At 57.4% G+C, this 85,564-nt stretch carries 97 protein-coding genes; 41 read left to right on the top strand and 56 right to left on the bottom strand.

What is annotated here, in order from left to right; translation table 11 throughout:
• The 3 genes from ACP15S_RS20635 to ACP15S_RS20625 form a co-directional block, all read right to left on the bottom strand.
• On the bottom strand, positions 1-1,347 hold a 1,347-nt coding region (locus ACP15S_RS20635; protein ID WP_425041542.1), incomplete at its 3' end, for a type IV secretory system conjugative DNA transfer family protein.
• The gene (locus ACP15S_RS20630) at positions 1,340-3,604 is read right to left on the bottom strand and encodes a relaxase/mobilization nuclease domain-containing protein (protein WP_425041541.1); all 2,265 of its coding nucleotides are present in this window, start codon (positions 3,602-3,604) and stop codon (positions 1,340-1,342) included. The genes ACP15S_RS20635 and ACP15S_RS20630, both read right to left, overlap by 8 nt.
• Positions 3,591-4,148, bottom strand: a complete 558-nt coding sequence (locus ACP15S_RS20625; RefSeq protein ID WP_425041540.1) for a helix-turn-helix domain-containing protein — start codon at positions 4,146-4,148, stop codon at positions 3,591-3,593. The genes ACP15S_RS20630 and ACP15S_RS20625 overlap by 14 nt, the downstream gene beginning before the upstream one ends.
• Before the next feature lie 786 nt (positions 4,149-4,934).
• Between ACP15S_RS20625 and ACP15S_RS20620 the strand changes: the two genes are divergently transcribed.
• From ACP15S_RS20620 to ACP15S_RS20610, 3 genes are all read left to right on the top strand, one after another.
• A complete protein-coding gene (locus ACP15S_RS20620; RefSeq protein WP_425041539.1) occupies positions 4,935-5,669 on the top strand; it encodes a ParA family protein in 735 nt (244 codons plus the stop codon).
• On the top strand, positions 5,669-6,295 hold the full coding sequence (locus ACP15S_RS20615; RefSeq protein ID WP_425041538.1) for a hypothetical protein: 627 nt from the start codon (positions 5,669-5,671) through the stop codon (positions 6,293-6,295). The genes ACP15S_RS20620 and ACP15S_RS20615 overlap by 1 nt, the downstream gene beginning before the upstream one ends.
• 251 nt (positions 6,296-6,546) lie before the next feature.
• Positions 6,547-6,729 (top strand): hypothetical protein, encoded by a 183-nt coding sequence (locus ACP15S_RS20610; protein ID WP_425041537.1) that lies wholly within the window; start codon positions 6,547-6,549, stop codon positions 6,727-6,729.
• 114 nt (positions 6,730-6,843) lie between these two features.
• Here ACP15S_RS20610 and ACP15S_RS20605 read toward each other — a convergent pair whose 3' ends face one another.
• The 4 genes from ACP15S_RS20605 to ACP15S_RS20590 all read right to left on the bottom strand — a co-directional run bounded on the left by ACP15S_RS20605 (position 6,844) and on the right by ACP15S_RS20590 (position 9,393).
• Positions 6,844-7,719: an ArdC family protein gene (locus ACP15S_RS20605; RefSeq protein WP_425041536.1), complete on the bottom strand. Its 876-nt coding sequence runs from the start codon at positions 7,717-7,719 to the stop codon at positions 6,844-6,846.
• 465 nt (positions 7,720-8,184) lie between these two features.
• Entirely contained in the window at positions 8,185-8,367 is a 183-nt protein-coding gene (locus ACP15S_RS20600; RefSeq protein ID WP_425041535.1) for a hypothetical protein, read from the bottom strand.
• A 76-nt stretch (positions 8,368-8,443) separates the two neighbouring features.
• Complete coding sequence (locus ACP15S_RS20595; RefSeq protein WP_425041534.1) at positions 8,444-8,791, bottom strand: single-stranded DNA-binding protein; 348 nt, start codon at positions 8,789-8,791, stop codon at positions 8,444-8,446.
• Between the two features lie 185 nt (positions 8,792-8,976).
• On the bottom strand, positions 8,977-9,393 hold the full coding sequence (locus tag ACP15S_RS20590; RefSeq protein ID WP_425041533.1) for a MerR family transcriptional regulator: 417 nt from the start codon (positions 9,391-9,393) through the stop codon (positions 8,977-8,979).
• A 70-nt stretch (positions 9,394-9,463) separates the two neighbouring features.
• Here ACP15S_RS20590 and ACP15S_RS20585 point away from each other — a divergent pair, with 70 nt between their 5' ends.
• The 3 genes from ACP15S_RS20585 (at position 9,464) to ACP15S_RS20575 (ending at position 11,417) form a co-directional block, all read left to right on the top strand.
• On the top strand, positions 9,464-10,234 hold the full coding sequence (locus ACP15S_RS20585; RefSeq protein ID WP_425041532.1) for a transglutaminase-like domain-containing protein: 771 nt from the start codon (positions 9,464-9,466) through the stop codon (positions 10,232-10,234).
• On the top strand, positions 10,234-10,869 hold the full coding sequence (locus tag ACP15S_RS20580; protein ID WP_425041531.1) for a cation transporter: 636 nt from the start codon (positions 10,234-10,236) through the stop codon (positions 10,867-10,869). The genes ACP15S_RS20585 and ACP15S_RS20580 overlap by 1 nt, the downstream gene beginning before the upstream one ends.
• Before the next feature lie 128 nt (positions 10,870-10,997).
• Positions 10,998-11,417: a methyltransferase family protein gene (locus tag ACP15S_RS20575; protein WP_425041530.1), complete on the top strand. Its 420-nt coding sequence runs from the start codon at positions 10,998-11,000 to the stop codon at positions 11,415-11,417.
• A 43-nt stretch (positions 11,418-11,460) separates the two neighbouring features.
• Here the strand turns inward: ACP15S_RS20575 and ACP15S_RS20570 are convergent, their stop codons facing one another.
• The 11 genes from ACP15S_RS20570 to ACP15S_RS20520 form a co-directional block, all read right to left on the bottom strand.
• Positions 11,461-11,862, bottom strand: a complete 402-nt coding sequence (locus ACP15S_RS20570; RefSeq protein WP_425041529.1) for a type II toxin-antitoxin system VapC family toxin — start codon at positions 11,860-11,862, stop codon at positions 11,461-11,463.
• A complete protein-coding gene (locus tag ACP15S_RS20565) occupies positions 11,859-12,092 on the bottom strand; it encodes an AbrB/MazE/SpoVT family DNA-binding domain-containing protein (RefSeq protein ID WP_425041528.1) in 234 nt (77 codons plus the stop codon). The genes ACP15S_RS20570 and ACP15S_RS20565 overlap by 4 nt, the downstream gene beginning before the upstream one ends.
• A 188-nt stretch (positions 12,093-12,280) precedes the next feature.
• Positions 12,281-12,496: a hypothetical protein gene (locus ACP15S_RS20560; RefSeq protein ID WP_425041527.1), complete on the bottom strand. Its 216-nt coding sequence runs from the start codon at positions 12,494-12,496 to the stop codon at positions 12,281-12,283.
• A gap of 572 nt (positions 12,497-13,068) precedes the next feature.
• Positions 13,069-13,584, bottom strand: a complete 516-nt coding sequence (locus tag ACP15S_RS20555) for a hypothetical protein (RefSeq protein ID WP_425041526.1) — start codon at positions 13,582-13,584, stop codon at positions 13,069-13,071.
• Positions 13,585-13,702: 118 nt separating this feature from the next.
• A complete protein-coding gene (locus ACP15S_RS20550) occupies positions 13,703-15,553 on the bottom strand; it encodes a ParB/RepB/Spo0J family partition protein (protein ID WP_425041525.1) in 1,851 nt (616 codons plus the stop codon).
• A gap of 139 nt (positions 15,554-15,692) precedes the next feature.
• The gene (locus tag ACP15S_RS20545) at positions 15,693-16,070 is read right to left on the bottom strand and encodes a DUF3768 domain-containing protein (protein ID WP_425041524.1); all 378 of its coding nucleotides are present in this window, start codon (positions 16,068-16,070) and stop codon (positions 15,693-15,695) included.
• A gap of 688 nt (positions 16,071-16,758) precedes the next feature.
• Entirely contained in the window at positions 16,759-17,832 is a 1,074-nt protein-coding gene (locus ACP15S_RS20540) for a replication initiator protein A (protein ID WP_425041523.1), read from the bottom strand.
• Between the two features lie 115 nt (positions 17,833-17,947).
• A complete protein-coding gene (locus tag ACP15S_RS20535; protein WP_425041522.1) occupies positions 17,948-18,709 on the bottom strand; it encodes a hypothetical protein in 762 nt (253 codons plus the stop codon).
• Positions 18,710-18,819: 110 nt separating this feature from the next.
• Positions 18,820-19,755: an alpha/beta hydrolase gene (locus ACP15S_RS20530; RefSeq protein WP_425041521.1), complete on the bottom strand. Its 936-nt coding sequence runs from the start codon at positions 19,753-19,755 to the stop codon at positions 18,820-18,822.
• 3 nt (positions 19,756-19,758) lie between these two features.
• The gene (locus ACP15S_RS20525) at positions 19,759-21,528 is read right to left on the bottom strand and encodes an RcgA family putative transporter (protein WP_425041520.1); all 1,770 of its coding nucleotides are present in this window, start codon (positions 21,526-21,528) and stop codon (positions 19,759-19,761) included.
• Positions 21,529-22,363: 835 nt separating this feature from the next.
• Complete coding sequence (locus ACP15S_RS20520) at positions 22,364-23,506, bottom strand: alpha-D-ribose 1-methylphosphonate 5-triphosphate diphosphatase (protein WP_425041519.1); 1,143 nt, start codon at positions 23,504-23,506, stop codon at positions 22,364-22,366.
• A 49-nt stretch (positions 23,507-23,555) separates the two neighbouring features.
• Here ACP15S_RS20520 and ACP15S_RS20515 point away from each other — a divergent pair, with 49 nt between their 5' ends.
• Complete coding sequence (locus tag ACP15S_RS20515) at positions 23,556-24,227, top strand: DUF1045 domain-containing protein (protein ID WP_425041518.1); 672 nt, start codon at positions 23,556-23,558, stop codon at positions 24,225-24,227.
• Here ACP15S_RS20515 and phnN read toward each other — a convergent pair.
• Genes phnN through phnG form a run of 9 tightly spaced genes read right to left on the bottom strand, consistent with a single transcriptional unit; the run spans position 24,209 to position 30,228 of the window.
• On the bottom strand, positions 24,209-24,754 hold the full coding sequence (gene phnN, locus ACP15S_RS20510) for a phosphonate metabolism protein/1,5-bisphosphokinase (PRPP-forming) PhnN (protein WP_425041517.1): 546 nt from the start codon (positions 24,752-24,754) through the stop codon (positions 24,209-24,211). The genes ACP15S_RS20515 and phnN overlap by 19 nt on opposite strands.
• A complete protein-coding gene (gene phnL, locus ACP15S_RS20505; RefSeq protein ID WP_425041516.1) occupies positions 24,751-25,434 on the bottom strand; it encodes a phosphonate C-P lyase system protein PhnL in 684 nt (227 codons plus the stop codon). The genes phnN and phnL overlap by 4 nt, the downstream gene beginning before the upstream one ends.
• Complete coding sequence (locus ACP15S_RS20500) at positions 25,431-25,892, bottom strand: GNAT family N-acetyltransferase (RefSeq protein WP_425041515.1); 462 nt, start codon at positions 25,890-25,892, stop codon at positions 25,431-25,433. The genes phnL and ACP15S_RS20500 overlap by 4 nt, the downstream gene beginning before the upstream one ends.
• A gap of 3 nt (positions 25,893-25,895) precedes the next feature.
• The gene (phnK, locus tag ACP15S_RS20495) at positions 25,896-26,666 is read right to left on the bottom strand and encodes a phosphonate C-P lyase system protein PhnK (RefSeq protein WP_425041514.1); all 771 of its coding nucleotides are present in this window, start codon (positions 26,664-26,666) and stop codon (positions 25,896-25,898) included.
• Positions 26,663-27,520 carry an alpha-D-ribose 1-methylphosphonate 5-phosphate C-P-lyase PhnJ gene (locus ACP15S_RS20490; protein WP_425041513.1) on the bottom strand — a complete coding sequence of 286 codons (858 nt, stop codon included), beginning with the start codon at positions 27,518-27,520 and terminating at the stop codon, positions 26,663-26,665. Before ACP15S_RS20490 ends, phnK begins: the two co-directional genes overlap by 4 nt.
• A complete protein-coding gene (locus tag ACP15S_RS20485) occupies positions 27,517-28,110 on the bottom strand; it encodes an HAD family hydrolase (RefSeq protein ID WP_425041512.1) in 594 nt (197 codons plus the stop codon). The genes ACP15S_RS20490 and ACP15S_RS20485 overlap by 4 nt, the downstream gene beginning before the upstream one ends.
• A complete protein-coding gene (locus ACP15S_RS20480) occupies positions 28,107-29,195 on the bottom strand; it encodes a carbon-phosphorus lyase complex subunit PhnI (protein WP_425041511.1) in 1,089 nt (362 codons plus the stop codon). Before ACP15S_RS20480 ends, ACP15S_RS20485 begins: the two co-directional genes overlap by 4 nt.
• Positions 29,195-29,773 (bottom strand): phosphonate C-P lyase system protein PhnH, encoded by a 579-nt coding sequence (gene phnH / locus ACP15S_RS20475; protein ID WP_425041510.1) that lies wholly within the window; start codon positions 29,771-29,773, stop codon positions 29,195-29,197. The genes ACP15S_RS20480 and phnH overlap by 1 nt, the downstream gene beginning before the upstream one ends.
• Positions 29,773-30,228, bottom strand: a complete 456-nt coding sequence (gene phnG, locus ACP15S_RS20470; protein ID WP_425041509.1) for a phosphonate C-P lyase system protein PhnG — start codon at positions 30,226-30,228, stop codon at positions 29,773-29,775. The genes phnH and phnG overlap by 1 nt, the downstream gene beginning before the upstream one ends.
• Positions 30,229-30,309: 81 nt before the next feature.
• Between phnG and phnF the strand changes: the two genes are divergently transcribed.
• Positions 30,310-31,047 (top strand): phosphonate metabolism transcriptional regulator PhnF, encoded by a 738-nt coding sequence (gene phnF, locus ACP15S_RS20465; RefSeq protein ID WP_425041508.1) that lies wholly within the window; start codon positions 30,310-30,312, stop codon positions 31,045-31,047.
• A 37-nt stretch (positions 31,048-31,084) separates the two neighbouring features.
• Here the strand turns inward: phnF and ACP15S_RS20460 are convergent, their stop codons facing one another.
• The 8 genes from ACP15S_RS20460 to phnC form a co-directional block, all read right to left on the bottom strand.
• Positions 31,085-32,299 (bottom strand): glycerophosphodiester phosphodiesterase family protein, encoded by a 1,215-nt coding sequence (locus ACP15S_RS20460; protein WP_425041507.1) that lies wholly within the window; start codon positions 32,297-32,299, stop codon positions 31,085-31,087.
• A 53-nt stretch (positions 32,300-32,352) separates the two neighbouring features.
• Complete coding sequence (locus ACP15S_RS20455; protein ID WP_425041506.1) at positions 32,353-32,817, bottom strand: GNAT family N-acetyltransferase; 465 nt, start codon at positions 32,815-32,817, stop codon at positions 32,353-32,355.
• Positions 32,807-33,424: a chloramphenicol acetyltransferase gene (locus ACP15S_RS20450; protein ID WP_425041505.1), complete on the bottom strand. Its 618-nt coding sequence runs from the start codon at positions 33,422-33,424 to the stop codon at positions 32,807-32,809. Before ACP15S_RS20450 ends, ACP15S_RS20455 begins: the two co-directional genes overlap by 11 nt.
• 2 nt (positions 33,425-33,426) lie before the next feature.
• Positions 33,427-34,068 (bottom strand): SDR family NAD(P)-dependent oxidoreductase, encoded by a 642-nt coding sequence (locus ACP15S_RS20445; RefSeq protein WP_425041504.1) that lies wholly within the window; start codon positions 34,066-34,068, stop codon positions 33,427-33,429.
• Complete coding sequence (phnE, locus tag ACP15S_RS20440; protein WP_425041503.1) at positions 34,068-35,381, bottom strand: phosphonate ABC transporter, permease protein PhnE; 1,314 nt, start codon at positions 35,379-35,381, stop codon at positions 34,068-34,070. Before phnE (ACP15S_RS20440) ends, ACP15S_RS20445 begins: the two co-directional genes overlap by 1 nt.
• Complete coding sequence (gene phnE, locus ACP15S_RS20435) at positions 35,378-36,253, bottom strand: phosphonate ABC transporter, permease protein PhnE (RefSeq protein WP_425041502.1); 876 nt, start codon at positions 36,251-36,253, stop codon at positions 35,378-35,380. Before phnE (ACP15S_RS20435) ends, phnE (ACP15S_RS20440) begins: the two co-directional genes overlap by 4 nt.
• A 64-nt stretch (positions 36,254-36,317) precedes the next feature.
• Entirely contained in the window at positions 36,318-37,229 is a 912-nt protein-coding gene (gene phnD, locus ACP15S_RS20430; RefSeq protein WP_425041501.1) for a phosphonate ABC transporter substrate-binding protein, read from the bottom strand.
• Positions 37,230-37,321: 92 nt separating this feature from the next.
• Entirely contained in the window at positions 37,322-38,137 is an 816-nt protein-coding gene (gene phnC / locus ACP15S_RS20425) for a phosphonate ABC transporter ATP-binding protein (protein ID WP_425041500.1), read from the bottom strand.
• 215 nt (positions 38,138-38,352) lie between these two features.
• Here phnC and ACP15S_RS20420 point away from each other — a divergent pair, with 215 nt between their 5' ends.
• Positions 38,353-38,646 (top strand): hypothetical protein, encoded by a 294-nt coding sequence (locus ACP15S_RS20420; RefSeq protein WP_425041499.1) that lies wholly within the window; start codon positions 38,353-38,355, stop codon positions 38,644-38,646.
• Here the strand turns inward: ACP15S_RS20420 and ACP15S_RS20415 are convergent.
• From ACP15S_RS20415 to ACP15S_RS20385, 7 genes are all read right to left on the bottom strand, one after another.
• Positions 38,643-39,581, bottom strand: a complete 939-nt coding sequence (locus tag ACP15S_RS20415; protein WP_425041498.1) for an aldo/keto reductase — start codon at positions 39,579-39,581, stop codon at positions 38,643-38,645. The genes ACP15S_RS20420 and ACP15S_RS20415 overlap by 4 nt on opposite strands.
• A 167-nt stretch (positions 39,582-39,748) precedes the next feature.
• The gene (locus ACP15S_RS20410; protein WP_425041497.1) at positions 39,749-39,925 is read right to left on the bottom strand and encodes a hypothetical protein; all 177 of its coding nucleotides are present in this window, start codon (positions 39,923-39,925) and stop codon (positions 39,749-39,751) included.
• Complete coding sequence (locus ACP15S_RS20405) at positions 39,922-40,749, bottom strand: phosphodiesterase (protein WP_425041496.1); 828 nt, start codon at positions 40,747-40,749, stop codon at positions 39,922-39,924. The genes ACP15S_RS20410 and ACP15S_RS20405 overlap by 4 nt, the downstream gene beginning before the upstream one ends.
• 61 nt (positions 40,750-40,810) lie before the next feature.
• A complete protein-coding gene (locus tag ACP15S_RS20400; protein WP_425041495.1) occupies positions 40,811-42,058 on the bottom strand; it encodes an ABC transporter substrate-binding protein in 1,248 nt (415 codons plus the stop codon).
• 97 nt (positions 42,059-42,155) lie between these two features.
• Positions 42,156-43,118: a carbohydrate ABC transporter permease gene (locus ACP15S_RS20395; RefSeq protein ID WP_425041494.1), complete on the bottom strand. Its 963-nt coding sequence runs from the start codon at positions 43,116-43,118 to the stop codon at positions 42,156-42,158.
• A complete protein-coding gene (locus ACP15S_RS20390) occupies positions 43,118-44,083 on the bottom strand; it encodes a carbohydrate ABC transporter permease (RefSeq protein ID WP_425041493.1) in 966 nt (321 codons plus the stop codon). Before ACP15S_RS20390 ends, ACP15S_RS20395 begins: the two co-directional genes overlap by 1 nt.
• Position 44,084: 1 nt before the next feature.
• Positions 44,085-45,239, bottom strand: a complete 1,155-nt coding sequence (locus ACP15S_RS20385; protein ID WP_425041492.1) for an ABC transporter ATP-binding protein — start codon at positions 45,237-45,239, stop codon at positions 44,085-44,087.
• Positions 45,240-45,346: 107 nt separating this feature from the next.
• Between ACP15S_RS20385 and ACP15S_RS20380 the strand changes: the two genes are divergently transcribed.
• Together ACP15S_RS20380 and ACP15S_RS20375 are read left to right on the top strand one after the other, a co-directional pair.
• Positions 45,347-46,207, top strand: coding sequence for a LysR family transcriptional regulator (locus ACP15S_RS20380; RefSeq protein ID WP_425041491.1), 861 nt, complete (start codon positions 45,347-45,349; stop codon positions 46,205-46,207).
• Positions 46,208-46,505: 298 nt separating this feature from the next.
• Complete coding sequence (locus ACP15S_RS20375) at positions 46,506-48,167, top strand: Eco57I restriction-modification methylase domain-containing protein (RefSeq protein ID WP_425041490.1); 1,662 nt, start codon at positions 46,506-46,508, stop codon at positions 48,165-48,167.
• Positions 48,168-48,190: 23 nt separating this feature from the next.
• Here the strand turns inward: ACP15S_RS20375 and ACP15S_RS20370 are convergent, their stop codons facing one another.
• From ACP15S_RS20370 to ACP15S_RS20350, 5 genes are all read right to left on the bottom strand, one after another.
• The gene (locus ACP15S_RS20370; RefSeq protein WP_425041489.1) at positions 48,191-48,880 is read right to left on the bottom strand and encodes a hypothetical protein; all 690 of its coding nucleotides are present in this window, start codon (positions 48,878-48,880) and stop codon (positions 48,191-48,193) included.
• A gap of 4 nt (positions 48,881-48,884) precedes the next feature.
• Complete coding sequence (locus ACP15S_RS20365) at positions 48,885-49,988, bottom strand: hypothetical protein (RefSeq protein WP_425041488.1); 1,104 nt, start codon at positions 49,986-49,988, stop codon at positions 48,885-48,887.
• A 2-nt stretch (positions 49,989-49,990) separates the two neighbouring features.
• Entirely contained in the window at positions 49,991-52,303 is a 2,313-nt protein-coding gene (locus ACP15S_RS20360) for an ATP-binding protein (RefSeq protein WP_425041487.1), read from the bottom strand.
• Positions 52,304-52,537: 234 nt separating this feature from the next.
• A complete protein-coding gene (locus ACP15S_RS20355; RefSeq protein WP_425041486.1) occupies positions 52,538-53,242 on the bottom strand; it encodes an RES family NAD+ phosphorylase in 705 nt (234 codons plus the stop codon).
• Positions 53,239-53,655, bottom strand: coding sequence for an antitoxin Xre-like helix-turn-helix domain-containing protein (locus ACP15S_RS20350; RefSeq protein ID WP_425041485.1), 417 nt, complete (start codon positions 53,653-53,655; stop codon positions 53,239-53,241). The genes ACP15S_RS20355 and ACP15S_RS20350 overlap by 4 nt, the downstream gene beginning before the upstream one ends.
• Before the next feature lie 393 nt (positions 53,656-54,048).
• Here ACP15S_RS20350 and ACP15S_RS20345 point away from each other — a divergent pair, with 393 nt between their 5' ends.
• Positions 54,049-54,402 (top strand): hypothetical protein, encoded by a 354-nt coding sequence (locus tag ACP15S_RS20345; RefSeq protein WP_425041484.1) that lies wholly within the window; start codon positions 54,049-54,051, stop codon positions 54,400-54,402.
• Between the two features lie 6 nt (positions 54,403-54,408).
• Here the strand turns inward: ACP15S_RS20345 and ACP15S_RS20340 are convergent, their stop codons facing one another.
• On the bottom strand, positions 54,409-54,627 hold the full coding sequence (locus ACP15S_RS20340; RefSeq protein WP_425041483.1) for a hypothetical protein: 219 nt from the start codon (positions 54,625-54,627) through the stop codon (positions 54,409-54,411).
• A gap of 237 nt (positions 54,628-54,864) precedes the next feature.
• On the opposite strand from ACP15S_RS20340, the gene ACP15S_RS20335 reads away from it, so the two are divergent.
• From ACP15S_RS20335 to ACP15S_RS20260, 16 genes are all read left to right on the top strand, one after another.
• Entirely contained in the window at positions 54,865-55,236 is a 372-nt protein-coding gene (locus tag ACP15S_RS20335; protein WP_425041482.1) for a hypothetical protein, read from the top strand.
• 46 nt (positions 55,237-55,282) lie between these two features.
• Positions 55,283-55,900 (top strand): lytic transglycosylase domain-containing protein, encoded by a 618-nt coding sequence (locus tag ACP15S_RS20330; RefSeq protein WP_425041481.1) that lies wholly within the window; start codon positions 55,283-55,285, stop codon positions 55,898-55,900.
• Entirely contained in the window at positions 55,897-56,187 is a 291-nt protein-coding gene (locus ACP15S_RS20325) for a TrbC/VirB2 family protein (protein ID WP_425041480.1), read from the top strand. The genes ACP15S_RS20330 and ACP15S_RS20325 overlap by 4 nt, the downstream gene beginning before the upstream one ends.
• Before the next feature lie 11 nt (positions 56,188-56,198).
• Complete coding sequence (locus ACP15S_RS20320) at positions 56,199-56,480, top strand: type IV secretion system protein VirB3 (protein ID WP_299882694.1); 282 nt, start codon at positions 56,199-56,201, stop codon at positions 56,478-56,480.
• Complete coding sequence (locus ACP15S_RS20315) at positions 56,470-58,833, top strand: type IV secretion system protein B4 (RefSeq protein WP_425041479.1); 2,364 nt, start codon at positions 56,470-56,472, stop codon at positions 58,831-58,833. The genes ACP15S_RS20320 and ACP15S_RS20315 overlap by 11 nt, the downstream gene beginning before the upstream one ends.
• Complete coding sequence (locus ACP15S_RS20310; RefSeq protein WP_425041478.1) at positions 58,830-59,000, top strand: hypothetical protein; 171 nt, start codon at positions 58,830-58,832, stop codon at positions 58,998-59,000. Before ACP15S_RS20315 ends, ACP15S_RS20310 begins: the two co-directional genes overlap by 4 nt.
• Before the next feature lie 65 nt (positions 59,001-59,065).
• The gene (locus ACP15S_RS20305; protein ID WP_425041543.1) at positions 59,066-60,145 is read left to right on the top strand and encodes a lytic transglycosylase domain-containing protein; all 1,080 of its coding nucleotides are present in this window, start codon (positions 59,066-59,068) and stop codon (positions 60,143-60,145) included.
• A complete protein-coding gene (locus ACP15S_RS20300; RefSeq protein WP_425041477.1) occupies positions 60,142-60,975 on the top strand; it encodes a type IV secretion system protein in 834 nt (277 codons plus the stop codon). Before ACP15S_RS20305 ends, ACP15S_RS20300 begins: the two co-directional genes overlap by 4 nt.
• A gap of 13 nt (positions 60,976-60,988) precedes the next feature.
• Positions 60,989-61,645, top strand: coding sequence for a virB8 family protein (locus ACP15S_RS20295; RefSeq protein WP_425041476.1), 657 nt, complete (start codon positions 60,989-60,991; stop codon positions 61,643-61,645).
• Between the two features lie 2 nt (positions 61,646-61,647).
• The gene (locus ACP15S_RS20290) at positions 61,648-62,346 is read left to right on the top strand and encodes a TrbG/VirB9 family P-type conjugative transfer protein (RefSeq protein ID WP_425041475.1); all 699 of its coding nucleotides are present in this window, start codon (positions 61,648-61,650) and stop codon (positions 62,344-62,346) included.
• Positions 62,343-63,704 (top strand): TrbI/VirB10 family protein, encoded by a 1,362-nt coding sequence (locus ACP15S_RS20285; protein ID WP_425041474.1) that lies wholly within the window; start codon positions 62,343-62,345, stop codon positions 63,702-63,704. Before ACP15S_RS20290 ends, ACP15S_RS20285 begins: the two co-directional genes overlap by 4 nt.
• Positions 63,704-64,687 (top strand): ATPase, T2SS/T4P/T4SS family, encoded by a 984-nt coding sequence (locus tag ACP15S_RS20280; RefSeq protein WP_425041473.1) that lies wholly within the window; start codon positions 63,704-63,706, stop codon positions 64,685-64,687. Before ACP15S_RS20285 ends, ACP15S_RS20280 begins: the two co-directional genes overlap by 1 nt.
• On the top strand, positions 64,684-64,890 hold the full coding sequence (locus tag ACP15S_RS20275) for a hypothetical protein (protein ID WP_425041472.1): 207 nt from the start codon (positions 64,684-64,686) through the stop codon (positions 64,888-64,890). The genes ACP15S_RS20280 and ACP15S_RS20275 overlap by 4 nt, the downstream gene beginning before the upstream one ends.
• A complete protein-coding gene (locus ACP15S_RS20270; protein ID WP_425041471.1) occupies positions 64,887-65,291 on the top strand; it encodes a hypothetical protein in 405 nt (134 codons plus the stop codon). Before ACP15S_RS20275 ends, ACP15S_RS20270 begins: the two co-directional genes overlap by 4 nt.
• A gap of 9 nt (positions 65,292-65,300) precedes the next feature.
• The gene (locus tag ACP15S_RS20265; RefSeq protein ID WP_425041470.1) at positions 65,301-66,398 is read left to right on the top strand and encodes a type IV secretion system protein; all 1,098 of its coding nucleotides are present in this window, start codon (positions 65,301-65,303) and stop codon (positions 66,396-66,398) included.
• Between the two features lie 40 nt (positions 66,399-66,438).
• Positions 66,439-66,843 (top strand): hypothetical protein, encoded by a 405-nt coding sequence (locus tag ACP15S_RS20260; protein WP_425041469.1) that lies wholly within the window; start codon positions 66,439-66,441, stop codon positions 66,841-66,843.
• On the opposite strand, the gene ACP15S_RS20255 is transcribed toward ACP15S_RS20260, so the two are convergent.
• Complete coding sequence (locus ACP15S_RS20255; RefSeq protein WP_425041468.1) at positions 66,820-67,764, bottom strand: alpha/beta fold hydrolase; 945 nt, start codon at positions 67,762-67,764, stop codon at positions 66,820-66,822. The genes ACP15S_RS20260 and ACP15S_RS20255 overlap by 24 nt on opposite strands.
• 87 nt (positions 67,765-67,851) lie before the next feature.
• On the opposite strand from ACP15S_RS20255, the gene ACP15S_RS20250 reads away from it, so the two are divergent.
• The 4 genes from ACP15S_RS20250 to ACP15S_RS20235 all read left to right on the top strand — a co-directional run bounded on the left by ACP15S_RS20250 (position 67,852) and on the right by ACP15S_RS20235 (position 70,725).
• Complete coding sequence (locus ACP15S_RS20250) at positions 67,852-68,565, top strand: helix-turn-helix transcriptional regulator (RefSeq protein WP_425041467.1); 714 nt, start codon at positions 67,852-67,854, stop codon at positions 68,563-68,565.
• A 476-nt stretch (positions 68,566-69,041) separates the two neighbouring features.
• A complete protein-coding gene (locus ACP15S_RS20245; RefSeq protein WP_425041466.1) occupies positions 69,042-69,341 on the top strand; it encodes a hypothetical protein in 300 nt (99 codons plus the stop codon).
• Positions 69,338-69,883 (top strand): hypothetical protein, encoded by a 546-nt coding sequence (locus ACP15S_RS20240; RefSeq protein ID WP_425041465.1) that lies wholly within the window; start codon positions 69,338-69,340, stop codon positions 69,881-69,883. The genes ACP15S_RS20245 and ACP15S_RS20240 overlap by 4 nt, the downstream gene beginning before the upstream one ends.
• Before the next feature lie 209 nt (positions 69,884-70,092).
• Positions 70,093-70,725, top strand: coding sequence for a tyrosine-type recombinase/integrase (locus tag ACP15S_RS20235; RefSeq protein ID WP_425041464.1), 633 nt, complete (start codon positions 70,093-70,095; stop codon positions 70,723-70,725).
• A 250-nt stretch (positions 70,726-70,975) separates the two neighbouring features.
• On the opposite strand, the gene ACP15S_RS20230 is transcribed toward ACP15S_RS20235, so the two are convergent.
• The gene (locus ACP15S_RS20230) at positions 70,976-71,857 is read right to left on the bottom strand and encodes a LysR family transcriptional regulator (protein WP_425041463.1); all 882 of its coding nucleotides are present in this window, start codon (positions 71,855-71,857) and stop codon (positions 70,976-70,978) included.
• Between the two features lie 100 nt (positions 71,858-71,957).
• On the opposite strand from ACP15S_RS20230, the gene ACP15S_RS20225 reads away from it, so the two are divergent.
• The 9 genes from ACP15S_RS20225 to ACP15S_RS20185 all read left to right on the top strand — a co-directional run bounded on the left by ACP15S_RS20225 (position 71,958) and on the right by ACP15S_RS20185 (position 80,101).
• The gene (locus ACP15S_RS20225) at positions 71,958-72,938 is read left to right on the top strand and encodes an NAD(P)-dependent alcohol dehydrogenase (RefSeq protein ID WP_425041462.1); all 981 of its coding nucleotides are present in this window, start codon (positions 71,958-71,960) and stop codon (positions 72,936-72,938) included.
• A gap of 11 nt (positions 72,939-72,949) precedes the next feature.
• Entirely contained in the window at positions 72,950-73,612 is a 663-nt protein-coding gene (locus ACP15S_RS20220) for a DUF4386 domain-containing protein (RefSeq protein ID WP_425041461.1), read from the top strand.
• Positions 73,613-73,651: 39 nt separating this feature from the next.
• The gene (locus ACP15S_RS20215; RefSeq protein WP_425041460.1) at positions 73,652-74,041 is read left to right on the top strand and encodes a YybH family protein; all 390 of its coding nucleotides are present in this window, start codon (positions 73,652-73,654) and stop codon (positions 74,039-74,041) included.
• Between the two features lie 189 nt (positions 74,042-74,230).
• A complete protein-coding gene (locus ACP15S_RS20210; RefSeq protein ID WP_425041459.1) occupies positions 74,231-75,256 on the top strand; it encodes an AraC family transcriptional regulator ligand-binding domain-containing protein in 1,026 nt (341 codons plus the stop codon).
• A gap of 107 nt (positions 75,257-75,363) precedes the next feature.
• Positions 75,364-76,296, top strand: coding sequence for an SDR family oxidoreductase (locus ACP15S_RS20205; protein ID WP_425041458.1), 933 nt, complete (start codon positions 75,364-75,366; stop codon positions 76,294-76,296).
• On the top strand, positions 76,293-76,973 hold the full coding sequence (locus ACP15S_RS20200) for a hypothetical protein (RefSeq protein WP_425041457.1): 681 nt from the start codon (positions 76,293-76,295) through the stop codon (positions 76,971-76,973). Before ACP15S_RS20205 ends, ACP15S_RS20200 begins: the two co-directional genes overlap by 4 nt.
• A gap of 28 nt (positions 76,974-77,001) precedes the next feature.
• Complete coding sequence (locus ACP15S_RS20195; RefSeq protein ID WP_425041456.1) at positions 77,002-78,036, top strand: serine hydrolase domain-containing protein; 1,035 nt, start codon at positions 77,002-77,004, stop codon at positions 78,034-78,036.
• Positions 78,033-79,034 carry an alpha/beta fold hydrolase gene (locus ACP15S_RS20190; protein ID WP_425041455.1) on the top strand — a complete coding sequence of 334 codons (1,002 nt, stop codon included), beginning with the start codon at positions 78,033-78,035 and terminating at the stop codon, positions 79,032-79,034. The genes ACP15S_RS20195 and ACP15S_RS20190 overlap by 4 nt, the downstream gene beginning before the upstream one ends.
• A complete protein-coding gene (locus tag ACP15S_RS20185) occupies positions 79,034-80,101 on the top strand; it encodes a serine hydrolase domain-containing protein (RefSeq protein ID WP_425041454.1) in 1,068 nt (355 codons plus the stop codon). The genes ACP15S_RS20190 and ACP15S_RS20185 overlap by 1 nt, the downstream gene beginning before the upstream one ends.
• Before the next feature lie 182 nt (positions 80,102-80,283).
• Here ACP15S_RS20185 and ACP15S_RS20180 read toward each other — a convergent pair whose 3' ends face one another.
• The 6 genes from ACP15S_RS20180 to ACP15S_RS20155 all read right to left on the bottom strand — a co-directional run.
• Entirely contained in the window at positions 80,284-80,637 is a 354-nt protein-coding gene (locus ACP15S_RS20180; RefSeq protein ID WP_425041453.1) for a hypothetical protein, read from the bottom strand.
• A gap of 1 nt (position 80,638) precedes the next feature.
• Entirely contained in the window at positions 80,639-81,358 is a 720-nt protein-coding gene (locus ACP15S_RS20175; protein WP_425041452.1) for a hypothetical protein, read from the bottom strand.
• A gap of 87 nt (positions 81,359-81,445) precedes the next feature.
• The gene (locus ACP15S_RS20170) at positions 81,446-81,955 is read right to left on the bottom strand and encodes a DUF1772 domain-containing protein (protein WP_425041451.1); all 510 of its coding nucleotides are present in this window, start codon (positions 81,953-81,955) and stop codon (positions 81,446-81,448) included.
• Positions 81,956-82,051: 96 nt separating this feature from the next.
• Positions 82,052-83,107, bottom strand: coding sequence for an MBL fold metallo-hydrolase (locus ACP15S_RS20165; protein WP_425041450.1), 1,056 nt, complete (start codon positions 83,105-83,107; stop codon positions 82,052-82,054).
• Positions 83,108-83,223: 116 nt separating this feature from the next.
• Positions 83,224-84,222 (bottom strand): AraC family transcriptional regulator, encoded by a 999-nt coding sequence (locus ACP15S_RS20160; protein ID WP_425041449.1) that lies wholly within the window; start codon positions 84,220-84,222, stop codon positions 83,224-83,226.
• Between the two features lie 324 nt (positions 84,223-84,546).
• On the bottom strand, positions 84,547-85,564 hold a 1,018-nt coding region (locus ACP15S_RS20155), incomplete at its 5' end, for a type IV secretory system conjugative DNA transfer family protein (protein ID WP_425041448.1).

The raw sequence follows: 85,564 nt of genomic DNA, 5'->3' as shown, positions 1-85,564 counted from the left end.
GAGATAGAGTTTGATCCCGGCATTTCCCTGCAACGCGCGACGGGTGTTCTCGCCGTAGATTTCATCGAGCGCCGGGATCGTCTGGGTCACAATCGCCAGGTGGCCGCGATAAGACCGCAATGTCTCGATGCTTTCGACAACGATGGGCATCTTCCCGAGCCGATTGAACTCATCGAGCATGATCATCACTGGCCAAGGTTCGTCTGGACCTGGCTCACGATCTTGCAAGGAGGCAATCAAATCGGAGAAGAATAACCGGATCAGTGCTGCCATGGGGCGCACCATGTTCGGGGCTACGACCAGGTAGACCGAGAACGGCTTTTTGCGAATCGTCCGGAAGTCGAAATCCGACGTGGAGGTCGCGGCATCGATGGCCGGATTGCTCCATTGATCGAGGCCGGAGGTCATCAGGAGCGAAATATAGGACGTCAGCGTGTCGTTATTCGTTGAGGCCATCCGTTCGAAGATCAGCTTGGCCGCCGTGTTCTGCACCTCGTCGCGGCGCTTCATAAACTCCTTGCGCTTGTCCCCGCCGGACGCTGTGATGCGGTAGATTTCGCCAAGCGTGGGCCGCTTGCGCTCAAAGGAAAGCAGACCCGCCGCGACGAAGAGATCGATGCCGCCTTTGAGAAGGCCGGACGTGCGATCGTTATCCGTTTGCAGAAAGAGTGTTGCGAGCAGTTGCAGCTCCATCTGCTGCTGGTTGGGATCGCGGAGACCGGCGATCCTGAGGAGCGGGTTGTAGCGATGCGACCGGCGATCATTCCAGTCCGTGGGGGCAAAGCGATAGACATCATCCCCGTCCGCCGCCCGGTGACGGGCCGTTGCCTCGAAATTCTCGCCCTTCACGTCGAGAACCACGGCGCTGCCGCGGAATGTCAGCAGGTTCGGAATCACGAACCCGGTAGTCTTCCCGCGCCCGGTCGGGGCCACGCAAAGCACATGAGGGTAGACGCTCGAGGACAGATACCGTCCCCGCCGCCTGGGCGAGGTCGTCTTGCCGAGAATGAACCCGCTACCCGGCGCGGTGAAAAAGCCGTTGCGCTTCAACTCCCCGGACCGTTGCCAATGGGTCTTGCCGAACTTCGTCAATGCGGTGCCGGACAGGACCGCACTCAGGAGCATGCCGGCAAAGGCCGTACCGCCGATGATGAGATTGACCAGTTGAAAATCATCGGGACGCACCTGACGGAGGCTCAGGTAATTCCTGGCGAGCCAGAGAAAATCGATCTCCGCGCGCAATCCTAGGTCGCGAAACGTCAGGAACGCACTCGCAAAGACATATCCAAACCCTGCGCTAAGCAAGGTCAGGAGAATAATGCCGAGCGCGATGCGACCCCTATCCATGGGTCTGGCCTTTCTCGGTATGGATTTGCTGGCTTTTCAGGCGCTGCGCGTCATATTCCTCTTCGGCAATCTCCGAGACCACCTCGCGCACGGCATCGCTGTTTGCGGTCGCCTCGTCCGACTGCAGGTAGGCTTTCGCCGCGTAGAGCCGGTCCAGCCGGTTGTCGATTACCTCGTCAAGCGCATTGGCATCGCCCTCCCGCAAGGCGGCGATCCTGTCATCGTCGAGAAGGCGCTCCACTTCCGCGCGATAGGCCGCCCTGCCCTCTTCATCGGCAAAGGGCGGAGTGATCTTGTCTGCGCGTTCATGGGCAACGACTTCCGCAAGGACGGAATTGTCCGGAAATCTGTGGGTGGGTTCCGCAACCGCGTCTCGATCATCCGCCAGGAATTCGCCGCGCCTGGCGGCAAATGTGGCCGCATAGGTTGCTCCGAGACCGCGCGCCAAATGTTCCGGCATGTCTGGATACCGTTCCCGCATATCGGCCGCGACAGCTTCGTCGATCTGCAAGGGCCCATCGGACCGCGACAGGACGCGATCAATCTCGACGTCGATCCGGTCCGCTTGCGCCTCGTCAGTGATGCGGACGTTGAAAGGATCGCGCGCATCAATCACATCGCTTGGCCGCGCCGGCAGATCGGGGTGTCGCCGCAGATAGGTACGCTGTTCCATCTCGAGGCGGGCCTCGGCTCGGATGGTGATTTCATCCGCGCGCTCGGCAATGTCTTTTTCGGAAAGCCCCTGCCCGCGCATGTCTTGCCGGATCGCGCGCGCAGCATCATCCACGCTTTCTGCATCGTAATGCATGTCTGGAGCACGGTCGTCTTCGATGACACCATCACGGCGCAGCACTTCCGCTCGCTCCAGACCTGTCCCGAGGGCGACATGCACCTTGTCGAGCTTGTCGACTGCAACTTTCAGATCCTCGCGGCGCTCCAGATTGAGGTCCTGCGCACCGGCGATTTTCTGAAGATCGTCAGCATACCATTCCCGTTCCAGGGCCGCCGTATCGGCCCCCTGCTCGATCCGCGCCACCAATGCCTCCGAGGAAATCCCGGTCCCGCGCAAGGCAGTGTCAATCTGCGCCCGCGTCCGGCCTTCCCGCAGCTTCTCCACCAGGCCCGCGTTGATGTTGGCCTCAGAATAGATGCCCGTCTCTGTCGGTCGCTCTGTCAGTGTGCCTGAGCGCAATCCGAGTGGCTGCATATGCGCGACCGGCCTAAGCGCAGCCACCATCTGCTTTTGCAGCGCCGGGCGGTCGGCCTCAGGCGCCTCCCGGATCAGGGCGGCAACACGGTTCATTTCATCGGCGAAGCGGCTGTTCAGATCGTCGAAACTCTGGTCCTGGCTCATGTATATGTCTCCGGTTTGCGGGAGTTTCCCTTGCCGCGCGAGAAGCGTGCTCGCCTTCAGCAAGGCATCTTCGATGTCTGCGCGGTTTTCACGCGAAGCCTCGGCCGCGAGGGATCGATACACCTGGGCGTTTCCAGCGATCTCTCCGAGGGCGCGGTCAAGATCCTCTCCGACCCGTTCCCGCTGGCGGACCGCCCGCCCCTCCTCTTTCGCGGCATAGACCTCGCGTGTGCGGGGCGGATAGTGGGCTTCACCGCGATCGACGCGGCGGGTTGCCTCGAGACGAACCCCGTATTTCTCCGCCTCCTCGACCATAGCAAGACGGAAGGCGTCGTAGTTGAAGTGATGATCGCGTCCGAGATAGAAGAATTCGCCTTCCTGAGAGCGGCGATTGATCACTACATGGGCATGTGGATGGTCACGGTCTTTGTGGACGGCGATCAGGTAGTCGAAGTTGCGGTGCTCGTCCTGGAAGAAGCGCTCGCAGACATCGCTGGCAATGTCGCGGACATCGGTGGCCTTGGTGCCGCGCGGAAAGGACATCAGAAGATGACTGGTATGTCCGAGCTTGGGATTGAACCCCTCATCCCACCGGGAGGTGAACCGCTCGACCACGGAGGTGATCTCCTCACCCGAGAGCCGCGTCTTGCCATCATGGACGCCGCGGCTGTCGACAATGTGGGAAGACTTCGTTGTCAGATAGGCCAGTTGGTTCTGAAGCTGGGCCTTGGTGTGCGTGCCGCCCGTGCGAATCGGTTTGAAGACCGCGGCCCGGTGCCCATAGGCCGCACGCATCATCTGCGCCCGCCGTGTCCCGAGACCTTGCATCGACCCTCTGATGCGGCTCCAACCCTCGCGAAAGATCTCGCCGGTGACGAGTGTGACGGCATCACTCCGGGACATCTGCGAAGTCCTTCAGCGCCCTGTGGGCTTCAAGCGTGACATGGCGCACCCGCCGCCGGGCGAGCGCATCGACCTGGTCCGCGAAATCGAGAACAAACCCCGATAGGAGCCGCAGCTGCGTTAGGCTGCGGTCACCGAAGACCGGCGCGATCCCTTTGGCACGCGCCTCGTTCAACCGCTTGGCAATCTGGGTGACGTTGTTGCCCACGCGATTGAGCGCCGCCCGGAAGGACTTGAGCTCCTCGGCGAGGTGTTGGTCGGGTTGAAAAACGCCGTTTGCCGACTGGATGAGAAGGCGAACACCGGCCGACCGGCTGGACACGCCATGGCGCGCGAGCACCTCGTCGAAACCCTGCAACTCGTCCGGCGTGAGCGTGACACTGACCTGTTTGGTGCGAACGCGCGTGTCCCGCCGCCGGTCTTTTTCAGTCCTAAGCGTGTAGTAGACCGTGCGCTCACTGACCCCGAACTGCACAGCCAAATCCGCATGCGTTACGCCCTTCAGGCGTTCGCGCACGATCTCCTGGCGTTCTTCGGGGGTCAATCTGCGCCGTGACGCCATACTGCAAATACACTCCCTATTTCCTGCCAGTCTCATACAGGACATCTGGAGTGTCTAATATTATAGTATTGCAGTCAATACGCCCTCTTCATGGAACGACGACAAGATGGCCTGTATTCCGTTTCAAGCCGAACGCGTCAGCGTGAGGGCTCCTTCCTTTCGTCGCAATGGTCTCACGTGGCCAGAATAAGAGTTTCATAGAATCGTCCGCTGAGCGCCCTTAATGCGATTTGGCACCCATTCCCCACCAGAGAGCCTTCATCGGCCTGCATCCCCCCTCTGGCGCCCGCTACGCGCAAGTTGAGGTGAACTGACAAGATTGACCGGGCCATTTGAGCCAGGATTCCGGCAGAAACGATGGCACATGTAACCTGTGCTATCGCATATGCATTATCAATTATGGCAAATCATATATCGTGTATGTCAGCGGGGATCTCTCGCCGAAAATTGCGACATGGACGCGTAACAGTCCGCCAGGACATGTACGATGCTCCGGACAGCACCAAAACCCGCACATTTCCGGCTCATGGCAAATCACACATGCAATATCAGTCCTGCAACATCGGATATGCACACTCAGAAACGCCAACACGGCCATTCAAAATCAGAAATCCTGTATCACAAATCATGTCTCAGACATCTGTCATGACACATCGGCTATCATTTATGGCAAATGGCACATGCTGCATCAGTTATCCTTGATGCAACATCCTCTCTGGCATATACCGTATCCAAAATCATAAAGAAGACCCTTGAGGATGCAGGATCATGCCCAACGAGCAGTTGAAGGTCATCGCGATCATGACGCGAAAAGGCGGTGCGGGAAAGACAGCGCTCGCACGCGCCTTAATGAGCGCCATCATCGCTGACGGAAAACGGTGCATCGCCATCGATGCCGACCCGCAGCAAGCACTCTTCCGCTGGTGGGAGAGCGTCACCACTGAAAACCCGGATGTCGCATCGACGGCCCCAGAACTTCGGGTCCTCGGCATCGACAGTCCCTCCGACCTCGAAGCGATCATCGACGACGCCTATGAAAACGACGCGGCAGACTTCGTGATCATCGACACGATGGGGGCAGGGGGCCAATGGGCCGACGAACTGGCCGTCCACAGCGATCACATCGTTTTGCCGATGATGCTGTCGGACACCGACATGCGGATCGCCACCGACACCTACAATTGGTACCAGGGCCTTTTTGAGCGCGCCGAAGACCCAAGCGTCCTCCCGAAACTTACGGTCGTGCTCTCCCGCGTCGACAAGAACCCCTCGAACGCCATGCGCGCCATGGCACGTGAAGCCAATGCAAAGTTCCCGGTCATCGAGGAGCTCTTCATGGATCGCAAACAACATGCCGATGTCGATCGCGAAGGACTTTTCCATCAAATATCGAAATGGCGAACCGAAGACCCGAACCCGCTCATGCGCACCCATGCCCGCCTTTACGACGAGGCGCTCGATGAGGCGCGCGAAATCCTCTCACTGGTGCTGGAGGCTGAATAATGGCGCGCAAGAAAATCACCTCACTCCTCGGCGACGACCCGGTCTACAGCAAGCAGTTCGGAGACAAACCGAAACCCACCGAACCCGCTTCCAAACCAGAACCAGTGCAGGACGCGAAGCCTGTAGCTGCACCCGCGACAGACCCAACGCCTATTGCAGAACAACAGGCCCCGACGTCGGAGCCGTCAGCCAAACAGGCAAGCGCTTCACGAAAGACAAAGCCGGAAAAGAAGCCTGCATCGACAACAAAGGCACCAAAGAAGCCTGAGACCCGTGCCGTGCATGTCCGCGCCGCCCCAAAAAAAGACCATGGCCCAGGATTGGACGCGCTGGAAGCCGCCGGTCTGCCGGCCTCCGATGTTGTGCGCCTTGCCGGCAGGCGCGCCATCGACAAGTTCGAACTCAAATCGAAATACGTGGCTCCGGATGACGCCGAGCGTCTTCCGAGCAATATGAGCTTTCGGACCATGAAGACACTCGATGCCCAAGTCCTCGACAAGCTGCGGGATCAGGCCGATCCGCTCCGCTTGCGCTCAGACGCAGCCGTGATCCAGGGCCAGTTGGAACCTGTGTTCTGGTCGGAACTCACAAGCCTCATCAAGGAACTGCGCAAGCAGTATTCCTGAAGGCGCGGCATCGCCGCGCCGCGATTTTTATCTTGAGGGGGAAGGAGTTTCGGCTTCCTTCCCCCTGAAACAAAATAGACAAGACCGTGTTGTCGGCTGCGCCTCCGCCCGCACCACTCTTGTCGATTTGGTTTCACCCCCATCCTCTCAAGCTCCGCGCATACTCGCGGGTAAGCAGCAGCTTACCCTGTCAGGATTTGTGATGCGGGGAGGGGAACCACTGCGGGTGCAACCAACCTTGAGAGACAGCGATGCCGGACAGCAGAAGATCTGAAGCGCAGCCCATCAAGAAGATCATCGATCAAGAGACCGGCGCACATGTCGGCTGGCTCTATGAATGGAACACCGGCGACTTCGAGCCCATGTGGTGCAACGGCCCGAAACTCAATGTGCGATACGAGGACATACCGCCAGAACAGATGCCACAAGAATAGGATGGTCGCTCAAAGGGAGCGGCGGGTAGCGCCAGGCGGGGCAGGGGGGCGGCGGCGCTGCCCGCTGCCGCGTCACCTCCAATGGCAGGCGCCAGAAAGAGCGAGGGGGGCCGCCTAAGCGGCCTGCCCGTACCTTTCAACCTCAGCGTTGACGAAATCCACCGCTTTCTGCGCCTCGGCAGCGGCCTTGAAGATCAGCCCTTTGTCCGATTTGAGCGCTTGCAGCCAGCCTTCGATGTAGGCGGCGCTTTGGTCGAAGGCGGGCGCGACCCCCAGCTGAACAGCCAGAAAGCACGCGCCGATCTCTGCGACCAGTTCCTCGAACGCGTATCCGGCGCGGTCCTCGAAACGCTTGATCCGGTCGAGCCGTGATACACTCCCGGTCCAGTGAACGGTCTCATGTCCCAAAGTCCCGTAATACCCGCTCGCGTCGAAGAAGGTGCCAATTGGGGGCATGTGAATATGGTCCGGACCCGGCGCATAGTACGCCTTCGGTGTCTCGCTCGTGATGACTGTCGCACCCGTGGCGGCAAAGAAGGCGTCCAGTTCAGGCACCGGTTCGGTGCCAAGATCACGGGGCGGGGCAGGGCGGACGTAATATTCTTCGGGCAAGCCCTCGATCTGATCGGCGTTAAAGACGTTGTTGCACTTGGCGTAGCGGCTGGTTTGCGGCTCATTCTCGCCGTCGATCTCTTTCTCGAAGGTTCCATAGAAAACCGACCGCGTGGCCTTCTCGCCTTTGCGCACACACGCCCCGAGCGCAAGCGCCTGTCGATAGGTCATCCACCGGGCCGACGCATAGCCTTTGATGTGAGACGTGGTCCAGAGCATCAGGACATTCACCCCCCGATAGGCGGTGCCATCATGACGCAAGGGCAGGGCGGCCCCGGTGGCGTCGCCCGTCCACGGTTTCCGCCACGGCGGCGTTCCCTTTTCCATCTCGGAAATGATCGTATCCGTCACATGCTGTTTGATGTCGATCTTGGCCATGTCTCTCGCTCCTCATCCTGAATGCGGGTTTCAGGCACCGCGCCTGTCGCGGCTGTCCTGCAAACCTGCTCACGGCGAGTGCGGAGGGGGCGAGACCAGATCGAAAATGGGGAGGGGGATCGCCCGGCATCGCAGCGCGGCAAAGCCGGGACCGATGTTGGGGAGACCCCATTTTGGCGTCTGGTCCGAGGGGGAGGCCGCGCCTCCCCCTGAAACCATTTGGATCGGTCAATTGGTAAGAAAGGGCCCAACCTTCAGCAGCCCTGGGAGACCTGCAGGTCAAACCTGGCAGACTGACTCTCTTAAAATCCAAAGGCGAGCCGAAGCCCGCCAATGAACAGACGGTTAGACCATCCGCTTACTGTCGAAAACTTAGCTCCAAGCCCAAGAAATCTCAATCAGGCACTGGTGGTCGTCATCTCATCCGGAACACGAAGCGGGAGGCGACTGACTGCGAGAGGACCATCACAACCCGGACAGTCGACGCGCGTCCTTCTTGATATCTGTTATGGATTTGGTCGAGAGTATTCCATCGCGCGCCTGCTGGATGCGCGGAGCGAGGAACCGGGACAGGCTAGCGAAGGCCGCGGCCTGGTCTTCGCTTTCCGCATTCCTTTCCATGCGGTCTTTGTCTGTGTCACACGGCATGACTCGAACCTAGCTTTGGAACTTCGCAAAATCCAGATCGCAGGGTGCGAAGCTGTTGGAGGCACGATCTTGACGACTATGCAGCGGCGCGTTCCATCGACTTCTTCACAGCGAGGGTGAGATTGTCGAAGTCCTCTGCGGCCATGGTCACACCGTATTCGGTCCCGCCATCCTGGTTTTCCCATTGCGACTGGCGAAGTGTCCCACGGGCATTTACCAGATCGCCGGGAGCAACATTCTCGAGCGCCCATTTCATCACGTTCGGATTGAAGATCGTCACCTCATTCCAGTAGGGATTGGCCTGAAAATCACCCCGATCATCCTTGCGGCCGTAATCGGCAGCGATGGTGATCCGCACGGTCTTGCCAACTTCCTTGACCTTGCCGACGCGACCGAGAATCTGAAATTCTGCAAATGTGCGCATGACTGTCTCCTGTGTTTTATGTCGTGACCAGTCCAAGGTCATCGGGATAACAATATTATAATATTGTCAATTCCGCAATCCTTTGGCTTCCGCCAAAGCGGAACTTCGCCAGTGGCAGAACGGTATCAATTATGCAGGACAAACCTGACAACTTACGCCATGTAACGCCGGTCCGCCTTGGGGTCTCAGTGCTCACGTTCGCAAAGATCGTGGTCGGCCAAAGAAGCGAGCACATAGCAGTTTTCGGTCACACCGTCGCCATCACAGCCCTTCGAAATTCGCACCAGCTCTTTCTCAAGAGCACGGAGGCGTTTGATTTTGGCTCGAACATCGGCAAGCTGCGCTGAGGCGATATCGGTGGCCTCTGCACATGACCGATCCGGGTGTCCCTGTAGTTCGATCAAGGCAGCAATCGCCTCAATCGAGAAGCCGAGATCTCGGGCATGCTTGATGAAGCTCAGGCGTTCCAACCCTGCCGCATCATACCGGCGCTGATTGCCTTCCGTTCTTTCTGGGGCGTCCAAAAGCCCCGACTCTTCATAGTAGCGGATCGTCGGAACCTTGACGTTGGTGCGCCGAGACAGCTCGCCAATGGAAAACATGAAAATACCTCTTGAACCTCTAGTCACTAGAGATCGTATATGAGTTGGGACGCAGAAGCTAGAGAACACCATGTCCCAGAAATACCTCGCCGAAACCCCAATCCTCGATTTTCAATCCGGCGCTATCCAAGCATTGATCGCCGAGCGCGGATGGGTCTATCTTGACCCCGTCGACCGCATCGGTGCCGCCTATGATTTTGTCCGAAACGACATCCTGTTCGGCTACAACAGCGACGATGCTCTGCCTGCCTCGCGGGTGCTGGCGGACGGATATGGGCAGTGCAACACCAAGGGGACGCTCCTAATGGCACTGCTCCGGGCGTTGGAAATCCCGTGCCGGTTCCATGGCTTTACCATCGACAAGGGTTTGCAGCGTGGCGTTGTGCCCGAGCTAGTCTACCCAATTGCCCCGAGAAACATCATCCATTCCTGGGTTGAAGTCCTGATCGATGGCCAGTGGATCAATCTCGAAGGTTTTATCCTTGACCAAGGCGTCCTAGGGGCGCTTCAGGAGACCTTCCCGGATCGCACATCGCTTTGTGCCTATGGCGCAGGGACGGACTGTCTTCAGGCCCCGCCCGTCGATTGGTCTGGTCAAAGCACCTATATCCAGAAAACGGGCATCAACCATGACTTCGGTGTCTTCGATAGCCCGGATGATTTCTACAAGGAGCACCGGCAGCTTTCCGGATTGCGCGGGCTACTCTATCGCCTTGTCGTACGGCACTGGATGAACCGGCGCGTTGCGAGGATCAGGCAAGGTCATGTGCCAACCATCCCCGGCGGCGAGGGCAACCTCCTTCCAAAACAGGCATCGATCACTCTGAAAGAGGTCGTGTGATGTCAGGATGTTGCGGACACGACGCCAAGTTTGACGGCCTATCCGACGACTACAAGCGGCGACTCTGGATTGTCATCGCGCTGAATGCGACCATGTTTGCCGTCGAAATGATGGCTGGGCACTACGCGAAGTCGCAAGCGCTTCAGGCTGATGCTCTGGACTTTCTAGGGGACGCCCTGACCTACGGCATCTCGCTTGCGGTGATTGGGGCTTCGGTCCGAGCGCGCACCAATGCAGCCCTTGCAAAGGGGGTGAGCCTGCTCCTGATGGGCCTCTGGGTGTTTGGATCGACCGTCTACCGTGTTTTCTATGTCGGCGTGCCTGAAGCCGAGATCATGGGCATCGTGGGTTTATTTGCGCTGCTCACGAACCTAGCGAGCGTGCTTCTGCTGGTGCGTTACAAGGACGGCGATGCCAATGTACGCTCGGTTTGGCTCTGTTCCCGCAACGACGCTATCGGCAATGTTGCCGTGATGTTTGCAGCATTGGGTGTCTGGACGACGGCAACCTGTTGGCCTGACCTAATCGTCGCATCCATCATGGCGGCTCTGTTCCTATCGTCTGCTTTCCAGATCGTTCGCCAAGCCCTGGAGGAACGCCGCGCAGTCACGACGCATAAGCACGCCGAAGCATGACGCAGGCGGGCCTTACAATCATGGGGCTTGGCATCGCGTTGTCCACGCTAGCTGCAGTCCTGTGGTCCATAGCACGACCCTCGCAACGGCTATGGCCGCCCATCAAGTATACGCCTCTGACGCCGATCTTGATCTGGGTACCTACCTTTGTGCTCTTCGGTGTTCTGATCGCACTTGGTCTTTTGGGTTGGGGTGAGCTAGCGTTCCCAATATGGTTCCGCTTCGGAATTGGCATTCCGCTGATCGTGATCGGAAACATCGCGGTTTGGAGAGCGGTCGCGGGCTTTGGCATTCAACAAACGGGCGGTGCCGTGGGCACGTTGCAAACTGGCGGCCTCTATCGTTATTCGCGCAACCCTCAGTATGTAGCAGACATCGCCATGGTACTGGGATGGATGGCACTCACATCAGCGCCTTTGGCGATGCTGGTAGGCTCTGCTGCAATCATCGTCTTGGCTGCTGCGCCGTTTTCCGAAGAGCCGTGGCTTCGCTCGCAGTATGGTTCCGACTTCGATCAGTATGTTGCGCAGGTGAGACGGTTTCTCTGAGAAACCAGACCGTCGAAACTTCATCGCAGACCTGGCAGCGGCCTTATTCTGGGCAGTTCAGGTCTAGGGACGGAAAATAAGTCCGGTACCGCCGAGCATCCCGCGTAAGCAGGGGCACGGACAGTACTGTTGCATGCGCACCGATGAAGAAATCAGGCAGGACGTTCTGCTTCGTCCCTTTGGACCGCCTATAGGCGGAGAAGGCTTTCCCAGCCAAGAACAGCGCGTCTCTTGGCATCATTTCATGGCGGAGCCCGGCGGCCTCGATGAAGGCATCGAGCCGTTCCTTCTCACGATAGCCCACAGAGAGCTCGGCATACACACTGTCGTTGATGAGAAGATCGCCCTGAAGCGCCGCGGCTTCCAATTGCGCAATGGACCACTCGGCGAAGGTCTCGTCATCCGTCACAACATCAAGAAGGACATTCGTGTCGACGAAGATCACCCGTCGCCCCGCGTCAGCGCCATGATCTCATCGGTGCTGAGCTCTGTTCGCGCATGGCCGCGAAGGGCACCGAAGCGCGAGACCGGCGCGGCCTTGTCCTCCGGAGCAATCTCGATTCGACCATCCTTCGTACGATTGAAGGTCACCTTGCTGCCTGCCTTCAGTCCCAAAAAGTCGCGAACGGCTTTCGGGATCGTAACCTGACCTTTGGTTGTGAGCGTGGTTGGCACGTGCGCCTCCAGTAATACCTCTGTTCAATCAGGTATTACTTTGCAGGACATTTTGCAAGCTCTGATACCGGTGCTGGCCGACAGCCGGCCTCTTGTGGCTATACGCAGCGAGCAGCCGGAACCCTTGATCTGGTGTCACGAACGTGCGTGAGGGCGGCATCTCTGCCGCCCCGCTGCTCGATATGGTCTTATTCCGTGACCTGGCCATCGTCGCCATCCGCCTTGGACGGGAAAGCGACCAGCTCGGTGACCGCAACCGGGAAGTCGAGCTTGATGGAGAGCACCGTCTCGCCATTCTCGCGGGTGTTCTCGAAGACCGCGCCGACGCGGCGGAAGCTGGTTTGGTCCTTGCCGTCTTTCTTGAACGTGACGGGAACGGTGAGGGTGAACATCTTGTTGGACATTGTCGATCTCCTTGTTTCGATGCGGGTGACCCGGCGGATCGACCAGGGCAGGTCGCGCAAGTGGAAATTCGGAGGCTCCGCCCATAGGTGGAAACCGTCTTTCTGCTTGCCGGAGTGAAGCGACGGGCACGCGAGCGGCCGAGATCCGCAACCCGTAGATCGGAAAGAAACAAGGCAGATCGACACGCCCCAACGGTGTCAGACCCTCTTCATCCCAGAGACATGAGAGACGGGGGGCCATCCCCGCAGCCGACATTAAACGCGATCTTCAACAAAATCCCGCGCGATACGCGAAACGCACCACCGTTCGCCCCACACCCGAGTCATTGCCCGTGATGGGCGTATCGATCCTCCAAGGCGACTGGAGATGCGTGTTCAGTCGACCTATGGCCAAATGAGGGGGGCAGAGGATCGCCAAAACACGCTGGGAGACATTCAGGCGAGGCGATGGAAACGGCCTGCCCTAGGGATCGTCACCCGCATGGGCGAAGACAGCCTGTCTGGCTTCGTGCGCAGCATAGAGCCCGCTCGGCTCTGCCGAAGGGCCAACCAACAACGAAACTGGCAGAGACCTATCGATCCTTTGATAGCAGGCCACGCGGGGTAATGGCTATCAGATTGTCCGGTGTCCGCCGCGTCATTTCCATGCCATCGGACGACACCGCGGCCTCGACAAACTCGGTCTTCTTCAGGACACCGCCATCCGCCTCGACCCAAGTGGTGCTGTCGCCGTCCTCGCGCGCGATCGAGCCGTCATGATTGATGCGGATCGACACGCCGCCGACCTTGACGGCGACGGAATGCGCATCCGCGATGATGCCCTCCCAGGCACCGTCGAAATCGCGGCGCAGCACCACCATGTCGGGCCGCAACTTGATCTGCACATCCTGATCGGCATCGCCATCGGCACTCTTGAGCATCAGGAATGTTTCTTGGATGTCCGGATCGGCGTGGATGCTGGCCCGCGCATCCTTCGGGGGCCAGACCTTTGGCGCACTGCGCTGCCGGCCCTCCGGATCGCGGTGAAACCCGATGTAAAGCTGTGCCGATTTCCAGACGCGTGCGGCGTGCGTTGCAATCTTTGACATGGTCGGTCTCCTGAGCGGTTAGACTGCGCGGCTCTTGGTTCTAATCAGCCGGGAGCCGCGCAAACCGAGGGACTTGGGGAAGCGAGGGCAGGGAGGCTGCCCTCGCCGGTGTCCACCTTCAATCGTAATAGTCCGGCACCCAAGCCTCAATCCGGGCCTTCTGTGCCGCCGTGACCCCGAGCAGTTTCTGCTTGGTCTCGTCCGAGAAAAGGTCTTCCAGCGTCTTTGCTTTCTCAGTCTTCTTCAACTTGGCGAAGGCCTTGGCCTCCGCGCTCGTTGGCGCAAGGTCGAGGAGGTCGCAGTAGATGGTCTCCAGCATCGGTCCTGACACGCGCTTGAAGAGGTTCTCCGCCGTGGGCGTCCAGACCTTGCGGATGTCGGCCCCTGCTTTCTCAGAGAGAACTCCATGGAAGACGGCATCCCCGCCTGTCAGGAGTTTCGCCAGATGCCGGGTCATTTCCGCAACGCGATGCTTCGACCCTTTCTTCTTGAAGCTGGCAAAGGCTTTCTTGAGATCGACGCCCCAGGCATCTGCCGGACTGACACCCGGTTTGCTCAGACGCCTATCAATCTCGAACCCGGCCTCAACAGACGGTGTGTTGCTTGGTGTCCCGAGGCTGACATCGAACACGTCGCGAAACCCGGTTGCCCCGCTCAACTGGAAGGCCAGCAGATCAAGCAGGAGATCGGGTTGATCCAGCATGGCGTTTTGCAACGCGGCCAGTTTGATCGCGTCCAGATCATCCCGCAGCTTTTGCGAATAGGGGTTTTTCGGTGCCTTTGCGTCACCGCTCCCATGCGCTGATGTCTGCAACACGCCCGCCGCAATGGCAGGTTTCTTGTCTTCGGGCCGGATCAGCCCGGCCTCGATTTTCAGATCGCCGCTCTGATCGACATAGACCACGCATCCGGCATGGGCTTTCTCGGCTTCGGTGAAGGCACCCTCCAAAATGACATGGAGGCCTGCCAGTTCTTCTTCACCTTCCGCGTTGAGAACGTCATTATCGGCCATCTCACAGAGGTCCTCATAGCGCTCCATCTGATCATCGGAGAGAACGCCTTCGACCGGATAAACGCGGGCGAACTTGTTGTCTTCGATGAAGTTCCAGCCGAGATAGGCTTCGCTGTGCGTCTCGACCCAAGCCCAGCCATCGGACATGCGCACCTGTTCCGCCGCTTCGGCCAGTTGCGCGGCAAAGGCTTCATCCAATATGTCCTGATCCTCGAAGAAGACATCCTCGGAGAAGAGATCGCGGGTGATTTTGCCGCCACCGGCCTCGTAGGCCTCCACACCGACAAACACAGCGCGGCGGTCTGTGGCTTTGGCCGCTTTCGGATGCAGGAAGTGGTCCAGCTGGCTCACATTCGAGAGACGGCCCTCGGCAATGGCTTGCAGAGCCTCGTGGACCAGCTTCTCGTCCTGAGCGGTCGTCATCTTCTGCGCCGCCGAGAGATTGATGGTCTTGGCCTTCAATGCATCAAGGGCCGCATCGGGCAGATTGGCGAGTTTCAGGCGGCCTTTGACATGGGCGACGGTCACACCGAAGGCGCTCGCAATCGCCTCGACGTCGGCATTGGTTGCAGCCATCCGTCCATAGGCGCGGATTTCGTCTGCCGGGTCGAGCGCTTCACGGGCCGTGTTTTCCGCATTGGCCCAGATTTCCGCCTGCTCCAGATCACGTGCCAGAAGGACGGGGATCGAAGTTGCGCCCGCGAAATCGGGAAGGGTCTCCGCGAGAAAAACCAAGGCCCTGAGACGGCGACCGCCGGACACAATGCCAATCTTGCCGTCATCGTCCTGAATGCCGCCAAGGTTCTGCAGAAGTCCGCAGGTCTTGATGCTGTCTGCCAGTGTCTCCACGTCCTGTTGCGCCACATTTTGGCGGGGATTGAGGTCGTGCAGGTAGAGCTGGTCGAGCGATGCATAGATGATCGCTGCATCGTTCGTGATGTTTGATTGATTGGTCATATCTTTATCCTTTGGTTTCGATTGATGTTGGGTGTGGCGGGGCAGGAGGCATGTGCCCGCCGCCCGCCGTTTCAAACGGGGTGGATCACCTCCTTTCCTTGGGAGTCTTGAGGCCTGCTCCGAGGACTGGTCAGGCGGCTCAGTATTCGGAGGCGTGAAGGATGGTCAGGACGCGGCGGGTCACAGCGAGGTTCGCCGGATCGTCGCTGCCCATGGCATAGTCGGTGTCGTAAAGATCGATCTTCCAGAAGATGCGATGGCTGTCGCCCGCCATCTCGATATCGAAGGTCCCGAAACTGTGGTCTCCGTAAGGATCGTTGTCCTCGGTGAAGGTGTCGAAGCCTTGGACCCGCTGCATGATGATCGCTTTGGTCGCGGGCGAGAGGTCGGCCACACCGCGCGTCATCACGATCTGTCCGGGCACGGTAAAATCCGCACCCCATGTTGTTCGGAAGCGGTCGTTCTGTTCCGCGATCTTGATGGCTTCGGGTGGCGGGGTTTCAGGTGTGGCACTCATCGGCTTGCTCCTTGGTGTCTGGTTTTGAGAGCAGCCCCTGAGGGGCGTCGTCTCTAAAACCTGACCCACTGGCGAAGTGCCGGAGTGAGCAAAGGCACACCCCAATCGATGGGACGTGGCGCGGCCCGCAGCGCCAGGGGCGCGAGGACACGGGTCCTGTCTATTTGGGTTGCCTGCGCGAGAACCCAGCGGGTTCTAAAGCAACGTCCCCGCAGCGGCGTATCGCGCTTGCGCGAACCCCAAGGGGACCTGGAAAAGGTTACGCGAGCTGCGCCTCATCCTTGGAAACAAGGCGATTCGGTATATCGGGAACATGTTGTGTGGTCTGGAAGACGACGGGCTTGGGTCCCGCCCGCGGTAAAAAAATTGGAATGACAGGTCAAAACAGCATCAAGGTGGGTTTTTGGGCGCCAACGGTCGCCTCAAGCGCCAGCTTCTTAGGATGTCAAAGGGGTTTCATAGCGAGCTGTCTTAAGAGGCTTCTCCCGCTTTGGTTATTTCTGTTAGAAATTTGGTTAAGTTTGTTATGTGGTTAGGGTACTGAAAAGACTCAGGGAAATCAGTCTTCTGGCGTCGTTTCGCGTTCCTGATGTACCGAGCAATCGTTCCCGATATACCGAGGATGTGTTCCTGTTGTACCGAGTCGAGTGTTCCTGATGTACCGAAGGTATGTTCCCGTTGTACCGAGTCACCAGATCGGGTTGGCCTCGATGTACTTCTTGGCGAAAGCGCGGAAGGCGGCGTTGGCGCTTTTCACGGGATCGTCCTTGCGAGCAGCCCATTCCCGCCAGGCATCGAGGATATACTGGATGTCGTATTCCGGATTGGCGTGCTTGATCTCGGTCAGAACGGAGTGCGAGACGGTCAGGTCAGACAGATTCGGTACATCGGGAACAGTGAGGTCGTCAAATTTCGGCTGAAACCGCACAAGTGCCTGTTTTCCCTTCGTTTTGAATGGGGTTGACACTTCAGCGGGATCCACGATCTCGACATGGTAATCAGGAATGGTGCCTGCTTCGCAGATCTCGTTAATCCGGAACTTGAACTTGCGTTTAGTATCAATCGACCCGCACTTCTCGGCCAGGCGTTTGATCCCGATATACCATTCGGGCTGACGACCGACATGCTTGCGGGCCAGTTCATAGAGGCGGCGCTCAAGGCCTTTCGAGAGGCGGAAATAGTCCCGATTGATTGTCAGGACCCGGCGATCTTTGACGATGGCATTGAACATCCAGCGGTTCATCGTGACCTCGACAGCCCCCATGACGCGCTGACCGTTGCGATTGGTTCGCTCGATCACACGCCAGTCCTCGATCCAGCCGAAACCCCGCCGTTCGCGTTCGTCGCCGGCGGTGATATTCGTCAGGATGTTGGTGGAGCGCAGCCGATCCAGCGCATCGAGGAAAAGCTCGTAGGCGCGCTTGCCGGAACTGCGCCCCGTCACTTTGAGGAAGTCGTAGGCGGAGAACTTGATCGTGCGGTCCTGGACGCTGACCGGGGCGTCCGCGTCGAATTGGCCATGTTCGATCCGCTCGTTCACAAGCGATGTGAGGTAGATCAGGATATCCTTGTCCCAGATCGTCGCGATGCCCTTGTGCCCTGGCTGAATCTCGATCTTCACCGTGCCGTCGTCAAAGACGAAGGGGGTCATCCGCGGGCGCTTCTGAAGGGAGAAAAACGGGAACTCCATCAGGGCACGCTCGTCTTTGACCGGGGCGTCAGCGAGCTGGTCCAAGAAGAGGTCTACCTGTTTTTCTGACACGATTGTTCCTGAAGTACCGAATCTCTCTTGTTCCTGTTATACCGAGTTTTGCGTTCCTGATGTACCGAATTTTTCAAGATATTGCGGTACGCTATGTGGTTGGCCACAAGAAGCGTCAGTAGTTCACTTGCTCGAAGCCATAGTTTCCTTGGTAATCGCGCCAGTCCACGAAGACCGACCGGTGGAATATTCCCGGGCAATGCTCGCCGTAGCGCTCAAGCCCCACATGCGCCCCCGGCAATTGGCTGGGACTGGAGCCGCGAGACCAGTGGAAGTCACCTTGGGTGCCGTATGTGCCAATCCGCATCGAGAAGAAGCGATTGCAATCTCCATCACGTCCGCTCTCGCGTTGGCTCGCGTAAGTGACGTTGTACACCCGTATGGAACGCACGAAATTGAACTCAGGACCGCTGATGTCGATGTCGGCGCCTGGAGCAGACTGAGTGAGCGTGATGATAAAGCCATCCGGCAGACGCTCTAATGAAGAGCCGCCTTTAAGATAAATGGCTGGCTGCGCGTCCTGAGGCGTCAAGGCAACCGTACTCTGCGGAACAGATTGTTGTCGGCTGAGAGTTTCGCGAGCCTGTATGTCCCAAAGTCTGGGTAGATGCGCGTTTTTCTCCGGAGCTGAAAAATTCGCGCCCATCGGGCAGCGCCAAATCTGAAGTGGCGGCTCGACGGGCCAAGGGGTGATACGCCGGATGAACTCTGCGCGCGCACGCGCGCAAGGGGTTGAGGCTGGCCAGCCACCCGAAAGGCACAGCAGGATCGCACAATCGATTTGGTAGCTTTGGGCGGTTGTTTGAGATGCTCCAAGGCCAAGACTGATGCCGACAGCGGTCAATCCTGTGGCGACCTTGGACAAAAGCGCTTGCATGGCTCATCCCACTCTCGTTTGCAATATTATAATATTGAGAGATATTGATCAGAATGCAACACGTTCGATCAACGAGTGAGCGCGAACGGCAGATTTCCGCTGCGTCATAATCAGGCTTGCAAGAAACGTTGAATGGTTTTGGAAATAACTGCCCTGCGTACCTTTGGTTGTTCGAGAAGAAGTGCGTGCTTTGCGTTTTCGAGTTCTACATACTCGCCGCTGGACCACGACTTCATCCGTTCTTGGATTGCATGCTCATCGACAACTTCATCGTGGTCACCATAGAAGGTGATACAGGGAATGTGTGGTGATGGTAGCTTGGTTATACGGCGGCATTCCTTCAGGCTTTCGTGAAGCCATTTCATACTCGACCCGGCAGTCTGAAGCTCAGGTTTCGTGCGCGCTTGCCGGAACCAGAAATCGTAGTTCTTGCGATCAAACGTAATTCGGTTTCCTTCGAAAGGAGTGTGGCTGACGTAGTTCTGCCCGTCATGGCCGGGAACATATGTTTCTCCCCTTCCGAGTGCGCAAGCCGCCCCGGAAACCTGCTTGGCAATCAGTCGCTGTAGCAGAGACATCTTGATGCCCCACATTGGCGCAGTGAATGAACAAGCGGCAACAGGCAGTCCCTGCATGATCGCGCGCAACCCTATGATCCCACCCATCGAGTTGGCCAACAAAAACCAAGGCTTAGGTACGCAGAGTGTGTTGGCAGTCTGCAGAAAGGCATCGACGTCGTTTTGGTAGTGCGCGAACTCATCGATGTGGAGAGTTGCAGGGTTCTCGAGTAAGCGCTGAGAAAGTCCATGACCACGCCAGTCGATGGTCAGAACAGAAAAACCTTCGGCTACCAAGTCCGTCGCAAGCCGTCCCTGGAGCTCAATGTATTCTGTCCTGCCTGGAAATAGGAAGATCGTGCCGCAGACATCTTGATCCGCTGGCCAGTAGCCTATTCGAAGTCTTTTGCGGTCTCCTGTGGTCGTCCAAAACGCGGATCCATTCGCAGGTCCGTCGGAGATCTCCTGAAAGAAAGGTGCTGGCTCCATACCTTATTTTCCTTGGCCTCCCAGCAGTTCCTCGTTGCGCTGTGTATCCGTTGTGAATTGGGATCCTCGCGATGCAAAGACGCAGAAAATCGCCAGACAGCAACTCACAAGAAGTAGAACCGAAAAGCCGGTAAACCGCCCGATCAACCAGAAATTGGCGACAAGAAGAATGATGACGCTTGCCCAACTCAACCATGCAGATTTCGCTTTGTTGGCGGCTATAGCCATCGATGCAATGGTTTCGTCGTTTTCCGCAAGTTTAGCACTAAACTGCTCGTTGACCGAGCTTTGGATCTGTAATGCGCAGAAGAAAAATCCGAAGACTGGAATAAACATCACAAAGAAACTCGTGATTGACGCAGACGGGCTTTTGTCGAACCAAGTCCAAGTGCCATTTTGGCCATTGAACAAGGCACTCGCGTCCAGGACCAGCCAGTGCAGAATGTTCGTAGCATCCGTCATCAAGTAGACGGCGACAAGCTTGATCCCGATGGAAGTGAGCAACGCGAACACCGCACAACAGAAAACACTGCTCACGATCAAGTTTGCTATTCTCAAGAATTCAAGGCCTTTGTCGGCCTCGACAATAGGCTGTAGCCGGCCAGAGATGTCCTTGAAATCTGTCGACACAATGTAGTGCAGCATTAGACCGGCGAAGCAGTACCAATATGCGATGCCGGATAGAAGGTTTGCGTACATCGACGCCGTCATGCTCTCGGTTTTGGTCACGACATCTGGTCTTTCGATCGAGACCAACAACCAGTCGATGACCCGAGATCCCTCATCGTTTTGAATGAGCGGCTGTAGATACGACCCGTACCATTGCAGCAGGAAAACAACGAAAAAGCATACCAGCGTGATCCCAACAAAGGAAGATGCATAGGCTGAAAGCCGTTCGTCCCAATTACATGTTTGAGCGGGCTCGGAACACCACGCCACCATCATAGGTCGCCACTGTTCTCTCCACGAAGTAATCAAATTCGAAACCGTGAAAACGATGAGTGGTAGCCAGATGAGCTTGTCCATTAGCCAATTGGGCGACCAAAACAAGCCAACCTGTTTTTCCACGTTTTCGATCGGGCTGTAGGACACATTATGTGCACCGATGAGATAACCCAGATAGAGAAGGACCGCGACACTAGCCCACATCGTCACCACCATCCCAAAGGGAGCACCATTGAGAAACAAGCTTTCCGCTTGTGAGGCCAAGCTCACTTTTTGATGTTCCAGCTTTGGCTGGTCAAATCTTGCTACAGTCTTATGCGGACGTTCATTCGCCCGAGTCACCCGCTCTTGTTTTCGGCCAGCCGCATGCTCATCAACCTTTGCAGGGTCGCACCGACGTGCCCGTCTCTCAGCGGCGAGCCTTTCTCTCGCGGCTTTCAACTCTGATTGCCAACGACTTGTAGCTATCGGGTCGTTGCAGCCGAAGATTCGGGCTAGCCAATGTATGTTCTTGTCACTTATTCCGTTGTCGTTTGCTTGAAACCAAACCTGCACGGTTCGAACGTCAATCCCGTCCTTGTTGGCATCAATCGCGGTTATGGCATCGGCCAACGTGTCGGGTGTCCAAGGACCATCGGCGACTTCATGCTGGTCCACGGGCCGACCGGCACCCTGCGCTGCCAATTGACTGAACAGCACCTTGAAGTTGTCTGTGCTTTGTCGAGGTTCAACAAAGAATTTCCCGTTTTTTATCAAAGCCTCACGTGTCCTATTTGCGTGCTTTTTCGTTGTTTTGCGGAGTTTTTCGTGCGTCCGGAAACGAGGCACGTTCTACTATACCGCGAAGCGACAGCTTTCGCGTAGCGACGCGCGCTAGCACCAGCTTACTGGGCGGATACCCGCGCTCTCAGCGTGCCTTCAAGGGAGGTTTCATGCTCGATAATGACGAAGATGAAGCCAGAGCCACGAAGCGCATCATCGATGCGGGAACCGGCGAGGTAGTGGGGCTTCTATATGTTTGGGAGGATGGATGTGAACAACCGTTGTGGTTCAACGGAGTTTGCGAGAATGCTGAGCTCCGACAGATGGAGGACGTATCTATATAAGACCGCTTAAGCGCTGAATTTGCGCAACCGGTTGCGTAGCTCATTGGCTAGAGGTGTTCCACCTACTGTCAGAAAGCAAATCCGATCCGCATCTGGTGCTGGAACTGCGCCGCAAATCAGACATCCCGCAGGGCTGTGCCTATCTAAGAAGCCTCGGCCTAGCCGAGTGAACGCGAACTTCAAACAACAGGTTGATTCGCGACGCATCCGCTCGGATTTCAATTGAACCAATTGGGTCTAGGTCCGAAAAACTAGGCAAAAATTGGCACCAACGATCTAGCGTTGGCATGCAGTCTGAACGCGGTTAATCTTCATTATACTGTTACAAAGCTGCTTGCCATGAACATCACGCGCTACATCGCCGAGACCGACGGCAGAAACGCCATTGCTGCCATCTGGTTCAAGCCGAAAGGGCGAAGGTCGCCCCGAGTGTTTGACGTCGCCAAGGATAGGTTAGACCCGAACGAGGCGGCTGAGTTTTCGGGGGCCTCTGAAGCAGAGATTACCCGATGGCTGCTTGCGCGATCAAAACCGTTCTCAAGGTAACGACACCCTGCTCAGCCAATTTTTGTTCCTTGGCTCCACACCCCGCGCAGAAGGGGCGCCGCTTCGGTTTGGCGAACCCTCAGAACGTCGCCCCGCATCCCGACATTTAGAACACCGCGATCGTAAAGGCGCGCGGCTTGCGCCGGGTTGCGTGTTACGGTTGCAATCGCGCGCGGCAGATCATCCCAGATTTGAGCGAGATGGAAGGCGGAGAGCAGCAGCGCCGAGGGAACATAGTCAGATGAGACGATGTCCAGCAGGTCCTGCTTAGCCAGATCTTCAGCGGCGACATTGCCGGAATGTGACCCACCGCGGATCAGGTTCGGCGCACCCATCATCACGGCAATACCCTGGTCCCGGCAGGCCTGTGCGGCCTCGACCGTCGTTGGGAATTCCGCGAAACCAACGCCGTTGGTGGCTGATGTCGCGACATGCTCTGCCGTCGTATCGTCATGGCTGGCCAGCACTGCGCCCAAACGGGCCGCCTCTGTAACCGCGCCCTTTTCATGCTTTGCACCGAACCGCTCCTGAAGACCGAGCAGGTTTTGCACATGCTCGGCAAATTCGGCATCATTCATACCACGCTTCTTGGCGACATAGGTCTTGAGCGCCGTCAGATCACGGAATTGCCGCTGTCCGGGCGTGTGGTCCATCAGGCTGACAATGCCGACGCGATCTTCGGGGCCAAAGGCAGCCAATTCTTCGAGCAACGTCTCAGAGCAGATCTCGGCGCGCAGGTGAAGAAAGTGGCTGATCTTGAACATGCCTTCCGCGCGCGCAGCCAAAAGCTCGTCGGCCAGTTTGCGGGCATAGTCGATGTAGCGGCCTTTGCCCGAATGGATGGACCCGACGCGCATGGCATCGAACACCGTAGTGATCCCGGTGGAGGCCAATTCTGCATCATGGGCAAGAAGAGCAGGCAGATGGGGCCAATCGACCTCGGGGCGCGGCTCGATGTGGCGTTCGACATTGTCGGTATGCAACTCCACAAGACCCGGAAGCACCAGATCCCTGCCGCAATCCAAAGCCCCTCTTGGGATGCTATCCCCTTCAGTGATTTCGGAAATGACACCCGCTTCAATCGTGATCGACCCAAGCGCTACCCGATCTGGCAAAACAAGCTGAGCATTGGCAAGACAAAGGTCTGCTGACATCGAAGTGTCACATGCTTTTGCCAAAGACGATGCAGGAAAAGGGGAATTCATGTCATACGCTCGTTTCGCAATTTACTACGTACCGCCCGAAGGCCCATTGGCCGACTTCGGTGCGAAATGGCTGGGCTGGGATGTTGTGACGGGCCGCAAGGTGCCTCAATTCGATGTGCCCGGTTTGCATGACATTACAATGACACCGCGCAAATATGGCTTTCACGGAACCCTGAAACCGCCATTCCGCTTGAAAGAGGGGCAAACGCCTGAGGCTCTTGAAGCAGCTGTGTCCGACTTGGCGGGTGTGCTTTCTCCTGCAGCTTGTGACGGACTGAAGTTGACGCAGTTGGGCCGATTTCTGGCGCTCACGCCCTTTGGGACACTGGACGGCTTGCAACGCATCGCTGAGGCATGCGTGCGCGATCTTGACGGGTTTCGCGCGCCTGCGGGTGAGGCAGAACTTGCGCGACGCCGCAAAGCCGGACTGAGCAACCGGCAAGAGATGCTGCTGGCGCAGTGGGGCTACCCTTACGTCTTCGAGGAGTTCCGGTTTCATCTGACACTCTCGGGTGGGTTGCCCGAAGGGGACGCGCCGGGTTGGATGGATACCTTGCAAGTTCACCTGCCGGATTTGTCCGCGCCTTTTGTCGCGGATCAGATCGCGCTTTGCGGCGAAGGGCAGGATGGGCGCTTTGAACTGATCCATCGCTATACGCTCACGGCGTGAAGCAGCTGAGCTGCGCGCGCGATTGTCTGGTTAAGCGGTCCATCATTGGAAAGCGTGATGACGTCCAGAGCTGTCGGTAGCGGCTTTGCCGCCTCGGCGAGGCGTCTGGCGATGTCGGCCTCCGACTCGCGGCCGCGTACTGCCAACCGGGCAGCCAAAGTCTCGGGCTCCGCCGTGATGTTCAGGACGACGAAGTTGGGGAACGCATCTGCACCAGCCTGCAGCGCTTTCCGCGAGAAGTTGGCCAAACAGTCTGTGCCCTTGTTCAGCTGGTATCTCACTGTTTGCGGAATGCCATAGAACAGTCCATGCGCGCCCCAATGGACGGCGAAAGCCCCATCGCTTACGAGATCCTGAAACTGCGCCTCAGAGACAGCGTCGTAGTCTTCGCCGCCCAGGCCCGGAGCGCGCGTGATAACGCGCCGAACAAGATGTAGTTTCGGCATGACCTCTGCCACACCCTGCATCACGCTGTCCTTACCCACACCAGAGGGGCCAACAACTGCGATGAGGCGACCCTCGGTCATGCCGCGAGGCCGGGTGTGAACGCGCTGACGTCGATCTCGCGGTCGCAGACACGCGCGCGCGCCGCCTCGTCGTGGAAGATGCCAATGATCGCCGCACCGCGGGTTTTAGCCTCCTCAATCAGGGACAACACGACTTCCCGATTGGTCGCATCAAGGCTTGCTGTGGGCTCGTCCAGAAGCATCGCGGGATATGCGTGGGCAAAACCGCGCGCGATGTTGACCCGCTGCTGTTCGCCGCCCGAGAAGGTTGTCGGGGACAGAGACCAGAGCCGCTGAGGGATGTTGAGTTTCGACAGCAGGTCTTGCGCCCTTGCTTGGGCGTCCTCAGTAGGCACACCCAGGGCCCGTAAGGGGTCTGCGACCACTTCTAGCGTCGGCACGCGCGGAACAACCCGCAGGAACTGGCTGACATAGCCCAGCACCTCGCGGCGCAGCGCGATGATCTCACGGGGTTCTGCCTTTACGATGTCCACATCTCCGATGCAGATCGATCCCGATTGGGTCAGGTAATTGCCGTAGATCATCCGCATCAGGGTCGATTTACCCGCACCTGAAGCCCCGGTCAGCGCCACGCACTCTCCAGGGACTACGTGAAAGGACACATCTCTGATGACTTCAATCACGGCGCTGCCTTGATTGTGCAGCGTGAAGGTTTTCGAGACGTCTTCTAGAGAGATCATGCGCATGCCTCCTTTGGCCAGTCGAATTGGCGCAGCAACTCGCCCTGTTGGCCGCCTGTTCGTGCAAACGGGGTTGCGGCTGGCTCGTCCGGAAAATCTGTTGTTGCCCAGACTTCGATCGGTGCTTTTCCGAGTTGCCGTGCTGTCTTTGTAAATGCCTTTACCAACTCAGTGCCGATGCCAATCCCGCGACAGCCAGGATCGACCAAAAGCTCATCCAGCATGACTGTATCGCCTTGGGCGACTGCGTTGGGAAAGCACCATCCAAGCGCCAGCCCCACGACGGTGTCTTCTTGACGCGCGATCATAAGGATGGACGCGTTATGTGAGAGGACGCGTTGAATCTGCGCGCGGTCTGGCAATTCTGGCTGCCGCCAACTTTCAGGTAAGGCGGTGGCCAAGAACGAAACGACATCTTGGCAATCCATATCCGTAGCCTGAGTGATTTGAACTGTCATGACTCACACCTGCAAAACGGAAGACACAAGAAGTTGGGAATAGGCGTGTTGCGGATCATCCAGCACCTGATCGGTCAGGCCCGCCTCGACCACCCGGCCTGATTTCATCACCATTAGACGATCCGCCAGCAGGCGCACGACGGCGAGGTCGTGGGTGACGATGATCGCCGACAGGCCCATGTCGCGCACCAGCCCGCGCAACAGATCCAGCAGTCGTGCCTGCACCGACACATCGAGGCCCCCGGTGGGCTCATCCATGAAGACCAGACGCGGCCCCGTCACAAGATTGCGCGCGATCTGCAGGCGCTGCTGCATGCCGCCGGAAAAGGTTGTGGGTCGGTCATCGACGCGGGCGGCGTCGATCTCGACCCGCTCCAGCCAATCCGTGGCCTTGCCGCGAATGTCGCCGTAACGCCGTTCGCCGACAGCCATCAACCGCTCGCCAACATTGCCGCCGGCTGAGACGCCCATACGCAGCCCGTCACGGGCGTGTTGGTGAACGAACGCCCAATCCGTCCGCCCCAACATCCGCCGTTCGGGCTCGGACATGGTGATCGTATCCTTGGGGCCGTCGGTGCGCGTATCGAACACGACCTGACCCGCATCAGGTGGCAGATGCCCCGCCATGCAATTCAGCAGCGTCGATTTGCCCGATCCGCTTTCGCCGACAATGCCCATCACCTCACCGGGATAGAGATCAAAGGACACGTCCGCGCAGCCGATATGTGCGCCGTAGCGTTTGGTGATACCTTGAACCGACAGCAAAGGTGTCATGCCGCGTCCTTTCCTTTGTGACCAGCGGCGCGCCGAGCTTCGCAGTAATCCGTGTCGGAGCAGACGAACATGCGCCCGCCCTGATCATCCATGATGACTTCGTCCAGATAGCTGTCCGTCGCGTCGCACAGCCCGCAAGGGTGATCCGCCTTGCTGGCTTCGAACGGATGGTCTTCGAAATCGAGGCTCACAACCTGCGTGTAGGGCGGCAGCGCGTATATCCGCTGCTCGCGGCCTGCGCCAAACAGCTGGATGGCGGCCATGTCGCCCAGTTTCGGATTGTCAAATTTCGGGATGGGCGACGGGTCCATCACATAGCGCTCCTCGACCTTCACCGGATAGGCGTAGGAGGTCGCAATATGGCCGTGCCGGCTGATGTCCTCATAGAGCTTCACATGCATCAGCCCATATTCCTCAAGGCTGTGCATCTTGCGCGTCTCGCTTTCGCGTGGTTCCAGAAACCGTAGCGGTTCCGGGATCGGCACCTGATAGACGAGGATCTGATCCTCGGTCAGCGGCTCTTCGGGGATGCGGTGGCGGGTCTGGATCACGGTCGCCTCTGAGGTCGTGGTGGTGGTCTCAACTCCTGCCGTGCGTTCAAAAAACGACCGAATGGAAACGGCGTTCGTGGTGTCGTCCGCACCTTGGTCGATCACCTTGAACGTATCATCCGGCGTCAAAACGGCGGCAGAAACCTGAACGCCCCCCGTACCCCAACCATAGGGCATGGGCATTTCGCGAGAAGCGAAGGGCACCTGATACCCGGGGATGGCCAACCCTTTTAGGATCGCGCGGCGGATCATCCGCTTGGTCTGTTCGTCGAGATAGGCGAAGTTGTAAGCCTGATCGGTCATAGTACCCCCTTTGCCTCTAGTGAGGCTCTGAGCGCGTCAGGATTTGTGAAATGGATCGCGTCCATTCCCGCGGCCCGGGCGCCGACACAGTTGTGCGGACCATCATCGATGAAGATGCAGTTTTCCGCGGCAACACCGGCACGGTCACAAAGAAGTTGGAATATCGTGACGCTGGGCTTGATCATACCGACCTGTCCAGACACGATCGTGGTCTCGAAAACTTTACCCAACTCTGGATGGACCTTTACGCCGACCGGCCATGTCTCTGCGGACCAGTTGGTGATGGCGTGCAATTTGATGCCGCGCTCTTTCAGGTCGTAAAGGCAATCCCACGTGCCCGTAATCTTGTTTGGCACCGTCAAGTGATAGAGGCTGACATATCGCTCTAGCCGAGCAGCGTCGTCCGGGTCTGCGATCTCCTTGCTTGCCTTCGCAAAGCTGGCCCCTGCGTCGCAGGCAAGATTGATCTTGTCAAAGCTTATACGGCGCATGAAATCGCGCGCGCCGTCCAGCCCAAGTTCGTCGGCCCATGCCAATTCGGGCTTCCACTCTAAGAGAACGGCGCCAATGTCGAAGACGACGTATTTCATTCTGCCGCCTCTTGAACCCGATCCGCCCCTGCCTCGCGGCGCAATTTGCGCACCAATTCCAATTCAGACTGGAAGTCGACGTAGTGGGGCAGCTTGATGTGCTCCAGGAAGCCCGTCGCCTGGATGTTGTCCGCGTGGTAAAGAACAAACTCGGTGTCTTGTGCAGGCGCGCCGACATAGTCTTCGCCCAGTTCCTTCCACCGCAGCGCGCGGTCAACCAGCGCCATGGAGATCGCCTTGCGTTCGGATTGGCCAAAGACCAGCCCGTATCCGCGGGTGAATTGCGGAGGCTCGGTTTTGGAGCCTTTGAATTGGTTGACGGTTTCGCATTCGGTTAGGGTGATCTCCCCAATCTCGATAGCAAAACCCAGCTCTGGGATGTCCATCTCGACCGCGACGGCACCGATCCGCAGCTCGCCGACAAAGGCATGGTTGCGCGCATAGCCGCGTTGCGTGGAATAGGCGAGACCAAGCGTGAAACCTTCATCGGCGCGGGTCAGCGCTTGCAGCCGCAGCGCGCGGTCTGCTGGCATTTCAAGCGGCTCGCGCGTCAGGTCAGGCGGCGGTGTATCATCGCGGGGGGCTTCTTCAATCAGGCCTTCGCGGTTGAGAAACTCTGTCACATGCGGCACGTCGCCTGGAACGCTTTCCCGCGTTGGGGCCTCGGGGACGTCGCCATCTGCAGCCAGTTTGAAATCTAGCAAACGGTGCGTGTAATCGAAGGTCGGCCCCAGAACTTGCCCTCCAGGCAGATCTTTGAACGTCGCCGAGATGCGCCGGTCGCAGGCCATCGCACCCGTGTCCACCGGATCCGATGCGCCGAACCTCGGTAGTGTGGTGCGGTAAGCCCGAATCAGGAAGATTGCTTCAATCAGATCACCGCGCGATTGCTTGATCGCCAATGCGGCAAGGTCAGGATCATAGAGCGAACCTTCGGCCATGACGCGGTCGACGGCCAGCTTCAACTGTTCACGGATCTGCGCAATGCTCAGTTCGGCGACATCCGTATCGCCACGGCGTTCCTCCGCAAGCCAGGCATGGGCGTTTTCAATGGCCCGCTCGCCGCCCTTCACAGCAACATACATCAGAGCGTCTCCGGATCAGCGATTTTCGTGGAACGGGGCAGGGCCGCCAGTTGGTCGCCACTGGTAAAAATGAAATCCAGCCCCTGCGGGAACAACGCGTGATTGTCCTGAAAACCCACAATCTCGGGTAGGGACAACGCCGTCTTTGTCTTGATCCCCGGCCCGGTCAGAACCGCGCCGGAGTGCTCAAGCGTCGCGCATTCCACAATCAGGGTGGTCGAGCGATCGGGGTAGTCCGGCGTTCCAACGGGATAGCTGCCAAGCGGCATCAATGCGTCCCAGTCGCCGACGGCAAACATCGCATGTGACGGTCCTGCCAGCGGGGCACCCGTATGAAAGGCCAACCACGCGCGAACATCATCCGTGTCAGCCTTGCCAGCAAGATAGACAGGCGTGTCGGTGTCGCACAGGGTCAACAGCACGGTGCCGGCCGCGACGGACAAGTCCGCAGGTGGAACGGCACCCTGAATATCATGAATCCTGCCCGGACGCGCCATGGCTTCCATTACGCTCCGGAATGCGTGGGCGGACCCTATGGCGGGATTGTCGAACCCACCTGACAGAGCGGTTGCCTGCATTAGTCCTCTCCTCTTGCCATCGTGAAGAACTCGACCTTTGTCGCAGCGGCTTTTTCGGCGCGGGCGATCTTTGCGGCGGACTGCTCCGCCCCGAGCGGGTCAAGAACTGCCTTGCGGACGGCTGAGGCATTGCGCCCTTGCATCAGCGCGTCGACAAGCGCCGCCGCTTCGGCATCAGACTTGCGGCGGCCCTGAATATAGGCGTGGCCGACTTCACCGCTGGCGAGCGTCAGCGCGCAGCGCGTGACGGTCATCTCTCCGATGTTAAAGGGCGCGCCAGTCCCACCGGCGCGACCACGCACCATTGTGCTGCCGATCTCAGGCGCGCGCAGCCATGTGAATTCTGGACGCGATATGGCGGCATCCAGCAAGGCAGCAACGCGGCCTTCCGGCGCCCTGGCCAGCAGACCCATCCAGGCTTTTCGCTCGGCGTTTTCGTCGAAAGTGTCTTTCATCTCGACAACTTTTCCATATACTATACAACTATACACATCATAACAGATTCCCCCTCTCACGACAGAAGAGATTTGTGAAACTTGCGTGACACTTCAGGCAAAACACCCATCTGGCAGGCCATAGCCGATGCGCTCCGAAGTGACCTAGCAGAGGGCAAATACGCGCCCGGAGACAAACTGCCGACCGAGGCAGGTTTGGCCAAGCGCTTTGGGGTCAATCGGCACACAGTCCGACATGGCATCTCGGCTTTGGTTGAAGAAGGTCTGATCCGCACCCGTCGTGGTTCTGGTGCTTTCGTCGCAGCCACGCCGACGGACTACCCGATTGGGCAACGTGTGCGGTTCCACGAGAACCTGATCGCCGCGGGCAGGCGACCCGACAAGCGCATTCTCCAGGTCGAGGAGCGTTCCGCGACGACGGGCGAAGCCAAAGCGCTGCAGATTGCCCCGGGCGATCCGGTTTGCGTCTATCACGGTCTTTCGCTCGCCGACGGCCAGCCGATCGCCGTGTTTGAAAGCCTGTTTCCTCTCGGGCGTCTTACCGGCATCGAAGAAGCCCTGCACCAAACCAGCAGCGTAACCGAAGCGCTGCGGCTGGTTGGCATCTCCGACTACACCCGCGCCTCCACCCGTCTGACGGCGGTACGGGCCACGGCGACACATGCGCTCCATCTTCAGGTCTCGGAGGGCGATCCACTCTTGAAGTCCTCAGGTGTCAACGTTGATCAAGCTGGTACGGCGGTTGAGTTTGGCCGCACATGGTTCGCCGGTGACAGGGTGACGCTGACACTGGAAAACGAAAGGCCCCCACCCGTTTGAGAGTAGGGGCTGCACCGCTTACAAAACCATGATTGGGTTATTCGAGACCCATGCAATTCGCATAGTAGGTCACTGTCGCGGGCCAGTCGGAGAAAATCCCCTCAACCCCGACATCCATTGCCAGCGCGTCGATCAACTCGTACATGACGCCATCGCTGTCGGTCACATCGGCGATGGACTGGTAATACCAGCCGCCACCGCGCACCAGCGGGCCGGATCGTTCGATGGTCCAGGTGATGATCTTGAGCCCGGCGGCCTTGGCCTGTTTAGCCAACTCAGAGGGCACAATCTCTTCCCCTTCCAAAGTCACCAGCGTCCATGTGGGCGGCGCGATGTAGTTCACGCCCATCGCCTTCAGCTCTTCCATTGTGTTGGGCCATGTGGCCGGGTCCATCGGGGAATACCCTTCGATGTCGTATTCATCCATCAGATAGACTGCATGAGCGCCAAAATCGGGTTCGGCTTTGATCCAATACAGCACATCTTCAAGATTGAATGACTGGAGCCAAACGTCTGAGGCCGGGACGCCCGCAGCCTTGTATTCATCCACCAGCTTCTGCGCGTAGTCTTCTTGGCTAAACCCGTTGAAGGGCATGTCTACCGATGGCGACTTGAGTTCAGGCGTGAACTTCGCGCCCAGGGATTTGAACAGCTCGATCGACTCGGCGTGGGTCATAATCGTGGCTGGCTCGACGCTGTAAAGATCCGTGCGCCAGTCTGCCGTGCCGCCCAGATAGGCTTCAGCCGAAGTTGCGGTTTTGTCGTAGGCGTCCATCTTGGGCGTCAGGGTCCGATACTCAGCCAGCGTGATCTCGGATGTGCGGCACTCTGCGGCGGCCGCAGTGTCACCGTTTGCCGGGCTGAAGGGCACGTTGCACGTGTCTGCTAGGCCGGTTGTCACAATGTTGGTCGTCGTGTGCAAATCGTTTTGGGCGTGACGGCAGACCAGTTCCAAGTCTTTTGTGAACGTCACGTCGCATTCCAGAATTCCGGCTCCCATGCGCGCAGCCGCCAGGTTGGATTCAACCGTGTGCTCGGGGAACTTCATCGGAGCTCCACGGTGGCCGATGGAAAAGAGAGACGGCTTGGCCTCTTGCGCGGCGCAGGATTGCAGTTTGAATTTGAGCGGCCCGTCTTCCATCCGGTCGATCAGATAAAAGGGACGCGGGCCGTAATCCACGCGGTCAATGGATTGCGCGAGTGCGGGCGATGCGGCGAGTGCGGCCATTGCAATGGCAAGTGTGCGAAACATGGGTAGTCCTGCGATGTGAAAGGCACCACAACCGTCACCTAAGAATGCAATTTTCATGTGAAGATCGCATTAAGGTTTGGTGACACTGCGGAGGGCTTCAATTGCAAACACCAGCGCTCCGGAGTTTCTTCTCGTACACTGAATCCGAGCCGTTCATAGAACCGCCTCGCATCTGGATTGGTGGTAAGCACATTTAACCAAATGGAACGGTCTTCCGCGCCGACCTTCTGCCAAATTGCGGCAGCGCCAAAACCCATACCGCGCGCGTCAGAGGCAATGTAGAGCTTTGCGACTTGCAGGCTTTGGCCATGGTCCTTTGTTTGGATGACCCCAACTATTTTTCCGCCGACGGTAATCATCTCGTGGCCTGCCAAGTCTAAAGACGCAGTTGTGGCCGAAGGGTGCCAGTTGCCCCAAAGCGCCTGCGCATAAGCGCGCATACCTTCTTCTTCTAGCCGTAAGACCAATTCACGGTCCGCATCTGTGGCGGCTCGCAAGGTGACAAGATCAGGTTTCATACTTTTCCAGAAAGGTGGCTGCCTGCATCGCGCGAAAGTCTGGAAGCGCGTCTCTCAACGCTTCATGGGACCAATCCCACCATGCTAAGGCAATCAGCCGATCTGCAATCTCGCGCGGCTGGCGCAGGCGCAAGGGTTTGGCCGGGGTGCCTGCAACGATGGTGTAGGGGTCGACGTCTTTTGTCACAACTGCGCCTGCCGCAACGACTGCGCCATCGCTCAGTTTCACCTCGGGTTTGATCATTGCGCCTGCACCGATCCATGTGTCATGGCCGATATGGGCCGTGCGGGACCGGCGGTGCGCGAAGAAGTCCTCATCCCGTGCTACATCGTCCCAATAATCATCCGACCGATAAAGGAAGTGATGACAGGCCGCCGTATGAAGCGGGTGGTCGGTGGCCCCGATCCGCGCAAAGGCAGCGATGTTCGCAAACTTGCCGATCTGGGCGTTTGCGATGTCGGCATAACGGTCGCAATAGGAGTAGTCCCCAAAATACGAGTTGCTGACTCGGCTGCCTTTGCCAATCTCGACATAAGCACCAAACCGACTATCGGTGATTTCGCAGTCCGGGTGAATGAATGGCTCTGTTGCAGTTAGTCGCGCCACGTCTAGAACTCTCTTTCCTCACCTGTGAAGCGGAAAAACTTCCCAGTGTCCTCTAGGGTCAAGTCGCGGGCAATGTTCAAAACACCGCAGGCCACGTCCTGTGGGTCTTCGTCTGCCTCGGCGCCGCCCATGTCCGTGCGCACCCAGCCGGGGTCGACCAACGCAACGGGAATCCCTTCGGGTTCAAGAACGGTGGCAAGCCCCTGCATCACTTTGTTCACAGCAGCTTTTGACGCCCGATAGGCAATGCGATCAGCTTTGCGATATCCCATCCACGCCATCTGCGAAGACATCGTCAGGATCCTTGGTGCAGCGCTTTCGCGCAATTGGGGCAAGACGGCTTGCGCGACAGCCAGCGGAGCGATGCTGTTGATCGTTAGCGTGTGGGCAAAACCTGTAAAGTCCATATCGAGCGGTGACTGTCGGTCAGGCGAGATCACGCCCGCGTTGTTGATCAGGATATCCAAAGGACCAACGCCCGAAAGTTGTTCCGCGATGGTTTCCGGCGTGTCCAGCACCAGAGGAACTGTGCCACCCCGCCCGTCGCGGGTGGTGCCAATAACCTGATGTCCAAGGGCCACCGCCTGAGCATGAAGCGCCGCTCCAATCCCCCGGTTCACACCAGTGATCAAAAAGCGCGTCATCAGTCCTTGCGTCCAATCAACTTGCCACGCAACCAGCCCGAGAACCAATCCATGAACATCACCATGACCACGATCAACACGATGTAATACGCGACCTCCTCCCAGTCCTTCTGGGTCTGGATTGCTTGGGTCAGCATCAGGCCGATACCACCGCCCGTGATTGCGCCAATGATCGTGGCCGAACGCGTGTTGGATTCCAGAAAATACAGGATTTGCGCCAATAACACCGGCACTACCTGCGGGATCACGCCGAAGCGGTAACGTTGCAGCGGCTTAGGCCCTGTGGATTCGACACCTTCGATTTGCTTCTGGTCGACGTTTTCCAGCGCTTCGGAGAAAATCTTGCCGAAGGTGCCAGTGTCGGTGATCAGGATCGCCAGCGCGCCGGTCAAAGGGCCGGGTCCAAAGGCACGCGCCAGCACCACGGTCCAGATCAAGGCATCCACGCCGCGTACAAAGTCAAAGACCCGGCGCGTGGCAGCGCGCAGCATCATGACGGGCGAAAAGCGTTTCGCCGCCATAAAGGCCAGCGGTAGTGCAATGATCGCAGCCCCCATGGTGCCAAGGAAGGCCATCAGGATCGTTTCGCCAATCGCCCAGGCGACGTCCTTGTGCCGCCACATGGCATTGTTCCACCAGTCGGAGATGGCACCCGCGATATTGGAGCGCGTCGGGTCGATCTGCTCGCCGAACAGGATCGTGCCAAGGCTTTGCCCGTGATATGGACTGTCGAGGGTGAACCAAAAGAGTTCCCATCCCGGAAAATAGTTGAATACCTCGGTCCGCGCTCCGGTCAGAGTGATGCGGCCTTCGGGTGTGGTGATGCCGATGCGCCGGTTCGAGGCGGAGATCCAATCCGGCAGGTCCTCGGGCAGGTTGCTGGTCAGGCTGCGCCCCTCGGCCTGAACCTCGATCAGCGGGAACCCCGGCACCTCAATCTCAGTGCGATTGTCTGGGAGGTAACGCACGATGTGATCGCCGCCCAGATCAATCGTAATTACCTCATCGCCGCTTACCCAATCGGGCCGCTGACCTTCGGGATAAGTGCCCTTGCGCTCGCCTTCGACCGCATAGGTGATCTCGCCGGACCGGTTGTCGCGTGTGACGTGAACCTTGTGCGACCAACTGTCAGAGGCCAGCGTGACCGCGTTGTCAAGATTGGCTCGCCCGGCGAGGCCGGAGATATCGAACGCGAAAAAGATGTAGACGAGGTAGGCGAAAATCACCGCAGGGATGCCAAAACCGATCAGGCGTTTGCGCTGAAACAGTTTGTCGGCTTCCTGTTTGGTCACGCTCAGATCAGTCGCGGTCATTGGCCTTGCCCCTCTGTCAGACGGTTGCGGTAGCGGCTGGACACCTGATCGAAGAAGACAATCGTGCCGAAGAGCAGGATGAAGATGGCGGCGGCCTCGTCGAACCGCCCCGGCCCCCAGGCCATGGCGTTGCGCAGTTCGTAGCCAAGCCCGCCCGCACCGACGAAACCCAGAATGGCCGAGGCGCGGATGTTGATTTCAAAGCGCAGCAGGGAATAGCTGAGATAATTCGGTGCGACCTGTGGCAGCACACCCAAGAGCATGCGCTGCGACCAGGTTGCGCCGGTGGAGGCGAGGCCTTCAACCGGTTTCAGATCAGCATTCTCTGCCACTTCGGAGAACATCTTACCCAGTGCACCGGCCGTGTGGATCGCAATGGCGATCATGGCAGGCACCGGTCCGCCGCCAAGCACGAAGATCAAAACAAGTGCGATCACGATTTCTGGCACAGCGCGCATAATGTCGGAGATGCGGCGGAACAGAGGGATCAGGCGCGGCCATTTCGCCAGGCCACGGGTGCCGAGCAAGGACAGGAACAACCCGCCAATGGCGCCGATCAGGGTCGAGACAGCGGCAATGTTGATCGTTTCAACGAGTGCCGGGAAGTATTTGGCAATCAGGCCCGGCAGATCGGCTCGTTTCTCCCAAGCTTCGGACAGGACGTCGGCAGGATAATCACCGATCTGGTGCAGGCCTTCCCAGAAGCCGCCTGCATTTCGGTCATCCGCGACGTTGAAACCGGACACCATCAGCACGACGAAAATCAGCAGCGTCAGCCCACCGTAAAGCCGGCGCCTTTGAACCTGCGCCATATAGCTCGACTGGATGCTGCCGACGCTTTGCGCCGCGCCGCCTAAGGAAATGTCCGCCATGCTGCCTCCGGATACAAAAATACCGACAGGCCCGAAGGCCTGCCGGATACGTCATGAAAATGACTTAGCCGCCGATTTTCGCTTTGCGCGCTTCGACGATCGAGATGTAGGTATCATGGGTGACCGGCTGGAAGCCCAGCGTGTCACCAGCGGCCACACCATAGGCGCAATCAGGGTCACGCTCGTGCAGGCCATCGACCAGCGCGGTCATGGTTTCGCGGACGTCAGCAGGCAGAGCCTTGCGAAGCACAACGGGGCCCTCGGGAATCACGTTCGATTTCCAGATCTGGACCATGTCGTTCATGTCGACGAGGCCAGCATCAACCGCCTTGCGCAGCGCGCCGGAGTTGTAGCCGTCTTCCCAGTTGCCCTGACCGTCAGCCCAGGTCACGCCACCGTCGATGTCGCCATTGTTGACGGCAACGATGGTTTGCTCGTGGCCGCCGGTGAACTTCACTTCGCCAAAATACTCGCCGGATTCCATCGTGATGCCGTCTTTGTACTGCGGGATCTCGATGGACGGGATCAGGTAGCCGGACGTGGAGTTCGGGTCGCCAAAGCCGAAAACCTTGCCTTCCATGTCGTCAAGCGAGGTGATGCCGCTGTCCTTGCGGGCAAACCCGATGGAGTGATAGCCGATGGAGCCGTCCACGTTGACCTTGATCAGCACAGGCTCAACCGCTTCGGGGTCTTGCAGGTAGGTCGCGGCATAGGACGATGCGCCCAGCCAAGCCATGTCGATGGTGCCGCCCAGCAGTCCCTGGATCACACCGTTGTAATCAGCCGGTGCGAAAAGCTTGGTTTCGACGCCAAGCGCTTCGGTCGTGTAATCGGCAAGACACTGATAGGAATTCATACGGTCCTGAGCATTTTCGCCACCCAGAATGCCGATGCGGAATTCGGTGATCTCTTGGGCAAAAGCGCCGGTGCTCAGCGCGGTCGTGGCGGCAAGCGCCAGTGCGAGGGTCTTTTTCATCTTTTTCTCCAAGTTTGATGCCCTATCGCCGGTCGGCTACTTGAGGGCGGGGTTGATGAAGGTGGCCCGCGAAAGGCGCGGGAAAAACTGGCTCAGACGTAAGCTTCCGCAGCGCGAACCCCCGGTCTGTCCAGTGTTTCGATTTCGGTGGATGTGGCAGCCTCGGAGAAATCCGCGCCAGCCCCGTAAATGTCGCGCGCAACGCCGGTGGTTAGTTGCTCTGGCGTGCCATCAAACACGATCCGTCCGTCACGCATCCCGATGACACGGTCGCAATAGCGCCTCGCGGTGTCGAGCGTATGCAGATTGGCGATGACCATGCGTCCGTCCTCTTCGTGAATCCGGCGGAGGGCTTGCATCACGACCTGGGCGTTCATCGGATCGAGCGAGGCAATGGGTTCATCGGCGAGAATGATCTTGGGATCTTGCATCAACGCCCGAGCGATGGCGACACGTTGCTGCTGACCGCCCGAAAGCGCTTCGGCGCGCTTCGGGGCCTGTTCGGCAATGCCCAGCCGGTCGAGAATGTCGATGGCTTTGTGAATGTCCGATTGCGGATAAAGGTTGAACATCGTCGCAAAAGTCGAGCGCTTGTTCAAAGTCCCGTGCAGCACGTTCGACACCACATCCATTCGCGGCACCAGATTGAACTGCTGAAAGATCATCGCGCAGCGCGACTGCCAGTCCCGTTTGGCGGCACCGCGCAGGGCGCTGATCTCTTCACCTTCGAAAGTGATTGTTCCGCTGGTGGCGTCGCTGAGGCGGTTGACCATCCGAAGCAGAGTGGACTTACCAGCCCCGGAACGACCGATGATCCCGATCATGGTTGGTTTGTCTACGGAGATGTTGGCTGCATCCACAGCCGTCTTATCTCCGAACCGCTTGGTCAGTGCGTCGATTTTCAGCATATCGCCCCCATGTTTAGGGTGCGGATAAGGTTGCTACGCTACATCTGCGTGACAGTTTTGATTCAGTTTCTTGGCATTTGCGAAACGGTTTTGTGACAGCAAACCTTCTGATGGACGGCGTAGGACAGTGAGAAACCGTACGCAGTAAGGATATTTTATCCACAATCTGTCATAAAACTGTTACGTTCTTCACTCTGGCCATCTATGCTGTGATCATGATCAATCGACTTTTTCTCTTGCTGACGATTTGTGTCACTGCGCCAACCCTTGCAAGCGCCAAGATGTCGGATGTCAGCTGTGATGACAGCGCGCGTATGCTTTCGATGTTGACCGAAGTTCTCGGGGCGGAACGTCAGGGCATGGGACTACGTGACCCGGAAACCATGCTGGAAGTGTGGGTCAGCCCACGGGATGGCGAATGGATGATCGTGCAGAATTACGCGAACGGCACGTCTTGCATCGTGGCCATGGGCGAACACTGGGAGGCTGGTCTGGCTGGGCCAGCCTAGGCGCCTGTTTCTTCCAAACGGTCGGTCGCGGGCGCCGGGCGCGGAGACAGCGCTTCGATCTGCGCGTATTGTTCCGCAGTCAGGCAAACACTCAAAGCCTTCAAAGACGCTTCCAACTGCTTGGCATTGCGTCCACTGATGATCGGCGCAGAAACAGCAGGATGTTTGGCAGCCCAGGCCACAGCCAAAGTGGCAGGGTCAGTTCCCCATTCACGGGCCAAAGCGGACAGGGACTTCGCCGTCTCCGCCATCCACGCTTGCCCGTAGCGGGCCGCGTAGCGTCTGTCCGTTGAAAGGCGTCCCTCGCCGCCGCTCTGGTATTTGCCCGTGAGCAAACCGCTGCCCAATGGAGAATAGGGTGCGACGGCAATATCCTCGGAGAGCGCCATCGGGAAAAGCTCCACCTCAGCCTGGCGCTTGATAAGGGAGTACATGGGCTGGATGATATCGATGCGTGTTCCGAGTTGTTCGGCAACGGCTTGCGCTTTCATGACCTGCCAGGCCGCGAAATTCGAAACGCCAATATGCCGAATTTTGCCTTGGGCCTGCAATTCGGAAAGCGCTTCGAATGTTTCAAGCAGCGGGGTCGTGCGGTCCCATCGATGCAGGTACAAGATATCGACAACATCCAGCTTCAGTCGAGATCGGCTTTCGTCAAACTGAGCGTTAATGTTCTGGCGGCCGCTGCCCCCAGCATAGCTGGTTTTTGTCGCGATTATCAGTGTATCGCGGTTCTTTTGAATAAAACTGCCCAGCAATTCCTCGGACTGACCGCCTGTATACGTGTGGGCTGTATCGAAGAAGTTGATACCGGCATCTCGGCAAGCGTCGAACATGGCGCGGCTTGCAGCGGCATCTGCAGTCCCGCCGAATTGCATGCATCCAAAACACAAGTGAGAGGCGCACTTGCCTTCGAGTGTCTTCAGCCGAACCATGCGTTTCGTTCCAAGAGTACTTTGTTGATTGAGGCGGCGTAGACTGACCACATGAAGATTTTGTGACAAACTTTGCTGCTGCTGCGTTCAAGTTGGGATGACTTCCGACTACGTTTGAAAAATCGTCGCGCCAATGCGAAACTATTATTCTTCAGCGCTCCGACACGTTAGAGTTTTTGCGCGTCGCCCCAATCGGTCAAGTAACCCGCGAAGATCACGAAATCCGCGTCGCTATGTTCGGCGTTGATTGAAGCGACAGCCTGTGAAAGTCGCTCTGAAGGGTCCAGATCGTGGAACAGACCTGAGCCGACAACATGCCTGTCCGTGAGATGGATGAACCTCATTCAGCCGCCACCGGCTTTGCCCAGTCGTCCCAGCCGGTGCCTGAGGAGAATACTGGGCCGTCCCATGTGAAAGGAATGTCGTGGATTACGGTCGTGTCCTCGTGGACCTCGATCACTGCAAAGGAGGGCGCCATGGGCGCGCCATGCAGGAGTTCGGTCTCGGTGAAGTCGGGCAGGGACTGGTTCCCTGTGGACCGCACCGAAGCAAAGGGGATGCCGCAATAGGTCCCAGTGCAGATCGCGTGGATGTGGCCGAAATGCAGGTAGTCGATTTTGTCTGTGTGTTTGCGCAGCAGATCCGCAAAACCTAGGCGGTCGGCATCGACCAGCGCGATCTTGTCCTCGGCGGGTTGCCCCAATGTCATGACATTGTGGTGCATAAAGAGCCGCGCGCGGCTGCACTCCTGCAATTGCGCCTTAAGCCATTCGATCCTGTCCGCTCCGAAATGGCCTGCATGGGTACGCGGCGCGGTGGTATCAAGAAAGATCAGCCGCGTGCCCTCCAGATCTTCGGCATAGTTCACATAGCCGTTTGAATCGCGCGGCTGATCGGGGAAAACCCTCAAGAAATTCGTGCGGTCATCATGGTTGCCCATCAACAATCGAACCGGGCAGGGGAGATCGACCAGCGCGTCTTTGAGCGCGACATATGCCTGCGGCTCTCCCCAATGGGTGAGGTCGCCAGTGATAATGATCCTGTGGGCATCGGCATGTTTTACGCGCAATTCGTCCAGGGCCTGCGCAAAACGGCGATGGGGATCGAGCCCGCCCATCCGTTCGCCCGGAATGGTCAGGTGAATGTCGGAGATATGGACGAGTTTCATGCCTGTGCCTTTCGAAAAGTACGTTGGCCGCCCAGTGGTTCCAGGCAGCCAACAAAAGTGATTAGCCGTTCGGCAGCAGGTCGGCGATTTCCTCGACCAGCTCTTCCTGCAGCTCTTTCATGTCGGTGGAGTCGCCGGTCACGATGCGCTCGATCCCGTCATAGATCACTTGCGTGACCGCCAGACCATTGTCGCCCGGATAGGCCAGCCAGTCGCGCAGAAGTGGCAGCTGATCCACGGCAGTTTGCTTGTTTGGGTTCTGCTCGTAGAAATCTGCGAGGATGATCTCGTTGGCAGCCTTGTTCGGCGGCATGTAACCGGTGGTCTTGGCCACTTCGGCTGCGCCGTCGCCCGAAGTGATGTACTTGAGCCATGTCCAGGCGGCTTCGCGAACGGCGGGGTCTTCGGAAGTCGAGGTCAGCATCGCAGCGTTGCCGCCCGCGGGCAGACCCATCGGCGCACCGTCCAGACCCGGGAAGGGGCCAGTGACTAGTTCGAAATCGCCTTGGCTGCGCTCAACCGCACCTAGAGCCGAGGTGGACCAGAACATCATGCCGATCTCGCCGGCGGAGAAGGACGCCAGCGCGGCTTTCCATTCGAGGTTCTGCATCTCACACTCGGTGAAGATCTCCTGCATCTGCTCCAGCGCAACCAGCGCCTCGGGGCTGTCCATGGTGACGTTGCCATTCTCGACGATTGCCTTGTCCTGGCTCCACAGCAGAGCTTGCATGAACCAGTTGCCGGTGATGTTCCAACCCCAGAAGATCGGGTTATCGATGCCGTTCGCCTTCATGGTCTTGCAGGCCGCGATCACGTCGTCCCATGTCTGCGGCAGCTCTTCGATTCCGCCTTCGCGCAGGATGTCCATGTTGTAGTAGCCAACGGGCAGCGAGACCGAGAAGGGCAGCCCGTAGACTTCGCCGTTGAACGTGGACAGCGACAGCATGGCTTGGTGATAACCGTCCTTTTCGAAATCAGCTTCGGCGGCGATGAAGGGCTCCAGCGATTGCGCGATGCCCTTGTCGACCAGCGGCGCTTGGCGGTTCAGACCTTGCATGGTCACGTCGGGCAAGTTGCCAGAGACCGCTTCGCGCAGAACGGTGTTGGTTCCGTCTTCATAGGATTCGTATGTGGCGCGGAACTTCACCTCGATGTTCGGATGCGCCTCTTTGAAGGCAGGCATCATCGCTTCATAGGTGACGTCAAACAGGTGGCTGTAGGGATAGGCGAACTCGATTGTCACCTTGTCTTCGGCATAAGCAGCGGTGGCAGAGAGCGCCACAGCCATTGCAGTCAGCGTGTATTTCATTACATCTACTCCAGTTGTTGGGGCTGACGGTTTGGCGATTGGCAGACCCCGGTAATAAGCCCGAAAGGGCGACGAGTAGGGTGGGAGCGAACCCACCCTATTTCATTCCAGACAGCGTAATCCCCTCGATAAAGCGGCGTTGTGCGACCAGAAATGCGACGATAAGCGGTGTGACGATAATGGTGGCGGTGGCCATCATCGGCCCGAAAAAGGATCCATCAGCATCGCCCTTGAATTCCCGCAGGCCCAGCGGAGGCGTGAACAGGTCCCGGCTGCCGGTGACAACGATGCGGGGCCAGAAATAGTCGTTCCAATGGGCGACGATGCTGAAGATGGCAAAGGCGAGCAGGGCAGGGATTGCGGTAGGCAGCATCACGCGCCAGACGATGGCGAACTCGGTCATCCCGTCCATGCGCGCGGCATCGATCAGGTCATCCGGCACGGTCATGAAGAACTGCCGCATCAGGAATATCCCAAAAACCGAGATCGTCCATGGCACGACAAGCGCGGCATAGGTATTGGTCAGCCCGACCTTGGCCAGCATGATGTAAAGCGGCAATGCGATGGCATGGACCGGGATCAGAAGGCAGAAGAGCACTAGCCCGAACACCGCTTCACGTCCCCAGAATTTCAGCTTGGCCAGCGCATAGGCGGCAGGCAGGGCGACCAGCACTTGAATAAAGAAGATCGACGCGGTGACGATCACACCGTTCAACAAGTACCGCAGCAGCGGCGCTTCGATGAAGGCTTTGGAATAGTTGAACACCACGGGGCGCATGGAACAGTCGATCTCGGCCTGCGCCATGATGGCATTGCGGATCTCGCTATCTGACTTGCCGGGATATTGCGGCGCAGCAGCGGCGATTTCATCACGGTTGGGGTCGCGCAACTTTACACAGCGCGGGTCGACCATCATCTCTTGCGCCCCAAAGAAGCCGCCTATACCCCGGTCAATCTCGCCCGGGCTTTTAAACGAATAGCTGAGCATCATGTAGAACGGTGCCAGGACGATGATCGCTCCGATCACAAGGAGCAGGTGTTTCCAGATGTCGCGCGTCATCAGTAATGCACCTTCCGCTCAACCAGCCAGCGCTGGATCAGTGTGAGGAACATCACGAAGACCAAAAAAAGCATGGTGATGGCCGAGCCGATGCCGATCAGGTTCTGCTGCACGCCTTTCTCAAAGATCGCGAACATCATCACATAGGTGGATTTGTTAGGCCCGCCCCCTTGCGGCCAGAACGCCTCGACCGTGTCAAAGACCTGAAAGGCGCGGATGCAAGAGATCGTCACCACAAACACAGTTGTCGGCCCAAGCGCGGGCCACGTGACCAGCCGAAACCGCTCCCAAGCGCTCTTGGCACCGTCCATTTCGGCGGCATGGTAAAGCTCGCGATGCACCGCCGTCAGCCCGGCGAGATACAGCACCATGTTAAACCCAAAGCCCTGCCAGATGCCGATGAAACAGAGCACCCAGATGGCGTAGTCCCGATCCCCAAGCCACAAGGGGAAGCCGTCGGCGCAGCCATTGCCAAGGAAGGGGATCACCTCAAGGAAAGAGCCGCAGGACAGTGCAAGCGTTTGATTGATCACGCCAATGGTAGGGTGCAGCATGAATTCCCAAACAATCGCCATCGCGAGCAATGTCGCCATAACCGGCAAAAAATAGATCGTCTTGTAGACATCCCCAATCCGCCCGAGCGAATTGACCAACAGCGCCGCTCCCAGTCCCAGGGCAACAGAGATCGGCACCACCACCGCAACGTAGGTAAAGGTCGCAACAAACATTTTCTCATAAGTCGAGCGGGAAAACAGGCGATCGTAATTTTTGAATCCGACCCAGTCAAAGCCGGAATTGCCAAGGGAATAGTTGGTGAAAGACAAAACACCAGCAACAACTACAGGCGCCAAAAGGACCAAGAACATCAATGCCAGCGCTGGTGCGGTCAAACCCCAGGCCGTCCGGCCCTGCCGGTTCACCTCGCTCGGCGCGCGCGCGACAACTGGCGCATCAATCGCGGCCATGTCAGGCCACCTCTCGCACATGGCTGACGGCGACTTCGACGCGCCGCTGGCGCTTGCCATCCGCGTCAAAAATCAGGCCGTCCCGCAGATCAAAGCCAAGGCCCATCTCGGCACCCAGTTGTAGCTTGTGGCGCTCAGCAGGAGCTGCACGCAGGGTCACGCGAGAGGTTTGATCCGCCAAGGCGATTTGCGCATAAACCTCCGACCCAAGGTTCTCCATATGCGTGACAGTCCCGGTCATCACCGACTCTGCCTGCGTGAGTTTCAGCGCTTCGGGACGCAGGCCCAATTGATAGATGCCAGCCTGTGTTGCCTCAGCGGCATGGCCCAAAACGCGGCCAAACAGGGTCAACTCGGCATCGGCAAGCTCGATCGGCAGAATATTGATCTTTGGCGAGCCGATGAACTCTGCCACGCGGATATCGCTGGGATCTTCATAGATGACACTGGGCGCATCACACTGCAGGATCTCGCCTCCCATCATGACCGCGATCCGATCCGACATTGTCATCGCTTCGACCTGATCGTGGGTCACGTAGATGAATGTCGCGTTCAGGCGTCGGTGCAGTTGCGCGATCTCGGCCCGTGTCTGAACCCGCAGCTTGGCATCAAGATTGGACAGCGGCTCATCCAGCAGAAACGCAGCCGGTTCCCGCACCAAAGCGCGCCCCAGTGCTACCCTTTGGCGCTGCCCGCCTGAAAGCTGTCCCGGCTTGCGATCCAGCAAAGCGCCGATTTCCAGCATATCGGCTGCGTCCTGCACCGCAGAAGCGATCTCGGCTCGCTGTTCTTTGGCACCCGGCAGGAAGGGGCCGATCAAAGGCAGCCGTTGCATGGCTGTCAACGACCGCATCCGCAAAGGCACAGCGATGTTTTCGGCCACCGTCAAATGCGGATAAAGCGCATAGGATTGGAACACCATCGACAGGTTACGATCCGCCGCGCGCATCCCGGTGACGCCTTTGCCATCAATCGCAATGTCGCCGCTGGTCGGTTCCTCAAGACCCGCAATGATCCGCAGCAATGTCGACTTCCCGCACCCTGACGGCCCAACAAGGGATACGAACTCCGCATCCGCGACGTCCAGCGTCACACCTTTCAGCACCTCGGTGTCTCCAAAGCGTTTGGTCACCGATGAGATCGACAGGTCAGCCATGCGATTCCCCCATTCGTTGCCACACAGCTACCGGAGCTGAGCCACAAATTTGTGACGTCATATTAGTGAAACCGATGGGGTCTATGAGTTGCGCGAAAGGAGGCTCCATGCGCCCCAATCATCATCAGTTCATCGCTTTTGCCTATGTTATCCGCGAGGGCAGCTTTTCGGCCGCAGCGACCCGTATGGGCGTGACGCAATCCACAATCACACAGCATATTGGCAATCTGGAAAAGACCGTCGGCACGCTTCTGCTGCGCCGAGGTCGAGACGGGGTGGAGCTGACGCCCACAGGGCAAGAGTTTTATGACCTCGCCGACCGCATGGTGTCGCTCGACGCCGAAGTGTCGGAACGGCTTGAAGGCTTCAATGCCATGAAAAACGGGCGCTTGAACGTCATTGGCAACGCGCCACAACCAGCGCTCAGGATTATCGCGACGTTCAGGCAACGCTTTCCAAATATTCAAGTGAACTTTGGCCTTTATGACTGGTCTACCGCGACGAATATGCTCCGCAACAGACTAGCCGATGTAGGTTTGATCACAGATGCACCGGTTTCCGACGCATGGGAGCGCATTCACATTGAGAGCGCCGAGTACGTTCTTTATTGTCCAAATGAGCATCCTTTGAGCGGGCAAGCATCCGTATCTCTCAAAGACCTACAGGAAGAAACAGTGGTTATTCCTGAAAGAGGATCCTTGACGAGGAAGTTGCTTGAGAACGCCTGTCGGACTCACGCCATTGCGCTCGAAAGAACGGTAACGATGGCGACGTTCCCACTGATGTACGAGGCTGTCTTACAGGGTATCGGAGTTGCGGTGTTCTTGTGCAACAGCAGTCTGATCAAAAAGTCCGTCAAAGAGATTCCGATCCGAGAGATGCCACAGAAACATGAGACCCATTTGATAGCCACCAAAGACAGGGTGGGTTTGAAACTGATTTCCGAGTTCATCAACTCAGTAAATTAACATAAGATCGATTATGCGTTATGGCAGTATTGCTGACGTTGTTCTGCTCTGCACCGCCCTCACTCAGGTTCGGCCCAGAGCCGACGTTGAGCGTCACCTCACATTTCTGCGGGCGCAGCTCTGTTTCCGGACATTCGCCGCGAGTGCGCGGTCAAGGAATTACTGAATTCTGAACTCGTTCAGAGGGCTTTTGAAGACGGTAGATGCAAACTGGGGAAGATACGGAATTTCTGAATTCCAAACACCTCAGTTTGTGTTTAGTGTGCGAGCAACCTCAACATATGTGACAGGCAGAATCTTGCAGGCCAGCTACGGTTCACGGAAAAAAGCACTCGGGGCATTCTATACCCACCATGGTTTGACTGACGTCATATGTGCTTGGGCTATCGCCACCAACGACTGTCAAGTGTTCGAACCTAGCTTTGGAGGCTGCGGATTCCTTCGTTCAGCACGTGATCGGCTTCTTGAGCTTGGTGCGAATGCTCCAGACAAGCAGATCTACGGTTGCGACATCGATACAGAGGCATTCGGACATCTGGCCAAGCTGTTTGAAGGCCCGGTAGACTTGACGAGATTTGTGGAGGGCGACTTCCTGGATCAGGGGTTTCCAGATGAATGGCTTGGGAGGTTCGGGTCAGTCATCGGCAACCCTCCTTACTTGCCGTATCGAAAGATCGACTCCAGCAAACGAGAGTATGCTCGACAAACCCTTGCAGGATTTGGGCTTCAACTAGACAGACGGGCTAGCCTTTGGGCCTACTTTGTAGGCCTTTCGATCCGATATGTTGCGACTAAAGGCCGGATGGCTTGGGTACTGCCGAGTAGCTTCTTGCACGCGAACTATTCAGTCAACTTGCGACACTACATCGCTTCCGCGTTCAGGAACGTAAGAGCTTTCGAGCTGCAGGAACGACAGTTCCTTCTCGAAGGTACGGAAGAAAAAACAGTCGTGCTTCTGGCTGACGACAAGTTCGAAGAGCCGGCGAAGGGTCATGAAGTCGACATAGGACTGTCGAGGTGTTCTGGGGTGCGAGATTTAAGCTCACAGATTCAAATGTGGATGGAAGGTTCTGAAGTCACAAAGTCTGCTTGTGGAACTTCTGTTTTTGACAGTCTGACCACGGCCCCTCGTGATCTTTACAGTAGGCTTCTTGCCGACCAGCGGTGTCACAAATTGGGAGATCATTTGTCTGTACAGATTGGACTGGTGACTGGCGACAACAGGTTTTTCCTTCGAAACAGAGAAGAAAGGATGGAGTCAGGCCTCGCAGTTTCAAGTTTGAAGCCTGTCTTACCGAGATTCATTTTTGCGTCAGGCCTGGATTTTCGGATCGAAGACTTCGATGAGATGATCCGGGATGGCGGCAAAGGGTATCTGGTTAGTTGGGACGGCGTATCCAAGGTATCAGACGAGGTTGTTAACTACCTATCAACATACTCAATAGAAAAAAGAAATACTTGCTCCACTTTCAAGAAACGCAAGGTATGGTGCCAACCGGATGACGGCTCCTTGCCTGACGCTTTTTTCCCTGTGATGCAACATAACGGCCCGCGGCTTCTTCTGAACAAAGCGGCCGTCAATTGCACCAACTCCGTGCATCGTGGCTACTTTAAGTCGAAAAAAACCGATACTGAAAAACACCTCATCGCTTTATCAACAATCTCAACTTTCTCACAACTCTCAGCCGAAATCGTCGGTCGCTCATACGGATCGGGAGCTTTGAAACATGAGCCCAGAGAGGCGGAGAAAATCCAACTTCTTTTGCCAAGAGTGCATCACAACAAAGTCCTTTCGGCCTTTCGCCAGGCCGATAAGTGTCTGCGAACTGGCAACTTTGACGAGGCGAGCCAGATTGCCGACCGTTTGATTCTCGGGGCAATGGACGTTCGGGATATAGCCACCAACGTTAGCATTTTGCGATCTGGCTTAAGCCAGGCACGCAAGCACCGTCAAAGATGATGGCGCTTAGAAAAGGCAGTGTCTCACTTCCAATTTGATGCCCAAACGTCTCTCAAAATTGTTGATCCAGACGGCGTCGCTAAGCATCGCTGTAACTGATTCAGATAGCTTTCGTAACACAGCCTTTGAAACAGATTGATGTTCGCACACCAAGCTTGATCTTCTCTCAAATCCAACCATGCAGATTCAAAAAAGTTCGCTACTAGCATCTCACTTACCAAAGCAAGTTCCATCGGTGGATGGCACCATCGGGGCTCTTTGATGGGGTGGTCGTGCTCACGATGTTGCCCCCTGTTTCTTCCTCCAAACTGAAGATGAAAAAGCGGGCCAGATTGGACCACTTCACCGGTAGAGTTTGCCAAATCAATGTGCCAGCGTGAAAGCGGTTTTTGGGCCTCATCCTCTAGTACGATAGCAAGGTCAAAACAATCGAAGGGTGGTCTGCTTTCTAGCCCTTGGTTCACTTTGATGTTGGCAAATACGATCTTGGGACGAACCTTCTTTCCGTCGGGTGTCTGCCCTAACTTGAAGCGAACTGGTTGGCCATCATCGACCTCCAAAGGCCATTCTTTCTTCCGCTTTTTTGATTTTAGATCACGCGCAACACGATTGAGAGTGTTCAACCCTTCCGGCTCTAAAACCTGAGCCGAGTTGAGCTTGTTTGCGATTGCTTGAAGTGCATTCCCTGCGTCAGCCGCCTTTATGTCTGTCAACGCACTATACCGGCTTTTCGAGTTTCTTAACTTCTTCAACGACGCTGGCGTCGGCATCGTCGATAACAAACGGAGGAGTGGCGTGCAGATAACTGTCGTCGTGTATGCAACGCCAACAGATTCTTCGACGCACTGAATAGCTTGGCAGTTCCATTTCGAACACACCGACAGAGTGCCGCATCTCAGTTCCTTCTGAACAGCACGAACAAGCAAATGCAATCAATTCGTCAGCCTTACCTGTCCATGGAGAGAGCGCCGGAGAGAAACCAACGCCGCAGGCTTTTGATAGTTTTTCTGCGCGTTCTTCGGACGAGAAACCTGTTGCCCTACCTCCGAATATCTTCCGTGAAAAGTCGTCCAAACGATGTGACCAAAAGCGCAGCCATCCTTCAGAAAACAATCCACCGTAGGAGATACCGTCATCCCTGAGCATATCGGCTATCTTCGGGGCTTCGTCTTTGCTGACACCTAGGCGAGCGCAGGCATCGAAGAGCCCAACTAAAGGGCCAGATCGGCCGAGAAGTTGCTTTAAAAACACTGCAGCGACGAGATGCGGAGCAGAAGCTCGTTTCATAGCCTGAGCCAAGTCTTGATAGTCAAGCGCGTAGTCTTCATCGGTAGGCAGCTCGGTAAGGTCGCAAATATCGAAAGCCCCGACTTTACCGCGAAGGGTTTCGTAACCGGCGCACAGGCTTACCAACTCCTGTCGCACATGGGCGCGTTGATTGGTAACATGCTCTTTCGAGGAAACCTTGTCGAATAGGTCATGTGAAGTGCGGTCCGGTACAAATTGCTCGCGAATCTTCTCTTCACTAGAAACCAACACAATGGGAAAATCATGCTGTGGTTCGTTTACGGCTAGGTCACGAATTTGCTGAGCCATGGCACTGCCCTTGTAGGCTTCGCTCGCATCCATTTCGCCAAGGTCGAGATCCAGCCTGAAGTCGAGTACAAGAATATCAGGGTGGGTGGCAAAAAGTTCTTTGCTGTGTTGTGAGACTGGCCGAGGGCGCTCATGTTCAAGCTCTAGAATTCCTTTGGTGGATAGCTGCTTCGCAAAAACGGCTTCTGTATCGTTGTCTTCGACAAAAACACCCTTAAAGGTCATTTCTAGGCCTCACTCGACAAAATGCGAAACTCGAAGCGGCACGAGTAACCCTCGCTTGCGTCAACGACCGAAACACTTCCACCATAACTCTTGGCAATATCGGAAACTATCTTAAGTCCAAGTCCCGTTCCCGGACCAGCGACACCGTCGTCTTCAGAAGTCAGTGTCGTTGTATAGAAAGCATCAAAAATACGGTCTCTCTGCTGATCAGGTACGCCAACGCCATTGTCCTCGAAACCCAAGACAATATGCTTCCCGTCTCTTCTAGCGTCCATCCTGATTTTCCGCTGCGAAACTCGAGCTTTTTTCATCGATTTAATTGAATTCGTGAGGAAATTTAGAAGAACGGAGTCAAATTCGCTAGCGTGCATTTCCGTGGTTCGCAGGCTGGAGGGATCCACACTGATAGGTTCGAACTGAACCCGCTGTTTAAACATATAGCTCTCGAACTGCTCACTGAAGCGCTTCAGAGTACCTGATACCGAGAGCTCCCGCAATTCGCGGCTTTCGGTCTGAGACATTAGCCCAGCGATGTATCCACCGATATCAAAAAGCCGTCGTGTTGCAGCCTCAAGCTGCTCATGCTGCTGTCGCAACTCTGCCTTTTTGTCTCCATCCGGCAACTCAGAGAACTCATCTTCTAGGAGTTGCAATCGTGCTCTGATGGCTTCCTGTGCGCCTTTGACCTCATGCCCGAATACGCTGATCGATAGCCCTAGCGAAGCCAAGAGCCTGAGCATTGCCTCATACTGCAATGAGGCCTGCCTTCGGCGTTCGTTCTCCTCCTCGGAGCTTTTGGCATCCTTTTCAGCTTCCTTTAGTGCGCCGAGAATTTCATCTTTGGGAATCTTTGGAGGCTCATCTTTGGGGGGCTCGTTCCGATCGTGCTCATTGCCATCGTCACTTGCTGGTTGCTCTTGTTCTAAAAGATCAATGGCCTTCCTTATCGATTTTGAAGGGGGGCGGATTTCTGAAACGAACCCTGGTTGAGAAGCAGTCTGCTTCCTGTTCCGGGCTGAGGCAACGCGCGTGATTGCCCAGATTAAGGCCTTTTGCGCGAAATCACGAAGTTCATCAAATGCTTCGTTTTCTACAAGCCCTTCCCGGCTTGCAGTCTCCTCAAGTAACGGGTTTTCGTCGCTTCCCACAATTATTTGACCAAAGAAGTTCCTGTTGTTCCCGGGCATCAGGAAGTCTCTGCGAGAAACGAGATCATCCATGCCGAGCCAGTCGTCTTTGGGGTCACCGTAGGGAAGAACACGGAAGCCGTTGCGGTAAACTCGGATTCCACCGTAACGCCGCCCCATTTCCGCCGCGTCTACCATTTTCATCCCTGAAAGCGTTTCGGCCAGATAGATGAAATAGCTCGATGAGAGAGTAACGGGCCCTACTAGAAGATACTTGTCGTCAAAGGTCTCGGAGTCGTCCAGCTCAAGTTTCTTGGAAGTCACTCGAACACTTGCACTCCCATCCTCTTCAATTTTTGCTTCGATAGAAGCGATAGACTGGTTCAGGAAGTCGTCTTCTACTGAGAACGTATCAGCGCTTTCTTCGCTTGTTTTGCCATTGATTCTGACCAGGAAGCCGGGATCAGCCTTCTTCCCGGACGCTTGCCCAGCAACCTTTGCCACTTTGAAAGGAGGCTGCAGCAGCAACACCGCTCGCCAGACTCTTGCTATGGCGGCCGTACTCCAAGCATCACGTAAAAGCTCCATGCGAAGCTCAGTGCCTTGTTCTTCGGCATCTTTGTCAAAGGTTTCTACTCGATTGAAGACCTCGTTAAGGTCTTTTCCCGCCGTAAACTCCTCGTCCCAATTGAAGTACACCGAGTAGCCGTGCGCCTCGCCAGCAGGGCGCGTTCGCAGCTCGAGCTTCTTTGCAAGTCTTTGGACAGCAAATCTGCCAATCCCCTTACGCCCGGCTCTTCGTCGGTTGTAAAGCGGTGATATCGGCTGCTCTGCCTTGACGTCGGTGGAGATGCGCATCCAGCTATCGCGAATGACATCCAGTGTCATTCCGGATCCATTGTCGGAAATCGTAAGCGTACCATCGACTGACTTGCTATCCTGAAAATCCAGGTTCACTTCGGTCGCGTCTGCATCGAATGCGTTCTTGATCAGCTCGGATAATGCTGTGTCTTTCTTGCCGACCAGCTCTACGCCAAGCCGCTGAATGTGGCCTGCATCAACTGAGAACCGAACATTTGAAGGGTCTTGGGAAACCTCGTCCCGACTCAAGCTCTCTACTAGCTTCCAGTCAGGATTTTCCTTGCTCAATTCGGTTTCGATCAGCTCTTTAGTGGAGGGTTTTTTCATTCTTGAGCCATCAATAAAGTCGGGTTCTTGCGCACCTTAATGAGGTCCAACACTACTTCAGTGCTCCAGAAAACGATAAAGGCAGAACGCAAATCAGCCGCATGGTATGGCAGTTCTCTCGGATGGTACAGTTCAAGGTGGCAGCTTCGAACGTCTGCTTGAACAAACTGAGATGGAGGCTGTGCGAAGGCAGCGAAGGTCGGCTTCCCGCCCGGCCTGCCAATGACGAGGCCACTATGCGCGTGTGATTTCGGGAGTGGCCTCTCCTCTCCAAGTGAAGGTCCAGGTGTCGCCTTGGCGGACGTTCTGAACCAAGTGTGGGCGGAACGCGACGAGGCAGCTTCCTCCGTCTCGGCGTGTCGAAGGATAGAGTAACCCATTGCCGCCTGAACCCAGCACGTCCTGCGCAAGCGTTTGGCCGATCGGATAGGAGATGCGCGGTTCTGGGCTCAGAACCCCCTCCCCTACGCTGTCCGTCAGATCATGCATTCGTGTCGTGAAACCAGCGAGCAGTTCGCGATAGGCCGTAAGGTTTTCAAAGACACCCGTTGCTTCCAACTCTCGCGTCAGATGCCAAGACACTTCGGCTTGCGCTGTTTCAATCGCGTCCTCTCCATAGCTTGCGTACCAGGCACCTCGTTCCGGCCCGTTGAACCGGTTACCTGTCGCGCGCGCATAGCAAAACGCGGCATTAACGTAGGTCCATCCATACCCGGCCGCCGCGGTCAACAACTCGGCTGGGTCAAGCCCGCCCGGGACGGGAAGCGTGACCGTCCGACGCGCTGACGTCAGCCCTTCGATCTCTTCAAGGATCGTCAGATCGTCCGCATCGTCGGCCAGCGTCGCCATTGCCGGCTCGTCGATATAGGCTGTGGAGATCAGGCGGATTGTCGTCGGGTCGGTGAAGTCGACTTGATTTAGGTCTTCGGCTCGGATCACACGCCGCCCCGGAGCGCATCGATGTGTTGTCTAACCTTCATCATCGCCGGAATGCCACCATCGCACATGACCTGAACCGGGCTCCGACCATTGAATCCAGGTCCGGCGTTCGCAGTCTTAGGCCAGCCGTAAGTCAGCGGACCGTTAAACAAGAGCCGGAGCCCCTTGAAGAGGCCGATCAGAAGGCTCGCCCGTGTGACTTTATCCTGGTCGAGCACACCTTTGTAAGTGCCGGCCTTCATCCTGCTCCACGTTGCACTCGGCACGTCAAAAAGTGCGGCCGCCTCAGTATTCGACAAACCCCATGCGTCTGCAGCGCGGACGACAGCCTTTACGATGGCGGTGATCTTTTCAGCCTCGGCAACGGGTTGCACGGTGCCGTCTTCGGGAGCGAACTGAACGGGTTCCAACATGGGTTTCTCCATATGATGCAGTCAAAGTAATCATATGATGCAAAATAGTCAAGGAAACGTTTGTGGTGCGTTCAATAGCTTTTCAAACTCTGGCCAGCGATATCAGACAACAAGACGCGTCGGCACCGAAAGGAGGAAAGCGCTCTTTCACCGTATTCCTGGGCTAAAGATCGCCGTCATCAACTCAGTGCAAGATTACAAGATCGACGCCTCGATTGACGTGCATCAACACACCCCGAACGCCCATAAGTATTGGATTCCCGTCGACATGATGGTTAATGCTATCAGCGGAATCGCGCCGATATCATAACATCGTCGCTGTGCGGCTGAGACGTGACTTGGGGCGGCTGACCTTTTCAAGACGAAGAGGTGTATGCTGGCAAGGGGGAAGGAATGACGTTTGATCTGGGGAAGACCGCACCAAATGTGGTCACCGAAGGTCGTTTGCGAAGCCTGATGGCAGAGGGCTTCAATGCAGAAGTCATCTGCACTTCATCCGCCAGCCGAAAAGCGGCAGTCTGGTACGGGAAGTGGGTCATTCGCGGAGTGAGCCAGGACGGCTCATCTGAACGCTTGCTCGTTCTCTCAAGAGCCTCCGCGGACAAGGACGAAGTCCAAATCCGCGAATTCAAAACCGCCAACGGTTTGATCTCATTCCTCTCGGATCTTGGATGCAGTCACGCCAACATCCCTCTCAAGGAGGGGGGACGCTCAACGCATACCCTGCAGCAGGGCGACGGAGATTGACGCCAATCAACGGTCCTTGGATACGCTCTCGAGAAAGCGGCCGTATTCCTGGCTGACCTCTTGGGCTTCGTTAAAGGCGCGGGCGCGTTCTTCGTCGAGGCACAGGAAGTATCGCTGGATTTCAGCGATGTAGGTTTCGAAATCCTTCTGGATGATATCCGCGAATTCGCGGGCTTGTGCCGGATCGCTCGGAACGAACGGTCGTGGTGGCGAAAGACAGGTCATCGCACGCGCCTCAGATCCGCAGAAAACCGCTGATACTATAAAGATGAAAAGAAGCGCTGGTGGGTTGACCATAGCCGTCTTCCTCTCTTTCACGATTAAAAACAACGATCTAGAGCTTTATCTGTCGCTTGGTCAGCATATTTTCAATATTATATTGCTGTCAATATTATAATCTCATATCGTAAGCATATCCGTCACCAGGGCCCGGCCTGCAAACCAAGAGGTATGTCCGCAGACATGGGGTCTCAGTCAAGCGAAGGTGCTCCGAATGTGGTTACAGAGACGCTGTTCAAGACCCTCATTGAGAGTGCATGCAGCGCAGAGGTCGTCTGTGTCCAAACAGCCGAGAAAAAGTCCTCTGTCTGGTATGGCGCCTGGATCATTCGTGTCGTTGATCCGGCGCGAACCTTCGAGAAACTCCTTGTCCCTGCGAGACACCACACGGTCCACGGTCCCGAGATCGTTCCAAGAACCTTCAAGACCGCCAACGGCCTCATCTCCTTTCTTGGAAGTCTTGGCTTCACGCATATTACAATCCCGCTTTACGAGGGCGGACGCGCATCGCACACGCTTCCATCTGACACCGCGTCTGACCCGTCGCATCGTTAGTGTCTTCGCTATCTGCCTGGCACCCGCAGCCGCGCAAAGCGAAGGGATGGTTCTCGTTATGCAGGGCGACGGCTCGCTTCGGGCCTCCACGTCGCAAAGCAACTTCGCGCGCAACTACAATGATGGGATCGGCCAAGGATCGGCAAGCCAGGAGCTGGCGATCCTTGGGGATGCAGAGAATGAACCCGCCGATGAGTTCCGAACCGACGGTGTCAACCGAAGAGCTCTTGCCCCCACCCCAGAAATCCTCTCGGCAATTGACGACACCGCCCTCCGCTATGCCGCCCACCCCGGTCTGAGGCGCGCAGGCATCACCGTCACGGAGTGGCGGCTGGTCTTCCGTTCCAATATCGAAATCGAAAGCGCCTACAACCCGGCCGCCCGCAGCCGTGTTGGAGCCATTGGTCTCGGTCAACTGATGCCGGACACGGCTCGTGCGCTTGGCGTCGATCCCTATGACTGGCGCGAGAACCTTGACGGCTCCGCCCGATATCTTGCGCAGATGATGGCCGAGTTCGGCGACGTCCGGCTTGCCCTCGCCGCCTACAACGCCGGGCCCGAGGCCGTGGCCCGCCACAAGGGCATCCCACCCTACCGAGAAACGCAAAACCACGTCAGCCGTGTGCTGGCCGTGTTCAACCGGCTTGAAGGAGAGACCTCGTGAAACCAAACCCGAACGCCACCCTGGCTCTGGCCGTGCTCCTGTTTGCCACGGCCTCCCCTGCCCTGGCGCAAAGCATCGACCTGTCGCCAATCCAGACTCTTCTGCAGGGGATTGTCGACGCCATCACCGGCCCACTTGGTATCGTGATTGGCACACTTGCCCTGATCGGTGTCTTCCTCTCCTGGCTCTTCGGCATCCTCGATTTCCGCCAGGCACTGTGGGTTCTTGTTGCCATCGCAGGCATCGCCGCTGCGCCGACCATCGTCGCGGCAATCTGGACAACCTGAGGATCACCCAGATGGCAGCGGAACAGTCCCCCCTCTTCACCGGGCTCGTGCGTCCTCCCAAATTGATCGGATTGCCGATCATGTACGCCATGGTCTGGCTGTTTGGGTCCGTTTTGCTGTTCCTGTGGATCCAGCATTGGGCCGTTGCCATTGCGGCAGCGGCGGCCTATCCGGCCCTTTGGAAAGCGGCGGATTGGGACCCCAATTTCCTCGACGTGGTGGCCACCACTCTGCAGGAAACCCCACCGACCGCAAACCGTCGAATACACGGGGGCGACAGCTATGCCCCGTGACGACGTCCAAGCGCAAGACACGCTTCTTCCGACATGGACCAGCAGGGAAGGACAACTGGCCCATATGCTCCCCTACGTGAACCTGGTTGACGACCAGACAGTTCGAACGCGTGGCAATGAACTCTTCCAATGCCTTCGGCTGAAAGGCGTCAACAGCAACACGACCGATGATGTGTACCTCGACAAAACACGGGCGCTTTTTGCGCAGATCATCGCCCAGATCGGTCCGGATTTTGGGTTCTATGTGCACAAGGTCTCGAAGGGAATTGAGCACCACCTGCGGCCAATGGAAGGCGATGATTTCGCTGCAGCCGTCGATACAGAATGGCGCAGATTTCTGGATCAGCGGGGCCTCCGGGACAAAACGCTGACTTTGACCGTGGTGCACCGCCCTGCCCTCGTGTCACGTCTGCCCTTCTCGACGCGCAAATCCGTTTCGCTGCTTGCGGCCCAGACGGAGAAACGCTTGCGCCGCCTGGGCGAAGTTGTCGGCTTCCTGAAATCGACCTTTGCGGATATGTCGCCGCGTCTCCTCGAGGCGAGCACGGGTGAACTCCTGGGCTTTCTTGGCGGCTTGAACACGGGCCGGGAACTGCCGCTCTTCCTGTCCTCCAATTATGGCTTCGTAGCGCATGACGTTGCCAACTGCCGGGTGACATTCAAGGACGCATCCTTTGTCGTCTCCGATGGCGCGGTGGGGACCCGTTACGGGACTACATTCGCCATCAAGACCTATCCCCCGAAGACCGCCTGCACGATGTTTGATGACCTGAACCTGCCGGTAGATATGGTCGTCACCCATTCGTTCACACCCATCAATTCGAACATCATGGCATCGCGGATCAAGCGCCAGCGGCGGCTGATGCGCGCCGCCGATGACGGCGCAATCTCCTTGGAGGCCCAACTCGCCGACGCGCTCGACGACCTGGAGTCAAAACGCCTCAGCTTTGGCGATCACCACATGACTGTCACTGTCTTCGGTGACACACCGGAAGAGCTCAGCGCCATTGCCGGGGAGGTGCGCAACATCGGGGCGTCCGAAGGTGTCAATCTGATCACCGAAGCCTTCGCGGCAAGGACCCATTTCTTCGCGCAGCACCCCGGGAACACCGCTGCCCGTAGCCGCAAGGCGGCGATCACCAACCGGAACTTTGCCGACCTCGCTGCCTTTCATCGCACCCAACTCGGCAAGACCAATGAACAGGTCCCCTGGGGCCAGACAATCACGATGTTTCCGACACCGGAGCAATCCGCCTATCGCTTCAGCTATCATGAACAGGGCGCGCCAACCGCAGAGCCAACCGGCGGGCACACTCTCATCCTCGGTCGTCCCGGATCAGGCAAATCTGTTCTGTCTGCCTTCCTGCTCACGCAGGCGCGCCGCATCGGGGCACGTGTCTTTGTTTTCGATTATCGGCAGGGCATGGAAATGGCGGTCCGGGCAAACGGTGGCCGTTTTTCGGCTGTGAAGGCAGGCGAGCCGACCGGGCTCAACCCCCTTCGTACCGAGATCGATGAGCGCGGTCAGGCCTGGTTGTCCGATTGGCTGGTGGCCTTGATCCAGCGTCCAGACAAACCGCTCTCGCCTGCCCAAACCAACCGCATTCAGGAAGTGGTCCGCCAGAACGCAACGGCGGCCCACGACGACCTCCGGAACTGGTCTGATCTCGCATCGCTCTTTGGATCAACAGATGACAATGGCGACCTACACGAGCGGTTTTTGGAATGGGCGGAGACCGGGCGATACGGCTGGATCTTCGGACAAACTCAGAAGGATACCTTTTCGCTCGAAGGTGAGATCGTCGGCTTTGATCTCACCGGCATCCTCGACAGCGAAAGCGAGAAGGAGCGGATGGCCGTTCTGTCCTACCTCTTTCGGCGGGTCGAACGAAAGATCGAGGATCGCAAACCCACAATCATCGTCATCGACGAGGCGTGGAAGGCGCTGGACAATCCCTATTTTGCCGAGCGGTTGTCTAACTGGCTGGTCACCGCTCGAAAACAGAACGCGGTTGTCGTGATGATGACCCAATATGCCAGCCAGCTGGAACAGACGCGGACTGGGAAAACCATCATCGAAGCCGTTCCGACACAAATCCTGCTGCCCAATATCCGGGCCAATGCGTCTGACTACGCAATGCTCAATCTGAACGACAAAGAGCTCGATGTTCTACTGAACACTGCGAGCAACTCACGTCTTGGATTGGTGCGGGACGATCAGGGTTCCGTTGTTGTCGACACCGATCTCAGCGCTCTGGGTCCCCTGCTCACAATCCTCGGTGGGATGGAAAAGGGCGAACAGCTAGTCGGCACAGATTATCGAACACATCCCGACTTCTGGAGGCTGACATGAGATTTTTCGTTCCCTTCTTGATCCTGATCTCAGCCCTCGCGGGCTGCGAGCAGTACAGACCGTCTGAAGCCAACTGCTTCAGCTTCGTAGCGCGAGGGCCTGCCGAGAAGAACTGCAACTTTGAGCCCTTGGGCGATGCCGATCACAGCACGGGGTGGCTCGAGTGATCTCCAGATACGTGGCATATCTTTGCTTTGTCTGCATCAGTGTGGGAACGGCGCATGCTCAAGGTGTGCCAACCGTGGATGCGGGCTTGGCGGTGCGCAACCAGGCGGCAAATGCGCATCGCGAACGTGATCTCGCCGTTCAACGCGAAAAGCTCTCCGTGAAGGAGCAGATCGCCGAGATCGAACGCGAGCAACTAAGGGTGCTCCAGCAGATCCTCGACGCGCAAACGAGCTTCGGCCGCCAGGGCATTCCCGGCACCATCGACGTGCTCGAGGCCGGCGGTACGCCAGAGCAATCTGCAGATTTTCTATACGCCGCAGATGATCCCAATCCAGGCGCAGATCAGATGTTTGGCGATGCCGCACTCAATATTGAGCAACTCATCATTCGTGTCGCACAGGAGACCCACGGTCTTGGGGGCGTCGGCCGCGCCGGACTGAGTGTCCGCCAATGGCGTGCCCTGCTGCAGGCTCTGATCTGGCAGGAAAGCCGGTTCACCATCGGCGCACGTTCACCGGTCGGTGCATTCGGTTTGACACAAATCATGCCCGGTACCGCCGGCGATCTTGGCATCTATCCGGAATACTATGACAACCCCTACCTGCAGGTGCATGGAGGTGCGCGGTATCTCGCGGCACAACTGGCACGCTTTGACGGCAACATCATCTATGCGCTTGCCGCCTACAATGCGGGTCCGGGGCGGGTCATCGAATACAGCGGCGTGCCGCCGTTCACGGAAACCCGGCACTACGTCACCGTCATCCCGCAAAAATACAACGCCTATCTCGCCCGCATGGGCGGTGCAGACGCGCTTGGCACCATCGACCAGACCTTGCTCGCCAACTCGAACCTTTCGCTGACAAGCGCTGGTGCTGCGACCTACGGCAATTATTCGATGGCGTCTATTCAAGACGCCGCCATGCGAATTGCCAGCATCGTCGAGCGGATCGGTGAAACGTCGGACCTGCAGGAGTCGATGGCGTTGAACGCCTACGCGCGTGCTGAACTTGTTCGGCTCATCGCCGCACGAACACGCCTGCAAGCGACCCGAACACGACCCTTGAGCGCGGCCGAGATCGCCATGGCCTCCGCACAACTCGAGGAACAGAAATTCATGGATCTTACGTTGGAGGACTTGGAATGACACATCGAACTTTCATTTGGGCGCGATGCCGCCTTTGCCTGACCGCCTTGGGTCTTTTGATGGCAACGGCCCCTGCCCCTTTCCTCATTGCTCCGGCGGTCGCCCAAGGCGTGCCGACGGTCGATACGCAAAACATTGCGCAAGAGATCCAGCAACTCCGGCAGATGATCGAGGACGAGGTCCTGCAGAACGAACAACTCGTCCAGCTGCGCGAGCAATTCGCCACGCTTCAAGAGCAGCTCGCCCAGCTTCAAGACACCTATGCCGCACTGACGGGGCTGATGGAGCTTCCCACTGTCATCCGCACCGAAATGGAGGACGAGCTGAACGGGCTTCTTGATCAGGAGTTCGGCGACATCCTGGCAACAATTGATGCTATTCGCGAAGGCGACTTTTCCCGACTTGCGGGCAACAGCGCAGGACGGATCGAAACGCAAATGACGCGCGTTCTGGCCGAGGCCGGGTTCGACGAAGACACGCTGCGAGAGATGGCGACGGGCGGCAATGACGGAGCAAGTCGCACCGCGACGCGCGCCACAACGGGTGCTGTCATGTCCGCCGCGGCCCAGACCTCCTACGAGGAGGCGGGCCAGTCTCTGCAACGGGTGGACCGCCTCGTTGGCATGATCGGCGACATGGAAGAGCTGAAAGACAGTGTTGATCTCAACACGCGCGTCACGGCGGAACTGGCGATCGCGCTGGTCGCGATGTGGCAACTCGAAGCCGTGCAAACGGTCGGGACCGGACAAACCGGCGTCATCGACGCCGCCACCATCGCCGAAGAACAGCGGTACATGGATTTCACTCTGCCCAAGCTTGAAGCCAGATAGGAGTCGCTGGCCCGTGACGCGCGAAGCCGAAATTGTCGAAGAAGAACTGATCTACGGGGCACGCCGTAGGGAGCAGCTATGGCAGCGACTTGCTTTCGCTGGTCTGATCTTCGGTGTTTTAGGCTGTCTTTCGGCCGCAGCCGTCTCAATCCTCGACGTCGATCCGGCTCCCGTTGTCGTACCCTATGACCCCGAGACCGGCCTGGCGCTTCCCAATGCCTCAGTGGGCGCGGTCTCAGTCACAGAAAACCAGGCCATCATCGAGAGCGCTGTGTTTCGCTACGTGACCGACCGCGAAACCTACAATCAACTCGACAACGATGTCCGCGTGCGCAGCATTCTCGAGCGCTCCGACGGGGCCGCCGAGACCTCAATGCGCAACATCTGGAACAGTGCAAACACCGATGCCTATCCGCCCAAGGTCTATGGAGCCAATGCCCGCCTTGATGTCGAGGTTCTCAGCATCAACCGGATCGGGAGCAATCGCGCAACCGTTCGCTTGCGGAAGCGGCTGACCTCACCTCAGGGGATCCAAGCCGGGCTCTTCACGGCCACCTTGCTCTTCGAGTTCCGTCCCGAGGAACGCCGGTCCATCGACGATGTCTGGACCAACCCCTTCGGCTTCACCGTCACAGAGTATGCCATTCGCTCCGACAGGTTGGAGAATTGACTATGCATTTGATCCTTCCCGCTCTTCTGTCGGTCTCAGTATCGGTTGCGGCAAACACCGCTTTTGCCGAGGCCATTCCAAGATCAGGGCCGAATGACAGCCGCGTCCGTGTGGCAACCTACCAAGACGGGCAGGTCTATCGGCTCAAAGTTAGCCTGACCCATGTGACGACGGTTGAGTTCGGACAAGGCGAAACCATCCGCTCAATCATCGCTGGCGACACCGAAGGTTTTCAACTCGACGGAGTGCCCGGCGGACGGGCTTTTGCAGTGAAACCCAATGCCCGAGGGGTCCACACCAACATCACCGTTTATACCAACCGACGCAGCTACTACTTCAATGTGACTGAGAGCTCGTCACCCACATTCTACGTGGTCCAGTTTCGGTATCCCGAGGACAACCAGCGACCCACAAATGCAGTTGCGCAGAGCGCTCCGAACTACAACTACGCCGCCAGCGATCGGACGAATTTCACACCGTCTTCGGTGTGGGACGACGGCACGTTCACCTTCTTCCGATTTCCCCGCAATGCGCCCGTTCCCGCGATCTTCCAGCACAACAATGGCCGCGAGCGAACGGTCAACAGCACGCAAGTCGAGGACGGCGTGCTGCGGGTCTCCGGTGTAGGTCGCGAATGGGTCCTGAGGCTGGGGGACGAGATCGTTTGCATTCAATCGACCAATGCGGGGGAATCGTCATGAGCGATATCGATGATCTCAGCAAACGCCTCGCGGCACTCGAAGGCGCGCAACCGTCCAAACCGAGATCAAAGCCCTCTCTTCTAGTGGCACTTCTTGGAACGAGCGCGATCGCGGTTCTGGGCCTGCTCGTTTACTCAGCTCTGCAGCAAACACCAGAAAACCCGCTCCCAACCGCGCAACCAGAAGAGTTTCAGATGACCGGGGATGGGTTTGGTGAAATCGAGCCCTTCGTGCCCCCTGCCCCGCCGGAACCCGAAGTCGTGGTTGTCGAGTCGGACCCCGAGCCGAATGCGGAGTTGCTAGAACAACTTGCAGCCCTTCGTGCCGAGATCGAAGCGCTGCAGAACGCACCGGAACCGGTTGTTGAAGAAAACACCGCTGCCGCAGACGCCATCAACGCACTGACGGCAAAGATTGCCGCCCTGGAAGAAGCCTCACAACGAGCGCAGGACCAATTTGCTGAAGAACTGGCCGCCCGAGATCGGGAGCTTCAACAACTGCGGATGGACCTCGACCTCGCAAAACTGCAGACCCCCGCCCCTGCGCCTGGACCGTCAGAAGCCGACCTCTTGGAAGCCGAACGCCTGCGGTTACAACGAGAGGAAGAAGCAAGACGCTTGGCTGAGCTGCAACGCCGAAGGGACGAGGAAGCGGCGTTTCAGGAAGCGCGGATCAAGTCGCCGACCATCGCATTTGGCGGAAACAGCACGGGCGAAGGCGAGCTAGCGGAACGGACCTTCGAAGACGTGACCGACTTCGTCCTGAACGGCGCCCTACCCTCAACCGTCACGCAAGCCGAGGTCATCGCAAACCCCGGCAACACGATTGTGCAAGGCACGATGATCCAGGCCGCGATGGAAACGGCAATCTCGAGCGAACTCCCCGGGCAAGTCCGCGCGGTCGTTACCGAGGACGTGCACTCTTACGACGGGTCCCGCATCTTGATTGCGAGAGGATCGAAGCTGATCGGCCGATACCGTTCAGGTGCAGACATCGCACAAAGCCGGATCACGATCGCCTGGGATCGGATCATCCTGCCCACCAACCAAACGGTCACAATCAGCTCGTTTGGAGGCGATGAACTCGGGCGCGCCGGCGCTACGGGGTTTGTAGACACACGTTTCAAGGAGCGTTTCGGCTCGGCGGCCCTCATTTCGTTGATCACGGCTTTACCCGGCGCCGCCGCGGCGCAGGTCGAAGACGAAACGTCTGCCGAGATCCTTGAAGATGTGGGCGACGACTTTGCGGACAGCGCTGACAGTGTCATTCATGACTATCTGTCCATCGGTCCCGTAATCTATGTCGAACAGGGTGCAAGGATCACTGTGATGGTGGACCGTGATCTGGAGATCTTCTGATGTCAGGCGCCTACCTCCAGGCCTCGCTCGACAAGCTCCCCGATGCTTCCCGCGACGACGTCATCGAGATTTGCATCAACCCTGACGGTTCTGTCTGGGGCGAATTCCAGGGTGACAGGTTCATGTCGCAATTGAAGAGCAGCCTGACGCCGACCGAGATCAAGGACATCGGAACCCAGATCGCATCGGCCTCAAACTCGACGATCAGCAAAGACAAGCCCATCGTATCCGTGAGCATCAAGTACCGAGACCGCCCGGTGCGCGCGCAAGTCATCATGCCACCGGCCGTCAGCGAAGGCATGTCGATCTCGCTGCGGTTTTTCACCTCCCTGCCCCTCCACGACGTGGAGCTGAAATTCCTTTATGGGGCTGAGCGCAGCCTCGAGACAGACAGGCTGAACAGAAACCGGGAACTTCGAGAGGTCGTCAAGGACGGCGATATCTACGCCGCGATCCGCTTCTGCGTGGCACACAAGCTGAACATGATCGTCTCGGGCGGCACGTCGACTGGCAAGACGGTAGCAGCCCGCAAGATCCTGTCATTCGTCGCGCCAGAGGAACGCATCATCACAATCGAAGAAGCCGCTGAACTGATCCCCGCGCAACCAAATGTCGTGACCCTCCTGGCCAGCCGGGACGGAAGAACACGCAACGCTGACACGTTGCTGACGTCTACGTTGCGCATGCGCCCGGATCGCATTGTCCTCGGCGAGGTCAGAGGCTCCGAAGCAATGACCTTCCTTGAAGCGATCAATACCGGCCACGGCGGGTCCATGACCACTTTGCACGCCGAAACGCCCCAGTTGGCAATTCAACGCCTAGCGATCGCCGCTCTCAAGACTGAAGTGCCGATGACCCACACCGACATGGTACAATACATCGAAAGCTCAATTGACGTGATCATCCATGCCGCGCGCCATGCAGGCGACCGCGGGATCACGGAATTTTATTTGCCCGGACAGACGGGAGGAAACGCAACATGAAGACCTTTGAACATGAAGTCCTGACTTACGATCTTTCGGAGCAGGGTATGACAGCTCAAATGAAGACTGAACTTGCAGAATGGGGGCATGCCGGCTTTGAAGTCGTATCTGTAGTCAACTCGGACAACTACCGAAGCGTCGTTACAGTGTTCCTCAAACGCTCAAAAGACGATGAGAGCGACAAGTCTGGACAAGCGGCATGAGGTGGGCTGTCCCAGTCATTCTTGGTTTAGCTGCCACGGTACTGGACGCGATCTCTCAACAAGCGTTGGCAAACGAAAGCGAAACCTTTCCATTTTGCCAGGATCGCCCGGAAGAACCGCCGATAATCTCCGACATGGGCCCCAAAGACGCGCATCGGGCATACTTGCTCCAGCGAATGTATCGCGCTCATTCCTTCGATTTGATCGCCTCAAGAAACGACTGTTCATGCGACAACAGGTTTCCTGACTGGGAACCTGTGCTTGCTGAATACCGGGAGCGGTTTGCCCGGCTTGAAGATCGCCATGATGTATACGAAGCGACCGAGCAATACGAAGCCGCGATTAGATCCAACCGGACGCTCGCCAGAGAACTTTGCGTTGCTCAAGGGCGTTGGAACTGAGGTCGCAGTATGTCGGTCGTTACATACTTCGTTGAAACAGCTGAGAGCTTTCTGGAGAATGCTGCCGAAACACAGTTTGGCGCCGTCGCCGCTACTACCGGTACAATTATCCAGGTAGCTACAACTATCGTCGTAATTTTTGTTCTTTTGAACGCCGCGTTTCAGTACCGATCAGTAGACGGACGAAGCGCCTTCTGGTTAGCCATCAAAATCGCCCTTGTAGGCGTTTTTGCAACCAACTGGGCTCAATTCAATTCGCTTTCCTCCGCTGTTCTGAGCGGGATCGACAGCATAGCAGGTTCATTGGTCGCATCGGTGGGGGGCGGTACACCGGGACCCTCGGGGACCTTTGCCGAAGAATTTGACCGATTGATTGCCAGCTTAGGTGACTATCTCAACGCCGCAGGAGCAGAACTGAATTGGATGGCAGGCGCGTTGATGGACACTATAGGAGTTGTTCTGCTTTCGCTGCTTGGCGGACTTGCTGCCTTCATAATCGTTGCGTCACGGTTAATGATCGCTCTGTTGATCGGAATCGCTCCGATCATGATCTTCCTCACGCTTTTCGACGTTACAAAAGACTACTTCGCTCGATGGCTGTCGGCCTTGGTATCGTTTTCGCTATACCCAATCGTCGTGGCCGGAGTGTTTGCTACGATTACAGGTGTATCGCGCGCGCTGCTTGTTGAGCTAGGAGATCCCGAAGGCGCAACCAACATCGGCGCTCTAATTCCATTCTTCATGATGGTGCTGATGGCAAAGGGATTTATCATTGCGACACCCTTCATTGTCAGAGCGATATCCGGCAACATCGTGATGCCAGCTTTGACATCAGGGTTAGGCGGAACCTACGCGTTTAGCCGTGCCGCAATGGGTAGCCAGCAAGCATACAATCGGTTCTTGGTGGGCACAGCCACTGCTCCAGAATATGCCGCTATGCGCTCTCGACAGTTCCTAGGCTTCCAGAATTTGCCAGCGCGCGGCTCGATGGTCCCAGCCAACAATTCTGTCCCTACAAACCCCAACCCACCATCGACAGGGACAGCGGCTCGGATGGAAGCTCAGAAAGCCCGTGCCCAGCGTTTGGCAGACGCCAAGAAAAGTTAGATATGTGATTGTTCTCTGATTGGTGCCCGACTGCCAAATCTTGCCGAAGCAGACGTTCAAACAACTTGCAGCGAATGACTGCGAAGAGCCCCAACCTGTAAATTTGGATTTCTCGCTGCGCGCGCTCGCAGCACGAAAACCGCTGCACGTGCGCGGCTTCCGACGCTGCAAAGCGGCGGTGATAGCGGCCATCGGTTCATGGCGCTGCAAAGTTTTTGGTGGGAATTTCCGGGTCGCGGACGAAGTGGTCGTTTCTCGTACTTCGCTGGATGGCCGCATTCATGGATGCCATCACACAGAAATGCGCGATTGTTTGTCGCCTTCAAGAAAGAACGTGGATGTCGTCGCTTCCATTTTGGTCCCGAACCATCGCGACGAGCTTTACCCTCCGATCTTGCCGAAGGGCAAGGACCTCCCAGCTTCATGCAGCCAGATCGAGCGATAGCCAGCCAAGGATTGCGTCCGTGGTCTCTCGTGGTTTTTCCTGTTGAATCCAGTGGCCGCTCTCTAGGCTGACGACTTCCACATGCGGGACAAAATCCTTGAGGTTCTCTGAGGGAGGGATCATGTCCTGCGTCCCGTAGATCATCAATGCTGGCTGCCGTACAATCGGGTCGATATCCGCCAAAAGGTGCCAGTTTCGATCCATGTTCCTGTACCAGTTGATACTCCCGGTGAAGCCGGTTGTTTCAAACGAAGATACGAATACGTCTAGGTCTGCGTCGCTCATCACAGGCTCACCCAAAGGCTCTTCCGCCAGCGCGAGATTGATCATCATCATGCCCGGCTCCGGCGGCTGCGCCGGCAGGTTCTTGCGGAAAAGGTTGCGCATAAACGATCTGGCATTACGGTCTAACATGCCATCTGCAATGCCGGGTTTCCGGTTGAAGTGGACGAAGTAATTGTCCTCTCCGAAAACCGTCTCCATAAACGCGATCCATGGCATCGGCGTCCGTGCCTGATAAGGGAGCGCGAGGTTGATGATTTTCTTGACGCGGGTTGGATGCAGGATTGCCATGCTCCAAACGACGTTAGCGCCCCAGTCGTGGCCGACAAAGACCGCATCGTCATAGCCAAACTGATCCAGAAGCGCGCCAAGATCACCCGTCAGATGCGCGATGTCGTATTCGGTCACATCTTCTGGACGCGAAGAGTTGCCGTAGCCACGCTGGTTAGGAACGATGACGTGGTAACCAGCCGCCGCAAGGGCCGGTATTTGGTGGCGCCAGGAATATGCATGCTCGGGCCATCCGTGGCACAGAACAATCGGGTTACCCTTGTTCTCCTGCCCCGCTTCAAAGACCTCAAGCTCAATGCCATTCAGCGCGATGAGTTTGGGTGAGGGAAAATCTGTGATCGTGGTCATGTCGGTGTCTCCGGTTTGGATGTGTTGACACCGGCTTAACCTTAAAAGGTTCCATGCCCTGACACCTTTCTATAGTAGCCGTTAGGAATGAAGAGCCGATCCCGACAAGACGCCATCATTCGAAACCTGCGCCGCAGCTCCGCGACAACGCTCGAAACCTTGTGTAAAGAGGTCGGGGCATCGCGAAGCACGATCCTACGCGACCTCTCTGCTCTGCGAGACGAGGGCTACGTAATAATCGCCGAACAGGGTCGTGGCGGCGGTATCTACCTTGACCCAAGCTCTGTTCAAACAACACCCAGACTGTCGGTTCCCGAGGTCTTCGCCTTGATCATTGGCATTTCGAGCATGCGTGCCGCCGGATCGCTCCCGTTTGCGGGCTTGGCCGACAGCGGGCTTTCTAAGATCGAGAAGTCCCTGCCGCCTGACAAGCTGCGCGACCTCCGACGATTGTTGGACTGCCTTTACGTCGGGCCTCTTGCCCCGAATGTTAGTGTCTCCAATGTGGGAGAGATCGATAGTGGGCTGCTCCCGGCTTTTGAGCGGGCGTTTCTTGAACGATTGTCTCTGAAATTCGACTACATCGATGCAAAAGGCGCAAAGACGCAGCGCTGCGTAGAACCTCAGGCCATGCTGATACTGCCGCCGCTTTGGTATCTGGTTGCTTGGGACTCAAGCCGCGCAGACGTGCGGCATTTTCGAATGGATAGGATCGGTCGACCTGCCGTCGTTGAGGGCCCAACGTTTCGACTGCGGCGGATCGTGTTTAATGCGGGTGTGCAACCAGTTCGATACGCGTAGTGAACGTTGGAGCACTGTGCAGAAACCGACTCTGGGTTAAGTGAGTTTGTTCGCTTCGATCGGCACATCTGACCGTTCTGCGATCTGAGGGTCGCGCGATCGAACCTTTAATCAACAGCTGTGTCGCGCTCGGCACCTCGAAGCCGACTGAGTGTGACCGGTGTGATCCCAAGAAAAGATGCGATCAAATAGTGACCGAAAAGACCTTCGTGACGCGGGAAATCTCTCCGAAACCATGCAAGGCGATCTGCGCCGCCAAGGGCGGCGAGGCACCACTCCCGATCAGTCTTACGGGCCAGTTCTTGCTGCAAAATGCCGTTTGCCCATTCGCGAATTGGCTCCGATGCCACCATGAGCTCCGTCAGGGCACGGCTGTCCATTTGCGCAACCAACGCGTCCGCCACGACATCAATTGATACGAGCGAGGTCCCTTGTCTGGTTCTCGCGACATTTGGGGTAACCACGCACGGGCCAACGTGAAAGCCAACACAAACGGCGCGACCTTCAGGATCTGTGATAAGGCTCGCGGCGCGCCCATCCAGAATGATGTGTTCCCGTGGCTCTGGTTCGCCCTGGGTCGCAATGCGACGCCCTTTTTCAACATGTTCAACGCCCCATGCCGCCGCGAACTCACGCGCGCTGACTTTGTCCAAAGCGCCCGGAGACCTGCTCAAAAAAGTCAAAAGGTCCAAATCGCGAATTCCTTATCAAACGATAATGCCAGCTTTGCGCGCGCTCAGTACCAGGGTGTCAAAGCTAAGGAGAAAAACCAATGATTATGATGACACCAACCACGCAGTACGGGCGGCAAGCGGCACTCTTCGGTCTCGCGGCCGCTGGGGTCTATCTGGTGATGATTTTCGTCACTCTAGCGAATATCGAGACTCTGTCCGGCCTGCGACCGTTCGACATGCGCCCCGGCGGGTATTCCGCTGAGCTGGCCAGTGCGCTGATCGATGGACTGGGACCCAGTGGACGGCAGTACTATCTCACGCGACAGATTCCACTTGATACGGTGTATCCCGCTCTCATGGCCCTGACCTTGGTGTCATTGCTCAAATGGCTTGGGTCACGAGACGTCAGTCCAAAGCTTGTTCGAGTTGGAATTTGGCTTTCGGTTGCGGCGGCGGTCGCTGACTATCTGGAGAACGCTGGCATCTGCTTCATGATCCTGAGTTGGCCAGACGTAGCCGCCAACACGGTCCTGGCGGCAAGCGCCGCTTCTATTGTGAAATCGGGCTTAACGACGGCTGCTGTCTTGATCGTCCTGCTTGGTGCCGGTTTTTGGGCGTGCAAAGGGATACGTTCCTACGCCTGATCAATGGCTGCAGATGGTTCCATCAGCTTTCCTAAACCTGACTTTCGCCGCGGCACGGAAAACAGCAAAGGGCTCTGAACGGACCAATGCTGGCGCGGCAACAACCGCCGTACTGAATCTCCGACACCAACGCTTCGATCAAATTGTAGTGTCATCCCGTCAGCGCGGTGCTGATGATTGGGCTTGGAGGGTGGATCGGAGGGCAAATAATGCCAAGAGTCCAACTTCCCGCAACCACCCCGAAACGCAGAGCCTGGAACAAAGGGCGGATCATCGGTCAAAAACGGCCCTTGCTGCCCAAGCAGGTCTGGGCGCTTCGGGCGCGGCTCGAACTTGCGGGTTACCTACGCGATCTGGCGCTTTTCAACGTCGCCATAGACAGCAAGTTGCGCGGCTGTGATCTCGTCAAATTGGCTGTGTCTGACCTGGTCAAGGATGATCGTGTGCGAGAACGCGTGTCGGTCATCCAGAGTAAGACCAAGCGACCGGTCCAGTTCGAACTGACGGAAAACACGCGTGAAAGTGTGTTAGCCTGGGTCAAATCTCCCGAGATGCTTGCGTGTCGATTTATGTTTCCCAGTCGCTTCCATGACCGGCCCCACATTTCAACTCGCCAGTATGGACGCTTGGTGCGTGATTGGGTCACGGCGATCGGGCTGGAGCCAAGCGGATATGGCACCCATTCGCTCCGCAGGACAAAAGCAGCCGAGATCTACCGAAAGACCGGCAACCTTCGCGCGGTCCAACTGCTACTTGGGCACACCAAGGTCGACAGCACAGTGCGTTACCTTGGCGTTGAACTTGAGGATGCCCTGAGCATTGCCGAGCGTATCGACATCTGAGCAACTTTGGCGAACGGTCCAGCCGTTCGCCATCTCGAAGCGGATGTCAGTCCCTCATGCAGCTTTGGTCGGTGGTGAACCCATAACAGACCCGCTCACTTCTCGCCGCGCGCGTTCGCAGCGCAGATTGTGCGACCTATGCACAATCTTTCGCACTGCGATGCGGCGCAAATACCGGCCGTTGGGGGCCGTCATGATAGTGCCTTTGAGCTTCTCGATCGTACCCCTTTGGCTAAAACGGCTGGAGACTTCATTGCCCGATGAATTCCGCGCGCCGTTCCAGAAGTGCCGCGCTGAGATAATCCACGAGCAGGCGTGCGCGTTTGACCCGTCGCAGCCCGCCGTGCAGCAAGATCCACGTCGACCGGCGTTTATCCAACTGGGCCCCGGGCACCCTTTGCAACTCGGGAAACACCGTCGACGCCCAATTTGCAAGGAATGTCATGCCCGCACCCGCGCGGGCCATGTGCAGATGCATCTGCGGGTCCGCGATGATGTGTCGGACGCGTGCATTCGAGAACGGCGTGGCCGCGATCATTTTTTGCAATTCGGGAACTTCTCCATAACCGATCCAGGTCAGGCCTTTACCCTTTGTCCCGGCTTTTGGAAGCTTGGTGTCGATGTAGTGGCGGGATGCAAACACCCCCAAGGACAGCGGAAACAACTTTCGCCCGACGGCATCTTCTTCCACTTCAACAACGTGTCTTATCGAGATGTCAGTCTCGTCCTTCTCGATTGAATCAAGGAAGTAAGAAAGCTTCAGTTCAATCTCGATCTCAGGGTAGAGCTCTGCAAAATCTGCGAGAACCGGCGCCAGTAAGTAATGTGCCGTCAACGGGTCTACTGACAGGCGAATCCGACCAGCGGCTTCGCGGTCCAGACCCTGCACCGCGCTAAAACCTTTGAGCAACGCGGCCTCTGCTTCGATGGCTTGCGGCAAAAGGCGCCGGCCCGCAGCCGTGAGTGTCAGCCCGCCGGCATTCCTGCGGAAGAGCGTCGTGCCAAGCTGTGCCTCCAGACCTTCGATCTGGCGGCGCACGGTGGCATGGGTGCCTTCTGTTTGTTCCGCGCCTGCCCGCAGCGAGCCTGAACGAGCAACAGCGAGAAAGGCGGGGAGAGATTTCCAGTCCATCTTACCTGTAACGTTTTTGATCCTTTGTGGATCATATTAGCCAATTATTGGATCAAAATATATCCGGTATCTCCTGTGTCATTCAATCAAGGAGATCAACATGGACACCACATTCAATGCCTGGGAAGTGACCCGCTACGGTGCTCCCGAAGTCCTCGCCCCGGTTTCTCGTCCGTTGCCAAAACCAACTGCAAATCAGGTTCTCATCCGCATTCGCGCCTCGGCTGTTTCGCGGGCCGACGGGCTGATGCGTGCAGGCAAGCCAAGGTTTGCCCGCCTGTTTCTGGGGCTCAAGCGCCCTCGCGCCGGGCTGTCCGGAACCTGTTTTGCCGGCGATATCGTCGCCGTTGGTTCTAAGGTGACTAGGTTCAATATTGGCGATGCTGTCTTCGGCGAAGCCGGGCTGCAGTTCGGTGCCAATGCGACATACATCAGTGTCGACCAGAATGGTAGCCTGCTGAGAAAGCCCGCCAGCGTGGCTTATGAAGAAGCTGCGACACTCTTTGATGGCGCGATGACCTCGTGGCATTTTCTGACCCGTGTCGCGCAAGTTCAGTCAGGTGAACGTGTGTTGATCTTGGGTGGTTCGGGCGGGCTGGGCTCAGCCGCCGTGCAGTTTGCAAAGGCCCTGGGGGCGAACGTCACCGCCAGTGCAAGTGCCAAAAACGCAGAGCTGCTGCGGTCTTTGGGGGCGGATCACGTCAACGACTACAAGTCCCAGGATCCGCTAAGATCCGGCTCCACCTACGATGTTGTCTTTGACACAATCGGCATTTCCTCATTCGGCGCGGCGAAACCGGCTTTGGCCAAGGCCGGGCGCTACATCTGCCCGGTTCTGGGGTTAAGGCTTTTGCGTGACATGCTCGTTACTGGTCTGTTCGGAGGCAAAACTGCCAAATTTGCGGCGGCGGGCATGTCAAAGCCAGAGGTGCATCGCCAAGAGCTGTCCGAGGTTCTTGACCTTATGGGCAATGGACAATTCTCGCCGGTGATGGATCGCACCTATCCATTTGCTGATCTGGTCGAGGCGCATCGCTATGTCGAAACAGGCCGCAAGCGCGGCAATGTCGTTGTGGTCTAGGGGGGCATGTTATGAACACGCTTCCAATCACATTGGGTCAGGCCCGTTTCGCCGGGCTTTGCTATTTGATCATCATCCTTTGCGGCGTCGGGTCAGAGGTCGCCTTGCGCGGACCGCTGATTGACCCAGGCTCGGCAGAAGCAACCGCGAGCGCCATCAGTGCCGAGACGATGCGGTTCCGCCTTTCAATCCTGGCCGATGTCGTCATGGCCCTTGCTGATGCGGCACTGGCAATCTTGCTGTTCTTGATGTTCCGGTCGGTGTCTGCGGGGCTTGCGCTGAGTGCGCTGGTCTTCCGGCTGTTGCAGTCAGGTCTGATCGCGGCGGGCCTCTTGAATTTGCAGGCCGCCCTTTTGGTCATTAATGCCGATCAGTCGCTCAGCTTCATCACGCTGCACGCATACGGCTATGATCTGGGCTTGATCTTCTTTGGCGTGAACTGCCTTTTGACCGCGCATCTCATTATCAATTCGGGGTTTGTCCCGCGCTTCTTGGGGCTTGGGATTGGCGTGTCGGGGTTGGTCTACCTAACCGGTAGCACACTGCGCTTTGCCGCCCCTGATCTGCACAGTTTCGCGGCACCCGCCTATCTCGTGCCTCTGATCGCCGAGACAGCGTTCTGCCTCTGGCTTTTGATTTTGCCTGGCCACGGACGTGGTCCTGCGACCGCCTGAAGTACGATCACGCAAACAAATTTATGGAAGGACTCTCAAATGTCTGATCACGTCGTTCTTGAATTGATCAAGCAAGCAGACAAGGCCATCACCAACGAAGATTTCGAAGCACTGATGGCGTTCTACGCCGATGACGCCGTGCTGGTTGTCCAACCCGGCCAAATCGCAAGGGGAAAAACCCAGATCCGGCAAGCATTTGAAGCGATCGCAAAACACTTCAAAAACGCGTTGACGGTAACGCAAGGCGAGGCGCATGCGATTGAGGGTGCTGGTACGGTTTTGGTCGTCATGGAGACCCTTGTGTTCGTCAGGGGTGCACAAAGCCCCATCAAACGGCGGGCGACCTACGTCTTTAAAGGGGACTGCGACAATGGCTGGCTGTGCTCCGTCGACAACTCTTATGGCACTGAACTTTTGGATGCCACTTAAGTGCAGGCTGGGTCGAGGCGGAGAAAGCTTCGCAGAGAGTATTGTGGCGCAGATCTGCAGATATCTGCCTTCAGATCGCAAAGCGCCGATATCGAACGCGAGGCAAGGCCAGCTGGCCTGCCGTTCACTTGATCAATGCGGATGGCAGACCTTATGCTGGTCCCAAACCGACGGGTGGGGACGTCCCATATGACTGATCATACGATGGCCGCGGGTTTTGCCGCGTCTTTTGCTGACTATGCCAGCGAAAAAGGTGCTGATCGCAATGCCCTGCTAGCTGAAAGCGGCCTGACTGAGGACGATCTGTCAGACCAGGACAACCGCATCCCAAGGGCCGCGTATCAGACGATGATCGGTGTTGCGATACGGCAAACCGGCGATACGGCTTTGTTGCTGCGACACACCTTCGACTCGCGGCTAGAGACGATGTCGATCGTCGGCCAGATTGTACACACGTCTTCCTCGCTGCGTCACTCGTTCGAGCAACTCAACCGCTATCTGCACCTGATGGGCGATGTGGAGCTACCGCAGGGGGTCGATCGATACGAACTGCAGGGCACCGCTGACGGTCTATGGATTATTGATCATCTCGTCTTGCCGCCCGAGATGTCTTTCTGGTCGGAGGTGTCCTTCGCACGCTTTATCAGTGAATTCCGCAGATCATTCCCTGACGCGACTTTTGAAATTGCGATGGAGGTCACCTATCCGTCGCCGCCGCATGCAGACCAATACCCTGAGCTGTTCCGCGTGCCCGTGGAATTCAACGCCAAGCGAAACGCGCTAAAGATTGATCCGGTTTGGGACAGCCCCGAGACCCAGTTCGAGCCAGGCAACGCATACGCGTTCGGCATTTTCACGCGTCATGCGGATGAGATGCTTGCAAAGCTTCAGGCCGACACAACCATCCGTGCTCGGATTGAAGCGCAAATCCTGCCGAAACTGCATGAAGGCACGATTTCTATGGATAAAGTTGCAAGTGACCTCGCGATGAGCCGTCAGACGCTTTATCGGCGCCTGAAAGAGGAAGAGATCACATTTGCGGAAATCCACGATGATCTGCGCCGCCGGATGGCCATGGAATATTTGAGTGGTCAAAAGGTCACCGTGAATGAGACCGCATACCTTCTGGGGTTCTCGGAAGCCTCTTCATTCGTGCGGGCATTCAAACGCTGGACGGGCCTTAGCCCCACGGCCTACCTCAATCAGGCGGCCTGACCGCACTGATGTTACGAAGTGTCAATTCATTGATACTTGCGGTCATGCTGTAACCGCAACAGACCGGCTATCTGCTTTCTCGTAACTTAGACGAGAAAGGTCCGACTATGAAAACGCGGCTTACCCTAACGGTTGAGGGCGCTGTCATGAAACGCGTCTTCATCGCAGGGGCAACAGGCTATCTTGGGCGCTTTCTTTGCGCCGAATTTCAGCAGCGGGGCTGGTATGTGATCGCACTTGTTCGCAACCCGGCCCAAGTCAAGCCCATCGCGGCCGACCAATTGATCCAAGCGCAGGCGACTGACGCGGCCTCTATCCGGGGTGTGATGGCGGGAACCGATCTGGTTGTGTCCAGTTTGGGCATCACCCGCCAGACCGACGGGTTGGACTACTGGGATGTAGACTATCAGGCCAATCTCAACCTTCTGCGCGAGGCCGAGCGGGCAGGTGTCAGCCGGTTCGCCTACATTCACGTACTGCGTGCGGCCGACATGGCGCAGGTCCCGATGGTCGCTGCAAAGTCCGCCTTTGTGGAAGAGTTGCAGCGTTCGGCGATCGCCAGCACGATCATTGCGCCCTCGGGGTACTTCTCGGATATGAGCGACTTCCTCACAATGGCACGGTCCGGCCGGGTCTGGTTGTTCGGAGATGGCAGCAAACGGATCAATCCCATCCACGGGGCGGATTTGGCTGTGGCAACGGTTGACGCGGTTGAGGACGGTGTCGCTTGGCTCGATGTCGGCGGGCCGGACATCTTTGACCAAAAGGAACTTGCCGAACTTGCATTTGCCAGTTTGGGCAAGGCCTCGCGGGTGACTTTCCTGCCGGACATGCTGCGCCGGATCGCGCTGCGCCTTCTATCACTGTTCACGCCGCGCCGCATCAGCGGGCCAGCCCGCTTTTTTCTGAGCGCCTTGGCCCTGGACATGGTCGGAGACCGGCATGGCACGCGGCATCTGAGAGCGCATTTTGAAAATAGCCTCGCCACGACGCGCTCGGCGAGCATTCACAGACTTCCGACGGAAAGGAATAAATCATGACGATGCAACGTATTGGCGGCGTAGCCGCGCTGGCCTGTGCGGCCACCTATCTTTTTGGCTTTGCGCTGCTCGTAACCGTAATGGCGGAGATGGGATTCGGCACAAACGAGATCGACGCGACCGCTGTTGTCAGTGCCACAGTGGAAAATCCGGCGCTCATGATCACTTGGAACACCGTGATCTATATCGTCAATGCCTTGGCGCTGACGTTGCTCGTCGTCGCATTGGCAGGCCGGCTGAAGCGCATTTCACCGGAGTGGGGTACCACCTCGATGGCCTTTGGTCTGATCTGGACCACACTGGTGCTTGGCGCGGGTATGATCGCAAATGTTGCCACTGAACGGGTGATGGCTTTGGCGCCGACGGATTTCGATGCCGCCGTTCGGATTTGGGAGGCCCTGCACGCAGTCGAGCTTGGCCTTGGTGGCGGCAATGAAATTGCCGGTGGTGTCTGGATCTTCTGCGTCAGCCTTGCAGGCGTTGTGTACAGCGCATTCGGAAAGATTGTCACCGGGCTTGGCCTGCTGACCGGTTTGGGCGGGCTTCTTACAATTCTGCCGCCGCTGGGCGAAGTTGCCGGTGCTGTCTTCGGCCTTGGTGCAATTGCCTGGTTCATCGCGGTTGGCCTTGCACTTCTTTTCAAGAGCGAAGCGGCAGTGGACCCGCTGCGCGCTTGACTGTAACCTGATCGATGGAGAGACCCGAATGACACTTTCCCAGAATTTACAGGCCCTCATCGACGCGGAAGCCGGTAAGCCACATACACATGGGATTATCTTGCGGGTCTTCTCTGGCGACGGTCAGGTTGATTTCACAGGGAGCGCGGGGGCCGCAGTGCCTGACACACGGTTCCCGATTGCGAGCATATCCAAGATGTATACAGCGGCGCTGGTCATGCAGCTTGTGGACGAAGGGAGTATCAATCTGGATCAGACCGTCAGCAGCATTCTGGCGGATGTAGACCTGTCTGCACTGCACGTGGTGAAAGGGGTTGATCACGGGCCAGCGCTGACGGTGCGGCAGTTGCTGCACCAAACGTCCGGTCTGGCAGACTATTACGAAAGCGATCTGGCCCATGATCTGAAGCAGGGGAAAGACCGCAGCTATGATCTGGGTGATGTGCTGCAGATGACCAAGGCATTGCCGCCAGCCGCCGCGCCAGACAGCGGCAGGTCGCATTACTCTGACACCAACTACCAACTTCTGGGTGCGGTGATCGAGGCTGTGACTGGCTTGACTTACGATCGGGCGCTGCAAGCCCGGATCTGTCAACCGCTGGGGCTCACACAAACCGGTGTGTTGCAGGGGACAGACTTGGGCATGCCGGTCTACCACAAGGACCAGCGGCTGGATGTTTCCCTGATACTGGCAAGCATGAAGGCCGATGGCGGCATCATCTCGACGCTTGACGAGTTGCTGATCTTTCTGCGTTCCTTCATGGAAAGGCGGCTGTTCAACCCCGAAAACGCCGCCCAGATGCGGCAATGGAACCGCCTCTTCTTTCCGCTGCAATATGGCTACGGCCTGATGCGGATTAAGCTACCGCTTTGGATGACGCTTTTCCGCGCGACGCCGGAGTTGATCGGCCATTCCGGGGCGAGTGGGAGCTTTGCTTACTATGCACCGGATCGCGACACCTACATCCTCGGCAGCTTCAACCAAACCGATGCGCCGCGGCGTCCGATCGGTTTCATGCTGAAAGCACTGGCGCAGGTCGCAAAGTATGGGGGCGCGCGATGAAGCGGGTGCTCAAATGGACAGCGGTGATTTGCGTTGGTCTGCTCGGCACCTTTCTTTCCCTGTTTCTCGGGACGCGCGGGGACTATCCGGTGGCCAGTCTTGTCATCGATGACCCGACACTGCCTTCAGAGACCATTGCCGGTGTTCACTTGCACATGCGGGTTCATGAGGGGCCGGCAGATGCGCCAGTGATCATTGTTCTGCATGGTGGTCCGGGTGGCGATTTTCGTTCGTTGGAGGCATTGGCGGGTCTCTCGGATGAATTCACGGTCGTCTTCTATGATCAACGCGGCGCGGGCTTGTCCGAACGGGTTCTTGCGGAGATGCTTACACTTGACGGTTATCTTGCGGAGCTAGCCGCGATCATCGAGGCCGTGTCACCTGACGCGCCCCCGATCCTGATTGGTCATTCATGGGGGGCAATGCTTGCGACCGCCTTTCTTGGCCAGAACCCTGATGGTGCGCACGCCGCGGTTCTCATTGAACCCGGCTATCTCGATACGGCAGGCCGCGCGGCATGGGAGGCGGAAAGCCAGCGATATCTATCCGGCGTCACCTATTGGCGCGAGGCACTTTTGACAGGGTTTCGTGCCCAGCATGTCGAAGGGCCGGACGAGGATGCACAAGATGACTTTCTGATCGGGCATATGGTGGGTGTTTTCACGAACCATCCGGACAATCCCTATCACTGCGGTGAAGGATATACCGCACCCAGCCGGCGCTTTGGCGCATTAGCCAGTAACACATGGGGCGTCGCATCGATGGCCGATTTTGAACGCCTAACCTCTAAAGCCAAGGCCTTTGTCGGTCCCGTTCTTTTGATGGCGGGTGCATGTAACAGTTGGACAGGTGCTGCGCTTCAAGAACAGCATTTGGGGGTCTTTGGCAACGCAGACCTCAGCGTCATCGCCGCCGCTGGCCACGATGTGATCTGGGACAATCCTACGGAGTCTCTCAGCAACATTCGCGCATTCCTGAATGCCGGGAATAAAAAGTGATGGCAGATGGGAACCCACATACCAAACTGATCCGGTACATGATGCGACCGTATGAGAGCCCGCACCATTCTGTTGTCGCATTCTGGCTTCAGGATGGCGAAGTGACCTATTTCCAATCCGGTACGCAGATCTCAGAAGCGCCGCATGAGGATTGGATATTCGAGATTGCGTCGATCACCAAGGTATTCACAGCGATTCTTCTCTGTCGGCTCATCGAAGAAGGTAAGATCGACCCAAAGGCACCAGTGCGCGAGATGTCAGACGTACTGACGGACGTGCCTGACTGGATCACACCAGAGCGTTTGACTGCGCACACCAGCGGACTGCCGAACTACTATATGCAGCTTTGGAAGGCCGTGTTCCGAAAGACACCTAACGGCCCCTACGCGGACTTCTCGCGCGAGGATTTGCTCGCGTGGTTTCAGCAACGCAGCAATAGATCGGCCCCAAAGGTGCACCGCCACCACTATTCAAACCTCGGGGTCGGCCTGCTGGGGGAGGCAATGGCCATAATGGAAGATACGTCATTTTCCGACCTCCTTTCGTCCAAAGTGACGGGCCCGCTTGGGCTGAAGGATACGACCGATCGGTTGAGCAAAGCCCAGAACGCGCGCTTCGCCCAACCAAGGGCGACCAGCGGCAAAGCCGTTCCGCCCTGGATCTTTCAAAGCCTCGCCGCGGCCGGATGCCTGCGTTCCTCAGCGCAAGACCTTGCTTCTTTTGCAAAGGCCGTCATTCGCGCGCTGAGTGCACCGCAGACCGTGCTTGAGCGTGCAATTGCCCGGTCGAGCATTCCAATCCTAGGCTTGGGTCGAAGAGGAGCCCAGGTGCCAACAGCACAGTGTTCCGGCTGGCTTCTGGTAACGATGGACCAGCAGATGCCAGGTTACCTCTTCCACAATGGTGGAACTGAAGGGTCTTCTTCCGCCCTGTATATCTCTGCCGAAAGGCAAACTGCCTTTGGAATTCTGTCCAACAACGGGGTCGCCGCAAACCTCTGGGGGGCGACGAAAATGAACTGGTCTCATCCCCTACAGAAGGCACACGATCTTTTGGCTTTGGTTTGACTTTGGGTCCGGAAAGCGTCGGAAAGTCATTCTTGACGAACGCCCAACTGGCCGCGGCCACCGAGGTGTCGGTTGGGGGGAGGTCTCACGGCAGGGATCCGCTGCTATGGGCCAAAAACAACCCCGGCTTAGACCGCGATAAGTAATGCCAGAAACGCACTGTTTGCTCTGGCGGCGCATAGTCAAACCAGGACCATTACTGCCAATATCAGCGTTACAGCCATGACTGGCCCCCAAAGCTTGCGCTCTGCTTGTGATGGCGTAACCCAATTCAGCAATGTTGAAACAGCGAGAACCGCTGCGCCCAGCCAAGCCGTCCAGCGCGGCCAATTTGGCCATTGACCATCGGCGGAAAGCATCGACAGCGCGATTGCCGCCAGTACGACAATGGAAAGCGCTGCAATGACCCGACTTTTTGGTGGGAGTGCGCCTTCGATTTGACCGCCTTGGGTCAGCCGGCCAAAAGGGGCCCCCAAGATCAGCGCGATTTGAAAGCCAACAACGCCGAGTAAGATGATGCAGAGCAGATAGACCATGTCAGTGACTTTCCTCTTTGCGACGGCCACCTTTCTGGCCAGCAGACAGCGGGACCGATGCCAAGTTTGACGGTGCCTTTGGCTCGTTGGTCGTCAGCCTCTCTATGATTTCCCGTTCGCACAGGCCATTGTCGGCCCGTTGCAAGATCAGCTCTGCATGTCGCACGCCGTCTTCGTCATAGCCGTAAAGAACGGACTGGGCCCTGATATCCAATGGGCCTGAGCGCCAGGATCGGCGGCTGCGCGGATCGATGTAGAGCGTGGATTTCGAATAGTGCTCGTCCCCGCTCTTGATGTCTGTGCGAGCAAACATGATCTCGTCGACGCCTTGGTGTTCGAAAGGCTGGCTGATGCTGCGAAAATGCGAGTCCATCTTGCCATCCTCATCGACACCGTATCCCGTGATCGATAATGACGCGACACCCTGCGAAATGCGCCAAATACCGGAGTGGCATTTGCCATTGGCTTCGTAGCGATAGGTCCACAGGCCTTTGATGAACTTTTCCCGATGGTAGAGCGACAGCAGCATGTCGGAACGGTTGATCAGCCAGTAGACCAATATGATCAGCAATCGGAACAGCCCCACACTTGTAAGAAACGTGATCAGCCACGCGACTTGCGTCGGGATGTCATCAATCGTGGAAAGAAGGCTGCTGAGCGCCATGATGTAGGAGATCGTGACCAGCAGGATGAGGATGTTTACTTTTTCGAGGATCGTCATGGCCTTGGTCTCCCTAGGTTGGCCGGGCCGCAAATCGCCTTTGGGTCGGCCCGTGACACGAACGCGCCGACCCTTTGTGGCCGCGTATCACGCGGTCTGTGCTTGGTTCTGGGTCATCCAGAGCAACCCGAAGAGAAGCAGCGCAGCGGAAATGGCGCAGGCCAGCGTCCGTACCGAGTTCCAGAAGGTCCAGCGGGGCACATAGATCTGCATCCAATAGTCGCGTGTTGTGCCAGATGACGTCTCCATCCCGGCAAGCGCTTCGTTCATGGGCACGTTGAAGAAGACAGTGACGCCGAAACAGCCGATCAGATAGACCAGCCCGGCCAGCATGATCAGTGTTCCCAAAGGGCCGCTGAGGCCAAAGGCCCCATAGGCTGCGATGGCCAGCGACACCGCTGCCATGCCCAGAAACAGCGCCATGAAAATCCAGCGAAAAACCTCGCGGTTGATGACCTGCATCGCCTCGACGCCACCATGACCACCGGTCAGGGCAAGCGAGCGCATGATGAAGTCGGAAAAGGCCAGAAACACGCCGCCCACGAGGGCATAGGCAAGGATTGCGAATTGGAAGAGAAAGAAGAAAAACGTCGACATTGTTGGTCCTCCTGATTGGGGAATAGCGGCGGGCGTGCGAGACCTCCTGCCACGCGGTCTGCGGTCCAGCCAATTTGGCCCGACCGCAGGCTGTGTTCAGTGCATGATCGCGTGCATCACCACCGTCTCGCAGTGGCTGTCTGCCCAAAGATCAACGACCGAGAGCGTGCCTTCCCAGCGGTCAATCACCTGCGCGGCGCAGTCGTCGCGGACCTGCTCCATCGTGATGCGATAGGCCAGGTTGCCGTGCTGGAACTCGGTCAGCTCCATATTCGCCATGAAGCGGCCCATAAAGTCCGGCCACATCCCCAGCACGGTGTCGCGCACATCATGGGCGTAGTCGCGCGCGGTCTCGACGTCCTGCCGGTTGCCCAGCACCGAGACATGGCCGGACAGGAAGTGCTCAAAGTCATAGGACAGGAACGTGTCGAAGCTGGCCATATAGCCTTCGAGGTCGGCGGTGCCGCCGAAATTCATGAACGGCGCTTCGCCGGGGGTGATTGTATCGACGGCCATCAGAAACTGCTGGTCCGGCAGGTGGATGATCACATCCACGTCGTTGGCGTGAAAGTTCGCGGTCTGCAGTTCGATTGGAACGCCGCCCACATTCATCGAAAGCTGCTCTGCGAAGGTTTCGGTTGGCGTCAGAACACCGCGCAGCGGGGACTTGGCGAGGCTGTCGGCGAAGGCTTCGGCCCCGATGACCGTCAGCCCCTCAATATCCGCGAAGGTATAGCCGCCGCCATTGTGATCGGCGTGCTTGTGGCTGAGCACGAAATGGGTGATCGGAACGCCGGGGGCGGACATCTCGATGGCCGCGCGCAGGCGCTCGCCAAAGCTGGGGGGCGCGTCGAAGACCACGACGCCCTCATCGGTGACAAGGAAAGCGGACTGATAGATCAGGTCGGTGACAAAGAAGAGGCCCGGTTCGATTTCGCTGACATGCAGGCCGAACTCGGTGTTGATCTGCGCTGCGCGGGCGCGCATTTGCGGCAGCTCGGGCGCGAAGTGGCGGAAGCTGTCGGGGTGATCGGTTTCAATGCTGATCGTGTTGGCCGGGTTATGCCCGTGGCCTTCACCGGCAGATGCGGTGCCGAACGTGCCAAGTATTGCAAGGCAGGCGATGGCGGAAATGGAAGCGGCATGTTTCATGGAAAGTCTCCTCTGGTTTGTGCAAGAGGAGGATTAATTGCAGTGTTGCGGGTCGGTATTGACCGCGATTGCCAGGGTTTTGACATCTGCGGCCAATGCCGCATAGCGCGGGGCCTTTACCCCAGAGACTTCCGATAGGCCGCCGGTGTCATCCCCATCCAGCGCTTGAACGCGCGGTTGAAGGCGCTTTGCTCGGAGTATCCTGTGAGGAACGCTATCTCGGATAGCGCATAGCGTTCATCTTGCAGCATGGCTGTGGCGATCTCGCGGCGCGTCTCTTCGGTCAGGGTCTGAAAGCTGAGCCCGTGTTCAGCAAGGCGCCGGTGAAAGGACCGGGCGCTCAACCCCAGCTTGCGGGCGATATCTGCCATCTTGGGCAGGCCTTCACTGAGGGCGCGGGCAATCTCGCCTTTGGTTTGCGCGGGAAGATCGGGTGTATCGTCGATCTGTTGAATTTCCTGTTCGAGGTGGGACACAAGAAAAGACGTGATGCCCTCATCCCCAAGAATATTGGGTTGGGACAGAGAGTGATGGGACAAAAGCATCGCGTCCCTGTCTGCAGCGAAATGGACCGGACAGCCAAAATACGCTTCGTGATGCTCGAGTGTCTTGGGAGCAGCGTGCTTGAAATAGACTTCGATCGGTGAAAATGGGCGCGACGACACCTGCCTGCCGAGCGAAACGCCGCTTGCCATCGTCGCCTCAACCGAGATGCGCAGACCGAGCCGGCGGAAACCTTTCCGGTGCTGCACGAACAACATTCCCCGATCTGTCTTTTGCAATTCGTACTGCGTGACACTTGTCCACAGACGCCAGTACCTCGCCACACGAGAGAAAGAGCCAAGCAAATTGGGCGCGGCTTTCCACGCAAGGCCAAGCGCGCCATATTCGTCGGTGCGCATGGCCTCGCCCACCCTCAAGGGCAAAGCGGTTATGTCCATCTGCCCGGCCATCGTCTCGATCATGCCGTAGTAGCGGTCGTCATCGATCATGTGCTTGGGGTCGACGGGTCCATCGATATCCAATCCCACGGACGCAAGCACCGCCCGCGCATCCACAGCATCGCCTGCGACACCCACAACTTTCCGAGCAAAAAGAGACGTAACCTGACCCATGCGTCCAGGTTAAGCCAGTCGAAAACACGTTCCAAGTCTTCCGGCCGAATGAGAGTTATTCCCAAGGCCTTGACGGATGGCCGTTTTACCGGTGACCAAGTTGCCTGGGACCACCGCAGCGAAGCTATGATTTCGTTGTTTTGCCGAGCGCATTCGAATGACCGGATTGAAGATAAGCCTTGCAACGCGGCGCATCGCCTGCTGCAAGCGCTAACAAACGCTGCGTCAGCAATAGCCGCGACTGCACAAGTCCGGATTGTCCGCGATGCTGACCTTCGTACAAGGATCTCCAAAGGTCCGCTTTGATACTCGGTGGCCACGCACCTAGACCTTGTGTGTGAGCGCCTGTTCTCTGAACTCAGCCTCGATATCTTCACCATCCCGCACACGATGCTTCGCGATTTCGCTGCTGTCGCCATCCTCGATGTCCTCGCTCAGGGTAGAAGTATTTCCATCACCCTCTGAATCGGTCTTTGCATTGGCCTCAGCGACAATCTCTTTGCCTGGCGCGGCGCCCCCACCCTGCCCCGCCGAGTCCTCCGCGCCAATTTTCGCAAGCGCAGAGATCGTCGATTGGACGGCAGCTTTGGCGTCTGCTTCGTCGCCGGCGATCATGTCCGTCAGCTTGAAACTCTGCTGTACGGGAAGGTCTGGCTCAGCCTGATCTGTGGTCAAACCAACTTCCCGAAGCGCCTTCGAACTCTTCTTGCGCCGACTGGTGGCAAGCGTGGTGCCCGTGGACGCCGTGGTTTGTGCGGCAGCAATACTTGTTTCAACCATCTTTGACGGTGCTTTGCGGGAAGACCGCGTCTTCACGCCTTGTGCCATGGTCTCATCTTTTTCCACGCGGGTCGCCGCCCGATCCTCCTGCCCCGCCTCAGTTGCCTGGACCCGCGGTTCTTCTGCAGGAACCACTTCCGGAAACGGGAACTCGCCCGACTGTGCCTTATGAATGCTCTTGAAGAATGGGTCGTCGAAATACCGAATGCGCTTTGCCCGCACCGGCATCTGGGCGTCCACGACCATGACGATGTCATCAAGCGACATGCGCCGGGCTTCGTCCTTCGGCAGAAGCGATGTCTCTTCCGTGCGCTCGGACATGCTGCGCCCTTCGAACGGATTGCGACCGATGGAGCGTGAGCGAGTGACCACGCGTTTGGTGGTCATGCCGACCGCGCCACTCAACTCCTCGACGGTCTTTTCATCGGACGGTGTGAGATAGAGTTTGATCCCGGCATTTCCCTGCAACGCGCGACGGGTGTTCTCGCCGTAGATTTCATCGAGCGCCGGGATCGTCTGGGTCACAATCGCCAGGTGGCCGCGATAAGACCGCAATGTCTCG

It is taken from the genome of Primorskyibacter sp. S187A (genome assembly GCF_049800955.1).
Lineage (GTDB): Bacteria > Pseudomonadota > Alphaproteobacteria > Rhodobacterales > Rhodobacteraceae > JAKVBH01.
The sequence above is the reverse complement of the archived record's forward strand: the minus strand, read 5'-3'. Positions and strand labels throughout refer to the sequence as shown.

Bases quoted from the DNA above. Each gene is read 5' to 3' on its own strand.
- phnD (WP_425041501.1), bottom strand. From the start codon at position 37,229: ATGAAAAAGACCCTCGCACTGGCGCTTGCCGCCACGACCGCGCTGAGC.
- ACP15S_RS20175 (WP_425041452.1), bottom strand. From the start codon at position 81,358: ATGACGATCCTCGAAAAAGTAAACATCCTCATCCTGCTGGTCACGATC.
- ACP15S_RS20615 (WP_425041538.1), top strand. From the start codon at position 5,669: ATGGCGCGCAAGAAAATCACCTCACTCCTCGGCGACGACCCGGTCTAC.
- ACP15S_RS20530 (WP_425041521.1), bottom strand. From the start codon at position 19,755: ATGGAGCCAGCACCTTTCTTTCAGGAGATCTCCGACGGACCTGCGAAT.
- phnK (WP_425041514.1), bottom strand. From the start codon at position 26,666: ATGACACCTTTGCTGTCGGTTCAAGGTATCACCAAACGCTACGGCGCA.
- ACP15S_RS20200 (WP_425041457.1), top strand. From the start codon at position 76,293: ATGACGATGCAACGTATTGGCGGCGTAGCCGCGCTGGCCTGTGCGGCC.
- ACP15S_RS20215 (WP_425041460.1), top strand. From the start codon at position 73,652: ATGTCTGATCACGTCGTTCTTGAATTGATCAAGCAAGCAGACAAGGCC.
- ACP15S_RS20185 (WP_425041454.1), top strand. From the start codon at position 79,034: ATGGCAGATGGGAACCCACATACCAAACTGATCCGGTACATGATGCGA.
- ACP15S_RS20480 (WP_425041511.1), bottom strand. From the start codon at position 29,195: ATGTATGTTGCTGTGAAGGGCGGCGAGCGGGCCATTGAAAACGCCCAT.
- ACP15S_RS20235 (WP_425041464.1), top strand. From the start codon at position 70,093: ATGCCAAGAGTCCAACTTCCCGCAACCACCCCGAAACGCAGAGCCTGG.
- ACP15S_RS20320 (WP_299882694.1), top strand. From the start codon at position 56,199: ATGGCAGCGGAACAGTCCCCCCTCTTCACCGGGCTCGTGCGTCCTCCC.
- ACP15S_RS20205 (WP_425041458.1), top strand. From the start codon at position 75,364: ATGAAAACGCGGCTTACCCTAACGGTTGAGGGCGCTGTCATGAAACGC.
- ACP15S_RS20335 (WP_425041482.1), top strand. From the start codon at position 54,865: ATGGGGTCTCAGTCAAGCGAAGGTGCTCCGAATGTGGTTACAGAGACG.
- phnH (WP_425041510.1), bottom strand. From the start codon at position 29,773: ATGCAGGCAACCGCTCTGTCAGGTGGGTTCGACAATCCCGCCATAGGG.
- ACP15S_RS20555 (WP_425041526.1), bottom strand. From the start codon at position 13,584: ATGTCAAAGATTGCAACGCACGCCGCACGCGTCTGGAAATCGGCACAG.
- ACP15S_RS20275 (WP_425041472.1), top strand. From the start codon at position 64,684: ATGAAGACCTTTGAACATGAAGTCCTGACTTACGATCTTTCGGAGCAG.
- ACP15S_RS20270 (WP_425041471.1), top strand. From the start codon at position 64,887: ATGAGGTGGGCTGTCCCAGTCATTCTTGGTTTAGCTGCCACGGTACTG.
- ACP15S_RS20255 (WP_425041468.1), bottom strand. From the start codon at position 67,764: ATGACCACGATCACAGATTTTCCCTCACCCAAACTCATCGCGCTGAAT.
- ACP15S_RS20315 (WP_425041479.1), top strand. From the start codon at position 56,470: ATGCCCCGTGACGACGTCCAAGCGCAAGACACGCTTCTTCCGACATGG.
- phnL (WP_425041516.1), bottom strand. From the start codon at position 25,434: ATGATCTCTCTAGAAGACGTCTCGAAAACCTTCACGCTGCACAATCAA.
- ACP15S_RS20515 (WP_425041518.1), top strand. From the start codon at position 23,556: ATGTCATACGCTCGTTTCGCAATTTACTACGTACCGCCCGAAGGCCCA.
- ACP15S_RS20350 (WP_425041485.1), bottom strand. From the start codon at position 53,655: ATGTTGGAACCCGTTCAGTTCGCTCCCGAAGACGGCACCGTGCAACCC.
- ACP15S_RS20240 (WP_425041465.1), top strand. From the start codon at position 69,338: ATGATTATGATGACACCAACCACGCAGTACGGGCGGCAAGCGGCACTC.
- ACP15S_RS20610 (WP_425041537.1), top strand. From the start codon at position 6,547: ATGCCGGACAGCAGAAGATCTGAAGCGCAGCCCATCAAGAAGATCATC.
- phnE (WP_425041502.1), bottom strand. From the start codon at position 36,253: ATGGCGGACATTTCCTTAGGCGGCGCGGCGCAAAGCGTCGGCAGCATC.
- ACP15S_RS20630 (WP_425041541.1), bottom strand. From the start codon at position 3,604: ATGTCCCGGAGTGATGCCGTCACACTCGTCACCGGCGAGATCTTTCGC.
- ACP15S_RS20300 (WP_425041477.1), top strand. From the start codon at position 60,142: ATGACACATCGAACTTTCATTTGGGCGCGATGCCGCCTTTGCCTGACC.
- ACP15S_RS20345 (WP_425041484.1), top strand. From the start codon at position 54,049: ATGACGTTTGATCTGGGGAAGACCGCACCAAATGTGGTCACCGAAGGT.
- ACP15S_RS20380 (WP_425041491.1), top strand. From the start codon at position 45,347: ATGCGCCCCAATCATCATCAGTTCATCGCTTTTGCCTATGTTATCCGC.
- ACP15S_RS20620 (WP_425041539.1), top strand. From the start codon at position 4,935: ATGCCCAACGAGCAGTTGAAGGTCATCGCGATCATGACGCGAAAAGGC.
- ACP15S_RS20365 (WP_425041488.1), bottom strand. From the start codon at position 49,988: ATGACCTTTAAGGGTGTTTTTGTCGAAGACAACGATACAGAAGCCGTT.
- ACP15S_RS20230 (WP_425041463.1), bottom strand. From the start codon at position 71,857: ATGGACTGGAAATCTCTCCCCGCCTTTCTCGCTGTTGCTCGTTCAGGC.
- ACP15S_RS20310 (WP_425041478.1), top strand. From the start codon at position 58,830: ATGAGATTTTTCGTTCCCTTCTTGATCCTGATCTCAGCCCTCGCGGGC.
- ACP15S_RS20390 (WP_425041493.1), bottom strand. From the start codon at position 44,083: ATGGCCGCGATTGATGCGCCAGTTGTCGCGCGCGCGCCGAGCGAGGTG.
- ACP15S_RS20210 (WP_425041459.1), top strand. From the start codon at position 74,231: ATGACTGATCATACGATGGCCGCGGGTTTTGCCGCGTCTTTTGCTGAC.
- ACP15S_RS20280 (WP_425041473.1), top strand. From the start codon at position 63,704: ATGTCAGGCGCCTACCTCCAGGCCTCGCTCGACAAGCTCCCCGATGCT.
- ACP15S_RS20385 (WP_425041492.1), bottom strand. From the start codon at position 45,239: ATGGCTGACCTGTCGATCTCATCGGTGACCAAACGCTTTGGAGACACC.
- ACP15S_RS20400 (WP_425041495.1), bottom strand. From the start codon at position 42,058: ATGAAATACACGCTGACTGCAATGGCTGTGGCGCTCTCTGCCACCGCT.
- ACP15S_RS20405 (WP_425041496.1), bottom strand. From the start codon at position 40,749: ATGAAACTCGTCCATATCTCCGACATTCACCTGACCATTCCGGGCGAA.
- ACP15S_RS20160 (WP_425041449.1), bottom strand. From the start codon at position 84,222: ATGGGTCAGGTTACGTCTCTTTTTGCTCGGAAAGTTGTGGGTGTCGCA.
- ACP15S_RS20445 (WP_425041504.1), bottom strand. From the start codon at position 34,068: ATGACGCGCTTTTTGATCACTGGTGTGAACCGGGGGATTGGAGCGGCG.
- phnG (WP_425041509.1), bottom strand. From the start codon at position 30,228: ATGAAAGACACTTTCGACGAAAACGCCGAGCGAAAAGCCTGGATGGGT.
- ACP15S_RS20290 (WP_425041475.1), top strand. From the start codon at position 61,648: ATGCATTTGATCCTTCCCGCTCTTCTGTCGGTCTCAGTATCGGTTGCG.
- ACP15S_RS20520 (WP_425041519.1), bottom strand. From the start codon at position 23,506: ATGTCAGCAGACCTTTGTCTTGCCAATGCTCAGCTTGTTTTGCCAGAT.
- ACP15S_RS20165 (WP_425041450.1), bottom strand. From the start codon at position 83,107: ATGAAACATGCCGCTTCCATTTCCGCCATCGCCTGCCTTGCAATACTT.
- ACP15S_RS20340 (WP_425041483.1), bottom strand. From the start codon at position 54,627: ATGACCTGTCTTTCGCCACCACGACCGTTCGTTCCGAGCGATCCGGCA.
- ACP15S_RS20490 (WP_425041513.1), bottom strand. From the start codon at position 27,520: ATGACCGATCAGGCTTACAACTTCGCCTATCTCGACGAACAGACCAAG.
- ACP15S_RS20170 (WP_425041451.1), bottom strand. From the start codon at position 81,955: ATGTCGACGTTTTTCTTCTTTCTCTTCCAATTCGCAATCCTTGCCTAT.
- ACP15S_RS20550 (WP_425041525.1), bottom strand. From the start codon at position 15,553: ATGACCAATCAATCAAACATCACGAACGATGCAGCGATCATCTATGCA.
- ACP15S_RS20535 (WP_425041522.1), bottom strand. From the start codon at position 18,709: ATGCAAGCGCTTTTGTCCAAGGTCGCCACAGGATTGACCGCTGTCGGC.
- ACP15S_RS20605 (WP_425041536.1), bottom strand. From the start codon at position 7,719: ATGGCCAAGATCGACATCAAACAGCATGTGACGGATACGATCATTTCC.
- ACP15S_RS20225 (WP_425041462.1), top strand. From the start codon at position 71,958: ATGGACACCACATTCAATGCCTGGGAAGTGACCCGCTACGGTGCTCCC.
- ACP15S_RS20485 (WP_425041512.1), bottom strand. From the start codon at position 28,110: ATGAAATACGTCGTCTTCGACATTGGCGCCGTTCTCTTAGAGTGGAAG.
- ACP15S_RS20595 (WP_425041534.1), bottom strand. From the start codon at position 8,791: ATGCGCACATTTGCAGAATTTCAGATTCTCGGTCGCGTCGGCAAGGTC.
- ACP15S_RS20395 (WP_425041494.1), bottom strand. From the start codon at position 43,118: ATGACGCGCGACATCTGGAAACACCTGCTCCTTGTGATCGGAGCGATC.
- ACP15S_RS20590 (WP_425041533.1), bottom strand. From the start codon at position 9,393: ATGTTTTCCATTGGCGAGCTGTCTCGGCGCACCAACGTCAAGGTTCCG.
- phnN (WP_425041517.1), bottom strand. From the start codon at position 24,754: ATGACCGAGGGTCGCCTCATCGCAGTTGTTGGCCCCTCTGGTGTGGGT.
- ACP15S_RS20410 (WP_425041497.1), bottom strand. From the start codon at position 39,925: ATGAGGTTCATCCATCTCACGGACAGGCATGTTGTCGGCTCAGGTCTG.
- ACP15S_RS20415 (WP_425041498.1), bottom strand. From the start codon at position 39,581: ATGGTTCGGCTGAAGACACTCGAAGGCAAGTGCGCCTCTCACTTGTGT.
- ACP15S_RS20545 (WP_425041524.1), bottom strand. From the start codon at position 16,070: ATGAGTGCCACACCTGAAACCCCGCCACCCGAAGCCATCAAGATCGCG.
- ACP15S_RS20560 (WP_425041527.1), bottom strand. From the start codon at position 12,496: ATGTCCAACAAGATGTTCACCCTCACCGTTCCCGTCACGTTCAAGAAA.
- ACP15S_RS20190 (WP_425041455.1), top strand. From the start codon at position 78,033: ATGAAGCGGGTGCTCAAATGGACAGCGGTGATTTGCGTTGGTCTGCTC.
- ACP15S_RS20180 (WP_425041453.1), bottom strand. From the start codon at position 80,637: ATGGTCTATCTGCTCTGCATCATCTTACTCGGCGTTGTTGGCTTTCAA.
- ACP15S_RS20195 (WP_425041456.1), top strand. From the start codon at position 77,002: ATGACACTTTCCCAGAATTTACAGGCCCTCATCGACGCGGAAGCCGGT.
- phnE (WP_425041503.1), bottom strand. From the start codon at position 35,381: ATGACCGCGACTGATCTGAGCGTGACCAAACAGGAAGCCGACAAACTG.
- ACP15S_RS20250 (WP_425041467.1), top strand. From the start codon at position 67,852: ATGAAGAGCCGATCCCGACAAGACGCCATCATTCGAAACCTGCGCCGC.
- ACP15S_RS20500 (WP_425041515.1), bottom strand. From the start codon at position 25,892: ATGACAGTTCAAATCACTCAGGCTACGGATATGGATTGCCAAGATGTC.
- ACP15S_RS20420 (WP_425041499.1), top strand. From the start codon at position 38,353: ATGATCAATCGACTTTTTCTCTTGCTGACGATTTGTGTCACTGCGCCA.
- ACP15S_RS20330 (WP_425041481.1), top strand. From the start codon at position 55,283: ATGGTTCTCGTTATGCAGGGCGACGGCTCGCTTCGGGCCTCCACGTCG.
- ACP15S_RS20265 (WP_425041470.1), top strand. From the start codon at position 65,301: ATGTCGGTCGTTACATACTTCGTTGAAACAGCTGAGAGCTTTCTGGAG.
- ACP15S_RS20585 (WP_425041532.1), top strand. From the start codon at position 9,464: ATGTCCCAGAAATACCTCGCCGAAACCCCAATCCTCGATTTTCAATCC.
- ACP15S_RS20285 (WP_425041474.1), top strand. From the start codon at position 62,343: ATGAGCGATATCGATGATCTCAGCAAACGCCTCGCGGCACTCGAAGGC.
- ACP15S_RS20460 (WP_425041507.1), bottom strand. From the start codon at position 32,299: ATGTTTCGCACACTTGCCATTGCAATGGCCGCACTCGCCGCATCGCCC.
- ACP15S_RS20600 (WP_425041535.1), bottom strand. From the start codon at position 8,367: ATGCCGTGTGACACAGACAAAGACCGCATGGAAAGGAATGCGGAAAGC.
- ACP15S_RS20360 (WP_425041487.1), bottom strand. From the start codon at position 52,303: ATGAAAAAACCCTCCACTAAAGAGCTGATCGAAACCGAATTGAGCAAG.
- ACP15S_RS20455 (WP_425041506.1), bottom strand. From the start codon at position 32,817: ATGAAACCTGATCTTGTCACCTTGCGAGCCGCCACAGATGCGGACCGT.
- ACP15S_RS20220 (WP_425041461.1), top strand. From the start codon at position 72,950: ATGAACACGCTTCCAATCACATTGGGTCAGGCCCGTTTCGCCGGGCTT.
- phnC (WP_425041500.1), bottom strand. From the start codon at position 38,137: ATGCTGAAAATCGACGCACTGACCAAGCGGTTCGGAGATAAGACGGCT.
- ACP15S_RS20580 (WP_425041531.1), top strand. From the start codon at position 10,234: ATGTCAGGATGTTGCGGACACGACGCCAAGTTTGACGGCCTATCCGAC.